Source organism: Lactobacillus melliventris (assembly GCF_042679465.1).
Classification (GTDB): domain Bacteria; phylum Bacillota; class Bacilli; order Lactobacillales; family Lactobacillaceae; genus Lactobacillus; species Lactobacillus melliventris.
This window is the reverse complement of record NZ_JBHTMT010000004.1, coordinates 57,672-173,014: the sequence shown is the minus strand read 5'-3', so window position 1 is coordinate 173,014 and position 115,343 is coordinate 57,672. Positions and strand designations below refer to the sequence as shown.

General features: G+C 37.4%; 103 protein-coding genes, 2 tRNA genes and 1 riboswitch (2 of these 106 cut by a window edge). Of the genes, 81 read left to right on the top strand and 24 right to left on the bottom strand.

Annotation, left to right across the window (positions count from 1 at the left end):
* Nucleotides 1–416: the 3' portion of an SLAP domain-containing protein gene (locus ACFQ32_RS10290; RefSeq protein ID WP_052724667.1), read on the top strand. The gene continues 406 nt to the left of window position 1, outside the view; only the last 416 of its 822 coding nucleotides appear in the window; its start codon lies beyond the left edge, outside the window; the stop codon is at nucleotides 414–416.
* A gap of 142 nt (nucleotides 417–558) precedes the next feature.
* On the opposite strand, the gene ACFQ32_RS05995 is transcribed toward ACFQ32_RS10290, so the two are convergent.
* The 4 genes from ACFQ32_RS05995 to ACFQ32_RS05980 form a co-directional block, all read right to left on the bottom strand.
* Entirely contained in the window at nucleotides 559–1,524 is a 966-nt protein-coding gene (locus ACFQ32_RS05995; protein ID WP_046325545.1) for a Gfo/Idh/MocA family protein, read from the bottom strand.
* A 94-nt stretch (nucleotides 1,525–1,618) separates the two neighbouring features.
* Nucleotides 1,619–2,389, bottom strand: a complete 771-nt coding sequence (locus ACFQ32_RS05990) for a hypothetical protein (RefSeq protein ID WP_046325544.1) — start codon at nucleotides 2,387–2,389, stop codon at nucleotides 1,619–1,621.
* 36 nt (nucleotides 2,390–2,425) lie between these two features.
* Entirely contained in the window at nucleotides 2,426–3,190 is a 765-nt protein-coding gene (locus tag ACFQ32_RS05985; RefSeq protein WP_046325543.1) for a hypothetical protein, read from the bottom strand.
* A 339-nt stretch (nucleotides 3,191–3,529) separates the two neighbouring features.
* Nucleotides 3,530–4,327, bottom strand: a complete 798-nt coding sequence (locus ACFQ32_RS05980) for a DUF6612 family protein (RefSeq protein ID WP_046325542.1) — start codon at nucleotides 4,325–4,327, stop codon at nucleotides 3,530–3,532.
* A gap of 158 nt (nucleotides 4,328–4,485) precedes the next feature.
* Here ACFQ32_RS05980 and ACFQ32_RS05975 point away from each other — a divergent pair, with 158 nt between their 5' ends.
* The 3 genes from ACFQ32_RS05975 to ACFQ32_RS05965 all read left to right on the top strand — a co-directional run bounded on the left by ACFQ32_RS05975 (nucleotide 4,486) and on the right by ACFQ32_RS05965 (nucleotide 7,093).
* Nucleotides 4,486–5,178, top strand: coding sequence for a 2,3-diphosphoglycerate-dependent phosphoglycerate mutase (locus ACFQ32_RS05975; protein WP_046325541.1), 693 nt, complete (start codon nucleotides 4,486–4,488; stop codon nucleotides 5,176–5,178).
* A gap of 605 nt (nucleotides 5,179–5,783) precedes the next feature.
* Nucleotides 5,784–6,326 (top strand): Panacea domain-containing protein, encoded by a 543-nt coding sequence (locus tag ACFQ32_RS05970; protein WP_052724666.1) that lies wholly within the window; start codon nucleotides 5,784–5,786, stop codon nucleotides 6,324–6,326.
* A gap of 2 nt (nucleotides 6,327–6,328) precedes the next feature.
* Complete coding sequence (locus tag ACFQ32_RS05965; protein ID WP_046325540.1) at nucleotides 6,329–7,093, top strand: hypothetical protein; 765 nt, start codon at nucleotides 6,329–6,331, stop codon at nucleotides 7,091–7,093.
* A gap of 182 nt (nucleotides 7,094–7,275) precedes the next feature.
* Here ACFQ32_RS05965 and lepA read toward each other — a convergent pair whose 3' ends face one another.
* The 5 genes from lepA to ACFQ32_RS05940 form a co-directional block, all read right to left on the bottom strand.
* Nucleotides 7,276–9,090, bottom strand: coding sequence for a translation elongation factor 4 (gene lepA, locus ACFQ32_RS05960; protein WP_046325539.1), 1,815 nt, complete (start codon nucleotides 9,088–9,090; stop codon nucleotides 7,276–7,278).
* Between the two features lies 1 nt (nucleotide 9,091).
* Nucleotides 9,092–9,778 carry a TetR/AcrR family transcriptional regulator gene (locus ACFQ32_RS05955; RefSeq protein ID WP_052724665.1) on the bottom strand — a complete coding sequence of 229 codons (687 nt, stop codon included), beginning with the start codon at nucleotides 9,776–9,778 and terminating at the stop codon, nucleotides 9,092–9,094.
* Between the two features lie 90 nt (nucleotides 9,779–9,868).
* Nucleotides 9,869–10,837 carry an asparaginase gene (locus ACFQ32_RS05950; protein WP_046325537.1) on the bottom strand — a complete coding sequence of 323 codons (969 nt, stop codon included), beginning with the start codon at nucleotides 10,835–10,837 and terminating at the stop codon, nucleotides 9,869–9,871.
* 191 nt (nucleotides 10,838–11,028) lie between these two features.
* Nucleotides 11,029–11,346 carry a carboxymuconolactone decarboxylase family protein gene (locus ACFQ32_RS05945; RefSeq protein ID WP_046325536.1) on the bottom strand — a complete coding sequence of 106 codons (318 nt, stop codon included), beginning with the start codon at nucleotides 11,344–11,346 and terminating at the stop codon, nucleotides 11,029–11,031.
* 2 nt (nucleotides 11,347–11,348) lie between these two features.
* Nucleotides 11,349–11,762 (bottom strand): cupin domain-containing protein, encoded by a 414-nt coding sequence (locus ACFQ32_RS05940; protein WP_046325535.1) that lies wholly within the window; start codon nucleotides 11,760–11,762, stop codon nucleotides 11,349–11,351.
* Between the two features lie 198 nt (nucleotides 11,763–11,960).
* Here ACFQ32_RS05940 and ACFQ32_RS05935 point away from each other — a divergent pair, with 198 nt between their 5' ends.
* The 6 genes from ACFQ32_RS05935 (at nucleotide 11,961) to ACFQ32_RS05910 (ending at nucleotide 21,173) form a co-directional block, all read left to right on the top strand.
* On the top strand, nucleotides 11,961–13,763 hold the full coding sequence (locus ACFQ32_RS05935) for an FAD-binding protein (RefSeq protein ID WP_046325534.1): 1,803 nt from the start codon (nucleotides 11,961–11,963) through the stop codon (nucleotides 13,761–13,763).
* A 147-nt stretch (nucleotides 13,764–13,910) separates the two neighbouring features.
* Nucleotides 13,911–14,822 (top strand): LysR family transcriptional regulator, encoded by a 912-nt coding sequence (locus ACFQ32_RS05930; protein ID WP_046325533.1) that lies wholly within the window; start codon nucleotides 13,911–13,913, stop codon nucleotides 14,820–14,822.
* Between the two features lie 203 nt (nucleotides 14,823–15,025).
* A complete protein-coding gene (locus tag ACFQ32_RS05925; RefSeq protein ID WP_046325532.1) occupies nucleotides 15,026–16,510 on the top strand; it encodes an FAD-dependent oxidoreductase in 1,485 nt (494 codons plus the stop codon).
* Nucleotides 16,511–16,540: 30 nt separating this feature from the next.
* Nucleotides 16,541–17,767, top strand: coding sequence for an MFS transporter (locus ACFQ32_RS05920; protein ID WP_046325531.1), 1,227 nt, complete (start codon nucleotides 16,541–16,543; stop codon nucleotides 17,765–17,767).
* 28 nt (nucleotides 17,768–17,795) lie between these two features.
* Nucleotides 17,796–19,658, top strand: a complete 1,863-nt coding sequence (locus ACFQ32_RS05915; protein WP_046325530.1) for an FAD-dependent oxidoreductase — start codon at nucleotides 17,796–17,798, stop codon at nucleotides 19,656–19,658.
* A 69-nt stretch (nucleotides 19,659–19,727) separates the two neighbouring features.
* On the top strand, nucleotides 19,728–21,173 hold the full coding sequence (locus ACFQ32_RS05910; RefSeq protein WP_046325529.1) for an FAD-dependent oxidoreductase: 1,446 nt from the start codon (nucleotides 19,728–19,730) through the stop codon (nucleotides 21,171–21,173).
* 101 nt (nucleotides 21,174–21,274) lie between these two features.
* On the opposite strand, the gene add is transcribed toward ACFQ32_RS05910, so the two are convergent.
* Both add and ACFQ32_RS05900 read right to left on the bottom strand, forming a co-directional pair.
* Complete coding sequence (gene add, locus ACFQ32_RS05905) at nucleotides 21,275–22,294, bottom strand: adenosine deaminase (protein ID WP_046325528.1); 1,020 nt, start codon at nucleotides 22,292–22,294, stop codon at nucleotides 21,275–21,277.
* Between the two features lie 179 nt (nucleotides 22,295–22,473).
* Nucleotides 22,474–23,829, bottom strand: a complete 1,356-nt coding sequence (locus ACFQ32_RS05900; protein WP_046325527.1) for a threonine/serine exporter family protein — start codon at nucleotides 23,827–23,829, stop codon at nucleotides 22,474–22,476.
* A 168-nt stretch (nucleotides 23,830–23,997) separates the two neighbouring features.
* On the opposite strand from ACFQ32_RS05900, the gene ACFQ32_RS05895 reads away from it, so the two are divergent.
* From ACFQ32_RS05895 to ACFQ32_RS05815, 17 genes are all read left to right on the top strand, one after another.
* Nucleotides 23,998–24,447 carry a MarR family winged helix-turn-helix transcriptional regulator gene (locus ACFQ32_RS05895; protein ID WP_046325526.1) on the top strand — a complete coding sequence of 150 codons (450 nt, stop codon included), beginning with the start codon at nucleotides 23,998–24,000 and terminating at the stop codon, nucleotides 24,445–24,447.
* A 47-nt stretch (nucleotides 24,448–24,494) separates the two neighbouring features.
* Nucleotides 24,495–25,568 (top strand): DHA2 family efflux MFS transporter permease subunit, encoded by a 1,074-nt coding sequence (locus ACFQ32_RS05890; protein WP_084619601.1) that lies wholly within the window; start codon nucleotides 24,495–24,497, stop codon nucleotides 25,566–25,568.
* Nucleotides 25,569–25,591: 23 nt separating this feature from the next.
* Nucleotides 25,592–25,870 (top strand): hypothetical protein, encoded by a 279-nt coding sequence (locus ACFQ32_RS05885; protein ID WP_379907107.1) that lies wholly within the window; start codon nucleotides 25,592–25,594, stop codon nucleotides 25,868–25,870.
* A gap of 257 nt (nucleotides 25,871–26,127) precedes the next feature.
* Entirely contained in the window at nucleotides 26,128–27,291 is a 1,164-nt protein-coding gene (locus ACFQ32_RS05880; protein ID WP_046325525.1) for a GNAT family N-acetyltransferase, read from the top strand.
* 161 nt (nucleotides 27,292–27,452) lie between these two features.
* Nucleotides 27,453–28,208 (top strand): DeoR/GlpR family DNA-binding transcription regulator, encoded by a 756-nt coding sequence (locus tag ACFQ32_RS05875; RefSeq protein ID WP_046325524.1) that lies wholly within the window; start codon nucleotides 27,453–27,455, stop codon nucleotides 28,206–28,208.
* Complete coding sequence (gene pfkB / locus ACFQ32_RS05870; protein WP_046325523.1) at nucleotides 28,208–29,122, top strand: 1-phosphofructokinase; 915 nt, start codon at nucleotides 28,208–28,210, stop codon at nucleotides 29,120–29,122. The genes ACFQ32_RS05875 and pfkB overlap by 1 nt, the downstream gene beginning before the upstream one ends.
* Nucleotides 29,123–29,138: 16 nt before the next feature.
* Nucleotides 29,139–31,118: a PTS fructose transporter subunit IIABC gene (locus ACFQ32_RS05865; protein WP_046325522.1), complete on the top strand. Its 1,980-nt coding sequence runs from the start codon at nucleotides 29,139–29,141 to the stop codon at nucleotides 31,116–31,118.
* Between the two features lie 282 nt (nucleotides 31,119–31,400).
* Nucleotides 31,401–32,126 carry a MurR/RpiR family transcriptional regulator gene (locus ACFQ32_RS05860; protein WP_046325521.1) on the top strand — a complete coding sequence of 242 codons (726 nt, stop codon included), beginning with the start codon at nucleotides 31,401–31,403 and terminating at the stop codon, nucleotides 32,124–32,126.
* A gap of 149 nt (nucleotides 32,127–32,275) precedes the next feature.
* On the top strand, nucleotides 32,276–34,180 hold the full coding sequence (gene mngA / locus ACFQ32_RS05855; protein WP_046325520.1) for a PTS 2-O-a-mannosyl-D-glycerate transporter subunit IIABC: 1,905 nt from the start codon (nucleotides 32,276–32,278) through the stop codon (nucleotides 34,178–34,180).
* On the top strand, nucleotides 34,173–36,770 hold the full coding sequence (locus ACFQ32_RS05850) for a glycoside hydrolase family 38 N-terminal domain-containing protein (RefSeq protein ID WP_046325519.1): 2,598 nt from the start codon (nucleotides 34,173–34,175) through the stop codon (nucleotides 36,768–36,770). Before mngA ends, ACFQ32_RS05850 begins: the two co-directional genes overlap by 8 nt.
* A 180-nt stretch (nucleotides 36,771–36,950) precedes the next feature.
* Complete coding sequence (locus ACFQ32_RS05845) at nucleotides 36,951–37,838, top strand: metal ABC transporter solute-binding protein, Zn/Mn family (RefSeq protein WP_379907105.1); 888 nt, start codon at nucleotides 36,951–36,953, stop codon at nucleotides 37,836–37,838.
* 13 nt (nucleotides 37,839–37,851) lie between these two features.
* Nucleotides 37,852–39,003, top strand: a complete 1,152-nt coding sequence (locus tag ACFQ32_RS05840; protein ID WP_046325517.1) for an SLAP domain-containing protein — start codon at nucleotides 37,852–37,854, stop codon at nucleotides 39,001–39,003.
* 54 nt (nucleotides 39,004–39,057) lie between these two features.
* Nucleotides 39,058–39,678 (top strand): ATP-binding cassette domain-containing protein, encoded by a 621-nt coding sequence (locus ACFQ32_RS05835; protein ID WP_046325516.1) that lies wholly within the window; start codon nucleotides 39,058–39,060, stop codon nucleotides 39,676–39,678.
* Nucleotides 39,678–40,475: a metal ABC transporter permease gene (locus ACFQ32_RS05830; RefSeq protein ID WP_046325515.1), complete on the top strand. Its 798-nt coding sequence runs from the start codon at nucleotides 39,678–39,680 to the stop codon at nucleotides 40,473–40,475. The genes ACFQ32_RS05835 and ACFQ32_RS05830 overlap by 1 nt, the downstream gene beginning before the upstream one ends.
* Before the next feature lie 158 nt (nucleotides 40,476–40,633).
* Nucleotides 40,634–41,863, top strand: coding sequence for a lactate oxidase (locus tag ACFQ32_RS05825; protein WP_046325514.1), 1,230 nt, complete (start codon nucleotides 40,634–40,636; stop codon nucleotides 41,861–41,863).
* Nucleotides 41,864–42,030: 167 nt separating this feature from the next.
* Nucleotides 42,031–43,527: an ABC transporter substrate-binding protein/permease gene (locus ACFQ32_RS05820; RefSeq protein ID WP_046325513.1), complete on the top strand. Its 1,497-nt coding sequence runs from the start codon at nucleotides 42,031–42,033 to the stop codon at nucleotides 43,525–43,527.
* On the top strand, nucleotides 43,520–44,269 hold the full coding sequence (locus ACFQ32_RS05815) for an amino acid ABC transporter ATP-binding protein (RefSeq protein ID WP_046325512.1): 750 nt from the start codon (nucleotides 43,520–43,522) through the stop codon (nucleotides 44,267–44,269). Before ACFQ32_RS05820 ends, ACFQ32_RS05815 begins: the two co-directional genes overlap by 8 nt.
* A 177-nt stretch (nucleotides 44,270–44,446) precedes the next feature.
* Here ACFQ32_RS05815 and pepF read toward each other — a convergent pair whose 3' ends face one another.
* Nucleotides 44,447–46,252 carry an oligoendopeptidase F gene (pepF, locus tag ACFQ32_RS05810; protein ID WP_046325511.1) on the bottom strand — a complete coding sequence of 602 codons (1,806 nt, stop codon included), beginning with the start codon at nucleotides 46,250–46,252 and terminating at the stop codon, nucleotides 44,447–44,449.
* Nucleotides 46,253–46,401: 149 nt separating this feature from the next.
* On the opposite strand from pepF, the gene ACFQ32_RS05805 reads away from it, so the two are divergent.
* From ACFQ32_RS05805 to ACFQ32_RS05785, 5 genes are all read left to right on the top strand, one after another.
* Nucleotides 46,402–47,583: an LCP family protein gene (locus ACFQ32_RS05805; RefSeq protein WP_046325510.1), complete on the top strand. Its 1,182-nt coding sequence runs from the start codon at nucleotides 46,402–46,404 to the stop codon at nucleotides 47,581–47,583.
* A gap of 26 nt (nucleotides 47,584–47,609) precedes the next feature.
* Nucleotides 47,610–47,969, top strand: coding sequence for a hypothetical protein (locus tag ACFQ32_RS05800; protein WP_046325509.1), 360 nt, complete (start codon nucleotides 47,610–47,612; stop codon nucleotides 47,967–47,969).
* Between the two features lie 115 nt (nucleotides 47,970–48,084).
* A complete protein-coding gene (locus tag ACFQ32_RS05795; RefSeq protein ID WP_046325508.1) occupies nucleotides 48,085–49,632 on the top strand; it encodes an ABC-F family ATP-binding cassette domain-containing protein in 1,548 nt (515 codons plus the stop codon).
* Between the two features lie 8 nt (nucleotides 49,633–49,640).
* Nucleotides 49,641–50,417, top strand: coding sequence for a threonine/serine exporter family protein (locus tag ACFQ32_RS05790; RefSeq protein WP_046325507.1), 777 nt, complete (start codon nucleotides 49,641–49,643; stop codon nucleotides 50,415–50,417).
* 3 nt (nucleotides 50,418–50,420) lie between these two features.
* The gene (locus ACFQ32_RS05785; protein WP_046325506.1) at nucleotides 50,421–50,897 is read left to right on the top strand and encodes a threonine/serine exporter family protein; all 477 of its coding nucleotides are present in this window, start codon (nucleotides 50,421–50,423) and stop codon (nucleotides 50,895–50,897) included.
* 175 nt (nucleotides 50,898–51,072) lie between these two features.
* Here ACFQ32_RS05785 and ACFQ32_RS05780 read toward each other — a convergent pair whose 3' ends face one another.
* The gene (locus ACFQ32_RS05780; RefSeq protein ID WP_046325505.1) at nucleotides 51,073–51,783 is read right to left on the bottom strand and encodes a C39 family peptidase; all 711 of its coding nucleotides are present in this window, start codon (nucleotides 51,781–51,783) and stop codon (nucleotides 51,073–51,075) included.
* 99 nt (nucleotides 51,784–51,882) lie between these two features.
* Entirely contained in the window at nucleotides 51,883–53,460 is a 1,578-nt protein-coding gene (locus tag ACFQ32_RS05775; protein WP_046325504.1) for a multicopper oxidase family protein, read from the bottom strand.
* A 358-nt stretch (nucleotides 53,461–53,818) separates the two neighbouring features.
* Here ACFQ32_RS05775 and ACFQ32_RS05770 point away from each other — a divergent pair, with 358 nt between their 5' ends.
* From ACFQ32_RS05770 to lacG, 6 genes are all read left to right on the top strand, one after another.
* On the top strand, nucleotides 53,819–54,364 hold the full coding sequence (locus tag ACFQ32_RS05770) for a hypothetical protein (RefSeq protein WP_046325503.1): 546 nt from the start codon (nucleotides 53,819–53,821) through the stop codon (nucleotides 54,362–54,364).
* Between the two features lie 101 nt (nucleotides 54,365–54,465).
* Nucleotides 54,466–55,092 carry an LVIS_2131 family protein gene (locus ACFQ32_RS05765; RefSeq protein ID WP_046325502.1) on the top strand — a complete coding sequence of 209 codons (627 nt, stop codon included), beginning with the start codon at nucleotides 54,466–54,468 and terminating at the stop codon, nucleotides 55,090–55,092.
* A 172-nt stretch (nucleotides 55,093–55,264) separates the two neighbouring features.
* On the top strand, nucleotides 55,265–56,128 hold the full coding sequence (locus ACFQ32_RS05760) for a PRD domain-containing protein (RefSeq protein WP_046325501.1): 864 nt from the start codon (nucleotides 55,265–55,267) through the stop codon (nucleotides 56,126–56,128).
* 4 nt (nucleotides 56,129–56,132) lie between these two features.
* Nucleotides 56,133–56,486, top strand: coding sequence for a PTS lactose/cellobiose transporter subunit IIA (locus ACFQ32_RS05755; RefSeq protein WP_046325500.1), 354 nt, complete (start codon nucleotides 56,133–56,135; stop codon nucleotides 56,484–56,486).
* A gap of 19 nt (nucleotides 56,487–56,505) precedes the next feature.
* The gene (locus tag ACFQ32_RS05750) at nucleotides 56,506–58,251 is read left to right on the top strand and encodes a PTS lactose transporter subunit IIBC (RefSeq protein ID WP_046325499.1); all 1,746 of its coding nucleotides are present in this window, start codon (nucleotides 56,506–56,508) and stop codon (nucleotides 58,249–58,251) included.
* An 11-nt stretch (nucleotides 58,252–58,262) separates the two neighbouring features.
* Entirely contained in the window at nucleotides 58,263–59,687 is a 1,425-nt protein-coding gene (gene lacG / locus ACFQ32_RS05745; RefSeq protein WP_046325498.1) for a 6-phospho-beta-galactosidase, read from the top strand.
* Nucleotides 59,688–59,843: 156 nt separating this feature from the next.
* On the opposite strand, the gene ACFQ32_RS05740 is transcribed toward lacG, so the two are convergent.
* Both ACFQ32_RS05740 and ACFQ32_RS05735 read right to left on the bottom strand, forming a co-directional pair.
* A complete protein-coding gene (locus ACFQ32_RS05740; RefSeq protein ID WP_046325497.1) occupies nucleotides 59,844–61,367 on the bottom strand; it encodes an O-antigen ligase family protein in 1,524 nt (507 codons plus the stop codon).
* 108 nt (nucleotides 61,368–61,475) lie between these two features.
* Nucleotides 61,476–61,790 (bottom strand): DUF2187 domain-containing protein, encoded by a 315-nt coding sequence (locus ACFQ32_RS05735; protein ID WP_046325496.1) that lies wholly within the window; start codon nucleotides 61,788–61,790, stop codon nucleotides 61,476–61,478.
* A 94-nt stretch (nucleotides 61,791–61,884) separates the two neighbouring features.
* On the opposite strand from ACFQ32_RS05735, the gene ACFQ32_RS05730 reads away from it, so the two are divergent.
* From ACFQ32_RS05730 to ACFQ32_RS05715, 4 genes are all read left to right on the top strand, one after another.
* On the top strand, nucleotides 61,885–62,430 hold the full coding sequence (locus ACFQ32_RS05730) for a guanylate kinase (protein WP_046325495.1): 546 nt from the start codon (nucleotides 61,885–61,887) through the stop codon (nucleotides 62,428–62,430).
* A 181-nt stretch (nucleotides 62,431–62,611) separates the two neighbouring features.
* Complete coding sequence (locus ACFQ32_RS05725) at nucleotides 62,612–63,103, top strand: C40 family peptidase (RefSeq protein ID WP_046325494.1); 492 nt, start codon at nucleotides 62,612–62,614, stop codon at nucleotides 63,101–63,103.
* A 210-nt stretch (nucleotides 63,104–63,313) separates the two neighbouring features.
* Nucleotides 63,314–64,033 (top strand): C40 family peptidase, encoded by a 720-nt coding sequence (locus ACFQ32_RS05720; RefSeq protein ID WP_046325493.1) that lies wholly within the window; start codon nucleotides 63,314–63,316, stop codon nucleotides 64,031–64,033.
* Nucleotides 64,034–64,186: 153 nt separating this feature from the next.
* Nucleotides 64,187–65,110, top strand: coding sequence for a C40 family peptidase (locus ACFQ32_RS05715; protein ID WP_046325492.1), 924 nt, complete (start codon nucleotides 64,187–64,189; stop codon nucleotides 65,108–65,110).
* Nucleotides 65,111–65,192: 82 nt separating this feature from the next.
* On the opposite strand, the gene hflX is transcribed toward ACFQ32_RS05715, so the two are convergent.
* A complete protein-coding gene (gene hflX, locus ACFQ32_RS05710) occupies nucleotides 65,193–66,473 on the bottom strand; it encodes a GTPase HflX (RefSeq protein ID WP_046325491.1) in 1,281 nt (426 codons plus the stop codon).
* Nucleotides 66,474–66,818: 345 nt separating this feature from the next.
* On the opposite strand from hflX, the gene ACFQ32_RS05705 reads away from it, so the two are divergent.
* From ACFQ32_RS05705 to ACFQ32_RS05655, 11 genes are all read left to right on the top strand, one after another.
* Nucleotides 66,819–68,252 carry an MFS transporter gene (locus ACFQ32_RS05705; RefSeq protein WP_046325490.1) on the top strand — a complete coding sequence of 478 codons (1,434 nt, stop codon included), beginning with the start codon at nucleotides 66,819–66,821 and terminating at the stop codon, nucleotides 68,250–68,252.
* Nucleotides 68,253–68,391: 139 nt separating this feature from the next.
* The gene (locus ACFQ32_RS05700) at nucleotides 68,392–68,679 is read left to right on the top strand and encodes a type II toxin-antitoxin system HicB family antitoxin (RefSeq protein ID WP_046325489.1); all 288 of its coding nucleotides are present in this window, start codon (nucleotides 68,392–68,394) and stop codon (nucleotides 68,677–68,679) included.
* A gap of 259 nt (nucleotides 68,680–68,938) precedes the next feature.
* A complete protein-coding gene (locus tag ACFQ32_RS05695; RefSeq protein WP_046325488.1) occupies nucleotides 68,939–69,505 on the top strand; it encodes an aldose epimerase family protein in 567 nt (188 codons plus the stop codon).
* Nucleotides 69,506–69,608: 103 nt separating this feature from the next.
* The gene (locus ACFQ32_RS05690; RefSeq protein ID WP_046325487.1) at nucleotides 69,609–70,733 is read left to right on the top strand and encodes an LCP family glycopolymer transferase; all 1,125 of its coding nucleotides are present in this window, start codon (nucleotides 69,609–69,611) and stop codon (nucleotides 70,731–70,733) included.
* Nucleotides 70,733–71,365 carry a glycerol-3-phosphate acyltransferase gene (locus ACFQ32_RS05685; protein ID WP_046325486.1) on the top strand — a complete coding sequence of 211 codons (633 nt, stop codon included), beginning with the start codon at nucleotides 70,733–70,735 and terminating at the stop codon, nucleotides 71,363–71,365. The genes ACFQ32_RS05690 and ACFQ32_RS05685 overlap by 1 nt, the downstream gene beginning before the upstream one ends.
* A 21-nt stretch (nucleotides 71,366–71,386) precedes the next feature.
* Nucleotides 71,387–74,359, top strand: coding sequence for an LTA synthase family protein (locus ACFQ32_RS05680; protein ID WP_046325485.1), 2,973 nt, complete (start codon nucleotides 71,387–71,389; stop codon nucleotides 74,357–74,359).
* A gap of 268 nt (nucleotides 74,360–74,627) precedes the next feature.
* Entirely contained in the window at nucleotides 74,628–75,893 is a 1,266-nt protein-coding gene (gene tyrS, locus ACFQ32_RS05675; RefSeq protein ID WP_046325484.1) for a tyrosine--tRNA ligase, read from the top strand.
* 99 nt (nucleotides 75,894–75,992) lie between these two features.
* Entirely contained in the window at nucleotides 75,993–76,388 is a 396-nt protein-coding gene (locus ACFQ32_RS05670; RefSeq protein ID WP_046325483.1) for an NUDIX domain-containing protein, read from the top strand.
* 75 nt (nucleotides 76,389–76,463) lie between these two features.
* Nucleotides 76,464–76,802, top strand: a complete 339-nt coding sequence (locus tag ACFQ32_RS05665) for a heavy metal-binding domain-containing protein (RefSeq protein WP_046325482.1) — start codon at nucleotides 76,464–76,466, stop codon at nucleotides 76,800–76,802.
* Between the two features lie 63 nt (nucleotides 76,803–76,865).
* Nucleotides 76,866–76,938, top strand: a tRNA-Thr gene (locus tag ACFQ32_RS05660).
* Nucleotides 76,939–76,962: 24 nt separating this feature from the next.
* Entirely contained in the window at nucleotides 76,963–77,616 is a 654-nt protein-coding gene (locus ACFQ32_RS05655) for an HD domain-containing protein (RefSeq protein ID WP_046325766.1), read from the top strand.
* A gap of 56 nt (nucleotides 77,617–77,672) precedes the next feature.
* Here ACFQ32_RS05655 and ACFQ32_RS05650 read toward each other — a convergent pair whose 3' ends face one another.
* Nucleotides 77,673–78,206: a methylated-DNA--[protein]-cysteine S-methyltransferase gene (locus ACFQ32_RS05650; protein ID WP_046325481.1), complete on the bottom strand. Its 534-nt coding sequence runs from the start codon at nucleotides 78,204–78,206 to the stop codon at nucleotides 77,673–77,675.
* A 281-nt stretch (nucleotides 78,207–78,487) separates the two neighbouring features.
* Between ACFQ32_RS05650 and ACFQ32_RS05645 the strand changes: the two genes are divergently transcribed.
* The 13 genes from ACFQ32_RS05645 to ACFQ32_RS05585 all read left to right on the top strand — a co-directional run bounded on the left by ACFQ32_RS05645 (nucleotide 78,488) and on the right by ACFQ32_RS05585 (nucleotide 92,242).
* Nucleotides 78,488–79,579 (top strand): BMP family lipoprotein, encoded by a 1,092-nt coding sequence (locus tag ACFQ32_RS05645; protein WP_046325480.1) that lies wholly within the window; start codon nucleotides 78,488–78,490, stop codon nucleotides 79,577–79,579.
* 118 nt (nucleotides 79,580–79,697) lie between these two features.
* A complete protein-coding gene (locus ACFQ32_RS05640; RefSeq protein ID WP_046325479.1) occupies nucleotides 79,698–80,768 on the top strand; it encodes a BMP family lipoprotein in 1,071 nt (356 codons plus the stop codon).
* Nucleotides 80,769–80,842: 74 nt separating this feature from the next.
* A complete protein-coding gene (locus tag ACFQ32_RS05635) occupies nucleotides 80,843–82,378 on the top strand; it encodes an ABC transporter ATP-binding protein (protein ID WP_046325478.1) in 1,536 nt (511 codons plus the stop codon).
* Complete coding sequence (locus tag ACFQ32_RS05630) at nucleotides 82,371–83,516, top strand: ABC transporter permease (protein ID WP_046325477.1); 1,146 nt, start codon at nucleotides 82,371–82,373, stop codon at nucleotides 83,514–83,516. Before ACFQ32_RS05635 ends, ACFQ32_RS05630 begins: the two co-directional genes overlap by 8 nt.
* Nucleotides 83,516–84,472, top strand: a complete 957-nt coding sequence (locus ACFQ32_RS05625; protein WP_046325476.1) for an ABC transporter permease — start codon at nucleotides 83,516–83,518, stop codon at nucleotides 84,470–84,472. The genes ACFQ32_RS05630 and ACFQ32_RS05625 overlap by 1 nt, the downstream gene beginning before the upstream one ends.
* A gap of 9 nt (nucleotides 84,473–84,481) precedes the next feature.
* Nucleotides 84,482–85,417 carry a nucleoside hydrolase gene (locus ACFQ32_RS05620; protein ID WP_046325475.1) on the top strand — a complete coding sequence of 312 codons (936 nt, stop codon included), beginning with the start codon at nucleotides 84,482–84,484 and terminating at the stop codon, nucleotides 85,415–85,417.
* Between the two features lie 71 nt (nucleotides 85,418–85,488).
* Complete coding sequence (locus tag ACFQ32_RS05615) at nucleotides 85,489–87,192, top strand: glucose PTS transporter subunit IIA (RefSeq protein ID WP_046325474.1); 1,704 nt, start codon at nucleotides 85,489–85,491, stop codon at nucleotides 87,190–87,192.
* Nucleotides 87,179–88,174 carry an ADP-ribosylglycohydrolase family protein gene (locus tag ACFQ32_RS05610; RefSeq protein ID WP_046325473.1) on the top strand — a complete coding sequence of 332 codons (996 nt, stop codon included), beginning with the start codon at nucleotides 87,179–87,181 and terminating at the stop codon, nucleotides 88,172–88,174. The genes ACFQ32_RS05615 and ACFQ32_RS05610 overlap by 14 nt, the downstream gene beginning before the upstream one ends.
* 158 nt (nucleotides 88,175–88,332) lie before the next feature.
* Complete coding sequence (locus ACFQ32_RS05605; protein ID WP_046325472.1) at nucleotides 88,333–88,944, top strand: hypothetical protein; 612 nt, start codon at nucleotides 88,333–88,335, stop codon at nucleotides 88,942–88,944.
* Nucleotides 88,937–89,680 (top strand): energy-coupling factor transporter transmembrane component T, encoded by a 744-nt coding sequence (locus ACFQ32_RS05600; protein ID WP_046325471.1) that lies wholly within the window; start codon nucleotides 88,937–88,939, stop codon nucleotides 89,678–89,680. Before ACFQ32_RS05605 ends, ACFQ32_RS05600 begins: the two co-directional genes overlap by 8 nt.
* Nucleotides 89,677–90,513: an energy-coupling factor ABC transporter ATP-binding protein gene (locus tag ACFQ32_RS05595; protein ID WP_046325470.1), complete on the top strand. Its 837-nt coding sequence runs from the start codon at nucleotides 89,677–89,679 to the stop codon at nucleotides 90,511–90,513. Before ACFQ32_RS05600 ends, ACFQ32_RS05595 begins: the two co-directional genes overlap by 4 nt.
* Complete coding sequence (locus ACFQ32_RS05590; protein WP_046325469.1) at nucleotides 90,510–91,304, top strand: energy-coupling factor ABC transporter ATP-binding protein; 795 nt, start codon at nucleotides 90,510–90,512, stop codon at nucleotides 91,302–91,304. Before ACFQ32_RS05595 ends, ACFQ32_RS05590 begins: the two co-directional genes overlap by 4 nt.
* Nucleotides 91,304–92,242, top strand: coding sequence for a nucleoside hydrolase (locus ACFQ32_RS05585; protein WP_046325468.1), 939 nt, complete (start codon nucleotides 91,304–91,306; stop codon nucleotides 92,240–92,242). Before ACFQ32_RS05590 ends, ACFQ32_RS05585 begins: the two co-directional genes overlap by 1 nt.
* Before the next feature lie 99 nt (nucleotides 92,243–92,341).
* On the opposite strand, the gene ACFQ32_RS05580 is transcribed toward ACFQ32_RS05585, so the two are convergent.
* Both ACFQ32_RS05580 and ACFQ32_RS05575 read right to left on the bottom strand, forming a co-directional pair.
* On the bottom strand, nucleotides 92,342–93,658 hold the full coding sequence (locus tag ACFQ32_RS05580) for a C1 family peptidase (RefSeq protein ID WP_046325467.1): 1,317 nt from the start codon (nucleotides 93,656–93,658) through the stop codon (nucleotides 92,342–92,344).
* A 137-nt stretch (nucleotides 93,659–93,795) separates the two neighbouring features.
* On the bottom strand, nucleotides 93,796–94,218 hold the full coding sequence (locus ACFQ32_RS05575; protein ID WP_046325466.1) for an Hsp20/alpha crystallin family protein: 423 nt from the start codon (nucleotides 94,216–94,218) through the stop codon (nucleotides 93,796–93,798).
* A gap of 209 nt (nucleotides 94,219–94,427) precedes the next feature.
* Between ACFQ32_RS05575 and greA the strand changes: the two genes are divergently transcribed.
* The 4 genes from greA (at nucleotide 94,428) to ACFQ32_RS05555 (ending at nucleotide 97,381) form a co-directional block, all read left to right on the top strand.
* Complete coding sequence (gene greA, locus ACFQ32_RS05570; protein WP_046325465.1) at nucleotides 94,428–94,889, top strand: transcription elongation factor GreA; 462 nt, start codon at nucleotides 94,428–94,430, stop codon at nucleotides 94,887–94,889.
* Between the two features lie 78 nt (nucleotides 94,890–94,967).
* Nucleotides 94,968–96,281 (top strand): Y-family DNA polymerase, encoded by a 1,314-nt coding sequence (locus tag ACFQ32_RS05565; protein ID WP_046325464.1) that lies wholly within the window; start codon nucleotides 94,968–94,970, stop codon nucleotides 96,279–96,281.
* Nucleotides 96,274–96,630, top strand: coding sequence for a hypothetical protein (locus ACFQ32_RS05560; RefSeq protein ID WP_052724664.1), 357 nt, complete (start codon nucleotides 96,274–96,276; stop codon nucleotides 96,628–96,630). The genes ACFQ32_RS05565 and ACFQ32_RS05560 overlap by 8 nt, the downstream gene beginning before the upstream one ends.
* Before the next feature lie 88 nt (nucleotides 96,631–96,718).
* Complete coding sequence (locus ACFQ32_RS05555) at nucleotides 96,719–97,381, top strand: CPBP family intramembrane glutamic endopeptidase (protein ID WP_046325463.1); 663 nt, start codon at nucleotides 96,719–96,721, stop codon at nucleotides 97,379–97,381.
* 54 nt (nucleotides 97,382–97,435) lie between these two features.
* Here the strand turns inward: ACFQ32_RS05555 and ACFQ32_RS05550 are convergent, their stop codons facing one another.
* The 3 genes from ACFQ32_RS05550 to ACFQ32_RS05540 form a co-directional block, all read right to left on the bottom strand.
* The gene (locus ACFQ32_RS05550) at nucleotides 97,436–99,307 is read right to left on the bottom strand and encodes a MucBP domain-containing protein (RefSeq protein WP_046325462.1); all 1,872 of its coding nucleotides are present in this window, start codon (nucleotides 99,305–99,307) and stop codon (nucleotides 97,436–97,438) included.
* A 191-nt stretch (nucleotides 99,308–99,498) separates the two neighbouring features.
* Nucleotides 99,499–99,569, bottom strand: a tRNA-Gly gene (locus ACFQ32_RS05545).
* Between the two features lie 160 nt (nucleotides 99,570–99,729).
* Nucleotides 99,730–100,335 carry an SOS response-associated peptidase family protein gene (locus ACFQ32_RS05540; RefSeq protein WP_046325461.1) on the bottom strand — a complete coding sequence of 202 codons (606 nt, stop codon included), beginning with the start codon at nucleotides 100,333–100,335 and terminating at the stop codon, nucleotides 99,730–99,732.
* A gap of 96 nt (nucleotides 100,336–100,431) precedes the next feature.
* On the opposite strand from ACFQ32_RS05540, the gene trpS reads away from it, so the two are divergent.
* From trpS to glmU, 11 genes are all read left to right on the top strand, one after another.
* Nucleotides 100,432–101,451 carry a tryptophan--tRNA ligase gene (gene trpS / locus ACFQ32_RS05535; protein ID WP_046325764.1) on the top strand — a complete coding sequence of 340 codons (1,020 nt, stop codon included), beginning with the start codon at nucleotides 100,432–100,434 and terminating at the stop codon, nucleotides 101,449–101,451.
* Between the two features lie 4 nt (nucleotides 101,452–101,455).
* Entirely contained in the window at nucleotides 101,456–101,935 is a 480-nt protein-coding gene (locus ACFQ32_RS05530) for a deoxycytidylate deaminase (protein ID WP_045928576.1), read from the top strand.
* Entirely contained in the window at nucleotides 101,922–102,521 is a 600-nt protein-coding gene (locus tag ACFQ32_RS05525; protein WP_046325460.1) for a hypothetical protein, read from the top strand. The genes ACFQ32_RS05530 and ACFQ32_RS05525 overlap by 14 nt, the downstream gene beginning before the upstream one ends.
* Before the next feature lie 57 nt (nucleotides 102,522–102,578).
* Nucleotides 102,579–102,745, top strand: a riboswitch (M-box (ykoK) riboswitch).
* 89 nt (nucleotides 102,746–102,834) lie between these two features.
* Nucleotides 102,835–105,525: a magnesium-translocating P-type ATPase gene (gene mgtA / locus ACFQ32_RS05520; protein ID WP_046325459.1), complete on the top strand. Its 2,691-nt coding sequence runs from the start codon at nucleotides 102,835–102,837 to the stop codon at nucleotides 105,523–105,525.
* A gap of 116 nt (nucleotides 105,526–105,641) precedes the next feature.
* On the top strand, nucleotides 105,642–107,618 hold the full coding sequence (metG, locus tag ACFQ32_RS05515; protein WP_046325458.1) for a methionine--tRNA ligase: 1,977 nt from the start codon (nucleotides 105,642–105,644) through the stop codon (nucleotides 107,616–107,618).
* Nucleotides 107,618–108,385 carry a TatD family hydrolase gene (locus ACFQ32_RS05510; protein ID WP_046325457.1) on the top strand — a complete coding sequence of 256 codons (768 nt, stop codon included), beginning with the start codon at nucleotides 107,618–107,620 and terminating at the stop codon, nucleotides 108,383–108,385. The genes metG and ACFQ32_RS05510 overlap by 1 nt, the downstream gene beginning before the upstream one ends.
* Nucleotides 108,372–108,938, top strand: a complete 567-nt coding sequence (rnmV, locus tag ACFQ32_RS05505; protein ID WP_046325456.1) for a ribonuclease M5 — start codon at nucleotides 108,372–108,374, stop codon at nucleotides 108,936–108,938. Before ACFQ32_RS05510 ends, rnmV begins: the two co-directional genes overlap by 14 nt.
* Nucleotides 108,928–109,821 (top strand): 16S rRNA (adenine(1518)-N(6)/adenine(1519)-N(6))-dimethyltransferase RsmA, encoded by an 894-nt coding sequence (gene rsmA / locus ACFQ32_RS05500; protein WP_046325455.1) that lies wholly within the window; start codon nucleotides 108,928–108,930, stop codon nucleotides 109,819–109,821. Before rnmV ends, rsmA begins: the two co-directional genes overlap by 11 nt.
* Before the next feature lie 84 nt (nucleotides 109,822–109,905).
* The gene (locus tag ACFQ32_RS05495) at nucleotides 109,906–110,151 is read left to right on the top strand and encodes a Veg family protein (protein WP_034978009.1); all 246 of its coding nucleotides are present in this window, start codon (nucleotides 109,906–109,908) and stop codon (nucleotides 110,149–110,151) included.
* Nucleotides 110,152–110,273: 122 nt separating this feature from the next.
* Nucleotides 110,274–111,104, top strand: a complete 831-nt coding sequence (gene purR, locus ACFQ32_RS05490) for a pur operon repressor (RefSeq protein WP_046325454.1) — start codon at nucleotides 110,274–110,276, stop codon at nucleotides 111,102–111,104.
* A gap of 63 nt (nucleotides 111,105–111,167) precedes the next feature.
* Nucleotides 111,168–112,553: a bifunctional UDP-N-acetylglucosamine diphosphorylase/glucosamine-1-phosphate N-acetyltransferase GlmU gene (glmU, locus tag ACFQ32_RS05485; protein WP_046325453.1), complete on the top strand. Its 1,386-nt coding sequence runs from the start codon at nucleotides 111,168–111,170 to the stop codon at nucleotides 112,551–112,553.
* 107 nt (nucleotides 112,554–112,660) lie between these two features.
* On the opposite strand, the gene ACFQ32_RS05480 is transcribed toward glmU, so the two are convergent.
* A protein-coding gene (locus ACFQ32_RS05480) for an SLAP domain-containing protein (RefSeq protein ID WP_046325452.1) crosses the window boundary here: on the bottom strand, nucleotides 112,661–115,343 show its end. Its footprint extends 8,243 nt past the window's final position; only the last 2,683 of its 10,926 coding nucleotides appear in the window; its start codon lies beyond the right edge, outside the window; it ends in the stop codon at nucleotides 112,661–112,663.

The window sequence follows — 115,343 nt, the reverse complement described above, 5'->3', positions numbered from 1 at the left end:
AAGTTACCGTTTATGGTGGTACTGTTAAAATTAAGGGTAAGAAGTATTACTCAACTTCAGCTGGATACATTAAAGTAAGTGCTTTAGCTAAAGACAAGACAGAGGTTACGCCAATTAGCTCAACAGGCTCAACCGGTTCTAATGGTTCCACCGGTTCTACTAGCTCTAACGGCTCCACCGGTTCTACTAGTTCCAACGGTTCAACTGGCTCAACTAGTTCTAACGGTTCAACTGGCTCAACTAGTTCTAACGGTTCAACCGGCTCAACTAGTTCCAACGGTTCAACCGGCTCAACTGGTTCTAACGGTTCAACTGGCTCAACCAGTTCTAACGGTTCAACCAGCTCAACTGGTTCTAATGGCTCCACTAACTCAACCGGTTCTAGCAGTTCATCCGCTGCTAATCCTTCAAAGTAAATAATATTTAATATTACTAGCAAAAGAGACCTAAGTGCTACCCCTGATAAATACTAAAATGTATTACAGGACTTTTAGGTCTCTTTTCATATTCAAAAACGCAGTTGCTCTATATGAGAGGTAACTGCGCTTTTAATTTTATTTATTTGACCGACTCTTTTGCTTGAGCTAGAACAGCCATTACAGCTACGCTGTGATCATACAATTTGTCAGCTTCCACAGTGTCGTGATTGTCAATAATTTTAACAAAGTCTGTAAATTCACTCGCCATCCGATGATCAAATTGGTTAAAGTTGAATTCACTGTTTTCACCGTTTCTTCGTTCAATGGTAAAGTTTTTGATTACGCCCGTTGAACCATCAAAATAGATAGTGCCCTTTTCACCTTCAATAAATGATCTTGGCGTAGTATAGCTGTCCTTTGAAGCAATCAAAACAGCTTGCTTATCTGAGTAAACTAAGTTAAGTATACCGGAAGTATCAATATGCTGCTGGATCACTGGGTAATATTGCACTTTTTCCGGTTTGCCAAAAAGACCAACGGCTAAATGAATATTGTAAATATTTAAATCCATTAAGGTGCCACCGTCTTTTGCCGGATCAAAAACGGGAGCGATCTTACCCTGCAAGAAATCATCATAGCGGCTGGAGTATTGAGTATAGTTCAGAGAGATGATATGAATAGGCGCTATTTTGGTTAATTTTCGTTTGATTTCCTTATAATTTGGCAAATGAATATTGGTGATAGCCTCGACAATAATTACGTTATGATCATCAGCTATTTTTTTAAGTTCCTGAGCTTGAGCAACAGTTTCAACATAAGGCTTTTCGCAAATAACATTTTTACCTGCCAGAAGAGCTGTCTTAACAACGTCATAATGCAAAAAGTTAGGTACGGCGACGTAAACGGTGTCTACGTTGTCGTCATTACACAACTGATTGTTATCCGCAAAGACCTCTTTAATACCATACTGCTTGGCTAAATCTTCAGCGATATGCTGACTGCGCTTAGTCGTAGAGATTGCTGCTAGTTCCAAATTTTTAATTTTAGCAGCAGTGGTTAAAAAATCATGGACAATTTTGCCACTGCCAATAATACCTAATTTCATTTTGGACCTCCGTTTTACTGATGAAAATATTTAAAAGAGTTAACACCCTTATTTTATCTCATCGAATAGATCTGGAGAACCCTATCATTTTAGATTATTTAGTTGTAGCAGGGGTCGCATTTTTGACTTCGTCAGGTAGACTTAAAGAGTCAGAGCCGCCAAAGCCAAACATTTTAAGTTTGAACGATGCAGGTGTCTTTTTATCATAATTCATCTTAAAGGAAACAGCATAGTCTGTTACTTCATTGTCTTTAAGAGTGAAAGTAACGTAGCATTTGCTGAGTTTAACGTGTTTTTTGAAAGACTTGGTGTCTACCTTATAATCTTTAAAAATCTGATTTAATAGTTTAGCTGCTTTAGTCATATTGACGCTACTTTTGAGAGTATAAACGCCTTTTTTATGACTAAGACGGGCATTCTTGTTGAAATCATGCTTAATACTCTTGGCAAATTTCTTAATTGTACTTTCATATTTTTGCATGTCCGGCTGAGTAGTTTCACTGTCTTCGAGAGTTGTATATTGCCATTTGCCATCGACTTTAGTGTAAATGCGGTTAGAAGTCATATCAACCCATTGTTCTACTTTACCTTTGTTTTTGCCAGCGTTGACGGTAGTAATAGATTGCACTAGTTGAGGCTTGGTAGTGAAGGCACCATGTGCATCAAAACCCAGTTTTTGCTTACCACTTTTAATCTTAGTGGTGAAAACGTATTGGCCACTGGTTGGTTCCGCCTTTTTATTGTTAACAATCGCAATAGCCTGCTTTTTATTTAACGCTGCGTCAACTGTTTTGGCGTGAGTCAAACCACCACCAACAAGGGCGGCAGATAATAATACAGTAGAAATTAGTTTTTTAAATTTCATGATTAAATACCTCTTAATTATTAAAAACACTTTATATTATTTTAACGGGTTAGCCGGTGCGTTTTTAACCTCATCGGGTAATTGTAAGTCGTTAAAGTCACCAAAATTACTCTTACTTTGCTTTACTCGAACATGCATAGTTTTGGCGAAACTTGCTTTAAGGCTAACATATGTACTTACAACTTTTTGATCCTTAATGGTGTAAACAAACTTGCAATTGCTAAATTTAAAACTCTTTAGTAAGGATTTTGTATTTGCTTGACCTAGCATCCCTAAAGTACTTCGTAATAATTTCTTACCGCTAACTTTACCTTTAACCGTGTAAGTTTCATTATTATTGGTGATTTTGGCATTCTTGCCCATTTCCTGATAAATACCCTTATTATATTTCTTAAGCACTTTACTATTTTTTAGTTTATTTAGTTCTGTAATCAAAAAGTCTGGTAAGGTATCGTACTGCCATTGACCTTTTTGCTTAGAATAAAGGCGCTTGCTGTCTAAATCTACCCATTGCTCAGTAGTTTCAGTTTTCTTTCCAGTTTTTGTTGTGCTGATGATGTGAAATAACCCCTTTTGACTATTAAAAACGGATTGTGCTGTGGTAGTTGTAGTCTTTTTCCTATATTTGGTCGTTGTTGTTTGTTCCATTTGCAAACTAGTGGGATTTTGTTCATCCTTTGCAATAATCGCAATGGCCTGCTTTTTGCTTAAGGCTGCTTCTACTGACTGGGCATGAAATAGCCCACCTCCAACTAAGGTGATGGATAACAGCAAAGCCGAAATAATTTTCTTAAATTTCATTGGTAACATCTCCTTTTTTAAGATACCTATATTTTATATTAAAAAAAACTTTTGTATACCTTTTTTAGTTAAATTTTTATTAAAATTATATATATTAGTCTGCCCAACAGGTCTTGGTCAAATAAAGGTCCGAATAATCCTGTTGCCATTGATGATAGAGCTTGATTTTTAGATAATTCGGTCATTAAAATAGTCCCGCAGGTTGTTTAACTTGCAGGACTCATTTCATTATTCAGCCTTTTATAAATTAAAAGGACTAGCTTCTGCCTAATAGCGGAAGTAAGTCCTTAACTAGAATCTCATAAACTATGCTGATTTTAGGATTCACATTAATAAAATTTATTTTTTCTTTTTATTTGTTTCAGGTAATGGCTTGGCGTTAAGTGCATTATTAGGAATCTTTAAAAAGTCCCTGCTGCCAATGTTGCCGTAACTTTGACCAGCACTGAAGCGCATTAGTTTGTTTACTTTAATTTTAACTAAGTACTGAAACGTATAAAGTTTCTTATTTTTAACCACTAGCTTTGCGGTCATACCTTGAATTTTACCTATTTTGGCTATTTTACGGTAAATCGTTTGTTGCTTTGAGCTTTGATTATTAGTGACAAAGATGGGGTCAAGCGCCTTCTTTATCGTCTTTTGATCTTTAACTGTTGCGTCTAGCGTATATGTCTGCCCCTTACGCGTCATTTTATAAGCTTTTGTAAGAGCTGCAGGCGGATCCATTAACATGGGGTTGTTGACTATGGAGTCTAATAAATCAACGTATGAATGACCGGTTAATTTGTTAAAGTCGCTCTTGTACCAATTACTTACACCATTAATATAGATATGATTGGAATTATCAACCCACTCTTGTGCAGATTGGGTTTTGCCTTTCACCTGTGTTTGGGAATTAAGTTGAAAAACGGTGGGATTGCCTCCAAATAGGGCAGTCGTAGCAACAACTTGGTTAGAGGTATCAGTACCCAAAGTGATGACTTGTTTTGCCTGGCCACTCTTAAAAGATTTCTGTGAACATTTGATTACTTGGCTTTTAGTTAAAATTGGTTCGCTTTGCTTTTTTGGCTTCGAGCAACCACCAGCAATTAAAGCTGCTATTAAGCTTAGGCCCAGCATTAGTTTTTTAATTTTCATAACGAGTTAGATAATCTCTTTTCTTATAATCATTATTATTTCTATTGTATCTTAAAATTTGAATTTAAAAAACGATTTTTAACCCTAAAACCTATGAAAACAAAATGTAAATGTGTAAAATAGTAAGTGAAACATTTAATTTGCAAAGGAGATATTTCATGTCAAAATTAGTTTTGATTCGTCACGGACAAAGTGAATGGAACCTTGAAAATAAATTTACTGGTTGGATTGATGTAGATTTATCAGAAAAAGGCGTTGAAGAAGCCAAGAATGCGGGTAAGTTAATTAAGGAACACGGCTTGAAATTTGACCAAGCTTATACTTCAGTTTTAACTCGTGCCATTAAGACTTTGCACTATGCTTTGGCAGAAAGCGACCAACTCTGGGTTCCCGAAACTAAGACCTGGAGATTAAACGAGCGTCACTACGGTGGTTTGCAAGGTTTAAACAAGAAGGCTACTGCTGACAAGTATGGTGATGAACAAGTTCACATTTGGCGTCGTTCATACGATGTTTTACCACCAAAGATTGAGGATGACTCTAAATACAGTCAAGTTCACGATCGTCGTTACGCTGATCTTGACCCACACATTATTCCTCGGACTGAGAACTTAAAGGTTTGCTTAAAGAGAGTTATGCCATTCTGGGAAGATCACATTGCACCAGACCTATTGGCTGGTAAGAATGTCATTATTGCCGCTCACGGTAATTCACTTCGTGCTTTGACTAAATACATCGAAAACATTTCTGACGCTGATATTATGAACTTGGAAATGAAGACCGGTGAACCTGTAGTTTACACCTTTGATGACAAGTTGAATGTCATTAACAAAGAGAAGTTAGACGACTAATTTTAAATTGAAAAATAAAATTCCTAGCCTTCGTGGTTAGGAATTTTTTTGTGGTTACAGTTTATTTGTCAATTTTGACAGAAGCGTCAAGTTGCCGACCATATTGTTCAGCATATTCTTTTAATTTTGGATCGTCTTTTGTTAATTCAGCAAGCATTTTTTCTGTTTCAGTTTTCATTTTTATCCCTCTTTAGAATATCTTTTCGAATAGTTTTATGGCTTATTTATTATGCAAACTATGCAACAATTTCTAAACTTTTTTATCATAGTAGCCCAAGATGACTTCTTTAATTATCGATTCTCTCTTTTTTTAACACGGTAGCATAAAATGCTGTTAGGTTTAAATTGATTTGACTAATTTTATCTCACGACTTTCTGATAAGTGAAAGTAGCGTTACGAGAAAGATAACAAATAAATGGTAATTTGCTTATTGTTTTGAATAAAATATATCGCAATTTTTTGGAATTATTTTTAAAAATATAGACAGAACGTAAGTTTTGTATAAATTTGCCTAAATCACACTAATTTTGGGCAAAATAGTGTTATAGTAAAACCAAGAAATCTAGATTTCTTGGTTTTACTGAAGGGGAGAGGGTGCATACATATGACTAAAACTGCTGGTAAAAAAACAGCAAAATTTGTTTTTGACAACGTAATAGATTTAGCTGGGTATTTAGAATATAGACTAGATAATCCTACACCGCTGAAAATTCAAAAAACCTTGTATTTTTTGTGGGCATTTTATTCAGCTACATACGGCAATATTCAGTACAGTACTGATGATCAAAGCGAGTTTGATCTGCAAGATGGTGCTTACCCTCCAGAGCTGTTTGAGCCTGACTTTGAAGCATGGAGATATGGTCCTGTCATAAATAAAGTGTATGCGGCTTATAAAGGCGATAAAATTAAGAAACTAAATTCAAACGAAATTCAAGATAAAATTTCTACTGGTGAATCTGAAAAGAGAGAAGTTCTATTATTTATTAATAATTTAGTAGATCAGATTAATGAAGTAAATGATTTTGGTTTAGTTCAGAGATCTCATAAAGATAAGGCCTGGAAAGACGCGTATAACGAGAATGAGCAACACTGTAAAATTGATAGTAATCAAATAAAGCAGGACTATATCAATTATATAGGTGAGTAGAAATGAAAAAACATAAAAGTTCAAATAAGTCTTTTAACAATTTGAGCTTTTTTAATCAAGATAAGAAGTTCCAATCTGATAGAAAGCTTAATGGTCTAAGCTTTTTAACAAATGATCAAAAAGTGAACAGTGGCTCTAACCTTGATGGCTTAGATTTTTCTTCAACTGTCAAAAAAATTGAGTTTCCTTTAAATGCCCAATCAATAAAACCCAAAGTAGCTTTTTTACATTGTTGTTTAAGCAGTCTAAAAATAGCAAATCTTTTATTTACAAATTATATTTATGGCTCAATGGAGAATTATAATGATTCGATTGGGATTAACTTTGAAAATATTTTTTGCAATTCTGAAGTAGTTAATAATAAATTGAGACTGATTAATTTGTCTTTGAAAAATGGAAAGAGAATTAAAACAATTTTTAGTGCCTGCATTAATATTGATTTTAAAAAATATGCGATATATGAATCTTATATCACTAATGAATACACTCAGGTTAGTGATGGGGTAGGTAAAGGAAAATTTAGAGCTTTTTCAATATATGATGTGGAAAATATCAATAGTGAAAAAGAAGAAAGTTGGTTAATAATTTTTCTGCTTGATCCACATCATTTGGTTTGTCCTGTTCCTAGTAAGGGTAAATCTCGTGATGAGATAAATGAAATAGAATATAAAAAAGTAAAGGGCTTTAATTGCTCCTTAGAAGAATTGTTTCAAAAGAAAGTAAGCAGAAATGCAATCAAAAAAGAACTTATAAACTGGCTAGACTAACTTTTACCAGAAATATCTCTTATGTCAAAATCTACTTACCTAATGATTATAGAGTTGGAGAATATTGCTGAACTAGAGTAGAGCTTTTATTTGAATAGTTTAAACAAAAAGTGCCCCCGTTATTAGATAGATTGTAGGTCTAATAAAAGGGGCTTTTTAATTTTGCTTTATAGATATTTTTTCTAATCCGGTTCATTAATATTTAAAATGGCATCAAAGACACTCTGCGGCAACTTAATATCACTTTTAACAGCTTGCCTTTTGTTTAGACTTTGTCTACGCAAAAGTTGTTGTTTTTTCGAAATACTCCGTTTTTCGCCATTAACAGCCGCATTTTTACGCAAAGGCGGCACGTCAACTCTGGCTATTGACTTGTTTTCCACCATTGCTTGCACAGGCATGGGGTATAAACGCCGCGGCACAGTATATTTCAATTTTTTAACTAATTTATGGGCGATCAAATCGGCTTTTTGCCGCGGCACGATAATGTCTAGAGCATCAACAGAAGCATAATTAATCTGAATTTGAATTTTAACTACATCTACTAGTTCGTAATCCAGAAATTCAGTGTCAAGAGTCGCAAAACCATGAGTAATTGATTTTAAGCTGTTGAAAAAGTCATAGGCAATTTCAGACACCGGCAGTTTGTATGTTAATGTGACTAAATCTTGTTGATTGTCCAAGTCTACCATTTCCCCAAAATGCTGGTCACATAATTTCATGACGGCACCCAAGTATTCATTGGGCGTGGTAATTACGGCCTTAACGTAAGATTCGGTAACGTAGTCAATTTCAGAAAAATCAGGAAATTTTGCCGGATTGGTGATAGTGAGATATTCCTGTTTAGGCTGAGGCTGCTTGAGGTAAACGTGGTAGGTGGCGTTGGGAGCAGTTGTCAGCACTTCCACGTGGTATTCATCACGCAAACGTTCTTGGATAATTTGCAAGTGAAAGATGCCTAAAAAGCCGCAACGAAAGCCGGCATCAAGTGCTTCAGATTGCTCGGGGGTGTAATGAAAGGCTGAATCATTGAGAGCAAGCTTACTGATAGCCTGCTTTAGAGCCTCATAGCTGGTATCTCCTTTAGGATAAAAACCAGCATAAACCATTGATTGCGCCGGCTTAAAGTGGGGAATGGCATTTTTAGTCGGATTTTCCGCAGTGGTTAAGGTATCGCCAACCTGCACGCTGGCAACATCCTTAATCCCAGTCACAAGATAGCCGACTTCTCCCGCATTTAATTCTTTTACTGGCTTCATATCTGGCGTGAAGATTCCCACTGCTTGAGCATTAAATGTGCTGCCATTCTGCATTAATTCCAGTTTTTGCTGGCTTTTTAACGTGCCGTCAATTAGTCTGACGTCCGCAATAATTCCCTGGTAAGAATCATATTGCGAGTCAAAAATTAAGGCTTTAAGAGGTGCAGCGGGTTTTCCCTGAGGAGCCGGGATTTTTTGGTAAATTGCTTCTAAGACTTGGTGAACGTTTTCGCCAGTTTTAGCAGAAATTTTTAAAATAGTCACATCTGCAAATTCGGGGCGCAAAGCACGAATTTGCGCTTCCGTTGCCGCAACGTCGGCAGCCGCATTGTCAATCTTGTTAATCACCGGAATGATGGTCAAGTTATGCTTTAAAGCTAAACGTAAGTTGGCTACGGTTTGTGCTTGCACACCTTGGGTTGCGTCAACTAATAAAATAGCACCATCGCTGGCGGCGAGGCTTTTAGAGACTTCGTAGGAAAAATCAACGTGTCCTGGCGTATCGATTAGATTGTATTCGTATTCTTGACCATTGTCAGCTTGATAAAAGTTACGCACTGATCGTGATTTGACCGTTACTCCGTGCGCTTGTTCAACTTCCATGCTGTCGAGTAATTGGTCACTTAACTGCCTTTTGCTCACAGTATCAGTTTGTTCCATAATTCTGTCAGCTAAGGTTGATTTACCATGATCAATATGAGCAATTATGGCAAAATTTCTGATGTTCGCGAGTTTCATTTTATTTAGTTCCCTCCAGTTTTTGTTGTAATCCTTGTAAGTAAAACAACATTATTTGATTGGCTTCTTGTTCGAGATCAATTTGAAATCCCTTAAAATCAACGGGTAACTGGTCATGATGAAATTCGTCCAAGTTCATCATGTTCATGAGTCCGCTAATTATGGCGCTTTGAATAATAAAAAGGTGACTGGCCTGTTTAACACTTAATAGTGTGATTCTTGCAGCAATCGCCTGTCCCAGTTGCTGGTTTATTTCATATAATTTTTGCCGACCGGCCAAAGTTTGTTCTCTGTCAGCCGCTGCTTCTAAAATTGGCCCCCGTAATGCGTTAAGCCGCAATAAATCGGGCCTTTCACGTATTAACAGGTGATTTTGTTCTAATAAAAAAGCAGTAAAGTCATTCCAAGAAGTGATACTTGCAGTTTTTTGAAAACGCTGGCGTACTTCTTTGAGGTAGTCTTGATAACCAGAAAGCAGCAGATACATAAAGATGTTCTCTTTAGTTTTAAAGTAATTAAATAGTGTGCCTTTGGCTACACCAGATTCACGTGCAATTTGCGCCATGGATATTTGGTTAAAATCATTTTTTTGAAATAATTTACTGGCAGCAGCCGCAATTAGCTGCTTTTTGGCTGCTTTTTCTTGGGGAGTTAAGACATACATAATGACATTTTGTGCTCCTTTCATTCAATAATGACCAACGGTCATTTTACAAATAATTATTAATTTTTGCAAGCAAAAAACCAGCTACTTATGCAACTGGTTGTAACACATATTTTATTTATTAATGTATTTCTTTAATTGTTCACCATGAAGTCCGGCACTTAAGCCCACTAAGAGTTTAATTCTGGCCTTTTGGCCATTAAGGCCGCGGCAGAAGATAATACCCATTTTGGCTAAGCCAACACCGCCGCCCTCGTAATCATAGACTGGTTCAGCGATACCATTAAAGCAGCGTGAGACTAATACCAGCGGAATATTATTATCAAGCAATTTTTGCAGTGCTGGCAGTGTTTGTGGCGGCATGTTACCGGCACCTAAAGCTTCAATCACAATTCCTTTAGTTGTCGGTTTGTCTAAGGCCTGCAAAATTTCTGGTCCCATTCCTGCATAGGCCTTTACCAGATAGACATTTGCAACGACATGATCAATAGGTAAATGTTGTTGCGGGTTAATGGTTTGCACATAATTGACGTGGCCTTCTGAAACAACGCCAATTGGACCAAAAGTGGCTGTCCGAAAAGTAGCTACATTCGTGGTATGAGTTTTGGTGACATAGCGGGCTGGATGAATTTCATCATTCATGACTACTACAACGCCCTTACCGATGGAAGCAGCAGAACTGGCTACCATAATTGCAGTCCTGAAATTGTACAGGCCGTCACTGCCAATTTCGTTAGAAGAACGCATGGCCCCGGTTACTACTACAGGCATTTTGCTGGAGATGGTTAGGTCTAAAAATAAGGCTGTTTCTTCTAAAGTATCAGTGCCGTGAGTTACAACTGCGCCAAAAAAGCCTTCTGCTTCAGCTTGGCGGATACGCAAGGAGAGCTGTAACATACGCTCAGGAGTCATATGGGGCGAGGGTAAATTAAAAATTTCTTCTGTAACTAACTGCACGTCATCATCAACGTTTAAAGGTAAATCAGCCAATGGATTTTGACTGTTGGGCTTAATTTTGCCATTTTCATCTTCTGACATTGAAATGGTGCCACCAGTGTGTAAAATCAAAATTTTTTTGCTCATGATCGTTATACTCCCGTAATTTCTTTTAATACCCATCAAGAGTAACACAAATTTTTAGCTGCTGATACCTTTAACGGTCAAAGTTTTTAGACATAAAAAAGCAGCCAGACGAAGCAGTGATATGACCCTCAAATTTAAGACAACTTTGGCCATCATATGAGCAAACAGACCAGCCGTTTATATTAAAAGTTTTAATCAGTGAAAACCTCTTGCGCCAGACCAAATGCAGACCATGCTTTAGGCCAGCCGCAATAAAATGCCAAATGAGTAATCAGTTCGGCCATTTCGTCTTTGGTAATACCGTTCTTTTTTCCCATAATCATATGTGATTTAAGTTGGGGAAAAGCCCCTTGTGCCATTAATGCAGCACAGGTAATCAAACTACGATCGCGTGCAGATAATTTATCTTCTCTTGACCAGACTTCACCAAATAAAACATCATCATTTAGTTCCGCAAATTTAGGTGCAAAATCACCTAGTTTATCTCTACCAGCAGTTTGTTTTTCCATTTTTAATCCTCCAGTTTCTCATATTCTTCATCTGTAACTGGTTCCAGCCATTTAGGTGTTCCCGCAGTAATAGCTATATGTGCAAACCAACTGTTCTTGGTAGCGCCGTGCCAATGTTTGACGCTGTCATGAACTACGACGACATCTCCTGGGTGCAGTTTGCGTGCCGGCTTACCCTCTTCTTGATACCAGCCTTCACCAGCAGTAGCTAATAAAATTTGAAAGCCGCCAATGTGCTGGTGCCAGTTGTTGCGACAACCGGGTTCAAAACTGACATTTGAGACGCTGACATTAATATTAGGATCAGTGACTAAATTTTGCAGGTAGCTTTGACCTTTAAAATATTTTTGATAAGCAGTATTTTTGGCACCTAAAGCAAAAATACCATTTTGCACATCACTTTTATGATCGTCCATTTTATTCTCCTTTTCTCTTTAATTTAATAAGATTACTTTAATCCTTAAAGTGAACTTTAAGTCAAGTTGTTTTAACAAATGAGTTCAATGAGTTTTATTAATAATGATTATTGTTTTTTTGAATAGTATATATTGGAAAAATATAATGTGATAAAATTAATTTGATAAATGAAAGCGATTTATGTTAAGGAGATTACCATGATTTATCAAAAGAATATTGCGTGGGATGCAAATTATGATGTTGTTGTTTTAGGATTTGGTGGCGCTGGTGCAACTGCTGCTCGGTTTGCGGCTGATCATGATGCCAAAGTGCTACTGGTTGATGCAGCTCCTGAAGGGCACGAAGGTGGTAATACCCGTTATTCTGCCCAATTAATTGGTACGGGTAATGACTTTAATGAGCTGAAAAAGTATTATCAGAAACTAACGGCGCCAATGGAACTTGACGAAGAGATGATTGATACTTATGTTGACGGGATGGTGCACATTCCTGAATACGTTTCTAAATATTTGGGTGTTAAACCAAATAGTGCTAAGGAATATGCCCCTGATAAAAGTTATGCTTTCAGGGAATTTCCGGAATTTCCAGGCTCGAAGTCCTATGATTTCACCACTGTCACTAAGCATTGGTTTGATGCTTCCTTATGGCAAATTTTAAAGAAGCAGGTAGTGAAGCGGCAAGACAAAATAGATGTTTTGTACAGCACACCTGCAGAAGAACTAATTCAAGATCCGGAAACGAAAAAGATTTACGGTGTAGTGATTAAGCGTGATGGTAAATTGCTCAAAATTCAGGCCAAAAACGGTGTTGTCATGACCACCGGTGGTTTTGAAAATAACCAAAGAATGATCGAAGACTTTATTGGCGCCAAAAGGCTGGCACCTTTAGGCACCCTTTATAACAAAGGTGACGGTCTGAGAATGGCCCAGGAAGTTGGCGCTGATTTTTGGCATTTACATAATTATGAATCTTTAGGTCTGCTTCATGGTATGGCTTTTGCGGTGCCAGCGGGACAACGTGGTCGCTTAATGCTAGGGCCTCAAAATGAAGCGGTCGCTAGCGGCAGTTCGTTTGTTGTTGGTGATGATGGCACCAGATACTTTAATGAAACTGAAGAAAACCGCCACGGCCATATTAAGAATCATGGTCAATGGAAAGTACCGCTAAATCAGGAGCATCCGTACTTGATTTTTGATGAAACTAAAAAGCATGAATTAGATAACGATAAAATTATTGGCGATTACAAACCATACACAGAAAATGTTATCAAAGCTGACACTGCTGCCGAATTAGCCGATAAAATTGGTGTTGAACCGGCAGTATTGTCTGACACCCTCAATCGTTTCAATCAAGCATGTCAAAAGCAAGATGATCCCGAATATAGAAGAGATCCGGCAACTTTACGTGCATTTACTGGTAACACAATTTATGCTGTCAGACTAGAACAAACTATGCTCAATACGCAAGGCGGACCTAGAAGAAATAAGAATGCCGAAATTTTGGATACCAGAGGCAAGGCGATTCCTAATCTTTATTCTGCAGGTGAACTTGGCGGTATCTGTGCTAACCAATACCAAGGCGGCAATAATTTGGCAGAATGCTTAATTTGGGGCAAGATTGCTGGAGAAAATGCGGCTAAACCAAAAGTTGCTGCAACTACTGATGCGGCAAGTGGTGCTACTATGGCTGAAAAGCACTTAACTTCGGATCTTAAACACGAAACCTATGAAACAGGAGAAAACCAATATATTGGTAAATCAACTAAAGGTATGGGTGATGAAATAGTTGTCCGGGTAACTGTTGATGAACAAAAGAACTTAAAGAATATTGAAGTTTTGAAGCAAGCTGAATCAGATGACTATGGCTTGAAAGCTATCAAGACTTTACCTGCCAAAATGGTTCAGGAAAATACCGTTGATGTTGATGCGGTCAGCGGTGCCTCAAGCTCATCACGCGGTCTCAAAGATGCGGTTAATGATGCGCTAAGTAAGATAAAGTAACAGTTTTTAAAAAGGCCATTTGCGCTAAATGGCCTTTTTGTATACACTAAAACAAATTGGATAAAGTAAAGCCCGTATTTTTATATTAAAAGTTTTTAGTATAATATATACAGAAATTAAATTGAGATTTTTAATGAGGTAATAAAAATGAATTTTACTCAATTACGTTGTTTTATCAAGGCTATAGATAATTCAAGTTTTACTATCGCAGCTGAGCAGCTAAATTTTTCCCAATCAGCAGTTTCTAAAAACATTAAAGATCTTGAAAATACCATCGGGGTAACTTTAATTAATCGCGCGCATCATCGGATTTCATTAACAAACGCCGGCAAATATTTTTATCGTGTGGCCAGAAACGTAGTAGACGATATGGACTACACCGTTGCCTATTTACAGAGTAAGAAGAATGATCCAGAAACCCTTGTGCGGATAGGAGTTTGTGATACACCATTTGAGCAAAAAATCTTACCAATCTTTTTGCGTAAATTACGGGAATCTGGTAGCAACTTAAATATTCAATTTGTTTTTGTTCTTAATAATTCAATTGGTGAACTTCTCAATCATCATGTAGACTTATGTGCAATTGCTCGAGAAGATGTTGATATCATTGAAGACATCAATTTTGAACCAATGGTTCAGGGTAAAGTAGTTATTGCATGTCCTCAAGGTTCAAAATTGGCTGAAAAGTCTAAGATTAATATTTCTGATTTGGTTGGTCAGGATTTATTTTTACTTGATCCAAATAGCTCACTAAATGTGCAATTAAATTTTCAAACTGCCCTAATCAATAAATTGGGGATGGATCATATTAAATTTGTACAAGACTTTTTGGCAATGGATATTTATGTTCGCGGAGGTTGGGGTTATGGCATCTTACCTAATTTCATTGCAGATTATCAAACAGAAGGAATTAAATATATTCCCATTGATTATCATGATATTTCGCCTTATGGTATTGCATACATGGAAAGCTTTACCAATGATTCTGTACTTGAAAAAGTAGTAAGTACATTGAAATCAGCAATAAACGAATATTTATTTGAAAATAAAAATAAGTAATTCACAACAGAAAGTGATTTTTGTAGAGCTTGCAGTCAACTTATAAACGTTGATAGTGCAAGCTTTTTTGCGTTAACTTTCAAAAACATAATATCTGCATTCCATTTTGTAATCTTCAATTCTGAAATGCGTGAAAAGAATCACTTGATTCATAGTATCATGTAAGCGATTGAAAAATTAGTTTTAAAAAGTGAGGGACAAAAATGGAAAATACTTATGATGTAATTATCGCCGGTGCCAGTAATGCCGGTGGTATGGCAGCATGTGCCGCGGCAGAAAAGGGAGCTAAAGTCCTGTTAATTGATAAACAGGGCAGTTCACAATTTCTCTACCGCTCTTTCTTCGCCGCTCTGAATAGTAATGCTCAAAAACGGGCAGGTATTAAGGTTGATAAAGCTAAATTAATGAACTTTTTAACTTTATTTTTCCAAGATAATGTTGATGAGCGTCTACTTTGGACTTGGGCTAATCACGCTGATGAAACAGCTAACTGGCTTGAAGATAACATTCTAAAGCCGAATGGTGGCGTCTTGAGACCACAAAAAGATGCGTATTATGAAACAGTTGTTAACACCGCTTTTAACACTGAACTTGCAATTGCTACACCTGACAATGGCTGGGCTCATTATGGTGATTGGGTAATTGATAAAGTTAAGGAGTTAGGAGTAACTCTTAAATACAATACTAAACTTGAAGAACTTGTCACTGATGACAGCGGTGCAGTTACTGGCGTGATTACCAGCGATCGTGATAGCGGTGAAAAAACGGAATATCAGGCTACCAAGGGTGTCATTATTTGTACAGGTGGCTATGGCGGCAACGTTGAATTAATGAAGAAGTGGGATCCGCTTGGCTACAAGAAGAACGTTTATTCTGACGGTCCACGTGATGACGGTTCAGGTATTCTTGCCGGTTTGAAAGTGGGAGCAGCCCGCGATGAAGAACCTGCAGAAATTATTTTTGACCGTGGGGCTGTTCCTGTTGGTACCAATGCTGAAGAACATTATCAAATTGACTTTAAGGGTCCTGGCTATTTCTGGATGGGTGCATACCCAATGCTTAAAGTTAACCTGAACGGTGAACGTTTTGGTAACGAAAGTGTGCCTTACCAATTTGATATTAATGCAATGGCCAAGCAGCCGGGATACATGGAAGCACAAATTTGGTCAGAGGATACTATGGATCACTTGGCCCAGTTCAAGACTCAAGGCTGCTCACGTTTAGGCTGGCCTGGTATTTACAATACTGAAGAAAATAAGGCTGAGATTCAACGCAGAATTGATGATGGTATGGTTCAAAAAGCCGATACCATTGAAGAATTGGCCGAAAAACTGAACTTACCAAAAGATAACTTGATTAACAGTGTTGAGCGCTATAACGAGATGTGTGCCAAGGGCGTTGATACTGATTTTGGTAAAGAAAAATTCAGATTATTCCCAGTAGATAAAGCGCCATACTATGGTGTTATTATGGGTGGCCGCCTGCTGGCCACACTAGATGGTTTACGTATCAATACCAAGATGGAAGTAATTGATAAGATGGGTAAGCCAATTCCTCATTTATATGCGGCTGGTAACGCCAGTGGTGGTTTCTTCTGGGGTAGTTACCCAGACCGTGTTCCAGGTCTTACTTGCAGTCATGCTCAAACATTCGGCCGTTTAGCTGGACAATACGCCGCTGAAAATTAGTTTTAATCACAAAAGGAGTTTTAATTTATTATGGATGAAAAACAGTTACCTAAGCTTTCCAGTTATAGATGGGTAATTTTAGCGATTGTAGCTTTGCTTGATGCAACGAGTAATTACATTCAATTTCAAATTTCAACATTAGCTGTTCAAATTATTCCGGCTTTGCATCTGTCAACAGCACAGTTTCAAAGTTTGGCAATGGCACCAATGTTGGTCGCAGTTTTCTTAAGTATTCCTGCTGGTTCACTTGCAGATAAATTCGGTGCTAAGAAAATTGTTTCAGTAGGACTTATTATTTCTTTATTCGGTGCATATGGCCGTATAATTGCCACCAATTTTGTCACCATGATGATCATGTTGTTATTGTTTGGCGTGTATATGGCACTTTTAAATGCGAATACTATCAAGATTTTTGGTATTTGGTTTAAGCAGGATACTAATTTAGCTATGGGTGTGTTCTTCGCTTCGGCTAGTGTAGGTATTATCTTAACTCGTATTACCAGTCCTCTGTTTCCAAGCGTAAAGGCAGCCTTTACATTTTCAGCAAGCTTATTATTAGTTCTGACAGTTTGCTGGCTGCTTTTCATAAAAGATGCCCCTAAGGGTGAAGAAATTCCCCAGCCGCAAGTTAAGCAAGGAAAAGCTGAATCATCCCTTGATTTCTTTAAAGAAGCTGCACACAGTAAAAAGACTTGGATTGTCGCTATCAGTGTTGGTGTCGGAATGGGAGCAAGTGAAGCTTTCTCTAATATTATGCCACCAGCTTTTGCCGCAAGAGGAATGTCTACCATTCAAGGAAATAATATCGCTGCTATAGCTACCATTGGTAGTCTTTGTGGTTCATTATTTGGTCCTGCACTAATTGGCAAGGCTAAAAAAGCTAAACCAATTATGATTACCGTAACCCTGATTGCCGGTCTGTTAATTGCACTTACTTGGTTCATTCCACTAGGATTGCCACTAACCATTTCTTTAGTACTTGGTGGATTATTCGGTGCGATGACCGGTCCTTTGATGCAGGCAATGCCAATCACATTCCCTGAAATTGGACCAAAATATGCGGGTTCAGCAGGTGGTTTGATCGGTACTGTTTCGTTACTGTTTTCATATTGTATCCCAGTTATTATCTCAATGATTGCTGGACGTAACTTTATGTTGACTTTTATCATTCAGGGTATTGTTTTAATGATGACAGCAATTTTCATCGGTATTTTACCTGATGCTAATGCTGCTAAAAATGCTCCACGTGGTAAATAATTGATTTGATTTTGAAAGGAATTTTGTAATGACCAAAAAAATAACTGCAAATCCGGGCAAATACACTGGCTCGGGTCAAGGTAAAGAAAGTCAGATTAACCTTGAAGTTGAGGTAGACACAGATAAAATCGTTAATGTTAAACCATTAGATAAATATGCGCCAGACAGTTTAGCTGACAATGCATTTAAGAAAATGGCGCAAAAGATTGTTGACCAGCAATCAGTTGATGTTGACGTTGTTTCTGGAGCTTCTGAAACCTCACGCGGAATTATTGCGGGTGTAAAAGAAGCCCTTGATAAAGCCGGTGTTGACTACGATGCTCTTAAAGAAAATGGTGGTCAAACTGCCGGTAAGAAGGAAGAAACTATTGACGTTGATGTCGCCGTAGTTGGTGCCGGTGGTGCTGGTGTAGCAGCTGCTTTAGCTGCACGGCAACATGGCGTAGAGGTAGCTTTATTTGAAAAAACTATTTCTCCACTTGGCGCAAGTACGTTTGCCGGAGGAATGTTTGCGGGCGACAGTCAACAACAAAAAGACCAAGATGCAGTCGTTTCCAAGAAGTGGCTTTATGACGAATACATGGACGCTTCTCAAGGCTACATGAACTCAATTCTTGTGCGCCGCATTATCGATGAATCAGGTAAGACCGTTGATTGGCTAAATGAAAACGGCGCAATTATGAAATTGGTTGATGCTGGTACTGGCGGCAGTTATGATCACATTGGCATGCCGGCTACCCTTCATGGTTATCAAGAAGGCGGCACTAAGGCAGTAACTAAACTGATTGAAAAGTTCAAGTCAATTGGCGGCAAGATGTACTTTGGGTTTGCTGGTAAAAAATTACTGCAAGATGATGGCAAAGTTGTTGGTTTAATTGCTGAAAGCGACGAAGAAACGCTCCACGTTAACGCTAAGAAAGTTGTTATTGCTACAGGTGGCTTTGGTGGTAACCCTGAAATGCGTAAGGAATACCTGGGAGATGTCAGCACGCAAGGACAGGTTTTGCAAAATACCGGTGACGGCTTGAACATGGCTTGGGATGCAGGAACCGCTCACCATATCAACGGCTCAACCCATTACTTCTGGCAAACATTTAGTAATAAAGATATTGGTGATATGGCTAAACTTGTCGGCCCCAACTGGATGCCTCTTAATGCACTAGCAGACTTTCCGAACTTGCGCGTTAATAATCGCGGCCAGCGTTATGCCAGTGAAACCCACGCGTTAGACTTTGCTGTTCATGGTGCTGAATTGTCAGAACAACCGCAACAAACTGAATTCGTTATCTTTGATCAGGCAATGCTCGATAAGATCAAAGAAGGTGGCACAGTTGCAATAGAAGATCATTATGGCAAGTGGAAGAATCACCGCCAGTTCTACATGGAATTTAATTATCCAACAGATACTGAAGAAAATATTAAGCATGAACATGAAAAGACAGACTTTACTGCACTGTTAAATAAGCTGGCTGCAACTAACGTTGTATTTATTGGTAATACAATTGCTGAATTAGCTGAAAAGATGGGCGTTGACAAGGAAAATTTGGCAAAAGCAGTTGAGCAATACAATGACGCTAAGAAGAAGGGTGAAGATGATCTATTCTTCTCTGATACCAAGAGAATGATTCCAGTTGAAAACGGACCATTTTACGCTGTGAAATTTATTGCCCGGAACCTGGGAACTCTTGGTGGTGCCACAATTGATGAAAAAATGCATGCTTTGACTCCAAAAGGTGAACCTGTAGCTAACCTTTACGTAGCTGGTGCCGATGCCTCTGGAATGTATGGCAAGGCTTATGTTGACTTTGAAGGTGGTACTTTAGGCTTTGCTTATATTTCTGGTAGATTAGCCGGAATTGATGCGGCTGAAACTGCTAAAGCCGGTAAGTAGTTTTATTTAAAATCAGGTATAAATTTTAAAAACTGGTTTGTGCCTGATTTTTTACTTGAGGAAGAGAATATGACACAAGAAAAATATGATGTAGTAATTGTTGGCGCTGGTCTTGCCGGCTTTGCTGCTGCAGATGAAGCTGTTGACAATAATTTGAAAACTTTGCTGGTTGAAAAAGGTAAAACAACTGGTGGATCAGGTAATTATGTTGAAGGTGTTTTTGCTGCCGATTCCGAACTGCAAAAAAAGGATAATGCTGTTCTTAATAAGGAAGACTTGCTTAAAGAAGAACTGACTTATTCGCATTACAAAGCAGACGGTAAAATGTGGCAAAAATATATTGACAATGCCGGTAAAAACGTTTCTTGGCTTGAAGACCATGGTGCCGTAATTGGTATGGTAGCAAACCTGGGCTCCGGTGCTAGGACTTGGCACTTATTTAAAGGTAAGGGTCATGATGCTATTCATAATGGCTTAGAGCCGTATGCTAAGAATAAGGGCATTACGATTCTTACTTTAACAAGAGTAACTGACTTAAAACAAAATGCTGACAGCACTTATGATGTTACTCTGACTAATGTGGTAGAAAAAACTGCTACAGTTGTTACTGCCAAGAATGTGGTTTTGGCTACAGGTGGTTATCTGAACGACCAAAAATTATTAGAAAGTACGCCTCACCAAAATCCTGATAACATTATTCCAGTTAACTCTGGTAAAAATACGGGAGACGGTTTGAGATTGGCCTGGAAATTGGGCGCTAAAAAGTATTTCACCGGCATGGCAATGATGTTTGGTGGTCAGCTAAAAGATAAGACTATTCCATCATTCAAGCTTTGGGGGACAGCTATCTGGAGTTCAGTTTGTGACCAGCCACAAATGTGGGTTAATGAATTAGGCGAGCGTTTTGTTGATGAAAGTGCAGCAGTTGTAAACTGGGCTAATGAAGGTAACGCAATGAACCGCCAGGACCGGGTTTTCTGCATCTTTAGTCAAAAGATTTTGGATGACTTTACTGATAAATCGTACCCAAGATCAATGAAACCATTTGTTCCAGAAGATAGATACCCAACTTTACGTGATGATATTGCCAAGGCTGAAAAAGAAGGTCACCAGTACTTGCACAAAGCTGCAACGCTGGAGGAACTAGCTCAAGAAATTGCTACTCCTAACTTAGTTGCGTACGTCAAACACTACAATGAGATGGCGGCAAACGGTGAAGATACCGATTTTCATAAACCCGCTAAATATCTGTTGCCTATTGATGGCAAAGGACCGTTTTACGCTATTGAATTGGGTGTTGGTGCCTACACTACTGGTGATGGACTCCGTGTTAACATTAACAATGAAGTACTTGATACCAAAGGCAGACCTATTGCAGGTTTGTATGCTATCGGTGGTGACGGTTCTGCTGTTCTGTATGGTGATACTTATGGTGTTAATGTTCCTGGTACACATGCAGGTTACTGTATCTTTTCAGGCCGTAATGCCATCAAAGCAATTGCGGCTAAGAAATAAAAAAGCAAAAAATAATTCCTAAAAATAAAAAATAATACCCCAAGTTAAAAGACTAACTCCAGTTTTGATATGAGTTAGTCTTTTTTTGTTGAAATCTTAAGTTATGCGTTTGCTTTTACAAATTGGTCTACTTCAGCTAAATATAATTGCTTTTGGCGTTGGCTGATCCAAGAGGTCTCAAAAGAATTTTTAGCAAGTTGCACGATTTGATCTTGTGACAGATCAAATTTTTGTGCCAAAGCATAATAATTATCACTGATGTAGCCTTTAAAGTAAGCAGGATCATCTGAATTAATGGAAACTTTTACTCCCGCATTCAAAAGATCGATTACTTCTTTACCCTTCATTTCTGGTGAAACAAAGCTGTTAGATAACGGACAAGAAGTTAAGCCAATCTGTCTTTTGGCAGCTAATTCAACCAGGTCTGGGTCTTCTACAATGTTGGTGCCATGGTCAAGCCGTTCAACTTCCATAATTTCTAAGGCCTGACGAATATGTTCAATTGAATCTTTTTGATCAATGTCACAGTGAGTAGTGATGTGCAGTCCAGCCGCAGCTGCATCTTCAAACTGGCGGGCAAATTTTAGTGGCGGATTGTTATGCTCATCAGAGTCAAGTCCAATGCCAATTATCTTATCACGGTACTTAAGACCTTCCTGCAGGGTCTTTCTAGCAGACTCTTTAGAAAAATCTCGTAAAAAGCACATGATCAGATGAGCATCAACGTTTAATGCCCGTGCATCAACAGTAGCTCGATAAAGACCATTGAGTACAACTTCAAAGGGGATGCCGCGGCTAGTGTGAGCTTGGGGGTCAAAAAATAGTTCTACATGTCGAACATTGTTGGCAGCAGCCTTAGTTAAATAAGCCCAGGCCAAATCGTAAAAATCTTCTTCAGTTTGTAGAACATTCATTGCTGGATAATAGACGGCTAGAAATGATGCTAAATCATGGTAATTATAAGTCTTTTGGACATCTTCAATTGTAGTTTGTCCTATATCCACATGATTACGTTTGGCTAACTTTAACTTCAATTCAGGTTCTAATGTTCCTTCGATATGCAAATGCAATTCGGCTTTAGGCAAGCCCCGTGTAAATTCTGGCGTGACGACTGAACTCATGTAATCCTCCTTAGATGATGTTCTTGTTTTTTACTTGTTATTTTAGTTTAGCACAATTTTTATAATAAAAATAGAGTAAAAAACGAACAAATTAAAGAACATTAACGGATATGTTCCTAATAAAATACTTAACTAAGAATATAGTTAGGTAAAATAATTAAAAATTCCAATTAAGTATTTTAGTCGCAATGGCGCCATTTTGCATCTGTTAAAATACGGGCGGTAAGTAAACCGATTGGCAGTGCAGTAATAATCATCAAAGCATCCATAATCCAATAAGCACCGACATTAATGTTAGTAATGCCAAAATTGAAGACTGCGCGATACATGTATAAGCCGGGAACCATGATGACAATTGCGGGAACAGTGATCGCAATACGGGGGAAACCAACTTTATCACGGACAAAACTGGCAATTAGTCCTGCTAATAAAGCTCCAGTGAATGCTGCTAGAGCGGCTGGAACATGGTTAAATTCAACTAGACTTAAACGCAGAGTATTTGCCAGGGCACCAATTACGGCAGCAACTGTTGCCATTGATAATTTAGCATTAAACATAATTGAAAAGCCAAAAACTCCACAAAAACTGGCAATTATTCTAAGCACTGTCAGTAAAGCCGGATTAAGATTTAGTTTTGGCATAGCACCCGGTGATAAGTTGAGCATGGTAGCCGTACCCCAGCCTACCATGGCAGCAATCATAACGACTAAGATAGCATAGGCCAGTCTTTCAAGGCCTGAACGCATATCAAGTTTTGACATATCAAGACCAGAAGTGATAAAAGGAAAGCCGGGAATGACGTAGAGCATTGAGCCGATATAGCCATAGGCATGATTACTACTCCAACCGCAAACTATTTTTCCTAATTTAAAGCATAGGAAATATACAGCACAGGAAACCGCCACACCGACAGTTATTTTGGCAACAAGTGTAATTTTCTTTTTACCCATTAGTTGACGTAGATAGTTACCAACAAAAGCACCTAAAAATGTACAAAACATTTCTGGCAAGCCACCACCAAGTAAAAAAATAAAACTAGCACAGGCCAGGCCGGCGCTCAAAGCAGAAATAATTAGGGGATAGTTTTGAGTGTGGCGCTCAATTTGATTCAATTTATGGTGAACTGCGCCAATTGTCCAATAATCATTTTCAGTTTCAAATTTACGGACAAATTCTTCCATTTCATTTAACTTATTCATATTGACTTCTGTAGTTGGTAAGGAAAGAGTCTGTGAGTATGACTTGTTGTCAACGTCAAAGCAGGTATAGCTGATAGTTACTAAACCAATGTCGGCTGAACAAGTGATTTTGAGTGCTCTTGCAATGGTATTCATCGAATCGCGGACACGCCAGGCTCCAGTACCACATTGCAGGAGCATTATACCGATTCTGCCGACTAATGACCCTTTTTCTACCAGTGTTATATCTTTGACTAAAGTATCATCCGGACTTTTAAAAAACTGTTTCCAGTGAATTCTCATGTGATGCTTACTAGAAATCTTGGGATATGATGCTGGAGATTGTTCGTCTGTCATAACTGCTTTTTGACCTTTCTGTTATTAATATAGTGTTTTAATTTTACCACACTCGTGGTTGGACCAATTTTATAGAATTGAGTTTAAAAAAGATGTTAATTACAAAAAAGTGTAGTATACTACAGTATGATAAAATATTAGTATGAGATTTACTTCTAAGGAAATTATATGACAGCTTTTTTGAACCGAATTGGTCCCAAAATTAAAATTGCGAATACTTTGATTGAAAAGGAATTAAATAAGCAGTTTGCAGAAATATTTAGAGATTATTCTTTAACAGGTGCCCAAATTTCTCTGATGATTTATTTATATGAATCAAAAGCACGACAAATTACCCAAAAAGAAGTGGCAGATGCATTTGTGCTAAGTCATCCTACAATTCGAGGAATAGTTAAACGCTTAGAAGCAAATAAATTAATTGCTACTTCACGTCTTGAAAATGATCAAAGACAAATTGTGTTAGAGCTTTCAAATGAAGGCTTTAATTTAATTGACAAAAATATTGCCAAGATTCGCACAATAATGACAAATGTTAATACTCGTATCACTAAGGGATTGTCAAAGCAAGAAATTTCAGAACTTGAACAGGTCTTAAATAAAATTTCTGCAAATTTTTAATTATTATTAGCAAAAATGTAGCATGCTACATAAAAGAAAGGATTAAAATGATCGAAAATATCTCTAATAAGAAGAGGATTTTAATGATGGCCGTTTTACTATTTGGAGCATTTGTTTCGCTACTAGCGGAAACTTTTCTCAATAACGCTCTCCCCACAATAATGGCTACGTTTAAAGTTAATCAATCCACTGCTCAATGGCTTACTACTTCTTATTTATTGGTCGTGGGATTGATGATTCCCATGTCAGCTTGGGTCTTTGAATCCTTTAAGTTGAAACAGAACTTTTTAACAATGATGCTAATCTTTTTTACGGGATCAGTCATTTGTATTTTTGCTCCTAATTTTGCCACATTACTAGTCGGCAGAATTATTGAAGCTGTGGCGGCCGGTAGTTTAATGCCATTTATTCAAAACGTCATTTTGATTATGTTTTCTCCTGCAAAAAGAGGTATGGCAATGGGAATCACTGGCTTGGTAATTGGATTTGGTCCAGCTGTTGGTCCCACGATTTCGGGATTAATCTTAAAGTATGCAGACTGGCAAATGCTTTTTATTATTTTAAGTATTGCCAGTGGGTTGGTAGCTATTTGTACTGTATTTTGTATTCAAAATATCACTCAACCGCGCAAAAGCAATACTGATTTAATATCGTTTATTGAATCTATTTTGGGCTTTGGCTTAATCTTGTATTCCCTGTCTGATATCGGGAACACTGGCAAAATTACAATTGCAATAGCAGCTCTTTTTACACTTGGTGTACTAATTATTTTGTTATTTTGTCGACGTCAGTTACATTTAAAGAAACCATTACTTAATATTAGAGTTTTTCAAAATTTACAGTTTGACTTGGATACTTTACTAAGTACTATCAGCAATATTTCAATGGTAGGAATTGAATTAGTTTTACCATTATATTTACAAACTACTAGACAAGAGAGTGCATTAACTTCTGGTTTAGTAATGATGCCAGGGGCTCTATTAATGATCATTTGCAATCCGGTTTCAGGAACTTTATTTGATAAGTTTGGTATTAAAAAATTGGCACTTTTTGGTTTTACTACGCTTTTATTAGCACATTACCAATGGTTGTTTTTAATAGCAATACTAGTCTTGTTTTAATTAGTTTATGTTACGCGCTACGTATGTTGGGAATATCATTTACCATGATGACCACTTTTACTGCGGGTATAAATGTTGTAGAACCCCACATGACGGCACATGCAAATGCGGGTTCATCTACAGTCAGACAAATAGGTGGCTCACTTGGCACAGCATTATCAATGCTGGTAATTAGTTTGTGTGCAGGTGGTACATCGACTGCGAATCTAGCAATTGGGTACCGCTGGGGTTTTGTTTTAATGCTGGCTTTTGCAATTATTGGCTTTTGCAGTTCGCTATTTTTGCCTCAAAAAGAAAATTAAATAGTTTTCATTAGTTCAACGTGGTAAGCCGTTTAAAATAATTCCTTGCTCTGTGTTAGACCAAAATAATATTATTGTGTTCACATAATTATGTGTATAGCTAAAGTGACCTAGACCAATTAATTTAAGCTAGATCAATTTTTATGAAAACGGTATTATAAAACTGCTGGTTACTTATAGTTAGGAATTGACTGGCAAACATTGAACTATTCTATAAAGCACGTAAAAATAGATATTAGCTGAGGAAATGAAAACTAATGAAACTAGTTAAAACTAATGAAATATTAGATGAGGTTGTCCCTTTAACTCAATATGCTTTTTTAAAAACTAATGATCTGAAAAAAGATAATAATTTTATGAGTTGTTATCAGCACAGTGACAGTTATGGCATTTTTCATGATGGTAAACTTGCAAGTTATATTATGGCAATTCATTTTGCAAGTCAGATTTTTGATCATCAAATTAAAATGTCAGGAATTGGTTATGTCTCCTCATATCCGGAAAATCGCGGCCATGGAGATATTTCCAGGCTAATGAAAGAAATACTGGAAGATCTTCATGACGAAGGTGTTTCGCTATCTAATTTAGCACCATGGTCAGAAACGTTTTATCGGCAATATGGCTATGAAAATACTATTTATCAAAAAACCTATAGTATTGAACCTACAATGTTTAAGTATTTCAAGATACCCAAGGTCGGTAAAATCTTAAGAGGCAATTGGAGTAATCCGACATTAAGTAGTTTGATAAAAGAGCTATACCAAAAGCAAATTGATGCAGGTGAGGAACGTAATACGATTGTTAGAGCAAAATGGTGGTGGGACAGACTCGAAACATATTATCCTGGCAGAAATGTTGCTATTTATGTTGATGAAAAGCAGGCTCCTCAGGCCTATATGTTTTATCGTTTTGTAAATAAAAAATTTCAGGTTGACGAAATCTATTATACAAACGCGACTGCTATTACTGCATTGCTTAATTTTATTGGTGGTCATATTTCTTCCTGTACTGAGTTTGAAATTACAGCACCAGAAGATTCATTGCTTGAGGAATATTTTCCTGATCAAAGCGGCTTAAAAATTAGTGTCCGGCCTTACATGATGTCGAGAATTGTTGACTTTGGAAAAATTGTGTCTAGCGTGAAGTTTGCTAGTGAAAAAACTGCCAATTTAGAAGTTACAGAGGGTGAGATTTGTCCGTGGAACTGCGGTGTTTGGCATCTGGTAAATGATTCTGGTGAAACCAGTTGCGTTAAAACCAGTGCCAAACCTGATTTTACTGGGTCAATAACTAACTGGACGAAGGTTTTACTAGGCCATTTAACTTTAAAGCAAGCAATAAAGTTAGGGCTAATTAAAAAATTGAGTTCCAGTAAATTGGAATTTTTATCTGGTAAAGTGAGTTTTTATGATTATTTTTAACTGAAAATTGTTTCTAATTAGCACAATAGCAGTTGCATAAATTATGCGACTGCTATTTTTTTGCCGAAAATGAATGATTTTGCAGGAAAATGACAAATTATGAATGAAAATGATTGCTTTTAATTATCAAAGCGCATAAAATACTCGCTGGGGTGAAATATATGTTAACGCCTGAAAGGCAAAAAGTGATTGAGGATTTCGTTAACCAGCATGGCTTATGCCGTGTTAGTGATCTCTGCTCAATAACTTCAACTTCAGAGTCAACCATTAGACGAGATCTAAATCAATTAGCTGAAAAAGGCTTGATTAAACGGGTGCATGGCGGTGCCCAGTCAGTCAAAAGTTTTACTCATGATGTGTCACAACACATTCGGTTTTCAATGAACCATAATGATAAAAAGCTGATTGCTCAATATGCTGCTGCAAATTTTGTGCATCAAGATGACTATATTTTTATTGATGCAGGAACAACAACATATGAGATGGTTCCTTTTATTGCGAATATTCCACAAGTAACCGTTGTGACTAATGGCTTAGAAACTGCACTTTGTGCTATTAGCCATGGAATTGAGACTATACTTTTGGGTGGTCGAATCAAAGAAAATACTCATGCGGTAGTGGGACAAGCTGCTCTGAAGCAACTGCAGGGGATGAACTTTTCTGCCAGTTTTGTGGGCACAAATGGACTTGATTACCGTGGCAATCTAACCACACCCGATACTGAAGAAGCCGCAATTAAAAAAATAGCAATTGCTCAGGCTAATCAGACATATATTTTGGCCGATACTTCTAAAATTGGCGAGTGTAGTTTTGCCACTTTTGCCCAAGTTAAAAACGTCACAGTTCTTACTACTGCGTTAGGTGCAAAAGAAAAAGAATTACTGCCTGCCAAAATTAAACTGAAGGAGATTTGCTAATGATTTATACAGTTACCGTTAATCCTGCTTTGGATTATGTAATTCAATTAAAGCAGGTTAACCGTGGTGAAGTTAACCGCGCTAATAACTGCTCGTTTTTGGCAGGTGGTAAAGGGATTAACGTTTCACAAATACTCAACCAGCTGGATATTGATAATACTGCCTGGGGTTTTGTGGGTGGCTTTACTGGCAAAGAGCTGGTACGCCAACTTAATCAGCGCCGCATTGTTAACGACTTTGTTACTATTTCTGATGTGACCCGCGTCAATGTGAAGGTGCACGCAGAAGAGGAATCTGAAATTAATGCCGCTGGGCCTAATATTACAGAGCAGGAAATAACTGCTTTTAAAGCGCGACTAAATGACTTGCAAAAAGGTGACATAGTAGTTTTAAGTGGTTCATTAGCTCCTAGCTTACCAGTAGATTTTTACAAAGAACTTTTGCCTACTATTAAAGAAGCACAGGCAGATTTTGTGATTGATACAACTGGTCAGGCTTTACTTGATACTTTGAGCTACAAACCACTGGTAATTAAACCCAACCATCATGAACTGGCTGATTTGTTTAATACTACTTTTAATTCTGATAAAGAGATGCTTGAGTGTGCGCGCAAATTGCTCGACATGGGTGCCCAAAATGTTATGGTCTCCATGGCCGGCCAGGGCGGTTATTTGATAACCCCTAAGCATTTTTATCATGCTAAAGCAGCTGTTGGAACTGCAGTCAATTCGGTTGGTGCCGGAGACTCGATGATAGCCGGCTTTGTTGGCACTTATGTGAAAACAAATGATCCGGCAGCAAGTTTCCGTATCGGTATGGCCTGTGGTGCTGCCACAGCTTTTACTAAAGATATTGCCGTTAAAAGTCAGATTGATGCGGTGTTGCCGCAAATTAATGTTGAAGAAATTTCGTAAATTGAGGAGAATTTAAATGAAAATTAAAGATATTTTGGCTCCTGAATCCATGATTATGGCGCTTAAAGCGACTAACAAAGAAGATGCCGTTAAAGAAATGGCTGATTTAGAGGTCAAAACCGGCATCGTCAATGACGAAGATGAATTCATTAAGTCAATTTGGGCTCGTGAAAACGAATCTACCACCGGTATTGGTGATGGAATTGCGATGCCGCATGCTCGGAATAAGACAATTAACAAAGCGCGCGTACTTTTTGCTAAAAGCGAACAGGGGATTGACTACAATTCGCTTGATGGTCAACCAGTTCATTTATTTTTTATGATTACTGCTCCAGATGGCGCCGACAACACTCACTTACAAGCTTTAGCTAAATTGTCCGGTTTATTAATTGATCCTGATCTGGTTAATGCTCTTAAAAAAGCCCAAACTCCTGAAGAAGTGATTCAGCTTTTTGAAGATGCAGAACAGCAAAAGGATGAGGCTAAAAAAGCTGAAAAAGAGCAAGCCGCAAGTGCTAGTGAAAATGATAATGATAAGGAAGAAAAACCTTTAATTGTCGGCGTTACTGCATGTATTAACGGTATTGCCCATACTTATATGGCCCAAGAGGCTTTAATCAAAGCTGGTAAAAAACGTGGCGTTGATGTGCGCATTGAAACCAACGGTTCAGAAGGTGTCAAAGATAAATTGACCGCTGATGAGATTAGCCGCGCTCAAGGGGTTGTTATTGCGTCTGATAAGAAAGTTGACATGCCTCGTTTTGATGGCAAGCCGTTAATTTCTCGTCCCGTTGTTGACGGTATCAACAAGCCTGACGAACTGATTGATAACATTTTGAATTCTAAAGCTAGCGTTTACCATTCAAACGGTGAAAAGAGCAGCGATGATAGTGACAATGCTAAAGAAGGCGTTTGGGGCTCAATTTACAAGAACCTCATGAACGGTGTTTCCCACATGTTGCCATTTGTTATCGGTGGCGGTATCTTAATGGCAATTTCCTTTATTGTGGAAAACTATGCTGGTGGTCCAAAATCTCCTGCATTTATTTTCTTGAATAATGCTGGTAACATGGCCTTTGCCTTCATGGTACCAATTTTGTCAGGTTACATCGCTGAATCAATCGGTGACCTGCCCGCTTTAATGCCCGGTTTTGTCGGTGGGTTTATGGCCACGGTCTATAGTGGTGCCTACGGTGGTGCTTATGTTGCCAATGTTGTAACTAATGCTAAGTCACCTGCGGGTTTCTTAGGCGGACTTGCTTCTGGATTTATTGCTGGCTATTTAGTAGTCGGCTTAAAGAAATTATTTGCCAAGTTGCCGAAGTCTCTTGAAGGGATGAAGCCAATGCTCATTTACCCAATCTTGAGCCTGCTCTTCATTGCTCTTATCATGTACTACATTGTTAACCCAATCTTTAGTGCCGTTAACTTTGCCATTACTAACTTCTTAAACCAAATGGGTACGGGCAACTTAGCTGTTTTGACCACTATTTTAGCTGCCATGATGTCAATTGATATGGGTGGACCTTTTAATAAGGCTGCTTACGTCTTTGCCTCTGGTGCTTTTGCCAACGACCCGCATTCAACTGTTGCTGCTGTAATGATGGCTGCCGTAATGGTTGGCGGTATGGTACCACCATTTGCGACTGCAATTGGTACGACTTTCTTTAAGAATAAATACACTTTAGATGAACGGCGTGCCGGCTTAACCAACTGGATTTTAGGCTTTTCCTTCATTACAGAAGGTGCAATTCCGTTTGCTGCAGCTGATCCTGGACACGTTCTGCCTTCATGCATCATTGGTTCTGCTGTTGGTGGTGCATTAGTGGGCATATGGCGCATCGGTGTTCCTGCACCTCACGGTGGCCTCTGGGTATCTCCGCTTGCTAACCACATTCTACTGTACTTTGTTGCTACCATCATTGGTTCCATTGTTGCAGGTGTAATCTTAGGTTTGTGGAAAAAGCCTGTTGACAAGCAAGATCAAAAAAACTAATTTAACGTTAATTAAATAAATTAAAAAACTGCACCAAGCTGCTTAGAGAGCTTGATGCAGTTTTTGCATATTAAGACACTATAAATTTATTAAGATAGCTTTTACTTTAGTATTTCTAAATGAATGTACTATTTAAAATATCCGTTGGTTAATTATTACTAAAAGTCTAATTTTAATAATACGTATGATGTAAACTGGTAAAAATAGATCATACAACTTATGATAAAAATTAGGCAAATATAATAATTTAGTAAAGAGTTTTAAAACTTTTGAGGTAAAGCAATGTTAACTTTCAAGCAACGAGTTATTAAATTTGAGTATAAACTGAATGAAACAGACGAAGAAATAATTGATTGGATAAATAAGAATAGTAAAGTAATTTCAAAAATTACTATCACAAAGTTGTCAGCCAAAACAAATGTTTCACCTAATACAATTAGTAGACTTTGTAACAAACTAGATTATAGAGGATTTAGTGACTTTAAGTTCGAATTTCAGAAGGATATGGAAAAAAAGACAAATTTTTCCAAATTACAGCCTTATGAGATAAATTTAAATCTGATTGATGTAGAAAGAGAAAGAAAAGCTGTTAATTTAATGTCTAAAGCAAATAAGATTGTTTTTTTTGCTGTTGGAGAAACCGCTTTCGTTGCTCATAATTTTTCCTATATGTTTCACGCAGTTGATCAAAAATCGGAATTCATTACTTATGAAAATCAAGCTTTCCGAGAATTACAAAATAATAAAAATATATTACTGTTTTGCATTAGTCAAAGTGGTGAAACTAAACAAATTCTTAAAGCTGCAAAAATAGCTAAAAAGAATCATCAAAAAATCATTGCTTTAACAAGTTTAAAAGTAAATGATTTACAGAAGTATGCAGATATAAGTTTATACAGTTATGCAGAACCATTTTATTGGCATGGATATAATCTAACTGATAAATTACCACTCTATATAATTTTAAATAGTTTATTCAAAAAATATTTTGAGAAGCATAATTTTTAAATCATTCTATTTATTATAGGAATAATTTACCTATTGTATAAAATTACACATTCTTTGACGTTATTGAATTAATCAGGTTAAACTTTGTCAAAATAAGTAAGCGCTAACAAATAAAGTGACATTTTATTGGCATAAGGGAGGTTATGAGAATGAAATTATCGCAAGGTACTTCTACTAAATTAATAATACTTGATAAAAAAGTCACCTGTAAAGATAAAGCTTTCAAGCTGTTAGCAAGTAAATTTTTTGATGAAGGGGTTATTAGTTCCAAAAAAGAATTTATTAAGGCAGTTTATACAAGAGAAAAAGAATCACCTACAGGCTTAGAAAACGGAATAGCTATTCCTCATGGAAAATCTTCAACTGTAAAAAAAGCCCAATTTGCAATTTTAAGGACGTTGGATCCAATTGAAGATTATAAAAGTTTAAAAGAAAACAATAAAGTAAAATTGATATTCATGATGGCTATTCCCGAAAATGGATCAGAAGAGCATTTAGATGTGTTATCAACTTTAGCGACTAAGCTGATAAATCAGCAGTATCGCCAAAAAATAATGATGGCTAAAACGCCAGAAGAGATTATTAGTCTACTCGATAATACAAATGATACAAAATTGATACAAAGTCCAATAGAAAATAATAAAGATTCTTACGTTGCTGTTACTGCTTGTGCGGCAGGTATTGCACATACATATATGGCTGCTGAAGCATTGGTGACAGAAGCAAATAAAGAAAATATTTCAATGTATGTTGAAAAACAAGGAGCTAAAGGTGTTGAAAACCGTCTAACTGTCAAACAGATTCAGAATGCTAAAGCTGTTATATTAGCTCATGATGTTACTTTAAACGGAACTGATAGATTTAAAGGCAAGCCAATTTTAGATATTCCAGTAGCTGAACCTATAAAAAATGCACATGATGTCATTTCTAAGGCTAAAGAAATAAGCAAAAATTATAAGTTCACAAAAAACAATGTCGCAAACAATACATTAAATTTGAAGAAGAATTGGAAGACTGAAATTAAAGATTCAGTGCTAACTGGAATATCTTACATTATTCCAATAATTATTGCAGGTGGAATGATATCTGCCATTACGATGCTGATAGTGCAATTATTTGGGTTACAAGCACTTTCAAAAAATCCAACTAGTTGGATATCTTTACTTAAAGCATTGGGTGGAAATTTACTTAGTGTTTTAATGATACCTATTCTTTCAGCGTATATGGCTTACTCTATTGCAGATAAACCAGCTTTAGGACCTGGATTTGCTGGTGGACTTGCCGCGAATATGATTAGTAGTGGGTTCTTGGGTGGTATGCTTTCAGGTTTAATTGCTGGTTATTTAATGAAATGGATGAAAAAAAACATTCATACAGATGGGGCATTTTCAGGTGTAATTACATTTTGGTTATACCCGGTGGTTGGTTCACTTATAACTGGTTGTCTAATGCTATTTTTAGTAGGAAAGCCAATTGCTTGGTTGAATAGTAGTTTAATAAATTGGTTAAATAATTTGGCTGGAACCAATGCAATATTACTAGGAGCAATTATTGGTTGTATGGTTTCGTTTGATCTAGGTGGACCAGTAAATAAGGCTGCATATGCATTCTGCTTGGGGGCAATGGCAAACGGAAACTTCGTGCCATATTGCGTTTTTGCTTCAACTAAAATGGTTAGTGCATTCACGACAACTCTCGTTTGTTTGCTAAAAAAAGATTTAGTAACATCCGAAGAAAGAAAAATTGGTAATCAAACGTGGATACTTGGATTAGCTGGTATAACAGAAGGGGCAATTCCATTCGCTATGGCAGATCCGGTAAGAGTAATATCTTCTTATGTAATTGGTTCTGCAGTCACAGGGGCTATTGTTATGTACTATTCTATTGGACTAAATGTCCCAGGTGCTGGCATTTTTTCAATGCTTTTTTTAAAGAACGGTGTAAGTGCTTGGCTAAATCCAATAATTTGGTTAGTTGCAGCATTAATCGGTACGCTTATTTCAACAATTATACTGATATTTTTAAAAACAAAAAGGAGAAATAAAAATGCATAAAAGAGAAATATACGTTGTACCACATTTTCATTGGGACAGAGAATGGTATTTTTCAACAGAAGAATCTCAAGTATTATTAGTAAAAGATATGGAAGAAATACTTGATAAACTAGCAGATGATCCTGATTATAAAGCATATGTTTTAGATGGACAAACAGTAGTATTAGAGGACTACTTGTCAGTGTGCCCTGAAAATTTTAATCGTATTAAAAAGTTTGTACAAGAAGGGCGGCTTAAGGTTGGTCCTTGGTATACACAGACTGACGAAAATATTGTCAGTGGAGAATCTTTAACTAGAAACTTATTATATGGCTTTAAGGATAGCCATAAGTTTGGAAATCCAATGATGATAGGCTATGTTCCAGATCCATTTGGTCAAAGTGCTCAAATGCCAATGATATTAAATCAATTCCAAATAAAAAAGTCTCTATTTTGGAGAGGTTTTTCAGATTCTAAAGGGACAAATAGTAGTGAATTTTATTGGAAAACTGATAATGGTTATAAGGTTTTAGCAGAAAATTTCCCATTAGGTTACGCAATAGGTAAATATTTAGAAACCGATTCTAAAAAATTAAAAGATAGGATGGACAAAATCTTTGATATATTGGATTCAAGAGCATTTGGTAAGTATGAATTATTACCAAATGGTCATGATCAAATGCCAATTCAAAAAAACATTGATTATATTATAAAAAAACTAAATAAGTTATATCCAGACCGTCATTTTTGCCTAAGTGATTTTGAGACTTTCTTTGATAAAATTTCTAGTGAACAAGATTTGCCAACTGTACAAGGTGAGATGTTGGACGGAAAAATAAGTCGAATTCATAGAAGTATTTATTCAACTAGAATGGATTTAAAAGAGCAAAATACAAAAATAGAGAATGAAATTACTAATTTACTCGAACCTTTGGCCAGTCTTGCCAAAAGTTTGGGCTTTTCATATGAACATGGATTAATTGAATCGATTTGGAAAGGCTTAATGAAAAATCAGGCTCACGATTCAATTGGAAATTGTGTTAGTGACGAAGTTAATAAGGAAATCGGACTTCGGTATATGGTTACGCAACAAAAAGTTGAAAGTCTTATAAAACTATATATCAGATTAATTAGTGAATCAATTGATCAAGCTAAATCATCCCCGCATCTAGTGATATTTAATTTAAACAAAGAAAGAAGAAAAAAACTAGTTACAGCTACTATTGTAACAAAAGAAGATTGTTTCACTTTGACTGATTCTGCAAATAATTTGGTACCTTTTGATGTAATATCTCATGAATTTTTAAATCCTGGCTTAGTAGATCGACAACTAGTTGCAAATAATAACTATCAGCCGTTCCATAAGTTTACAATTGAATTTGAATATACTTTTGATGGGATGGGCTATGAAATGTTAAACATAGTACCAGATAAAAATGAAGTAATGTCATATGGTCATAAAGTTGATGAAATTAATACAAGATTTTACGGCATCACATTTAATAATAACGGTGCTATTAATATTAAAAATAAAGAAACAGGTAAAACTAATAGTAATATTATAATCCTTGAAGATTCAGCTGACGTTGGTGATGAATATGATTATTCACCTTTGAAAGGGGATAGTTCTTTATATTCTGTTAACAGTTCGTCTAATGTTTGCATAAATATAATGGAGTATAAAAATAGTTATCATGCAGAAATAAAATATGATTGGTCGATACCCAAAGATGTTGAAAGTCGCCAAAAGAAAGTAAATAATGGACTCATAAAAGTAAAAATAGGATTAACAGTTTCTAAGTTTAGTAAAAATATATCGGTAAATTTAAATATTGATAACCAGGCAAAAGAACATCGATTAAGATTACTAATTCCGACTAATATCAAATCTAAGTTTTCTATTGCAGATAATCAATTTGGAAAAATTAAACGTCCTGTTATTGATCCGAATCTAAAAAATTGGAAAAAAGAAAACTGGTGTGAAAGACCTGATACAATATTTCCTTTTCTTACTTATATTTCTTTGACAGATTCAAATACTACCTTTTCAGTATTTACAAATTCTTCAAGAGAATATCAAGTTGCTGGAAAAGATTATGATTGTATTGCAATCACATTATTCAGAAGTATTGGTCAGTTAGGAAAGCCTAATTTGATGAGACGTCCAGGTCGGCCATCTGGTATTGAAGTTTCTACCCCAGATAGTGAAATGATAGGTAATCTATTCTTAGATTTTGCTTTGAGAATAGATAATGAAAAATTTGAAAAATGCGAGATAGCTCGGGAAGCAAAACAATATCTGACACCAATTTTATCTTATAATTTAAACGGATATTACGCATTAAAACTTAATGATACAGGTAAAAAATTAAAAAACAGTTTGAGAATAAACGTAAATAAAATGCTAGGTGATTTACAATACGGAGTAATTTCTACAATTAAATTAAGTGAAAATAATAAAAATTTCTTATATAGAGTTTATAATCCAACTGACCGAAAACTAAAAATACCTCAAGAATTTGATCAATTTACTTTAGATGAAAATGAAAAAAATAATAATCAAATATATTTAATGCCGAACGAAGTAATTACACTGGGAACAAAAATCTAAATTATGTTGTATTCAGATCTATGCTAAATATTTTGTCTATATGATGCACTGCTTTTAAAGTAGTGCATCTTTAGTGTATAATGGTTATTAATTGTAAGTAACTTTGGTTTTTTACTGCAATTAATAAGTTGCCGTGTTAATTAAGATAACACTTCAAAATGAAAAGGAATGACAACATTAGTGAAATTTACTAGATTAAAAAAGATATTTACTGCAATTACCTTATTGGGTTTGGTTCTTTTGACGTTAGGTGCTTGTTCACAGAAACCACATAAAAGTAATAAAATTACTATTATGACCACTACAAATATTTATTCTGACATTGCTCAAAATGTAGTGGGCAAATATGGTAAGGCAGAAGCAATAATTACCAAGTCATCTGTTGATCCCCATGACTTTCAACCTACCACCAATGATGCTAAAGCATTATCAAATGCTGACATAGTAGTGGAAAATGGCTTAGGTTATGACAGCTGGATGGACAAATTGGCTGCTTCAGTTGATAAAAAGCCGGTGCGCGTTGGTGAAGACCTAATGGGCTTAAAAAAAGGTGATAATCCTCATATCTGGTTTGATTTGACTATGCCTACTAAGTATGTTAATTACTTAGTAAAGCGGCTCAGTAAAAAAGATCCGGAGCATGCTCGTTATTACCGTAAAAACGGGAAAAAGTATTTAGCCCAGATTGCTCAAATTCAGAGATCTGCTGCTAAATTAAATCATCAGGTTAAAAAACCGATTTATGTTAGTGAGCCTGTTTTTGATTATGCCTTAGAATCTGTTAATATTAAAGTGGCAAACAAGGATTTTGAGAAAGCAATTCAAAACAATACTGACCCTAGTCCAGCTTCTGTTCAAAAAATGACTGAAGGGATTAAAAAACAAAAAATTGCATTTTTTGTGGACAATGAACAGACATCTAGTTCAACTGTTACTAACTTTTTGAAACTGGCTCAAAAACAAAATATCCCTGTTTTAAAAGTAAGGGAAACAATTCCGGATAATACAAATTATTTAGATTGGATGAAGGATAATTATCAAAACTTGGCTAAAGTAGCCCGAAAGTAGTTATTATGAGGCGATGAAAATGAAGAAATTAATTGCTGTTTTGGCATTGGGAGCAACTGTTACAACTATGGCAGTGCCACAGCCGGTAACAGTTCAGGCTGGTACAATTAATGACACTGCAAAACAAAATAGTTATAGCGGTGTAACATTTGCGGAACAAATATTGGCGCAAGAAGGTATTAAATATAATGACTTTACTGCTGCCAATCCAATTAATTATCGTAACGGCAAGCCCGAAGGTGTAGTTATTCACGAGACTGCTACGCCTAATGCTACAGCACGCAATGAAGCTATTTATTTTAATCGTGAGTGGATGAATATTTACTCCTATGTTCATGCTTTTGTGGATAAGACTGGCGTTATTCAGATGACGACTCCTGATTATGGCGTTTGGGGTGCAGGTCCTGTAGCCAATAATCGTTTTATTCAAGTGGAATTATGTGAGGAAAATAATCTTGCTGATTTTGCCAAAGGTGTCAACAATGATGCTGTTTATGTGGCGCAGCTTTTGCACAAATATAATTTGGTACCGGATAATGCCGTTCATGATGGTAAAGGTACAATTTGGTCTCATCATGCTGTATCTACATTTTTAGGCGGAACTGATCATACTGATCCAGATGGTTATTTTGCCAAATGGGGTTACTCAATGGATGACTTCTTTGATCTGGTTAAATATTATTATGATCAAGGGGCATCAGCAATACCTACTGCTCCTGTTGGTAGTAGTCCGGTAGCTACACAGGTTCCAGCACCGACAACACCTGTTGCACCCGCTAAAAAACCTGCAGTTTTGCCTAAGCCGGTTGCTACCAGGACTTTGATGCATAATGCACTCGTTTATGATGAAAATGGGCTAGCAACGGATTTACCAACTAAAAAAGCCGGTTCCAAGCTAACTATTTATGGTAATCTAACAATTAATAAACGGAAATATTTACAAATAGGTATTAATGAATACGTTGTAGCCAGCAATGTAGAAGGTAAACTTCGACTCTTAGGGCATAATGCCTATATTTATGACGGTAATGGCCAGCGGGTTGGCACAAATAAGCTGTATCGTGGAAACTATGTCCGCACGTATGGCGGCCGCGTAAAAATTATGGGTCGTAAATATTACCCCATTGATGTTAATCAATTCGTCAAGGTGGGCAATTTTAAATAATAAAAGTGGGAATAATGCAAATTGTCTGATATTTTAGAAGTCACTAATCTCTCAATGAGGTTTGACAAAAATACTGTTTTCAATAATTTGAATTTTAAATTAGAAAAGGGTTCACTTACTGCCCTTTTAGGCCCAAACGGCACAGGGAAAACGACTCTAATTAATATTTTAATGGCTATTTTGACACCTAGTGCAGGTAAATTTAAGTTTGCGGATGATGTTCGGCTGGGGTATGTGCCTCAGTTTCGCAACATAGACGCGGAATATCCGTTATCAATCGAAGCTTTTGTGGGTCTAAATGCCCCTGTTATCAAAAATAGTGCAACTAAGAAGGCAATAAAAAAGCAACTAGAGGAAACTAACCTGTATCAAATTAAAGATACTCGGATGGGCGAGGCTTCTGGTGGTCAAAAGCAAAGAGCTTATTTAGCACAAGCTTTGCTGGATAATCCGAACATGATTATTTTAGATGAAGCTACAGCAAGTCTTGATCCTGTTGCTAAGGATGAATTGATGAAATTAATCAAGCATTTGAATGCGAAACATAAAATAACGGTCTTGTTTGTGACACATGATGTGACATTAGCTCACAAGTATATGCAAAATTATTTATATTTAAACCATGGTCAAATTGAACATGGCGAGATGTCTCAATTTAAGGAGGCATATGAATAATGTTTGCCTACGGCTTTATGCGTAATGCCTTTCTGGCAAGCACCTTTATTGCCATAACTTGTGGTACAGTTGGTGTCTATGTAGTTGCGCGCAATTTTAGTTTTTTAGCACATACACTGTCTGAAATTGGTTTTGCTGGAGCTGCGTTTGCAGTTTGGCTCGGAATTGGACCATTGTGGGGGATGCTGTTATTTACTCTGTTGGGTTCGATTAGTGTGGGTGAACTGTCGCTTCACAGCGAGCAAAAAGAATCCTCAATCAGTGCAATTTCAGCTTTATTTACGGGCTTGGGAGTTCTTTTTCTGGCAATTTCCGGTGCAAACAGCAATTACGCTACTAACATTCTGTTTGGCAGCATTATCGGGGTTGACCATCAAGGCGTAATTCAACTAATAGTCTTATCCGTAATAGTGTTATTAATGATTTTTAGTATTCAGCGCCCACTAAACTTTGATTCTTTTGACCACATTGGCGCTCTTGCTCATGGGGTAAAAACCGGAACAGTCAGCGTGATTTTTTTAATAGCTTTAGCAATGTCTGTTTCAATTGGTGCACAAATAGTGGGCTCTCTTTTAGTATTTATTTTATTGACTTTGCCACCCGCTACTGCTAATTATCTGGGTAAAACTATCCCGTCAATGATCGCTTGGTCTGTCTTTTTTGCTTTAATCGGCGTTTGGCTTGGGTTATATCTGGGTTACATTACTAATTTACCTGTAACCTTCTTTATTGCTGTGATTGAAGTAGCAATTTATCTTGTTACTTACTTCACTCACATCATTAAGCATAAGTTATAGTAAAACTGGTTAAAAGGATAAAACAGCTATTATTTTTGTGAAAAATTTATAGTATAATCCCTGTTATTTAAACTTTTCTTTTAAAAATTCACTAACTTTTGTATGCATTTACATGTATAATAAAAAGCGGAAATAATAATAAAGAAGGAGTCTTAATAATGACATACTATTATAATGGTTTTCCACAAAGCGAACGTAATGAAGCTTTAAATATGGTCAACCTCGATGAACTTGAGGAACGGGCAAAGGAAGTTATGCCTGAAGGAGCATATTACTATATTGCTTCGGGATCTGAAAATGAATGGACTTGGCGTAACAACACTACTGCTTTCAACCATTTTCAAATTGTACCGCGTGCTCTGACCAACATGGATCATCCGCAATTAGATACTGAATTTATGGGCATGAAATTGAAAACACCGGTGATGATCTCACCTATTGCTTGTCATGGTATTGCTCATAAAGATGCAGAAATTGCTACCCAAAAGGGGGCAGCAGCTGCTGGTGCACTCTTTTCATCCAGTACATATGCAAATAAGAGCGTTGAAGATATTGCTGCTGCAGCTCCAGATGCACCGCGCTTTTTCCAGCTTTACCTCAGTAAAGACTGGGACTTTAACCAAATGGTTTTTGATGCAGTTAAGAAAGCCGGCTATAAAGGAATTTTCCTGACAGTTGATGCGCTGATCTCTGGCTTCCGTGAAGCTAACCTTAGAACTAACTTTGCTTATCCTGTACCCCTAGATTTCTTTACTCGTTACCAAGGAGCAAAGGGTGAAGGTCAAACTGTAGCTCAAATGTATGCTTCATCGGCGCAAAAGATTGGCCCGCAAGATGTTAGACGTATCAAGGAAATGTCTGGCTTACCAGTATTTATTAAAGGTGTTGTTTGTGCTGAGGATGCTTATATTGCTATGGGTGCTGGTGCTGATGGTATTTATGTTACTAACCATGGTGGCCGTGAGGTAGATTGTGGCCCCGCAACAATTGACATGTTGCCAGAAATTGCGAAAGCTGTTAATCACAGGGTTCCGATTGTCTTTGACTCCGGCGTTCGTCGTGGTTCGCACGTCTTTAAGGCTTTGGCACTTGGAGCTGATATGGTGGGTATTGGCCGTCCATATCTATATGGTCTAGCACTTGGTGGTGCCAAGGGTGTTCAATCTGTTATTGAACAACTTAACCAAGAACTGTTAATTGATATGCAATTAACTGGCTGCAAGACAATCGACGATGTTAAACATGCTAAGATTACTCATATTAATTATACGGCTGATAACTTAAAGTCAAATACTGATCCTTCAAGAGTTAAGCCATATCCTGTGACTGCTGAAAACCAGCTGAAAAATAATGGTTCAGATGCTGTAACCGGAGCTTCTCAAGCTTAATTAATTTAAAATGTAAATAGTAAAATCGCTCTATATACTAGTTGCTCTTACTAATAAATAGAGCCTTTTTTATTAATTAAAAAAATATTGTTGTTAAGTAATAGTTGTAATTCTTTTTTTATATCTTTATAATTGTCATAATAAAAATAAAATTTAGGAGGAAAACTATGAAGAAAGCGTGGAAATTGCTTGAAACTTTGTTGATAGCAGTCATAATGCTAACCCTGTTACCCCAAACTGCAGCAGCTGCTGCTAAAGGACAAACTGAACAAAGAACTGACAATTATCTACGAAAAGTCCGACAAAAAGGTGAGCTAGTCATGGGGACTAGTCCAGATTATCCTCCTTATGAATTTGTCAAAAATATTAACGGCAAATCTAAAATAGTAGGTATGGATGTTGAAGTAGGGCAAAAAATTGCTCATGATATTGGTGTTAAACTCGTAGTGCGGTCAATGGACTTCGACTCTCTTTTGGTCGGACTTGAAACTGGAAAAGTTGATATGGTCATTGCCGGAATGAATGCAACACCTAAAAGGGCTCAAAGTGTTGCCTTTAGTCAACCATATTATAGAAGTGATCAAAAATTACTGATAAGAACAGAAGATAAGGGCAAATATCATAATTATAAGTCTTTTGCCGGCAAATCAATTGGTGCCCAAACTGGCAGCATGCAGGCGACAATGCTTAAAAAACAAGCCAAAAATGTCAAACTTAAAACTATGGATAAAGATAACGACTTGGTTTTAGGACTAAAAACGCATAAGGTTGATGCTGTGTCTGTTGACAAGGCAACGGCTGAGGCTTTTGCTCAAAATACGGCTGACGTGATGGTAATTCCGGCAGGTCTAAAGACCGAGTCATCTGCAACCTCTATTGCTTTTCATAAAGGAGCTAATAGTTTAGTCAAAGCTGCTAATAAATCAATTGCGGAGATTAAGCAAAAAGATTTAATCAATAAGAAGTATTTGCCAAAAGCCGGCAATTACTTAACAGGTGGTAAGTCGAAAAAAGAAGTTAAAGCCTCCAATTCAATGTGGGCTTATAAAGACTTCTTTATTGCGGGAGTTGGCTATACCTTACTTATTTCCGCAATTTCTGTCTTTTTCGGTTTCTTATTAGGTGCGATACTGGCATTTATGCGCTTAGGACACAATCAAATTGCCCGTTCGCTTGCGACAGCGTATGTGGAATTTATCCGTGGTACACCGTTAATGGTGCAATTACTCTTTATTTATTTTGGCTTAGGGGTAGTGATAAATATTCCGGCTTTACTGTCTGGTATAATTGCAGTTTCCCTTAACTCTGCAGCTTATGTAGCAGAGGTAATTCGCTCGGGTATTAATTCGATTGCTGTGGGCCAGACAGAGGCTTCTCGTTCTTTAGGCTTGTCACGGACAGCAACGATGCGTTACGTTATTATGCCGCAAGCAATGAAAAATATTTGGCCGGCTCTGGGAAACGAATTTGTTTCTCTAATCAAGGAAAGTTCCATAGTTTCGGTAATAGGCGTCAAAGATTTGATTTATCAGTCACGGGTGGTCCAGGCTGATACCTATCGTGGAGTTATGCCATTGGTAATCACAATGATCTTATACTTTATCATTACTTTTGGTTTATCCAGCCTAATGAAAGTATTTGAAAGGAAAATGAATCATGACTAACGCAAAACCTGTAATTAAAGTCGAACACTTGCAGAAAAAGTTTGGCAGTAATGAAGTCCTAAAAGATATCAATGCGCAAGTAAATGAAGGTCAGGTTATCTGTTTAATTGGTCCTTCAGGTGCTGGTAAAAGTACGTTTTTGCGGTGCTTAAATTTACTGGATCAACCATCTTCCGGCAAAGTGATTTTTGAAGATAAAGAATTAACTGCTTTAAGTGAAGACCAACTTGATAAATTGCGTGAAAGAATGGGCATGGTTTTTCAGCAGTTTAACTTGTTTCCTCATATGAGCATTATTGAAAATATCAAATTGGCACCTATGAAGGTAAAAGGAATGAGTGACAGTGATGCTAAAGCTAAGGGACTTGAGCTATTAGATCAAGTAGGTCTGGCTGACAAGGCAGACGCTTTTCCAACCAGCCTTTCCGGCGGCCAGCAGCAAAGGGTTGCTATTGCCCGTGCTTTGGCAATGGATCCCGAAGTAATGCTCTTTGACGAACCCACTTCAGCGCTTGACCCAGAAATGGTAGGCGAGGTATTGAAGGTAATGCAGGATTTGGCCCAGAAAGGGATGACAATGGTCGTTGTGACTCACGAAATGGGCTTCGCCAAGAATGTTGCAGATGAAGTATGGTTTATGGCTGACGGCTATATTCAAGAAAAAGCTGGACCGCAACAATTCTTTGCGCAGCCGCAAACTCCGCGTGCCCAGGACTTTTTAGCCAGAGTATTGGAAGCATAAACATTTTAAAATTAGTCTACCTGCTGGCAATTCAGCCAAATAACGTAGTATTAAAGGTAAAGCATAAAAAGTTATGCAATTTAAAACCCACTTTCAGTTAAAGAGAAAGTGGGTTTTGATGTAAGAAATTATGATTTACATATCAGTTATATTATTTGTCAGCGAAACTTGCAAGTGTTATTTAAAATTATTTTGGACAATTTCCTTAAATTCAGCTAGCCGCTTGGCAAAAGTGGCGAAAGCGTCTTCCAAATAATCAGGCTTAGTCATGTCAACCCCTGCTTTTTTCATGATTTCAACCGGGTAGTCGCTGGAACCTGCTTGCAAAAAGCTGATGTATGCTTTTCTTTGCTCAGCAGTACCATGCACAACATTATTGGCCAGAGCAGTGGCAGCAGCAAAGCCTGTAGCATACTGGTAAACGTAGAAATTATAATAGAAATGAGGAATTCTGGCCCATTCTTTAGCAATTGCTCCTCCTGGCTCAACTGCATCACCATAATAGCGCTCATTTAATTTGCCGTACATGTCGTCTAAACGGTCGGCAGTTAAAGGTTCACCTTCAGCATCCAGTTCATGAATGCGCTGTTCAAACTCAGCAAACTGCGTTTGTCTAAATAAAGTTCCTTTGAAAGAGTCCAAATAATAATTTAGAACAAAAGCGCGGGTTTTAGGGTCAGTGATATGTGCTAAAAAGTATTCTGTTAGAATATTTTCGTTCGTAGTTGACGCAATTTCAGCAACAAAGATAGGATAATCACCATAAACGTATGGCTGGCTTTGTCTGGTATACATACTGTGGACGGAATGACCAGTTTCATGAACCAGTGTATATAAGGAATCAACGTTATCTTCCCAGTTGAGTAGTTCATATGCATCAGTATCATAGCAGCCGCCAGAATATGCACCGGTAGCCTTGTTCTGTGATTCAACTACATCGATTACCCGATTATTAAAAATGTAGTCAACCTGCTTTAAATAATCCTCACCTAATGGTCGTAGAGCTTTTTTAGCCTCTTTTTTGGCTTGATCAAAGGTGTAAGTTAAAGCTGGTTTGCCTGTTAACGGAACATACATGTCCCACATTTGTAAATCGTTCAAGCCTAAAATTTGTTTGCGTAAAGCCACATAGTCATGAAGAAGGTTTAAGTGCTGGTCTACCTCGCTAATTAAAGTATCGTAAACAACTGTTGGTACACCATTTTCGTTCATTGCACATTCGCGTGCTGATTGATAATGATGAACACGGGCATTATAGTTGTGTTCCTTTACTGCACCAGAAAGGGTAGCAGCTAGAGAATTTTCAAACTGACCGTATGTGGCGTACATTGAATCGAATGCATCTTTTCTTACTGCACGCTTTTGAGATTGGATCAATAAAGAATATAGGCCGTCAGAAAGCTGCACCATTTCCCCGTCATCATTTTGGGTGTAACCATATTCCATGTCTGAATTAGTCAACACGTTATAAGTATTGTCAGAAGCAGACAATGCATCCCCAGCATCTGCAATCAGTTTCTCTTCCTTTGCGGACAAAGTATAAGGCCGCATTCTGGTAATCCGATCAAGTAAATGATTGTAGTTGACCAATCTTGGTTCTTCTTGTTTAAAGGCTGCTAATTTTGCGGTAGAAACACTTAAAATTGCAGGGTTCATAAAAGAAGTGGCTGCTTCAAATTGACTGGCTAATCCTTGTACTTGAGCAACATAACCTAAATAGTGTGCGTTTCCTGTGTCAACATCACTGGCTAAAGTAGCATAAGAGTAAACTTTTTCCAGTCTTCTGCTAAGAGCTAAAATTTTAGTTATCCCATTATATAATGATGTACCTGATGTAACAAAATTTTCTTTCAAGGTGCTTAAAACTGGTATTTCTTTTTTAAGACGTGTATATTCATCTTCCCAGTCAGTATCTGCTTTAAATATTCTAGTTAGGTCCCATTTTAGATTTGCGGGAACTTCACTTCGTTTAGGAATTGACATTTAAAATCTCCTTTTTTGATATATATAATTAAATTATACTAAAGAATAAAAAATAAGATATTATTAATTATAATTGATATTATTTTAATTCAAGTTTGAAAGTGTTAAAAATAATAGATGGAAAAATACGAAAGGGATTAAATAGAGGAATGGATCCAAATTCAAAACGCAGAGAAGATTACCATAAAGGACATTCTTCTCTAAATCTTCATCGTAATCATGCTCTAGCAGAACCAACCAAAGCATTCAAGGGCAGCGTTTTCGCACGGATTTGTGGTATTGTGGCCGTTTTTTGTGTTTGCTTGGGTCTGGCTTGGGCAGCTCACATGTATTTTGCTCTGCACAGCGCAATTGATGGTGATAGTGGCAACTATGCCACATCTGCTCGTATTGCTAACAGACAACCAATCTCAGTTTTGATTCTTGGGGTTGATCAAGGACTTGAAGGAAGACATGATAAGGGCAACTCGGATACTTTGATTTTGGCTACTGCTAACCCGGCTAAGAATAAAGCAACAATGACTTCTATTCCTCGTGATACCCTTGCTAATATTTTAGGTGATCCGGGAAACAAGTACAATATGTTTCGGGTTAATTCAGCCTATGGAATTGGCGGCAGTTCTGCTTCTATGAAAACTGTTGCGGCTTTAATTGGTGTTCCCATTCATTATTACGTAGAAGTTAACATGAAGGCGCTAAAAAGCTTAGTCGATGCCGTTGGCGGTGTTGATGTTAAAGTCCCGTTTAAGTTTTCATATGATTGGTGTGATTTTCATAAAGGAAAGCAACACCTAAACGGACGTCATGCTGTTGCTTATGTTAGAATGCGCCATGATGATCCTCGAGGCGATTACGGTAGGCAAATGCGCCAAAGGCAAGTAATTACCGCAGTTGTCCACAAGGCTATCTCTGTCGATTCAATAACTAATTACCGCAAACTGGTTAAGATCTTTTCGAAATATGTTAAAACCAATCTTACTTTTAATGATATGTTAGCCTTAGCTTTGACATATCGTGGTTGTTCCCAAAATATTTCCAGCGGTTATATTCAAGGACATGATGCTTGGATTAACGGTTCTTCTATTCAGGTGGCATCTACTAAAGAACTACAGAAGGCCTCTGACAAGATCCGGACCAATCTTGACTTGGATAAAAAAATATTGGATAATGATGAAACGAAGCTCAACAGGCTGAATGAGCAGAACAATAACATTAAATGGCAGGATCCAAGTCCGTTTACTAACTATCAGATTTACCGTTCAGTAGTAACTGATGAGTCAAGTAGCAGTTCGGGTGGAACTGGAACAAGTGGAATTAATTCTGGTCAATAAGTGTTCTCAGCAAAGGAGGATAAAATATGCGTAAGCAATCTGTGATTTTAGTTGTTTATGGTGTGATATCAGCTTTTATTGCTTTTATTGCCGCAATTTTCATCTGCTTACGCACATTGCACTGGTCTTTACCGGTTGCTGTTTTAGTGGCTAGCATATTTGCCTTATTTTTCTTTGCTCTTTCATGGTTTCGGGGTCATGCTTCCGTTGAAATAAAGCGGATTGCAAGTAAATATCACTTATCTGATAAGGATTTAGCCGAAATTACGGGAATGAAAGCAAGTGATTTTCCAATATATAATAACAAGTTGCAATTAATTTTGCCTAAGCGCTATTGGCCAAAAATATTGGATGCCTTGCAGAAATATGAACAAGAAAGAATGTAAAAGTGGGCAACTGCCCACTTTTTTATTGCATGCGTTTACAAATTAAATTGATAGACAAAACAACTGCTTTACTTTTTACCAGTACTACTTATCTTACTATTTAGGGAGATGCATAATGAGTTTATTAACAGTTAAAAATTTAGGACAAGGTTTTGAGGATAAAACTTTGTATGAAAATGCCAGTTTCGTTCTCAATAAAGAAGACCATATGGGTGTCACTGGCCAAAATGGGGTTGGCAAATCCACTTTGATTAAAATTTTAACTGGTGAAATGCTGCCTGATGAAGGTCAAATTAAATGGCAAAATAAGGTAGCAGTTGGTTATCTCGATCAGTATGCTAAATTGCAGCAAGGCGTGACGATTCGGCAGTTTTTGCGCACAGCTTTTGCTCCCCTTTATCAAAAAGAACAAGAATTAAACACACTTTATGAGCAATATGCAACTGAAGGAGCTGATTCCCTACTCGCAAAAGCGGGTAAACTGCAAACTTACTTAGAGGAAAATAACTTTTATAATATTGATACAGAAATTGAACGTGTTGCTTCTGGCTTAGGCCTGGCTGAATTGGGATACGATCATGATGTGAGCCAATTGTCAGGTGGTCAAAGATCAAAAATCATTTTAGCTAAATTGCTGCTGCAAACTCCGGCTGTTTTACTGTTAGATGAACCAACTAACTACTTAGATGTTGTTCATATTGACTGGCTGGTTGATTATTTGAATGATTTTGAGGGTGCTTTTATTGTTGTTAGTCATGATTATGACTTTTTAAACAGAATTGCCAACTGCATTATTGATATTGATCTGGGCACAATCACGCGTTATACCGGTACATTAAAGCAGGCAATGAGGCAAAAAGAAGCTAATCGGGAAACTTACATGAAGGCCTATACTAACCAGCAACGCAAAATTGCTAAAACGGAAGCATATATACGTAAAAATAAGGCTGGAACCCGGTCGAAAATTGCCAAATCACGGGCGCGTCAGTTGGCAAAGATGGAAGTGCTGAATCCGCCCAAAAGCAATCATAAACCGCATTTTGCATTTCCTTATGTAGCAACAGCAGCCAATTTACTTTTGCAAACACAGGATTTGGTTATCGGCTATGACCAGGCGCTGGTAAAAGAAGCTTTTAATTTTTCAGTTGGAAATAATGAAAAAGTTGCCATTACTGGCTTTAATGGGATTGGTAAAACCACGTTATTAAAAACGTTGCTGGGGCAATTAGAACCCATTTTCGGCACCTATAAATTATCAGAAACTGCCAAGATTGCTTACTTTAAGCAGGAATTGACCTGGACTAATAATAATATGACCCCTCTGCAATATCTGCAGGAAAATTTTGAACAGATTAAGCCTAAAGAATTAAGAGGCGCTCTGGCAAAATTAGGTGTTACCGCTCAGCAGGCAATGAGTCCTTTGAAAAAATTATCGGGTGGTGAGCAAGAAAAGGTTAAACTGGCAAAAATGTTGTTTGAACCTGCTAATTTATTATTTTTAGATGAGCCTACCAACCATTTGGATCGTGATGCAAAAGATGCACTTAGGCAAGCTATCGTTAAGTTTCCTGGCGGAGTCATTATCGTTAGTCACGAACGAGACTTTTTCCAAGGTAACTGGGTTGACAAAACTATTGATATTGAAACGATGAATAAACTTTGAGGTGAAAAATGAGTGCTGAACAAAGTGAACTGTTTTACCAGGATTTACTTGATACCTGTTTAACTGCCGGTGAGCTAATGATAGAAGGGGGCAGTGAAATGTATCGCGTTGAAGATACAATGCTGCGAATTGCCAAAAGTGCCGGAGAACCCGATCCGCGAGTCTTTGTGGTACCAACAGGAGTTTTTATGAGTCTCGACCACGGCAATTATTGTCAGAGTATTTTAGTACATGAACGCAATATTAATCTTGAGTTGGTTGATCGGATTAACTCATTATCGCGCGCTTTTGCGGATAAAAAAATCACTTTGCAAGAAGTTAAAAGGGAAGTAGATAAAATTGCCCACGGTGGTTTTCCCACATTTCCCTTGTGGCTGCAAACTATTGGCGCTGCAGTTTTAAGTGCCACGCTGATGGTAATGTTTATGAATAATTATGACTGGGTTGATTTTCCGGGCGCAGCTTTCGTTGGAGCAATCGGATTTCTCTCTTTTTATTATTTTAAGCGTTTTACCAACGTCAAGTTTTTGGCTGAACTGGTTGCTGCCCTGGTTATGACAGTTGTAGCAGCTGGTTTAGTTAATCTTTTTCCCAAAATGATTATTGACAATATTTTAACTGGAGCGTTGATGCCACTAGTGCCGGGTCTGGCATTGACTAACGCTCTGCGCGATTTGTTTAAAGGTGATATTCTTTCAGGAATGGCGAAAATTTGTGAGGCCTTGCTCACGGCCTTTGCGTTAGGCGGTGGAGTTGGTATTGTGTTAAAGTTTTTAGGAGCATAAAAAATGCCTTTTTGGTTAGAAATAGTAATTAACGTTGCCTTTGCTTATTTAGCTTCTGTTGGTTTTGCCCTAACAATCAATGTTCCGCGGCGAGTGCTTAATTTAGCTGGTGTGAGCGGTATTATTAGCTGGATTATCTATTGGCTGGCAATGAGAGCATCAATGGGACGGCTACTTTCAAACTTGCTTGGTTCTTTTGCCATTGGCATTTTAGGAATAGTTTTTGCCAGGATAAAAAAGTGTCCGGCTACTGTCTTTTATATTCCGGCAATTGTGCCCTTAGTACCTGGAGTTCCTGCTTATCAGGCGGTGCGAGAACTAACCTCGGGCAACTTGAGTGGAGCTAATGATGCGGTTTTACGTGTAATAATAGTAACCGGCTCAATTGCTCTCGGGATGCTTTTATCAAGTATGTGTGTGGAAATCTTTTTCAGGATAAAAAAATTTTACAAACATCATTCGAATAAGTATAATAATTAATGCGAGTCGACAAAAACGCGAGATGCGTATTTGTGTGAGGACACCCGCCTTAAGTGGCAGGCACGGGAAGTGCTGGTGGTTGACCAACCTGATGTGAACAGAAGTAGTCACCTGTTATTAATAACGGGCCTCGATTTGAAAAAGAGCAGATTCTTAATTGAATCTGCTCTTTTTTCTATTCCAGATATAATGCCTGTTTTCCTTGCTGATTATAACTTTTCTCCAAGTTTTGCCACGGAACCTTTTTATTTTTGGTGCCAAAAGGATCATTTACGTAAACAATACGTTCTTTTTTATCAAAGCCGGTAATAACACAAGCATGAGAAGATGGTGTTACCTGAACTTCACCTTGAGCTGTTTGCCATGTTTGCATATCGCTAACATGATTAAAATTGGTCGTTGTAATGATTAGCACAGGATGACCATCAGAAACTAATTTCATTACTTGAATAAAATCATGATTAGTAAAGTTTTTAATCCGATTAGTGTATTTTAGTCCTATTTGTTCTAAAGGCTCATTATAAACGCACCAGCCAGCATTTGCTTGGCTCATATAACCAACAAAACCCACATGGGGATTACCCCGGTATTTGCCATCATCCGTGTAAGAAGATACATGCTTGATATTTTCGGATAAGTTTAGTTTATTTACCTTGATACCATAATACTGTAACAGCATTGACAAGGAAGTCACTTCGCAACCATTTGGCAGTTCCGGGTACTGGTTTTCTAGTGGAACATCCAGTTTTTGAGCGGATTTCAGGGTAACCCAGTCATAGCGATCTTTAAAACTATTAGAATTAAGGCCGCTAAAAATTACACCTAAGAGAACGAGGCCTAGGAATATCAATAAAATAGCTTTAATGGAAAATCTTTTCTTCTTCATAAAGCTATTTAAACATAGATTGTTTCTTAAAAGCAAAAAATCGTTCAAATAAATGAACGATTTTTGTAAAATTAACTAATTCTTTAGTGAAAGTAGAAATTAGTGGTGAGTTGCGCCTGACAGAGCGTCAAGACTGTGGTCTTCACCTTTAACTGCCATACCTTCAACGTCCATACCTGGGCAGAAGACTTCATCTTCTGGAACGCCTCTTTCTTCAGCAAAAGCTTTAGTTAGAGTTTCCATGTCCATCAAATGAAATTTCTTGTCTGGGTGTTTTGGATCAACAATTTGAATTTGCGCCATCATACCGGCATCTTCGTGCTCGATAATGTGGCAGTGGTACATGAAGACACCAGTGTTTTGGAAGTAAACCTTTATGCGAACTGTTTCTTGAGGTGCTACTTCGATAGTGTCCTTGTAAACTCCTCTTTCGTTTGGATATGGTTCTTTACCGTTACGTGATACAACCAGGAAGTGAGCACCGTGAGTGTGGAATGGGTGCAACATGCCGTTAACTTTATCGTTAGTGTTAGTTACGTCCCAGTATTCAGCATTCATCAATTCCTGCTTCATGTCAATTCTTTCCATTGAGAACAACTTGCCGTTGATCATGTTGTGGTTATCCATAGTAACATGAGGCACTGGTGAGTTAGGGTTAACAACTGGATCATATGGTTTGAATAAAGTATCAGGAATTACGCTATCATCTTTTTCATAACTGTGAATTCTGAATTCAACCAGCTTGAAGTCGTCAGTGTAAAGGTTGACAACATCGCCTTCTTTATAATTGCTGAAATCAACAACTACTTGTTGACGCTCACCCGGTCCAATTAAGACTTTAGTCAATTTAACTGGGTGCTCCAAGAATGAGTCGTCACCGGCGATTTGGGTCATTACCAAGTCATCGCTAAAGTGCAGGCGCCATTCACGACGGTTAGAACCACCTAAGAAGAGCAAACGTACTTTTTGAGTAGTGACATCAACGTATGGACGAACAACACCATTGATGATTGGAGTGTCGCCAAAGATGCCCATTGCGTTGTAGTCTGCCTTGTAGTCAAATTGGTTGTCTTCGTGGAAAATACGGTCTTGCAAAATAATTGGGAACTCATCCTTGCCGTAAGTCTTAGGAATTGGCAGTTTAGCTTCGTTAGCATCAGTAATAACAACGCCCATAGCTAGTCCCATCCAAACTTGCATGGCAGTTGATGGACATGGGTGAGCATGCAGCCAAGTTAAAGCTGCTGGTTGTTTAACTATGAAGTCAATGTGCTTTTCTTCACCTGGGTAAACTGGTGAGTGACAAGCACCATCGTTACCAGGACCTGAAAGTTCCATACCGTGCCAGTGGTAAGTAGTCAATTCTGGCAAGCTGTTCTTCAAAGTTACGTGAACATGTTGACCTCTGGTCAAAACCATGGTCTTACCCAGAACTGGGAAGTTGTAACCCCATGTGTGAGTCTTTTTCCCTGGCAAAAATTGGAAGTCGCCTTCTTGAGAATCGATTGTGTACCAAACATCGTTATTTTCTTGTTTATCAGGTTCTAATACTGGAGGAACAATCAAAGGTTGAGCTTCAACGCCTTCAGGAATATGAAGATCTTTATATCCCATTTGGTGGTTTTTATCAAAATCTTCAGAATTATAGAAATAATCTGTGTAAACTTTATCTGACATATTCGTCTACCTTTCAGTTAAAAAATTTAGTGAAAAATTTTTAGTTACATGTTAAATTTACTCTATGTGAAAACGCTTGTAAAGTAGATAAGTCTATGTTTTTTTGATAAATTTTTATAAAAGCGCTTTTGCAAAATTTCAAGGGCTAAAGCGTTATTTAATATTTACAAAAATAGTGCGTAGCTTTCGTTTTCTTTAAACTAAATAATTGCAAAAATATTATAAAATAACCCTGAGCAGAAAAAAATGTTTTTTAAAAATTATTTTTAAAAGAAATAAAATAAATTGTTTTTGAACCAAAATTTGAGTATCGTATAAAAGATGATAAAAATTGATAAATTAGATAAGGATTTTTAACTTGAAAATAAGCTTAACAGATTTCACTATTAAAATAGAAAAGCAAGATTATATTGAAGACTTAGAAACTACTAAATATGCTGATGTCAGTAAATCCAAAACCAAATTGCGTGAACAGGCAGCTAAATTGGTTAAGGAAACTAAAGCTGCCCTCAAGCATAACTCACTGAGTCATATTGCTCTTGAAATTACCGGTCAAAGACCCATAACTTTTGCATTAGAGACCAATATGATCAACTTGCCATATAGTAATTACAAGAAGAATGCCAATTTTTTCGAAGAGGGTAAAGAATATCCGGTTGCAGTATACTTTGAAACGCAGTCGGAATATTTGAATGCATCGGGATTTCGAATTGATCAAATCGCGACGGAAGCAGAAATTGAACAAAATGAAGCCGAAGTTGTTGCCAAATTAACAGATGCTATGCAGGAAAAAATAAAACAAGTACGTGAGTTCCAAAAGCCTGCTGCTTCTGCTAAAAAGAACACCACTGTTAAAAAGCCTAAAACAAAAAAGTCACAAAAAGAAACAAAGTCTAAGAAATAAAATATCTGAGACTTAGTAGGTGAAAATTAATGCAAATTTGAACGTAACTATTCAAAAGGTGTTTTTTACCATATAATGGAAGAAGATGCAGGAGGTCCATTATGATTAGCTGGAATCTACTTGGAGTATTGTTATGGGTAGTAGTTATTCTTTATTTCGTTTTTGTTGTGCAAAACATTCGTAAGCGCCGCATCACAATGATTATTAAGAAGCACCGACAATTTAGCTGGCCCAATTTTTTGATAGATATCATTGAAGTAGCCGCTCTTTTAGTTGGGATTGTCTGGTTATTCGGCAAGACTATGCTAGATAACCCGGATCTTGATGATACGACTAAGATTAAGTCTCATATTATCTATGAACCGATTGTCATGAACCCGGGAGAAGGCAATTCAAGTTACGTTACAATTGATTCGAAAAAGAAAAGGATTAGTACCCAGACTTTCACTTATTACAGGCCGGGTAAAAAGATTAAAGTAGCCAGTGATTTCGCTACGGTGGCTTATGGTAAAAGTCCTCTGGATCTTAATGCGGCCAAAATTCCATACGACAAAAAGCAACTGCAGACAATGGACCGCAAATATCAGCGAGCTTACGTTGCTATTTACACCGCTAACTATAAAAAGGTCTGGCAAAATGGCATTGGCATGCATGCAGGACACAATGCTACTCGTTATTATCTAATCAGGATTCCGGATTCATCGTTTATCAGGGAGAAAGAAAAATAAAATAAATAAAGCGTTTGCATAATTGTAAAAGTGTGGTATGCTTTATCTGTATTGAAAATTTAAGTAGATTGTTACTATCAAATTAGGCGAGACTACTAGTATAACTGATGAATTTTTATCATTCATCGGCTATTGCTAGTAGTCTCTTTTTTTTGCAAAAAAGGAAGATGTTATGCGCCTTAAGAAGATTTTTAATAATAACACCATTTTAGTTGATGTTGGGAAAGGACAGGAAGCCATTGTTTTTGGTAAGGGAGTGGGGTTTGAACAGGGCAAAAATAGACTAGTTGATACTAAAAAAATTCAGAAAATATTTTATTTAGACAATAAGAAGGATAAAGAGTCGTTTAATTATCTTTTCCATAATATTCCTGCAGATATTATTGCAGCAGTTTTTGCAGTTATTGAAAATGCGCGAATCAATTATCATTTTCAGGTTTATGATTCGATTTATCTCACCTTAAGCGAACATGTCAATGGCGCCTACAAATTACTGTTAGCAGGAAAATATCGGGAAAATGAGATTCCGGATTTAAGTGAAAGATATCCAAAAGAATATCAAATTGCAAACGAAGCTCTGGGAATTATTAACCATAAATTAGGCGTTGAGTTCCCACCTTCAGAGGTCAAAAGTATAGCGCTTCATTTTATCAACAGCAAGATTCCTACAGGTATTGCCAAGCACGAGGGTAAATCAAAATATATTTTTAACACGTCTAAACTAATTAATGTCGTTCTTAATGTCCTGGATAACAATAACATTTATCAAAATGGCAAAAATCGGGACAGCTTTAGACGATTTCTAATTCACTTACAATATCTGGCCAAAAGGATCTGGCGGCCGCCAGAAAAAAATGAATCTATCGATAAAAAGATTGAACGTGACATGATCAAGGCCTATCCACGATCTTACAAAATAACTCAAGAAATTTTTCAGGCTCTTAATGCTGAATTTAATTTTCAGCCGTCAGACGCAGAGAGGGTTTACTTTATCATTCACATTCATCAAATTTTAGGGCCAAAAGAAAAGGAGTAAAAAGATGGCAACTAAAGAAGAAATTTCAATGGCCGGCTTTGAAATAGTCGCTTATGCTGGCGATGCGAAGACTGCATTAATCACAGCACTTGATGAAGCTAAAAAAGGCAATTATGACAAGGCCAGAGAGCTGGTTAAAAGTGCAGACAGCTCTTTAAATGATGCTCATAATGCACAAACAAAACTAATGAGTAAAGAAGCCAGTGGTGAAGAAATGGAAACCACATTCATTATGTCACACGGGCAGGATACTTTAATGACTACGATGCTATTAAGGGATGAAGCTAAATATTTTATAGATTTGTATGAAAAGTATAATTCCGCTTTGAAGGAATTGAATGAACTAAAAAATAAGTAAATGAACAAGGAGTTTAAAAATGAATGCTGTAATTAAGCAAATTGAAAAAGCACAGCCATTCTTTCAAAAAGTCGCCGCTAATAAATATTTGCGCGCGGTCAGAGATGGCTTTATTGCTTTAATGCCGATAATTATCTTTTCCAGTATATTTTTACTGATAGCCAACGTGCCTTTGATTTGGCACTTTGCCTGGCCAACCAAAGTAGCTAATGCATTAAACATGTTTTACAACATGTCCATGGGAGTTTTAGCATTGATGGCTTCTTCATCAGTCGCTAAGGCATTAACCGATTCGTTTAATCTGGATTTACCAAAAACGGATCAGATTCCAACTGTAGGTGTGCAGTTTACTGCACAAGTTTCTTTTGTCTTGGTAGCTGTTGATACTTTAACTGATAAAATGAACAACCTGTATTTTGCAGTTGCAATGATTGGTACCAAAGGACTAATTTGTGCCTTTCTGGTAGCATTTATAGTTCCAAATGTATACTATCAATGTTTTAAACACAATATTACGATTAAATTGCCAGATGCTGTACCCCAAAATATTGCGGGAGCCTTTAAAAACATTATTCCTTTTGCAATTAGTACGTTTTTCTTCTGGATCTTTTCATTAGCTTTTAGGGCTGCGACCGGGACTAACCTAGCTGCCTGGATTATTCAAGTTTTATCACCTTTATTTACCGCAGCAGACGGTTATTTTGGTCTGGCAATAGTTTATGGTGCGATGGCTTTCTTCTGGTTTATCGGAATCCAAGGGCCATCAATCGTTGAGCCAGCGGTTACTGCTATCTATTTAAGCAATGTTGAATTAAACTTAGCAGCCTGGAAAGCTGGTAATATTGCAGGCGCCAACAGAATTCTGGCTCAAGGTACACAATACTTTGTTGCTACTTTAGGTGGTACTGGTGCTACTTTAGTAATTACATTAATGTTTGCTTTCATGTCTAAATCAAAGGAATTAAAAGCAGTAGGTCGTGCCGCATCAATTCCAGTTTTGTTCGGGGTTAATGAGCCAATTTTATTTGGTGCACCATTAATTTTGAACCCAGTCTTCTTTATTCCTTTCATTTTGACACCAATTGCCAATGTCTGGCTTTTTAAAATATTTGTTGATGTCTTCCACATGCCTGGCTTTATTTACAATTTGCCTTGGACTACACCAGGAACACTCGGCTTGATAATGGGTACCGGCTTTTCGATTGGGTCAATTATCTTAGCAATATTGCTTCTAGTAGTTGATGTTGTGATGTACTACCCGTTCTTTAAAGCATATGACATGCAAAAATGTGCTGAAGAAGCAGCAAAAGTAACTAATGGCACAAGCGAATCTACTAGTGCAACTGCTGCTAATACCAGTACCGAAACAGCAGCTTCTGTTTCTGAAAATAATACTGATGAAACTGCAAGTGAAAGCAAAATTCCACTGTCTAAAACAAAAGATGGTAAAAGTCTGAATGTTCTCGTACTTTGTGCAGGGGGCGGTACCAGTGGTATTTTAGCCAAAGCCTTAAACAAGTTAGCTGCTGAAAACAATTTACCTTTAGCAGTGGCTGCTACTTCATTTGGTGCTCACCACGACTTGCTTTCAGGAATGGACATCGTTATTTTGGCACCGCAAATGAATGCGATGAAAGATGAACTGAAAAAGGAATGTGATAAGAATAACGCTAAGATGATTACGACTACCGGGAAGCAATATATAGATATGACCCAGCATGCCGACAAGTGTCTGGACCTGATAATTGCTAACATTTCAGAATAAAGGAGAATAAAATGACTTTACTAAATAGAGTACAAAAATTACCTTGCGATTTCGTGTGGGGTGGTGCCACTGCCGCTTATCAAGTTGAAGGTAGCACTCAAGTTGATGGCAAGGGCAAAACAATGTGGGATGATTACCTTGAAAAACAGGGCAGATTTTCACCAAATCCTGCTAGTGACTTTTACAACCGGTATCCAGAAGACATTGGGCTTGCCAAAAAATATGGTTTAAATGCTGTGCGCGTTTCAATTGCTTGGACCAGAATTTTTCCTGAGGGTTACGGTCAAGTAAATCAAAAAGGCGTAGAATATTATCATAAATTATTCAAAGAATGTCTTGATAATGGCATTGAACCTTACGTTAGCCTGCATCATTTTGATAGTCCTAAAACTTTATTTGATAATGGTGACTGGTTAAATCGCAAGAATATTGATTATTTTGTTGACTATGCCAAGTTTTGCTTTAATGAATTTAAAGAGGTAAAAAACTGGTTTACTATTAATGAACTAATTTCTTTAGCATATTCACAGTACATTGCCGGTACTTTTCCACCAAACCATCATTTTGATGTCACCAGTGCAATTCAGGCCGAACATAACGAGTTAGTGGCACATGCCAGAGTAGTTAATTTATATAAAGAGCTGGGTTTACCAGGTAGAATTGGCCTAATTCATGTTATTCAACCAGTATATCCAATATCAACCAGTACTGAAGATAAACATGCAGCTAAATTGCAAGATGCGTTTTTGAACAAGTTTTTGCTTGATGGGACGTTCTTAGGCTATTACTCAGACGATACCATGGCATCAATTAATGAAATACTGCGTTTAAATAACGCACATTTGGATATTCAAGACGGTGACCTCGCTATTCTCGCTAAAGCTGCATCACAAAATGATATTTTTGGTTTAAACTATTATCAAAATCAGTTTATTAAAGCGTATCATGGCGAAAGCGAAAATCACTTTAACGGTACTGGTGACAAGGGTACTTCTTCCTTTAAGTTTAAAGGAGTAGGAGAAACTGTCAAAAAGCCAGGGGTACCGACAACTGACTGGGACTGGAATATTTTCCCACAGGGTCTCTATGACACATTAAAGCGTATCAGTCATGATTATCCTAACTGCAAGACAATTTATGTGACTGAAAATGGTTTAGGTTATAAGGATAAATTTGTCAGCCCAGATAAGATTATTGATGATACTCCCAGAATTGATTTCATTGATCAACATGTCGCTGCCCTTTTAAAAGCTCGCAGTGAAGGAGTAAATGTCCAAGGCTACTTTGTATGGTCTTTGCAAGATCAATTTTCTTGGGCAAATGGCTACAACAAACGTTATGGTCTGTTTTATGTAGATTTCAAAACGCAGAAGCGTTATGTTAAAAGGAGTGCCTTATGGTTTAAAGAATTAGCAGATACAATGAATAAAGAATAAAATTTAAGCAACTAACTTAGTTTAAACCCCGAAATTGGATAAATTTCGGGGTTTTCTAATGGGCAGTAAATTTTAAAAAAATAAGGGGGAACAAGTCTGATTGTGACAGTTAGTCCTTTATCTAAAATTAAAACTATGATAAATCTACATTTTACATTAATTGGATATTGCTATTGTTTCCTTTTTGCGAACTTGAACTAATAGATTTCCTTCAATAAAGGCGAGGATAAAGCTGGCTGTCAAAAAGTCCACCACATTACCGGAAGAGAAAGCAGCAAGTAGGATGAAACCACTGGCAACGATTAAGGAACTGACTAAATAAGTCCGTGCTGCTTTATATCTGAGCCACCTGTATGCACCATAAATTAGTACTGCCAAATATGGTCCGACATACAAAAGCATTCCCAGCCAGCCTAAGGAATATATTTGAGCGGTAAAGTCTCGTTCTAAATTAAAAATATTGTTTTCTCGGATGTAAGAAATACCAAAAAGCTTGTCTAGTTTGTTGTTATTGGTTTTGACTACTTGATTAAGCATAGCCTTTTCAATTTGGCGGTTTTCCATGCGCGACTGGCCCGGTTCGTTCATAATTTTGAGCCAAAATTCCGGGTCATATTGGTAAGGATAGCTTTTAAAGACAAATTTGGGATTAAGCGCATATTCTTGATAATTTTTCTTAATGAAGTAACGTAAAAACTCTTTTCTTTTTTTGCCATTAGGGTATTTTTGTAAATCAGCAGCTAATTCCTTTTTTTCGTCCGCTAAATCATGGTCAGACTGTTTAGCTAGATAAATTTCATAATTATAACGCTGAATTGCAGGGCCAAAGGGCAAAATCACTAGGGCTCCTGCTTCTATTAAGACAGCAACTAAAAACGCTTTGCCGCCCTTTTTTACATCTTTAATCAGATATTTATGCAGGCCAAACAGGATGAGACCGATTATGATTCCGCCAATCAGACCAATAGCAGCAACTTTAGTGCCGATTTCAATCATTGCCAGAGCCTGCACCACATTTAACAAAATGGTATGCCAGTTAAATGAAGTGAAAAGATAGTAGAGCATGAGCGGCAACAACATAAAGAGGACGGCTGAAATCATGTTGGTAAAATTGAAGAAGCCTTTAGATGCCATATGGGAATAACCGATATTGGGATTAAAGAACCATTCAAAAATGTTGGCACTGATAGTTCCTGTTTCGTATGATTTCAGAGAAATGACGAAAAGGTTAGAAAGTACAATAGTACCGGAAAAAAGTCCCGAAATGCCTTCAATCACCATTTGTAATTGCCGGGATCCAAAATCTAATTCATCAGTCAAATAAAGCACTGTTAAGGGTAATATCATTCTAATTAAATAGAAGATTTCTCCACTAGGGGAATAACCATAATTGTTGGGACTCACGCTGGTAAAATGCTGCACGTGTATTAAATGTAGTGCTGAATAGATGACTAACAGCATAATATAAATTAGTAGCCATTTTTCCTGTGATAGTTTCTGCCAAGAATTTTGCGAGCTAAAGTAAAGGCCAACCAGGCTCGCCACTGCAAAAATACGGATAATTGTAGGCAGTGTAAATGGTAAAATATTAGCCAGAGTGCCATGATAGAACCAATATAAATCTAGAAACGGTTGTATTAAAATGAACCAAAATAAAATGGTTCTTGCTTTTTCTTTCACTTTTTTCTCCATATCATAAATATTTTCATGGTTTAATTTTAGGCAAAAATAAAGCAAAAAAAAAGAGCAGTGAACATTAATCACTGTTTCTTAATTAAAAAATAGTTATTATTCTTTGTTTGTGTCAGTAGTTGCTTTTTCTTTGGCAGATTTTTTGATCTTTTCTACTTTAACATCACTTTTTGCTAAAGCCTGAATTTCCTTCATTTTCTTTTTAGAAACGGTTTTTAAGTTCTTAAAGTTGACCACTATTTTTTGATTGAGGTCACTAACTGCAGTTTTATCAGCTTTATCATAATCGATTATTTTTAACAGAACAGAATTTTCATAAATTTTTTCTACTTTGCCCACAAATGGTTTGGTCAGTTCTTCTTCAGACTTGGCACTGAGAATATCATCTGCTTTGACGTCAGCTTTTTTCATAATAAGTTTTACTTCCTCTCTTAGCCATGTTTCACTATAATAGAAAGATATTATTATAAAAGCGAATAGTTTTCAAGTAAAGGAAGCTCGGATTTTGCAAAAATTAATTTTAATTGCTGGCCCCAGTGGTGCTGGTAAAACTACTATTTCAGAATACTTGGCAAATACATTCGCCATTCCCAGGGTATTGACCCATACCACCCGGCCAATGAGGCCGGGAGAAAGTTCAAAAGAATCGTATCACTTTGAAAGTGAAGCCAGTTTTAAGAAACTGCATTTTTTTGAACATGTCAAATACGGTTCCTACCAGTATGGTTCAAGTAAAGAAGCACTAGACCAGGCTTGGCAGGACCATGATTTAGTGTCTTTGATTGTCGACATTAAGGGAGCGCAATCTTACCTAGCAGAGTTAAAAAAACAGGTCTATTTTTTATACGTTACTGCCAGTTCGAAAAAGATGCTAGCTGAACGTTTAATAAAGCGTGGAGATGATCCAAATAAGATTAAAGAACGGTTAACTGGCAGTGAACTAAACGTCCTGCCGCCAACGCTACAAAAATACGCGCATATCTTAGTTAATGACGATTGGAATCAGACTAAGCGTCAACTCGGTAATATTGTTAAAGAACTGAGTAAGTAACTTGTCTGGGCAATTACTTTTGTAAAAATGGTTTCAAATTAAAATTCTTAACATTTTGTAGCTCGTTTGACACGAATGTGTAACATTAAATGAGTAAGATAGAAAATGTCGGAAGAAATAGATAAGTAGTTTTAACTCTGCTTGCTAAAATTAATAAATATATTTAGAAAAGAGTTTAATTTTGAAACACGGACACTCGAAAGGATTAATTAAGTTAATAATTGTTATTGCCCTCTTTTTCACTGGTGCAACTAGCGTAACGGTAGTTAGTGCTGCTACTGCTAATGATGTTAGTGCTAGTAGTGTAACCAAGAAGCGCAAAGCTGTAGCTAATTTAGCTAAAAAGCAAGTTGGCAAAGGCTATGTATATGGCGCTGCGGGTCCTTATTCTTTTGACTGTTCCGGTTTAGTACAATATGTCTACAAGACAGCTGGAAATAAAATTTTACCAAGAACTACATATTCACAAGTTTTACAAGGTAAAAAGGTTTCACTAAAAAAATTAAAGAAAGGTGATTTACTTTTCTGGGGATCTTCAGCTGCCCCAAACCATGTCGGTATCTATGTGGGTGATAACCAGTTTGTACATGCTGCTACGCCAAGCCAGGGTGTTTTAAAGCAGTCAATTAGTGCTTATTTTTATCCTTCCGCTGCTAAACGTATTTTAGATTAAGAACTCTTTTCTAATTTTCCCCAAATTTGCTAAACAATAAAATTAATTTAAGCGTCCTTTTACTGCTAATTTTGTGAAAGGGCTTTTTTACGTACCGGTATTATTTCTGTAACCTTTTTGTAATACTTTGCGTGTAAAATTGATTTTGTAATATAGAAGTAGAGCTTATTAATATAAATAGTTTGATGCGAATACGGGGGGATTTTGATTTTGAAAATTAAAAGTAACTTAGTTAAATTTACTACGGCTGCGGCGCTAACCATCACTGGCTTAGGTGTTGCCAGTTTAGCCAATAACAATTTGACAACTGCTAATGTTAAAGCTGCCACTAAAAAAGTAAAAATCAATTATGTTCCCGGTTATGGCATCAATATTTGGGATAACTATGAAAATCCTACTTTTACCGGCCAACGGATAAAACACGGTAAAACGGTTAATGTTTTAAGCAGTGCCGTTGATAAGAAAGGTAGAACCTGGTATCAAATTGGTGAAGGTCAATGGATTCAAGCACGTTACACTGTTAAACCTGGTGTTAAAATAAAGTCTGTAAAACCCAAAAAATCTGTTAAGCAAGCCGAAAAAGTTGTGGATTTGGCTAATGCAGAAGTGGGCAAGGCATATGCCTGGGGTGGCAATGGACCTCAAGGATTTGACTGTTCCGGTTTAGCCCAGTATGTGTTCAATGAAGCTACTGGCGTGAATTTAAGTCGAACGACTTATGCACAAGTTAAACAAGGCAGACAGGTTTCGATACAGGACTTAAAGCCTGGTGATCTTCTGTTTTGGGGATCAGCAACTGCTCCGTATCATGTTGGTATTTATGTTGGCAATAACCAGTATGTTCATGCTGCTTCTCCTTCACAAGGCGTTGTTAAGGATAGTTTAAGCTCATACTTCTATCCGTCAGTTGCAAAACGTGTTCTTGAATAGGAATATACTAAAATTTAAAACACTTAGGAAATCTTCTAAGTGTTTTTTTAGTACCATTTGATTAGTGTAACTTGATTAAAAATCTGAAGCGTTTAAAATGAAGTTAAATACTAGTTTTTGGTCACATTATGCTACCAAAGGAGAAATGATTTGATGAAGCGTAATTTTTGGAAAATGAGTCTTGCTGCAGCATTGACATTAACCGGAATTGGTGTTGCTTCACCGCAAAAAACTGTAGATGCTGCTACGTTTAAGACACCTATAAAAAGAATACAAATCAATTGTCTGCCAAATAAGAGTGTGAAAATATGGACAGATTATAATGGAGGGCAACTGATCAATTTTCGTGCAAAAAATAAAAGTAAATGGAATGTTGCCAAAACGGCTGTTGATCGCAAAGGTAAATTATGGTACATGATTGGCGACAGTGAATGGATTGAAGCACGTTACACGCAAGATTTAACGCAGGATTCTAATGCCCAAACTGTGCACGAGCAAGTTAAGAGAGCTGTAACCAAAAAGAAGAACAAAAAGGCTAAAAGCAAAATTAAAAAAATAGCAGTTGGCCCGAATAAGCAGAAGACAGCTAAGCCAAAGGCGCAGGAGCAAAAGACAGTTGTACCTAAACTTAATAATGCGATCCAAACAAAGAGTGCCGCTAATGTAACCCCAATAACACGTTTGAGTAATAAAGTTTCTGCTGATAATGTTTCTAAACGTGCACAAGACGTGGTGAACTTAGCAAAAAGTCTAATTGGTAAAGGTTATGCCTGGGGCGGAAATGGTCCAGATAATTATGACTGCTCGGGACTGGTTCAGTATGTTTATAATCAAGTCGGTGGCGTGCAATTGCCTCGAGTAACGACTGATCAAGTAAAAGTTGGAGTAACTGTCACGATGGACCAGCTGCAGCCGGGTGATCTCTTATTTTGGGGTTCAGAAGATGCGCCTTATCATGTGGGAATTTATGTTGGTAATAATCAGTATGTTTGTGCTGCAACACCAGAACAAGGAGTAGTATTACAGACAATCAGTTCATATTTTTATCCTTGTGTAGCCAAGCGCGTTATTCAATAATAAAATGGTAGTTTTGAGGCTAAGATGCTTTGAGTAAATGAAAAAAGATTCTCACAATAATAAAATATGCGAGGATCTTTTTTTAGTTAATATAATTAGCTAAGCGTGCTTGTTCTTGGGGTGAAAGACGCGCAACAACATGAATACCATCATTTTGATAGTTTTCTTTTAATACTTGAGCATTTTCATGCAGGTAAGCTAAAATCTTTCCCGCAGATAAGGGTAAAAGCAGATTAATTTGCTTATAACTGCTAAAAATATGCTTGGTTATTAAATCAGCAAGGGTTGCGATAGACTTGGTATCAATTGCAGAATATAGAATACCGCTACCTTCAATTTGCGGATAATTGCGCTCTGACTTGTCAGCCTTATTATAGGCAGTAATCATCGGCGTGTTTTTGACGCCAATTTCATTAAGCACGTTTTGTGTGGTGCGGATCATCTGTATCATATTGGGATCAGAAGCATCAACGACGTTAATTAATAAATCGGCATCTTTTACTTCCTGCAGCGTAGCTTTAAAAGATTCAATCAGGTTATGGGGCAATTTAGAAATAAAACCAACTGTATCTGACAGGATAAAGCTAAAATTATTATCTAAGTCGATACGACGAACATTTGTATCCAACGTCGCAAACAGCATGTTTTTAACAAAAACTTGTTTAGCACTATGCTTGGAAAATTCTGTTAACAGCCCATTCATAGTGGTTGATTTGCCAGCATTAGTGTAGCCGACTAGTGCTACTTTAGGAATATGATTTTGATTGCGCCTTTTGGCTTTAATTTCTTCTTGTTTACTAATAGTTTGTAATTCCCTTTTTATAATAGAAATTTGTTTGCCAATTGTGCGCCGATTCAATTCCAGTTTCGTTTCCCCGGCCCCACGGTTGGCAAAACCACCACCAGTGGAGCCGCCATTACCGCGTTGTTGATCCAAGGAGTTTTCTGAGGGATGCAGGCGCGGTAATTCATATTGTAATTGCGCCAGCTGCACCTGCAATTTTGCTTGCTTAGTCCGGGCGCGATTTGAAAATATTTCTAAGATTAATTCAGTGCGATCAACTACCCGCAGCTTAGTCAGTTTTTCTAAATTACGTATTTGTACAGGTGTTAACTCATCATTAAGTACTAATACTTTTGCTTTTAGGCCCCGTGCCATATCTTTAATTTCATTTATTTTTCCCAAGCCAAAATAAGTACCAGCTATGATGTGTTCCGCATTTTGTCGTGCCTGTCCTACAACCTGCATGTTTGCGGCTTCTGTAAGATTGGCAAGTTCATTCATGTAATAATCAAAATTAGGGTCATTTAAATTAACTCCTGCAATAAATGCCTTTGTTTTATGGGGAGTATTTTCAATCATTTAATTCTCTTTCTGTATGTGAAGTTATTAATAGTGATCTGATAAATTAATATTTTTTAATCCTCATGATTCATACCTCTTTTGCTTTGCTATTAGTTTAATTTTAATACATCTATGTCTCTTTACCAAAAAGAAGATTAATTGTCCGCCAATTTTAGTGGTAAAAATAAAGCTTTTTAGGATAACTGTTCCAATTGATTTATGTCAGAGCCGGCTCTTTTACCTGCTAGGTTTTGCAAAAATTACTGCCAATAGTTTTTATTACTTGGCAGAGAGAAAAAAAGGAGTATAATTCAATTTGTTAAGGTACCTAACTAATTTTGTAAAAACGGAGATATTTGTAAAATGGCACAAAGAATAAGCTATCAAACTAATCAAAAGGTACAACAGAATCGCTGGTGGATTCTGGTTGCCGTGGGACTTTTCACGTTCATGTCAACTTTAGATGGCACAATTGTTAATATTGCTTTGCCAGTAATCAGTAAAGATTTGCGGATTCCAATGAGCCAGTCCGAATGGGTAGTTTCGCTGTACTTAATTGTAGTCTGCAGCTTTATTTTGTTTTTTGGCAAGTTAAGTGATATCTTGGGCAAGATTAAAATTTTTCGCTTAGGCGCAATCTTTTTTATTGCGGGGTCACTTTTATCAGGTTTTAGAATCAATCTATTGTTTTTGCTGGGCGCAAGGGCCTTGCAAGCAGTTGGTGCCGCTATGACTATGGCTACAAATAATGGTATTATCACAGAAATTTTTCCCACTACAGAAAGAGGAAAAGCGTTAGGAACTATTGGCTCCTTTGTTGCTCTGGGCTCAATCGCTGGACCTGGTTTAGGTGGATTAATATTAAGTCACCTGTCCTGGCCTTATATTTTTTGGCTTAATGTGCCGGTGGGAATCATTGCTGCATTAATTGGAGCCAAGTTTTTACCACAAGACATTACTTTTACCAAAGCTCCTCTGGATAAAATGGGCTCGTTCAGCTTTGCTTTCGGCATGATTACTCTATTTGGTGGTGTTTTCTTAGGCCAGCAATTAGGTTTCAGTTCTTTACCGGTTTTATTAATGTTAATAATTGGTCTTGTAAGTTTTATTTGGTTTGTTTATGTGGAAAATCATGCTGCTAATCCATTGTTACAATTCAAATTGTTTAAAAATCCGGATTTTTCAGTTAGTCTGCTCTGTGCGTTATTAATTTTTATTACTAACTTTTTCTTCAATGTGGTCACACCTTTTTACTTGGAAAATGCGCGTCACTTACCTCCGAGCCAAACTGGTTATATCTTGATGATCTTACCTGTAGTCCAGCTGGTTGCTGCTCCGGTTGCAGGCTCTCTTTCTGACAAGATAGGTCCTAAATTAATCACATTTATAGGTTTGGTTTTACTGTTAATCAGCCAGGTGGGTTACACATTGTGCAACTTAAATTCACCAATTTGGCTGTTCATTATCAGCATCGCTTTAATGGGATTGGGAAGCGGCATTTTTAGTTCTCCTAATAATTCACTTGTCATGGGTTCTGTTGAACAAAAGGATTTAGGTGTTGCTGGCAGTATTAACTCTTTATCCCGTAATCTAGGTATGGTTATTGGTATTTCCAGTGCAACTACCGTATTATTTGCGGCAATGAGCAAAGCAAAAGGAGCTAGAGTCACCGCATATTTACCGAAGCATCCTGAAATTTTTATTTATGGTATGCATGTAGTTTTCATTATTTCAATGATAATTTGTCTAATTACTGTTATCTTAAGCGGCTGGAGACTATTCAAAAATAATAAATAATAACTTGTAAATAAGTGTCGAAAATAAAAATTTTCAACACTTTTTTGCTTTAAAAAATAATTTTTTAATAATTTTTTCTTCTTTTTACTTATTTGGGTATATTATTGTAGAGGGAAAGTGCAAAACGAGGAGGTTTAGGATGAACCATAAAGTTGTGACGTATCCAGCCATTTTTAAGCCACTGGAAAATGATATATATGTAATTAGTTTCCCTGATGTTAAAGGGGGAATAACCGAAGGGCAAGGTCTGCGTGAAGCAATGAAAATGGCTGCTGATACACTTGCGAGTCGTTTATACAATAAAGCGGTATTGCCGAAGGCTAGCAAAGCTAGTGATATTAAGTTGCCAGATGATGGTTCCTTTGTTGCACCGGTTTCTGCAGATTTAACTGAGGCGTCGCGCGATCGGATTAATTATGAAATTTGATTTACAAAAAAAGCACCCCAATTTCTTGGGATGCTCTTTTTATTAACTTGTTCCAAAAACTTTCTTTTAATTCTCGGGAACAAGTCTATTATAATATATCTAACAAAATTTTGCTAATACTTTTAGCTTGTTTTACTAAAAAGTGTTTGCAATAAGCTCTAATTAAATGTACAAAAGCATTTTAGATATTCGATACAAATTGACAATAACATTATTTGAGTGCTATTTTTGAGAAAGAAAAAAAGTGTGGGAGTAAATTATGCAAACGATTGAAAGTTCTGTTTTGCGAATTTCTATTTCTGAAAAGGGTGCCAAGTTAGTTAACTTTATTGCCCAAAATAAGCAGACTGATTATTTTAAAGATGAGAATGAGCAAAAACAATTAGAGATTATTTTTAAGGGAGCAGGTCAAGGGGAAAACCTGGCTGACATCCTGCCATGGACAGTTGTAGATAAGGGAGATTCCAGAGTAAGCTTAGCGTTAATTGACGACAACTCAAGCTATAAAAACTTTCCTTACCATTTTGAGGCAATTCTGACATATGCTTTGGAGGGAAATAGAATTGATATTAAGTTTTATTTAAAAAACAATTCGCATAAAGATTTGCCATTTTCGTTACAATTCTTAATGCCTGTTTTCACAGGCTGGTTAATCACTACCAACGCAAATGAACTCGAGCTGAGTAGAGACGATACTACTTTGACTTTGGATTCTGCTCATTTCGCGTTAACAGCTGCTCATGAGCAAGTTAAAGCCAGTATCGACCAGGCCAGTCTTGCCAGTGATAGTGATGAAGAATTGACATTGACCTTAACATTGAGTTAAACAAATTAATGTTTTTAATAAGATAAAATTGACAAACCGTCGTCGGTTTGTTTTTTTGCTATAATATACTCATTGTAACTAGATTTTAGGTAAGTAAAAAGTTATGGATCACAACGAGAATCACCCGCATAAAAGTCGGGTCGAATTGCACGCAAAGGACTACCACAGAAGAAAGCGGATTTTAGCTTGGGTGTTAAGCATTGCAGTCCTGTTAACTGTGGCGGTTGGTGCGTATTCCGCATATATTTATTTGCGCACGAAAGATGCAGTTGATAATGCCTACGATGACCAAAACAGTGTGCAGATCAAAAATGGCGAGTTTGATGGCAAGAAAAAATTTGCTGTATTGCTAATGGGCACTGATACCGGGGCACTTGATCGTAAAGAAAAAATAGGTAATACTGATACTATTATTATTGCCGTCGTTAATCCGCAGAAAAAGCGCTATTCATTGATGTCGGTACCAAGAGACACAATGGCTCAAATGATAGGAGCAGAAAAATTTCAAGTTAAAAAAATTAATGCTGCTTATCCTGTTGGTGGGGCTGCCATGTCCATGGCCAGTGTTTCTAAACTAGTTAATGTGCCTCTCAAATACTATGTTTTGGTAAATATGAAAGGTATTATGCGACTAATCCGCTATATCGGTGGCATTAATATCAAACCTACTTTGAGTTTTGAGTATGGTGGTTACATTTTTAAGAAAAATCAATTGACTCACATGGGTGGCGGTGGAGCTCTGGCATACTCACGTATGCGCTATGATGATCCGGAAGGTGATTATGGTCGTCAAAAGCGCCAGCGGCAAGTGATAACTACTATCATCAAGAAGTCAGTATCAATCAATACTTTAGCCAGGCTAGATTCAGTATTGTCCGCAATTTCTAACAACATTAAAACTAATTTGCCCTTTGATGCGCTGCGCCAAATTGCGTTTAACTACCGTGATTCTACCAAGAATGTCAAAAATGATTATCTTCACGGACACAATGCGACAATTGACGGTGCATCTTATCAAGTACAATCAACTAAGGAACTGCAAAGAGTTTCAGATTACTTACGAACGGAATTAGGCTTGTCTATTGTACCAGTAGACAATAACGAAACCTACCAAAACAAACGTAACAAAATTCAAGGGTTTGATTTTAAAAATCCTGAAAATCAAGATTATCATATTTACGAGGATTATCAAGATCAAAGTTACCAGGAAGAAGGCGACAATTGGTAATGCGTTTGTGGTCAATCGCTATCGGATATGGATTCGGCTGTTTGCTGTCTGCGGTTTTTATTTGCCGCTTTGCTTTACACGAGGATCCCACAAAGGTGGGTTCGGGTAACCCAGGAACGGCTAATGTCGGAGCAGTGTTTGGGAAAAAATGGGGTATATTAACTTGTATTGGTGACTTGTTAAAAACGCTCATCTGTCTTCTTATCGTACACTATCTTTTCTCAGACAATATTGCTCTTTTGTATGCTGGCTTAGGCTTGGAGCTAGGGCACTGCTTTCCCTTTTGGAACCATTTTGACGGGGGAAAGGGAGTCACGGTAGCCGTGATAGTAGCGGCGCTGTATGATACTCCTGCTGCTGCGGTGACACTTCTAGTTTGTTTAATACTACTGATACTATTACAAAATTTGACGATTCCGCCGATAATTTTTATAATATTGTTCAGTTTGTATGAACTTTTTAAAGTTAAAGAAGCGGGAATCGTATTATTAATAATGACTCTGGTCATGACTTTCAAATTTAGATATGACCTACGTGACTTTTTTACTGGCAACGGGAAAAAGGTTGATGTTTTATACTCAATTAAGAAAAAATTGGGTCTATTGCATGATAGTCAACAGCATCATTTTTAGTGAGGAATATAACTTAGGAATATGAATAAAAATAAGAAATCTTTAAAAGCTATTCAGATAATTTTCCTACTGGTGGCAACTCTGTTTATGCTAGTGCAAATGTTTAATTTGAAAGGATTTGCTGCCAGAGCGCACTTTTCATTTATTCACTTTATGCCTAACATGTTGCACAACGCAACTTTAATGATAGTGCCTATGGTATTTGGTGCTGTTTACAGCAAGAAAAAGCAAAGTGTTAGTGAAAGCTTTAAATATTGGCTGTTAGCCAGTGTTACTTTAATCATTTACTACATTTTCTTTTTCTTTATAGTTCCAACCCGTTTTAATATGTGGCGCGTTTGGGGAATGCTGTTTCCCATCATTACCAGTACTTCAGTTTTGTTCTCCGGCCTGGTTTTCTGCTTACTAATCCAGCCACACCTGTATGACTTTTTGCATAAATTAACTGTTAAGCAAAATCTCTTAGTACTAAGTTTGCTGACATTATTAGGTTTTGCCCTCAGTGCCGGTAATTTATCTTTTCAATACTCGTTTTATGGCTTGTACTTAGTGCTTTTCTTTGCCTGGGGCATGTTTTTAGCCAATGTTCCCATCAATAATAAGTTGCTGACATTATCTTTAATCAGTGGTTTTTTATCCTTCTTCATTGTAGTGATTGGCGTTTCCGGCTTTGACGCTGTTTACTGGTCTCAGATAATTTCCGGTAATGGTGGTGGCGACTGGAACAGGGAATTTTTAAATAATCCTACGTCACCATTTATGTTTTTACTGGTGGTTGCCGTCTTTTTATTGTTTAAGAAGTTAATCTTAACTTTCAACAAAAAGCAGATGCGCTACTTTATCCCAGTAATCATGATCATGGATGCACCTATTTCACCCAGATTTATGAGAGCTTTTAGCTTTACAGGATCATCCATTATTGACAAGCTGATTTTGCTGCTAGTGATGACAATCATTGTGGTTGTCTGGTATCAATTGCTTGAGCGCTATTTGTTCCAAATAAATCCATTTGCTAAGATTATCAATTACTTAGATTATGAACCTAATCTGGCCAAAATTTGTGAAAAGGGTTGGGCAATATTTACCAACTTTGTTATTAAAAACAGGGTTAATCTGCTAACTTGGGCCTGGTTCTACATTTTAAGTTTTGGCTCTTTCCTAATTGAATCCGATAACTTACGAATTCAGATAAGCACGGCGGCAACGATTAATGCGATAGTTTATCTTCTTGGCACTAAGTTCTTTGCCATGATTCTAACCACCATTTTTCTAGATGCATTGTTCTCAGTATTTTATTTCGTAACAACGCGTTACTGGACTTCGAATATTTTGGTAAGTCTGATAGCTATCGGCTGGGCTATCGCAAATAAAATTAAGCTTTTACTCCGTGGTGAACCAATCTACCCCACTGAATTAAGTGAGATAGTCAACTGGAGAACCTTGATCCCAATGATTGGTAAGACAACTGTCATTGTAATTTTAATTGCATTGGTTGTAATAATTGCGCTGGATATTTTCTTAGAATTAAAGTGTCCAATCAAAAAGCGCGGATCATGGAAACGGCGTGGAATTTGGGCACTGTTAAGTCTGTTACTATTTGTTACGCCGCTGCGTTTTAACCATGATGGTGGCGTAATCTATCATATTAATCGCGGTTTTGACAACAGACAGAGATTTCGTAACCCAGAGCGTGATATTCAGGTTAACGGGCCTGTCCTTAATTTCTTGAATTACATTGACCTGCAAATTATGGATCAGCCTGAAGGTTATTCAGAAACAAGCATTAAGCAACTAAATACCAAGTATGAAAAAGTTGCTGCCAAAATTAATAAGAAGCGTAAAAATGACCTGAAGAATCAAACCATTGTCTTTAATCTGAGCGAAAGCTTTGTTGATCCAAGCACCTTCCCTACGATTAGATTCGATCGTGATGTTCCAAATCCAGTTAAATTTATCCAGTCGATGAAGTCACGCTCAACCTACGGTAATATGTTGAGTGCTGGTTATGGTGGTGGTACTGCCAACATGGAATGGGAAACCTTAACCGGTTTGAATATGGGTATGTTCAAGTCTACTTTGACCCCTTACGTTCAAATTGTGCCAAATTATGACTTCTACCCAACAATAGGGATGAACTTTGATTATAAATCTGCAGTCCACCCATTTATCGGTACATACTACTCACGTCAGGAAGACTACCATAGATTTAAGTTTGATAAGTTTATCTATGTTGGTTCAAAATATAAAATTATTGACCAAAAGAAGCTAGGTAAGAGCGGTTATAACTCTGACTTCACTACCTACGCCAACGGACTAAAAGAAATCAATTCACGTAATGGCGGCCAGTTTATCAACCTGATATCAATTCAAAACCACATGCCATACAATAACTGGTACCCCAACAACGAATACATGGGTAAGATTTCGGGAGAGTTGTTCAAGTCTCCAGCAGTACGTGATCAAATGGCTACCTATGTCAAGGGTACGCAATATACTGACAAGGCAGTTGAGCAATTTATCAAGCAGATTGATAAAATTCAAAAGCCTATTACTCTAGTCTTTTATGGCGATCACTATCCAAGCATTATTTCTCAAAACTATACTGCTAAGTATCCGGTACAAATGCATTCAACGCGCTACTTTATTTACTCAAACAAGTATGCTCGTCAACATGGTGCTAAGACTAGGTTGCCGCGTAGGGCTAATAACTTCGTCAGCTCGAGTGACTTTATTGCTATGATGCTAGAACAGACTGATTCGAAAGTTACCCCTTACCAAGCGCTGTTAACTGAAGTGCATAAGAAATTGCCGGCAATTACGATTAACTTTAAAGGCGATAAGGGCTTCGAATTAATTGGCCGGCAAGGACAAGTAATTGATCCAAAATATCTCACTAAAAAGCAACAAGAAATTTTAGCTGACTATGAAGCTATCCAATATGATATGACAGCAGGTAAAGCATATGGCTTAAAGATTAAAGGCTTCTATAAGTAATAAAATTATATTGACTTATTAAGAAAAAATGAGTATTATCATTTATAACAATTTTAAGTAGCACCTTGATTCAGCGTTCAGAGAACTAGCGGTTAGTGTGAGCTAGACAGGTCAAGAGTAGCGAAATACTAGTTGGGTGGTTCCCGTAAAGACCATAGTTAAGGCACTTGTAATTAAGTGTAAACGTGGGTGGTACCACGGCTGAAAAGGTAATTAGTCGTCCCTAGATTCAAAAATGAATCTGGGGACTTTTTTATTGGAGGAAAAAATGGCAAACTTTGATATTTTAGAAGATTTAAAGTGGCGCGGAGCGATTAACCAGCAAACTGATGAAGCTGGACTGACTAAATATTTGCAAGAACACGATGATTTAGCTCTTTATTGTGGTACTGATCCCACGGGTGATTCATTACATATCGGGCATCTTATTCCTTTCATGATATTAAAAAGATTTCAATTGGCTGGTTATCATCCTGTGATTGTTATAGGTGGTGGTACGGGAACAATTGGTGATCCTTCTGGGCGTAAATCAGAGAGGGTTCTTCTTAGTGCAGAAAAATTGCATGAAAACGAGGTAGCTCTAACTAAACAAATGGAAAAGCTGTTTGGCACTGACAATTTTGAAATTGTTAATAACGCTGAATGGCTTGATAAATTAAGTTTAATTGAATTCTTGCGTGAATATGGCAAGCACTTCCAAGTTAATAACATGATCAATAAAGATGTAGTTGCCAGTCGTTTGGAAAATGGTATTTCCTTTACTGAATTCTCCTACCAAATTTTACAAGCCATTGATTTTTACCAGTTAAATAAAAATTACGGTGTCCAAATGCAAATTGGTGGCAGTGATCAGTGGGGCAATATCACCGCTGGCATTGATTTAATTCATAAGTTAATGGGGCCAGACAGACAGGCATTTGGTTTAACAATTCCGTTAATGTTAAAAGCTGATGGCACTAAGTTTGGTAAATCAGCAGGTGGAGCTGTTTGGCTTGATCCTGAAAAAACCAGTCCTTACGAATTTTACCAGTTCTGGATCAATCAGGACGATCGTGACGTAGTTAAGTATTTGAAGTACTTTACTTTTCTTAGTCATGAAGAAATTGATGATCTGGCTGAACAAGTAAAAACCGAACCATGGAAACGGACAGCACAAAAAACACTTGCAAGGGAAGTAACCAAGTTTGTTCATGGCGAAGCAGGACTAAAAGAGGCAGAGATGATCACAGACGCTCTGTTTTCCGGCGATATTAAAGATTTGTCGGTTAAACAGATTGAGCAGGGACTTAAGAGTGCTCCTGCAGCCGTAGCACCTTCTCAGAGCCAAAATATCGTAGACTTCTTAGTTAATACTAAGATTGAATCTTCTAAACGTCAGGCACGAGAAGATGTTGTTAACGGAGCAATTTATGTTAATGGTGAGCGCGAGCAATCAGTTGACTTTGAGGTCGATCCTGCTAAAGCCTTTGACGGTAAATACGTTATTATTAGAAAAGGCAAAAGAAAATATACTTTAGTTACAATTAAAGATTAATCTAAAAGAGGCAGTTGCTATTTTCGCAACTGTCCTTTTTTAACTCCAATTAAGATAGTATAATAAGAAAACATTATTTTTTCGGAAGGAGTGGTTGATATGCGTGCACGTGTAATTCTTTATAATTCTGAAAATGATGCGATTTTATTAATTCATAGATTAAAAAATGGTCGAGACTACTGGGTAATTCCGGGAGGTGGAGCTAAAGGGAATGAAACCCCAGTTGAAACCGCAATCAGAGAAATTAATGAAGAACTAAGTATTCAACTAAAACCAGCTGCCTTAAACCAGCTATTTGAATACAAAAGTCAAGAAGATGAACATTTCTTTTATGCTGAAATTTCCTTTATAGCTGCACCAGAAATTAGTGGAGAAGAAAAAGAACGCTCAAATAATGCAAATGTTTATCAGCCTGATTGGGTAGCTGTCAAAGACCTAACTCAGATTAATTTAATGCCTCCTAAAATTGCTTGTAAAATAATAAATCTGATTTGACTAATTTGACAAAAAAGTTATAGGATTTCATACTATTAATTTAGTAACGTATAACCATACTGCTAGGAGGGCAAAATGGCACAAAAAGAAATTTTAATAACAACTACAGAAAATATACCTGGTAAAAAATACGAAATTATCGGAGAAGTATTTGGTCTGACTACTCAGTCCAAAAATTTTGTTAAAAACTTTGGTGCAGGATTAAAATCAGTTGTTGGTGGTGAAATTCGCAGTTACACTAAAATGCTGGAAGATTCTCGCAATCAAGCTTTAGAAAGGCTGCGTCAAGCTGCAGAGGATAAGGGCGCAGATGCAATTGTGATGATGCGTTTTGACTCTGGTTCAATCAGTGGCGACATGCAGTCAGTGGTTGCCTACGGTACTGCTGTAAGATTTATTGCAGATGACGAATAGATATAGTATTATTTGAAGTATTCGCTTTATGGAAAGTGAATGCTTTTTTATTGAATGTAATTCGCCACTTTAGCTCAGAAGGTAGAGCACCGCCGTGGTAAGGAGGAGGTCCCCAGTTCAAATCTGGGAAGTGGCTTATGGATAAGGAAGGATGATTAATTTGGATTTAGCTAAAGTAACAGAATTTGTTAAAGAGCAGCTGCAAGATGAAAAAACTGGTCATGATTTTTATCATGGCCAACGGGTAGCGCATTTGGCCAGCAAAATGTATTTGCAGGATAATCCTGCTGCACATAAAGACAGCCGTATGGTTGCTATTATCGAGGCGGCTGGATATTTGCATGATACTATTGATGAAAAAATTTGCGCAGATCCTGATCAGGTTCTTGCCAATATTAAAAAATTGTTGCCACAAGCAGGGTTTACTGCTTTAGAAGTAAAAGATATTTTATTTACAATACAGCATATGTCCTTTTCAGCCAATATAGAGCATCATTATCAGCTGCCAGTTTCTGGAGAATATGTCCAAGATGCTGATCGCATTGAAAGCCTGGGTGCAATCGGTATTGCGCGGGCTTTTACTTATGGTGGTGCCCATGGCAATGTTATATATGACCCCAGAATCAAACCACAAAAGCTGGTTAGTCATGATCAATATCGAAAGCACACGGAAACAACAATTAACCATTTCTATGAGAAATTATTTCACTTAGTTGATTTAATGAATACAGCCGGAGGTAAAAAGGAAGCACAAAAAAGAACCGAATTTATGCGTGACTATGTCCAAGAATTTATGTCTGAATGGAATGTTTAAGCTGCATGAGCTCCATGCAGCTTTTTATTTTGCTTTAAAACCGAATATTAAATGCTTTATAGTAAGTCTAATTGACTGGAAAATTTGCTTAAGGGATTTTCCATTTTTAATAGTGCCCTTTTGCGGTCAAGACCTCCGGCATAACCCGTTAAAGAGCCGTCACTGCCAATTACTCGGTGGCAGGGAATGATTAAGCTAATAGGATTGTGTCCAACAGCATTGCCAATTGCACGAGCCTTATTTACTTTATTCTTTTGCCCCTGTTGCATGCGGTTGGCCAATTCTTTATAAGTGACAAGCTCGCCGTAAGGCACCTTTTGCAGTTCCTTAAGTACTTTTTGCCTAAAGGCTGACACGTCAGGTTTCACGGGGACAGTATACGGGTCGGGGTTTTGCCCAGCAAAATAGTCAGTCAGCCATTTTTGGGCCAATTTAATCGGGCTACTGGGAAAGACTTTGACAAGACTCAAATCATAGCCGGCACCAAAATATTTTTGTCCGTTAAACCATAATCCTAAGAGGTGGTTATCATCGCTTAAAAGCGTTAATGTTCCTAATTTTGATTTAAAAAAAGCTTTATATAATTTCATTAGATTACCTTTATCATTGACGAACATTTTACCGTTTATTTTATTATACGTTAGTTTATGAACAAAGGTTGCTTAATGGCGCCAGATTAACTTAATTAACACCTATACGAAAATTTTAACTTTTTTATTTGTGGTATACAAAACATTATGAGTAAGGCTCAGTTTCGCTTTCATGAAAAAATAGGAATGCTATCAGATCAACACTTTATCTTGTAGCTTACTTTTGACAATACTACCAGATATGGTATGTTAGGTATTGTGATATTTACAGGAGGTACAATATGAGGTCAAAAATCAAAAAAATCTTTTCCATCAGTGCGATAGCGGTTGCTGCAGGGTTAGCGCTTACTGCTTGTTCAGGTAAAAAGCAGGGTGGCGCCAACAATTCAAGTAGTAGTGCCAAGCACTCAATTGCGCTAATCACTGATACTGCGGGCGTTAATGATAATTCTTTTAACCAGTCTGCTTGGCAAGGCTTTAAGGAATATGGCAAAGATCATAATCTTAATCGCGGGCGCAATGGCTACCAGTATTTTCAATCAGGCAGTGCGGCGGATTTTGAGCCTAATTTTGATCAGGCAAGTAAAGCCGGCTATCAGACAATTTTTGGTATTGGCTATAGCTTAAAGGATGCAGTCAAGGCTGCTGCTAAAAAGAATCCTAAAAAGAACTACGTTATTGTCGATGAAGTAATAAAGGGGCAGAAGAATGTAGCTTCTGCCAACTTCAAGAGTGAGCAGGCTTCCTATTTGGCAGGTGTTGTTGCGGCAACAGAAACAAAGACGAATGTCATCGGCTTTATTGGCGGTGCCCATGGCAATATTATTGATTTATTTGATGCCGGTTTTACCAAGGGCGTTCATGACCAGGCGCAAAAATTGCATAAAAAAATTACACTCTTAAACCAATATGTGGGCGACTTTAAGAGTGCTGATAAAGAAAAGGCAATTGCCCAGTCAATGTATGCTAAAAAAGCTGATATCATTTTCCACGCTTCTGGTTTAGCTGGCAACGGCTTGTTCCAAGAGGCTAAATCAATTAACCAGACAAGAACAGCTGCTAACAAAGTTTGGGCTATTGGAGTCGATTCGGACCAGTCTCATTTAGGTAACTACAAGACTAAAGATGGTAAAAAGGATAATTTTGTTTTGACTTCAGTTATTACCGGTGTAAATGTAGCTACACGGGACATTTCTAATCGCGCTTATCACGGGAAATTCCCTGGCGGTCAACAACTGGTTTATGGTTTAAAAACTAACGGAGTTTCGCTTAAACGCGGACAAATTAGTGCAAAAGCTTGGCAATATTCACGTCAAGCTCGTACAGAAATTATTAAGGGTAATATCAAAGTGCCAATTCATCCAAGTAAATAGTTCGCAATACGCCAACATTTTTACCTATAATCAACCACAAAAAAATATTTCTTGAATTAATGCGTATTTTATTATAATATTAACTATGAAAAGTTCGTATTTTGTGGAGGGAAAATTAATGGGTAAGAAATTTACGAAATTTTTGTCATTAGGATTTTTAATGGCATCATTTACTTTAGTTTTGAATGCTTGCTCGGGAAAAAAGCAGGGAACAAGCAGTCAGAACAAAAAAGACAGTATTGCTTTAATTACTGATAGCAATGGTATTAATGACCAGTCCTTTAACCAGGCTGCATGGGCCGGTTTTAAAGATTATGGTAAAGAACATAATTTAAAGCAAGGTAAAGGCTATCAGTATTTCCAATCTAGCAGCGCTACTGACTATACACCTAACTTTAACCAAGCTGCTAAATCTGGTTACCAAACAATATTTGGTATTGGTTATATGTTAAAAGATTCAGTTAAAGCAGCTGCTAAAAAGAATCCTAAGAAAAATTTTGTAATCGTTGACGATGTGATTACTGGTCAAAAAAATGTGGCTTCAGTAACTTTTAAGAGTAATGAATCATCATATTTAGGTGGTGTGGCTGCTGCTTATTCTACTAAAACCAACAAAGTTGGTTTTATCGGAGGAGCTAAATCAGCTATTATTGATACTTTTGAAGCTGGTTTCAAGCAAGGCGTAAAAGACGCTGCTAAAGCTCAGCATAAAAAGATCAATGTCAGTGTACAATATATCGGCAACTTTACTTCAAACGATAAAGCTAAATCAATTGCACAGTCAATGTATGCTAATAAATGTGATGTAGTATTCCAGGCTGCAGGTTCAGCCGGTAGCGGAGTCTTCCAAGAAGCTAAGGCCCTAAATCAAACTAAACCTGAAAGTAACAAGGTTTGGGTGATTGGTGTAGATGTTGACCAGAAAAATCTTGGTAACTATAAAACGAAAGATGGTAAAAAGGCTAACTTTACTTTAACTTCAGTATTGAAGGGACTAAACGTTGCAACTAAATCCTTGGCTGACGATGCTGCTAAAGGAAAATTCCCAGGAGGAAAGCATCTTGTCTATTCCTTAAAAGGCAATGGTGTTTCAATTACTAAAGGCAACCTTACACCAAAGGCATGGCTGGCAGTAGAAAAGGCTAAACAACAAATAGTTGCCGGAAAAATTACTGTAGCGCAAAATTAAAGTAAATTATTGATTAAAACTCTTTGTGTATTCTTATGCAAAGAGTTTTTTACGAAAAAGGAAATTTACATAAAATGGAAAATATGACGAACGTAATAGAAATGCGCCATATTGTTAAGGATTTTAATGGCTTTAAAGCTAATAACGATATTAATCTGACTTTGAAAAAAGGTGAGATTCTGGCGTTATTAGGGGAAAACGGTGCTGGTAAATCAACTCTAATGAGCATTCTATCAGGATTGATTCAGCCCACTTCAGGTACAATCAAAGTTCGCGGAAAAAAGGTTAATATTAAAAATCCAACTGTTGCCAAAGACCTAGGTATCGGTATGGTACACCAGCACTTTATGTTGATGGAATCCTTTACAGTTTTGGAAAATATTATTTTGGGTCATGAAACAACCAAGGGACCTAAACTAGATTTCAAAAAAGCTGAAAAGCAGATTATGGCCTTATCTGAGCGCTATAACTTAAATATTGACCCTCAGAAAAAAATCAGTGAGATTACAGTGGCACAGCAACAGAGAGTGGAAATTCTCAAAGTTTTGTATCGCGGAGCTGATATTATGATTTTTGATGAGCCTACTGCTGTTTTAACGCCACAAGAAATTACGGAATTTATTCAAATTTTGCGTGGACTGGCTAAAGAGGGTAAATCGATTATTTTAATCACGCACAAGCTGGAAGAAATTGAGAGAGCTGCTGATCGTGTCACCGTTATTCGTGCTGGTCAAAGTGTAGGAACTTTTGCTGTTGCTAATGTCGATAATAATCGTTTGGCGGAATTGATGGTTGGTCGTCATGTTAACATGAAGCTTAATAAGCCAGTAGCAAAAATTGGTAAAACGATGTTGCAGGTTGAAAATTTGCAAGTGAAAAATAAGCAAAACGTGGCTGTAATTAAAGGAATGTCTTTTAATTTGCATGCTGGCGAAATTTTGGGTGTTGCCGGTATTGATGGTAATGGTCAAGATGAACTTGTCAGGGCTTTAACCGGCTTGCAACATGTTCATGCCGGCAAAATTATAATTGACGGCGAAGACATGACTAATCACAAGGTGCGGCAAATAACTGAAAAGGGCGTGTCATATATACCTGCTGACCGGCAAAAATATGGCTTGATTTTACCTTTTTCAGTTTCAGATAATTTAGCTCTGCAAACTTATTATCAAGAACCATTTTCACGTCACAACGTCATGCACTACGATGTCATTCACGAACATGCCAGGAAGTTGATTAAGCAATTTGATATCAGGACGACCAGTGAAAAAATGCCTGTGAGTGATTTATCTGGTGGTAATCAACAAAAAGTAATAATTGCACGTGAATTAAGTCGTAACAGTAATTTAGTTATTGCTTTTCAGCCGACACGCGGACTTGATGTTGGTGCGATTGAATACATTCATAAGCAGCTTTTAAACGAAAGAGCTCAAGGTAAAGCAATTTTGTTAATCTCGTATGAACTTGATGAAATTATGCAGTTGTCTGATCGGATTATTGTTCTTCACAATGGCAGTATTTCAGGTGAAGTCAGGCCGGAAAATACGAGTGATGAGGAGTTAGGGTTGTTAATGACAGGTGTTAAGAAAGAAGGCAGCGCTCTTGCTTAAAGTAACACTAAAAACTAAGAAAATTTTAGTACCAATTATTTCAATTTTAGCAGGCTTTTTAGTTGGGGCAATCATCATGCTGGTCTGGAGTTACAACCCGTTTCAAGCATATGCTTCAATGTTTTCCAGCGCCTTAGGCAATATGAATGGTATAGGTGAAACTATTCGTGAAGCAACTCCCCTGATTTTCACTGCTATTGGATTTGCCATTGCTTCTACTGCTGGCTTTTTCAATATTGGTTTGCCCGGTCAGGCGCAAGCAGGCTGGTTGTCATCCATCTGGGTGGTGCTGGCTAATCCCAATATGCCTAAAGTGTTTTTACTGCCACTGGCTGTAATTACCGGTATTATTGCCGGTGCACTTGTTGCCGGTGTTGCCGGCTGGCTGCGTGCTCAATTTGGGACTAACGAAGTAATTACAACTATTATGATTAACTACATTGTGCTTTATTCCTGTCAATATTTGATGCAGCAGGTAATGTCAGCGAAATTACGTATTGATACTGATACTACTAAAACAATTACTGCCAATGGCAGTTTAAAGATTAACTGGCTTAGTTCAATGTTTGGTGATTCACGGATTAATGCGGGAATTTTTATTGCTTTAGTCGCCGTCTTTTTGTATTGGTATTTAATGAGAAAGACTACCACCGGTTTTGAAATTCGTTCGGTTGGTACTAATGCTGCAGCTAGTCGCTATGCCGGAATGTCTGCTAAAAAGAATATTATGCTATCGATGCTCCTGTCTGGCGGTTTTGCCGGTTTAGGTGGAGTTGTTCAGGGCCTTGGTACTTATCAAAACTACTTTACCCAGACGACTAGTTTGGATATTGGCTGGGATGGCTTGTCTGTTGCCCTTCTTGGTGGCGGCACAGCTGTTGGTATTTTGCTAGCTTCATTATTATTTTCGATATTAAAAATTGGTGGTCTAGGGATGCAGACCATTGCCGGTATCCCTTATGAGATCGTTTCGATAGTTATTGCCGCTATTATTTTCTTTGTTGCTATTCAATATGTTATTGGACTGCTATTTAAAACTAAAAAAGCCCAGGCAATTCAAAGAGACACCAAAACCGCTGATACGGATTCAGACAGTGCGGTGGCGGATTCTACTAAAACTCAAGGAGGACAAAATTAATGAATTTAGTTACGATTTTAGCGTTAATTGTATCATCAACTTTTGTCTATTCGGCTCCGTTGATTTTCACCGCTTTAGGTGGCGTTTATAGTGAAAACTCAGGTATTACCAATATTGGCCTAGAAGGAATAATGACTATCGGTGCCTTTTCTGCCATTGTGTTTAACCTGACTTTTGCTTCTACTTTTGGTAAAGCAACGCCATGGCTTGGCTTATTGATTGGTGGAATTGTGGGTCTGCTCTTTTCATTACTACATGCTGTTGCCACTATTAATTTTCATGCTGACCATATTATCAGTGGGACTGTACTTAACCTCATGGCACCGCCTTTAGGAGTATTTTTAGTTAAAGCTATTTATGATAAAGGGCAAACTGAAAATATTACTCAAAGCTTTGGTTATTTTAGTTTTCCTGGCTTAGCTGATATTCCTGTAATAGGGCCTATTTTCTTTCAAAATACATCAGCACCAGCATGGCTGGCAATAGTGGTGTCCGTAGTATTGTGGTGGATTTTGTATAAAACCCGCTTTGGCTTGCGCTTGCGCTCATGTGGTGAAAATCCCCAAGCTGCTGATACTCTGGGGATTAATGTTTATGGCATGCGTTATGCTGGAGTATTAATATCAGGCTTTTTAGGTGGAGTTGGCGGTGCAGTTTTTGCAGAGGCAATTTCTGGTAACTTTTCAGTTTCTACTATTGTGGGCCAAGGTTTTATGGCTTTGGCGGCCATGATCTTTGGTAAATGGAATCCGTTAGGTGCAATGATGGCTTCGCTTTTCTTTGGTTTTGCTCAAAGTATTAGTATCATCGGCAATCAATTGCCGTTCTTCAGCCACATACCTGCTGTTTACATGCAGATTGCTCCTTATGTAATTACAATCATAGTTTTAGTTCTGTTCTTCGGAAAATCGGTTGCTCCAGCAGCTGATGGTCAAAATTATATTAAGTCAAAATAGGGAGTATTAATGAAAACAATTTATTTTAACCATGATGGTAATATTGATGATTTAGTAGCTTGCTTGCTGTTTTTGCAAGCCCCAGATATTAAATTAATTGGCGTTAGTGCAATTGATGCGGATGGCTATGTTGATCCGGCTGTTGAAGTATGTCGTAAGTTGACAGACCGCTTTAACTTGCGCGGTGATCAATTGGAAATTGCCAAATCAAATTCTCGCGCCGTTAATCAGTTTCCGGAAGATTGGCGTAAAGCGGCATATTCTTTCAATTATCTGCCGTTATTGAACCGTTCTGGCAAAGTGATTACTAAGATGGCAGAAAAGCCGGCTCATTTAGATATGGTTGAGAAAATTATGGCATCAGAGCAGCCTGTAACTTTAGTTATGACAGGTCCTTTAACGGATTTAGCGCGCGCACTAGAAACTAATCCTCAAATTGCGGGTAACATTGAAAAGCTGTATTGGATGGGTGGTTCCCTTGATGGTCATGGTAATGTTGTTCAGGTTAATGCTGACGGTACTCAAGAATGGAATGCTTTCTGGGATCCTTTTGCGCTTGAAACTGTTTTGAAATCAAGCATTCCCATGCAGGTTATTGGTCTTGAAAGCAGTGAAGAACTGCCTTTAACTGATGAGTTAAGAATGCACTGGGCCAGTTTAAGTGAACATCCAGCTATGGATTTAGTTGCACAAGGATATTGTCTTCTGGTTAATCCGCCAATACCAACTGCGCAATTATACTTCTGGGACGTTTTAACGGTCATTAGTGCCCTGTATCCCGAAGTTGTTTTGACGACTGAAAAACACAAGGTAAGAGTAATTACCCAAGGCTTGGCAGCAGGCCGTCTGGAAGATGATCCCGCTGGTCGTGAAATAACTTTAGTGACTAAAGCAGATAAAAATTTATTCTTTAAAAAGTTTGATGAATTATTATTGCGTAGTTAAGTAATACTTATAAAGAGAAAACCCTCGATTTTCGAGGGTTTTCTTGTAATTAAAATTTATAGTGGACAATTATGAACAGCAAGAATTTAATTGCAGATTTAGGTGGAAAAGATAATATTGAATCAATTTCACACTGTATGACTAGGATTCGTATTAAAGTCAAAAATCCGCAATCTGTCAATAGAAGGCAAATTGCAAGTGAAAAAAATGTGATTAAGGAACAGTTTGTTGGTCATGAATACCAGATTATAGTGAGCAATAACGTGGAAAAAGAATTTGCCAGTCTGCAAAAGCAGATGCATTCAGGTGGGAATGATTTTACAGCTATTGAGTGGAAAACCATACCAAGTCAAATTTTAGTTCCTATACTACCTTTATATACAACCGCGGCTATTTTTCAAGGTGTTTTAGTATTAATTAAATTGTGCAATTTAGTTTCCGCTGATAATTATCAATTTCTATTAAATTTAATACGACTTCCCGTATTTTGTTTACCAATAATTATTGGTTATAGCACCGCCAAAAGTATCAAATTGAACCCACTTGCTGGAATAGGCTTTGGTATAGAATTAATGGCAGTACATCATTATTTCAAAGCTTTTCCCAATTATGTTGGTTCTTTTATTCCTGTGATTTTGGTATGCCTGGCAAGCAAAATTATTTTTGTGTTTTTGGATAAAAAAATTAGGGGAATCATAGGTGCTACTTATAATTTTACATTGGGCTTTATCATTACCAGTGTAATAGGAATTTTATTTTTAGCACCAATTGGCCTATTTTTAGGCAAATTATTTTCAGATACTATCAAGTTAATTATGCTAAAAGTGCCTGTCATTGCAGCGTTAGTAAGTTCTATACTTTATTTGTTTTTAGTTGTCAAGGGTCAGCATTGGTGGTTAACGTTACTTGCTCTGAACAACTTAGGAGCCTTAGGCTATTCTTGGCTTTTTGCTTTTACTTCAACTGCACAGTTTGGCCAATTGGGCGCAGTTTTGGGAATTGCGACGAAGCGCAAAGAAATAAAAAATAAAAAAGTGAAGGACACTGTGAAAAATTGCCTTTTTTGTATTATTGAGCCCGCACTATATGGCTATACCACGTTAAAGAAAAGCAGGTATATTTCAAGTCTTGTTGGACTAGCTCTCAGTGCAATTTATTTAGCCATTGCTAACGCTAAAATGTATGCTTTTCCAAGCAGCATCTTTTCCCTGGTTAATCCGGAACAGCCGACCTGGGATTCACTAATAACAGGTTTAATTTCGATTTTAATTGCTATCTTCGCCAGCTTCATTGCTGCTTTAGTTAGCGAACAGAATAACAGTTTACCTAAAATTAAAGTGACGGCCCCAATTGCGGGAACATACTTTGATATTGCACAATCTAAGGACCAGACATTTGCCAGTAAGGTACTGGGAGATGGAATAGCAATTACTCCCTTATCCTCGACTAATGCTGACATTTATGCTCCCGTAAATGGGAAAATCATTATGATCGCGCCCGACCAACATGCATTTGGTATTAAAACTACTGCAGGTGTTGAACTATTGGTACATGTCGGAATTGACACGGTAAAATTAAAAAAAGCAGCTGTTAAACTAAATTTAAAAGTAGGACAATTAGTTGCAAGAGGAGACAAAGTCGGAAATGTAAACATCAATAATATTATCCAAGCTGGCTATAATCCAGAAACATTGCTGATTGCATTGAAAAATCCAGAATATTATTTTGATAAGAATAATTTATACTTAATTAAGAGGAAAAATGAAACCAGATAAGAAAAGAGTTTTAGGAATATTGCAGGGAGTATCACTAGGTGATGCTATGGGAATGCCAACAGAAGTATTGTCACAAGAACTTATTCGCGAAAAATTTCCTAACGGTATTCATGAATTGTTAGGCTCTGTAAGTGGCGGACCGTACAAGAGAGATTTACCGGCTGGTTCTATCACTGATGATACCGTTAATACATTATTGGTCTGTAAAATGTTAATTAAAAATAATGGCAAAATAGACAGCAGGCAATTTATTGAATCCTTAATAAGATGGACACAGGATTCCAATATGGCACAGTATGTTGCGGGTCCATCAACTAAAAGTGCTATTAAAGCTATTCAAAACGGGTTACCACTTGAAAAAGCTGGAATTACTGGTACTACTAACGGAGCAGCAATGAAAATTTCTCCGGTTGGTATTGTGTTTGATTATAAAAATGCTAGTGCACTGCTAAAGGCTGTTTCGGCTATTTGTATGCCTACCCATAACACGAGTATTGCCATTGCGGGAGCTAGTGCGATAGCAGCTATAGATAGTTATGTTGCAAGGGGTGGCACGAAGATCAGTACAATATGGCAAATTGCAACGGATTTTGCTCAAAAGGGCTCACTTTATGGCTTTAAATTTCCATCCGCTGATTTAGTTTTTCGCATTAATCAGGCAAAAGCAATTGTTCAGACTTCCAGAACAAGAACAGTATTGCTTTCACGGCTTTACCAAGAAGTTGGCAGTGGAATGGAAACGATAGAAACTATTCCCTGCGTTTTGGCCATAGTTGACTTTGCCAAGGCAGATGCTTGGAAAGCGGCACAATTAGCTGCAGAAATTGGCTGGGATACAGATACAATTGGCTCAATTGCCACTGGTATATGTGGTGGTATACGTCCTGACAGTATACCAATTTCCAAAATTGCTCAGATTGAGAAAGTAAATAAGATCGAGCTTAATTCTATATCCGAACAATTATTTAATGTGGCAAAATAAAATAAAGTTTGTAGTATTTACTTGCTAACGCAAAATTTTCTTATATTTAAATAAAAGTAGCCTTGAAAATCACAATAATTTCATGTATTCTTAAATTGAATTATACGTATAAATTTATATGTATATCATTATATTGTTCGGTTTTAAAGGAGGAAAAATTGAAAAGAGGACTTAGGTATGATTTCGATTTACTGGCACTATTGTTAATACCAGTTGGCGTAGCGTTAAATTTTGTCGGTTATCAGTTATCTGCGGCATTAAAACTGCCCGTTTGGATTGATCAGGTAGGAACATGTTTTGTGTCTATGATTGCCGGCCCGTGGGTGGGAATGGTAATGGCTTTATTAGGCAATATCATTAATGGTATGTTAATACCAACTGCGATTCCATTCGCCTTGGTAGCCATGACTAACGCATTATTTGTTGGTTATTTTTCACGGTTTAAGTTTTTTAGCAACATTTTTACGGCAGTTATTGCATGTGCAATTGTTAATGTTGCAACTGCAGTACCTTCAGCTATAGTAACAACTTTTGTGTTCGGTGGAGCAACAGGAGCTGGTAGTGATTTGCTTACAGCTGTATTTTTAGCAGCAGGCAAAGCTTTGCTTTGGTCAACAATTCAAGCAAACTTAGTTGGGGGTACTTTTAGTGTGGCCTTTAACTTCACTATTGCATGGCTTTTAGTAAGACGGTTACCCGATAGATTTTTAATAAAATTAAATTATGGTCGTCCATACATTAAAAACAGAAAGGCTCTAATCTATGCTTAAATGGTTTAAATCACTATATCCTTCAACTAAGGCATTAATTGTTTTGCTTCTTATTTTACTTAGTATGATGAGCTCAAAGTGGCAGGTTCAATTGTGTTTAATAGCTGTAACAATGATTCTGGCATTATTTTCTGGTACATTAGTCAGGCTAATTAAATTGTTCTTTGAATCTTTAGCATTAATTGTGGTCTTTTTATTTGTATTGCAAGTGTTTTTCATCAGCTATCCTGATTCACAAAAAATTTGGTGGGTCATTAAGTTTTCACAAACAGGTCTTAATACTGCAATTATGTTGGCAAGCAGGATAATTGCTATTTCGTTACCAATTATCTGGTATTTTTTAGTTACTTCCAGCGATGTTATCATCCAAGCTCTAGATCAAACTAAGTTGCCTAAAAAAGCTATCTTTGTTTTAGCTTCAACTATTCAGGTTGTTCCCCAATTAATGTGGCAGTCAAATATCATTAATGAGGCACAGCAAGCAAGAGGAGTAGAAACTACGGGTTCATTATGGCAAAGAATAAAGACATTTATACCAATGATGGGTCCCTTGGTTTTATCTTCTGTTGAGCAAAATGAAGAAAAAGTTTTAACGTTACAGGCACGTGGCTTTTCTAATCCAACTCCCCGGACAACTTTGCATCATATCTCTAAAAAGAAAATCGATTATTTATTAGACATAATACTCTGTTTAATCTTGGTTGTTTTTGTTATTTGGGGAGGTAAATTTCTATGAGCTTAATAGAACTGCAACATATCAATTATCGCTATCCGTTAACTTCAGACCTAACGATTAAAGATCTGTCATTAAAGGTTGAGCCGGGTGAAGTATTGGGTGTTATTGGCAGCAATGGTTCTGGTAAAACGACTGTGTGCAATATAATGCGTGGCTTTATTCCTGCTTTTTATAAAGGCGAACTTGAAGGAAAGGTTATCTTTGAAGACAAACCGCTGGATACTTCTAACCTGGGCAGACTGGCACAAAAAATTGGCTATGCTTTTCAAAATCCGTTTACACAAATAACTGGCGTTAAATATACAGTTTATGATGAAATAGGTTATGGACTGGAGAACTTGTCTGTTCCCAGAGAAGAAGCTAATGAAAAAGTTGAGCAGGTCATAAAATTATTAAACTTAGAAAAAATACGTAATCAGAATCCTTATGATTTATCTGGTGGTCAAAAACAAATGGTAGCTCTGGCTTCAGTTATTGTATTAGATCCAGAATTAATTATTTTAGATGAGCCTACTTCACAGCTAGATCCCAGCTCGACATTAGCTGTGTATAATATTGTCAAAAACTTGAAAAAGCAAGGTAAGACCATAATTATTGTTGATCATAAAGTTGATTTACTAGCACAAGTTTGTGATGAAATTGCAGTGATCCAAGACGGACAACTTGTGGTTAAAGGAGAAACACATCATGTTTTTAGTGATGAAAAAGTAGTAGCTGCAGGTGGACAGATTCCAGAAGTATCAGCTTTCTATTTAAAAAAATATCCTAAATCAAAACAAGTTCCTGTTACGGTTGATGAAGCATATGAAATGTTAAAGGAAGCTAGAGCATGAGTTACTTAAGTCTGGATGATGTCAGTTATTCGTATGATAATAAAAATAATGCGGTTGAAAGTGTCAATTTAGAATTTGAACTAGGTGAGGCAGTAGCTATTATCGGACAAAATGGTGCTGGTAAAACTACTACTGTAAAAATGATGAACGGATTGATTAGACCTGATAAGGGTCGAGTTTTACTCGATGGCAAAGATACTAAAGGAATCAGTGTAGCTCAATTATCTCACCATGTGGGGTATGTGTTTCAAAATCCTGATGAGCAGATTTTTCAAGATTCAGTTGAAAAAGAAATTGCATTTTCACTAAGAAAGCAAAAGCTGCCACAAACGGAAATAACTACCAGGGTAAAAGACGCTGCTAGACTGTGTCACTTGGATAATAAATTAAATGAACATCCATATAATTTACCTTATTCTCAAAGAAAATTTGTTACAATTGCGGCAATTATAGCTATGAACCCAGAAGTTATGGTCTTTGATGAACCAACCGCAGGGCAGGATCATAACTCAATTATACGTTTAAATAAAATTATCAAAAAACTAACAAGCATGCATAAGCTAGTGATTACAATTACACACGACATGAGCTTTGTAGTTAATAATTTTAAACGCGTGATAGTTTTTGCTCAGGCTCATAAGCAAAAAGAAGGTTCTCCTGCAGAAATTTTTAGTGATGAGTCTCTTTTACGTAAGAGTAAATTAGAACCGCCAGTAATTGGTCAACTGGCAAAAAAACTAGGGTTTAGCAACGTCTTAACAGTTACAGATCTACTAAGAGTGGTAAATTAATGGATATTTTATATGACTGCGATCCTGGTCAAGATGACGCGATGGCTTTATTAACTGCTTTAGGTAATCCTGATAAGGTAAAGGTTTTATGTGTTTCCACAGTTGGCGGCAATCAGAATATTAATTTGGTAACGCAAAATGCGGGCTATTTACTAGCCTTTTGTAAGCAACACATTCCGTTAGTTCAAGGACAAGCAGGGCCACTGCTTAATCAATTACACGTGCAGGCAAAAGCTCATGGCAGCACTGGTATGGATGGCTCAGATAGCTTAAATAAATATGCTTATCCGGTTGAAGATGACAATGCAATTTGTTTTATGGCAAATATGTTGAAAAAGCAGTCTCAAAAGGTGACTATTGTTGCTACGGGACCGCTCACAAACATCGCGTTATTAATTAAAACTTTTCCCGAAATTATACCTAAAATAGCTAAAATAGTTATTATGGGCGGAGGTATAGATCACGGCAACGTTACTGACTTAGCTGAATTCAATATTTGGACTGACCCTGAAGCGGCGCAAATTGTCTTTAGTTCACCCTTGGAAGTGATCATGGCGGGTTTAGATGTAACTGAAAAAATTACTATTACTAAAAAACAAATAGCAAGTCTTCAATTTGGTGGTCCAGCATCTAAATTGGCAGGTAATCTGTTACATTTTTATCAAAAGTCAGGTGAACAATTTGGTTTTACGGCTGCACCTGTACACGACCTAGTTGCAATGGAGTATGCAATTTGGCCAGAATTTTTTGAGGCCGTTCCAGCCAACATTAAAGTTAATACTAATCACGGCGATGCATATGGGCAAACGTATATTGCTAAGGGAAAAGACGAGAATAAAGCAGCCCATAATGTACTAATTAAAAAAATGACTAAAAAGCTATTTTTTGCTCTTTTGCAAAAAAGTTTGCAGTTTTTGGACCAAAAATTAGTCAATTGAAATTAAAAGCAGTCAATTTTATTACATAATTGTTTTTAAATAGACAAAAAGACGAAATTCTATTGTGAATTTCGTCTTTTTTATTAGGTATAAATTAATTTAAGCGAGTGAATCCCAAGCTGGCAAATCAGTAATTGGACCTTCTGCGATAGCTACTTGCTCTGGTGTCAGGTACTTCTTGTGGACAACAACTTCGTAAACATAATCTTTAAACCAGTCGTTGTTCATAACAAAGAATCCTTTGTCGCCATTCTTTTCGCCCCAGGAGTTTTCAACCTTCCATTGGCGAACATGTCCACCGTCTTCATCTACACCAACTAAAGTCATTGCGTGAGTAGAAGCGCCTGCACCAGTGCGCAAACGATCAGCCTTGGACATCTTAAGGTCTACGCCAAAGAGTTCGCTTAGTTGATACAAATCACTGTCAAGGTAGCCCTTCTTGCGGTCACTTTGTTCACCAACATCATTGCCAAACCAGACTGCTTCGCCGTCTTTTAACTGGTTAACAGCTGCAGTTTCCAAATACTCCATTGGCACGTTTAAGAATTTGATGCGGTATGACCCCTCAACGTTATCTTCAAAAGGTAAGCCATATAATTTATCATATTCATGGTCTGGAGCATTAGACAATACGACATAGTCGTTGAAGTCAACGTCACCCATGTATTTATGCAAAAATTCCAGTGGAGTTAAATCTTTATCCAAGTGGTATTTCTTATCGTCATCACGATATTCCAAATCAAATTTCTTAGGTGGTTCACCGACTGCGATTGCAGTCATCTGGTAAACTTCACTTAAGAAGTGCTTGCGGGCTTTTTCGATCTCATCGTCTTTACCGGCCTGCTTTAATTTACGCAAGACCAGAGCATCCTTCTTCAGCTTATCACCCAAAGCTTTGGCGAAGCCGTTAGTATTATTGGTATTAAAACTTTCAGGCATTGCATAAGAAGGAACGACACCATATTTTTCAATTAAAGCAGCGCCCATGTGGAATTGGCCACCATCTTCGCCTGCACCATCTAGGTGGGCTTTAACAGTACGTGAATCGAGTGGTTCGTCTGCTGTGTCTAAGATATTGTCATAAAAAATATTTGCCCGTTCAATTTTATCCCAGAAGAAGTTGTAGCTTTGTGAGAAAGTAAAATTCTTGCAGTGATATTTTTTACCAAAATTGTGGCGTAAAATGTTTAAAGTGGCAAATTCCCAGCAGCGACCTGATTGACGTTGATTAGTAACATTTTCTGTGTCAAGCTCGGTTGAAAATACACGGGTCAATTCACCTTGAACGCGTTCATTGTAAGCAGCTGTTAAAACACCACTTTTTTGAGCTGCTCGGGCAACAACTTGATTTTGTGGTTTTTCATTAAAGTTTGCGGCAAATTCTTCCAACTCTTGGACAGTTAATTTATGAGCCATAAAATAAATTCTCCTTTTTTAATCTATTTTTAAATTACTATATATTTTAAGCTAAAATAAAAGCGAGTTCAATAGCTGAACTCGCTTTAGAGAATTGTATTGGTAACTTATTTAAAATTTATGCAAGATGGTAATGGTTAATCAATTTGAATTGAATTATCATTTGCACCAGCTTGCTGCTTTGGCAAGGTAATAGTCAATACGCCGTTATCATACTTTGCGTGAATATCACTTGCAACTACATTTGGTAATCTGAAGCTGCGTGAAATGTGGCCTTCGCTTCTTTCACGGTGGATAATACTGTTATCCTTAGACATATCCTTAAATGATTTTCTTGAGCCGGATACGCTCAAAATACCATTATTATAATTTAGGTGAATTTTGTCCTTGTCCATTCCGGGCATATCAACTTTGATCACATATTCTTTGTCGTTTTCAACAACATCTGATTGCATTAATTTTGCTACTTCATTATCGTCAAAAAATTTTCTCGGAAGATCAAACCAATCGTTCATCGCATCAAATAGGTCATTGTGCCGATTCATCATATCATTTGCCATAGTAAAAAACTTCCTTTCGAAATTTATATATTTGTATCAGAAGACTTTCATTTCTTCCTTACAATTATTATTATAGTATGCAGATTCATAAAAAGGAAATAATTAGCACTATTATTTTTTGAGTGCTAAATAATTAGCTTAGATACCTTGAAATTGGTATTTATAGCTTGTGGATAATATTTTTAAGAACATAATTAGGAGAGAATATTTTGGTTTATTATCAAAAAATGACGCCCAAGGGTTACCAAAAAATTAAAGATGAAATAGCCGGTTTAAAAAAGGATAGGCCCAGAAGAATTAAAATTTTACAGGAAGCCCGCTCTTTAGGTGACTTGTCGGAAAATACCGAATATACGGAGGCCAAGCGTGATTTAGGTCATCTTCAAAGTCGTCTGCGTTATCTGGAAAAGCAGTTGAAATATGCCGAAATTATTGAAAAGAAGGCCGATGGCAAAGTAGATTTAGGCAAGACGGTCACACTAAAGTTTGCTGACGATCCGGAGACTGAAACATACCAGGTTGTTGGTCGCATGGAAGCTGATATTGAAGCAGGAAAAGTTGCGTTTGACTCACCACTGGGTCAAGCAATCATGAAAAAAGAAGTTGGTCAAACTGTAAGTGTTACAGCACCTGCCGGTGAGTATCAAGTTACTATTGCAAAAATCGAATAAATTTTTGCTTGATTATTCGAACTTGCGTTTGTATAATTTATTTTAGCGAACGTAAGTTTGCAATAGGAAGTGAAAGCAATGTATGATTACCGTTATGAACCACACCGGTTAATTTTTATGATTGATAACAAATCATTCTTTGCTAGTTGTGAGGCACTTCAATTAGGTCTAAACCCAATGAAAGCTGTGTTGGCAGTAGTTTCGCATCAGCCGCATACAAATTACGGCTCGGGGCTAATTATGGCGGCTTCACCATTAGCGAAAAAGAAATATGGGTTGACTAACGTCATGAGAGTACGTGATTTACCCACCAAAAAAGAAGCGCCGGATTTGATTTTAGTAGAACCTCATATGAACTTATACATCAAGCGCAGCATGCAAGTATTGGCAATTTTTCAAAAGTATGCTGCTGATGAGGATATCCATGTCTATTCTATTGATGAAAGCATGATTGATATGACTAAGTCATGGCGTTTGTTTGGCAACGATCCGTATCTGGTAGCACGCAAAATTCAGGTAGAAATCAAATCAAAAATTGGACTTTACACTACTTGCGGAATAGGAGAAAATCCATTGCTAGCCAAATTAGCCATGGATATTTCTGCTAAACACCGTTGTTCAATGATTGATTATTGGCATTATATTGATGTACCTGATACTATTTGGCAAATTAAAGATCTGGAAGATGTTTGGGGGATTGGCAAAAGAATAGCTGCCCGTTTGCGCCGATTACACATTAATAATATGTATGAATTAGCACACACTGATCCAGCAATTTTAAAAAAAGAGTTTGGCGTAATTGGTGAGCAGCTATTTGCAATTAGCTGGGGAGTGGATCGCAGCATTATTAGTGAAAAATATTTTCCCATAATGAAAAATTACGGTAATTCTCAGATTTTAAACCGTGACTACACAGATCAGCGGGAGATTGAGATAGTCTTGCGTGAAATTGGTGAGCAGGTAGGCGCCAGAATACGGGCGCATCGCTTGCAAGCTGGCTGCATTAGTTTATTTGTCGGCTTTTCCAGGTATGAACAAGATGGCAGGCGCAAGGGCTTTAATGTGCAGCAAAAAATTTGTCCGACCAATGATAATGACTTGTTAGTGCAAGAAGTACTGGCACTTTTTCGTAAAAATTGGCATGGCGAAACAGTCCGTGCTTTAGGGGTTAACTGCAGTCGTTTAGAGCCGGATACCTGCCAGCAATTAACCTTCTTTGTTCCAGCTTCTGAGCAGATAAAAAAACGTACTATAAACATAACTATTGATAGAATCAGAAAGAAATATGGCTTTACCAGTTTGGTCAAGGCATCGAGTTTGGCTAAAGGTGCAACAGCAATCAGGCGTAGCAGTTTAGTTGGCGGGCATAATGGCGGCAATGCATATGAATGATTTTGATAAAATTGTCACAGATTTTTTTAAAAACTATCAAGATCGCAAAATGAAAAAGTGGCAAGGCTTCTTTTTAAGCGATCATACAATGGCAATTAACAAAGATAAGCAAAAGCGCAGTGTGCAGCATTCGGCAAAAGAAACTATGAGTATAGAAGAAATTAGCTTACAATTACTTAAAGCATATGGTAATCACCGCATGGTTCACCTGCAAGTTAAGGTCATGAACAGCGATGATCAGCTGCCCGCAGATATAGTTGGTTTTGTCAGTGGCTATAGTGATGATGGTATTATTGTTGCTGGCCAAAAAATTGCGCTAGAAGATATCAACAATATCAGTGTCGATTGAGAAAAGTTTTCTTGATATTTTATATAGGTTGCTTTTTTTGCTATAATATGGAACTTGTAAGGTACATAATAGTATAGAGGTAATTTTTGTGAATACACCAGCATCGAGGCAAGGCAACATCATACGCTATTTTGTTTATTTTATTAGTTATTTGATGGTTGTCGGCGTGATTAAGCTAGTTACTGCTAATTCACCGATTCATATTTGGGATTTAATCTTATTTGCAACTATCTCGCTGATGGTTTCATTGTTTTTTGTTTATCGTTTTAATAGAGAACAGCGCTTTTTTGACCGTAGTTTTGGGGGCTCCTGGCTGAACAATTTTGGCTTAATAATTGGTTTGACTGCTGTGGTAACGGCTTTACGTATTAGTGTTTCCTGGCTCCAATCCTACGGCAGATTAAAATTATATAATTTTCAAATTGCTTATTTGCACCATGAAGCAAGTTTAACCTACTGGTTTTTACTAGCTGCAATAGGGATAGTTTTGCCAATCCTGCAAGAATTTTTAATTACAGGGTTTTTATTTAATTATGCATTTAGAAGCAACACTGTCTTAACAGCAATTCTGGGCATACTTACTTCTGGTATCTTGTTTGGCTTACTTAATTGGCAAAATTCACTGTTCCTATTAGTAATTAACGTTGTACTCGGTGGACTTTTTGCTTGGTCTTACCTTTATACTCAAACTTTATGGATGCCAATTTATTTAGCGGTGCTAAATGGCATTATCTTAATAATTATGACTTAAACAAATAAGAGTTAGGAAATTTCCCTAACTCTTATTTTTTACTTGTAATATTTATTAAAAGTTACTCTTTTTGACGTATTGGTTTTTCCCTACGATATAGTATAGCTTCCGGTGGATCTTAACGGCTGCGCCATAAGTTCTTACTTTTTGCCCCTTCTTTAAAGCTTTTCGCTGCAGGCGCCTCAGCTTTTTAGCCGTTTTACTGTAAATATAGCTGTTGCGTCTTAGCTTGCGTTTAACGCCGGAAACATTAGTAGCCTTAACATAACTGTCCTGACCTAAATCGTAATACTTCTTGCCCTGAATAACTCTAGTGCCATAGGTCCAAATGGTCTTGCCCATCAGGTATTTGCCCGTTTTACGCCCGCCATTTTGGTCGTACAGGTAGGAATTATGAAAAACAGTTCTCCTGACTGCAGCTTGTCCTGTGACATTTTTAGTGTAAATATAGGTGACACTTTGCGGATTGGCGGTATAAAAGCCAGTCGCATTAGCTGGTCTTTGGGTCAGCTTATAGCCAGCCAAAGCTACTTCTTGCGTAAGGTAACCTTCACCAACATTACCGGTTAAAATCTGATCAGGTGCAAGCTGCTTGCCGGTTTCATCTTGATAGTGAACCGTAACTGAGCCACCCACAATTGGTTGCCTGCCAGCAGTACCGCCAGGGTTAACCGGGGCATTTTTAGTGTAAACATAAGTGACTTCCTGAACTTTATCTGTATATGTTCCTTTAGCATTTTCAGGAGTAGTTTTTAACACATAGCCAGCAATATCTTGGGGTTCACTGCTATAAGACTCACCGATTCTTCCACTTAAAATTTGATCTGGAGCCAGTGTTGCACCAGCTTCATCACGGTAGTGGACTGTAACTGCTTCACCTAACCTGACATACGTATCTTGGTCTCTGCTCCCGGAATAGTTATCCATTAATTGACTAGAAGTCCAGCTCTTATTTCCCTGAGGTTTATCAACTGTGCCATTGCCTACATTCAACCAAGTGCCGGTTGTATCAAGTCCAGTTCCCTGTATATAATTATTAGGCCCCAGAACTAAAGTAGACAAATTAGGTAAACTATTTAACATTTCACTTTTATCAGTCACCTGAGCCATTTGGAAACTACTGATATTTAGAGTTCTTAAGCTTGGGCACCACCTAAACATATCTTTCATACTAGTAACTTTAGAGGTATCAAAATTACTTACGTCTAGATTGGTTAAAACGTTATTGGCACCAAACATAAAATACATAGAGGTAACTTTAGAGGTATCAAAATTACTTACGTCTATATTGGCTAAGCTGTGACAATTTGAAAACATATAGGTCATATCAGTCACTTCAGCAGTATCAACTTTATCTAGACCCTCAATTTCAGTTAGATTAATAAGCCCATAAAAAAGATAACTAGCATTACCAATAATTTTTAATGGACCTGTAATCTTGATTGTTTTCATAGATCTATATTCTTCAAAAAGAAAAATAATAGAATCAGGATCAGTAATCGTACCACCTGGTATAGTTGCTATACCAGAATCAGTATCAAAAGTTACATTAATTCCGCCCCAAGAAGCTGTCAAAACAGAACGCGGTGTAATTCCTTTAGCTTCAGCGCCCGCAGCTGGCGGTTCATTAGCGTCTTGAGCTTCACTGCTAGGAGACGTTGAGGGCTGCGTTTCATTGCTAGCCGCAGCTTCAGAAGTAGTACTTGCTTGATTGTTATTAGCAGCACTATCAGTTGAAGCTGCTGTCTGATTATTATTGCTAGCCGGTAAGGAGCTGCTTTGAGCTACTTGCTTTTTAGCAGCAGAATCAACTAGAGTATCAGCTTTAGCCATATCAGGAGAAATAATAATTAAGCCCAAGGTAGCAGCCGCTAAGCTAGTAAATATTAATTTGCCCCGATGGTGGCAGTTGGATTTAGAATTCATTGTCAAACCGTAATTGAACCTTTCACAAATTAAAGAAATAAAATAAAAACATAAATTAATAATATTTTAAATGTAAAAACAGGAGCTTATATTGAGACTTTATACAACAATAATATATGGTTGAAAGTAATAGTTATCCTTAAAAACTAATGATTAGGCGATGACTATTAAAGTTATTGCCCTTTTAATTAAGCGGATAGCGTGAATCGAACCCGCATCTTCAGCTTGGGAAGCTAACATTTTACCATTAAACTATACCCGCATTACTTAAACAGTTTACCATGTTTCGTTTGCAAAACCAAGTTTAGTTTTTAAATTTTTTTAAAACTGGTTAGATAAAAAACATATCTAAATCTAAGAGTATTTTAGCGTCTTTTAGCTTAATTTGCATAATAACAGGTGATAGAAAGTTTTTAGAATTGTTACTTTTTATGAGGCATTTTGACAGAATCAAGTTTTAACTGATTGCGATCAACTAAAGATGAGAAGTTTTGAAACAGCCATTGGCGCAATTCATCTGCCTGAATAACTAAAGGCATACGGTCATGGATTTGGGCATAAGACGCATTAGGTTTAGTAGTAACCATTGAAAAATGATCTTTTTGATAAATTCCGGCTATCAATGTCAGTGAGGCATTAGCATTTTTAAAGCTGAAGCGTTCATGATAATGATGGTTGTTTTTACCCAGATAGGTTTCATGACCGGATTCAAAAAATTGTTTGGCGATAATAATGCAGCGAGATTTAGCAAAGGAAGAATCCCACATTGATCTTTTCTCTTCAAAGAAGCGTTCAACCCGGGCATTAAAAACTACTTTTTTGTGGTCGAACGGACTGGGATAACCCCAAGTTTTAGGCAGCAATTGCAATTGATTATCTGAATATACTAGTACAGGAGCAATACCTTGTGGAAAGATATTCTGATTTTGGGGTAAGTTACTTGCGGGTTCTATTAATGGCAAGTTTAAGTCGTTTGCTAAGTATTTTTTAATTTCGGCCAAACTTGGCAGTTGAAATTGGTTACACATTTTTTCCTCCGTGTTTATTCATTACTTGATTTTTGGTAGAATTAATATAATTATTACATTAAAAAGATTTTAATTATTTAAGGAAGGCAGATTATGATGAAAAAGAAAGTTATCCTTACAGGTGATCGCCCAACAGGAAAATTGCATGTGGGTCATTACATTGGTTCATTAAAGAATAGGGTAAAATTGCAAAATTCGGGTGAATATCACCCATTTATAATGATTGCTGATACTCAAGCTTTAACTGATAATGCCCGTAATCCTGAAAAAATTCAAAAGAGTTTAATTCAAGTAGCACTGGACTATTTGGCAGTAGGGATAGATCCTGAAATTTCTACAGTTTTCGTTCAATCTAAAATACCTGCTCTGTTTGAATTAACAGCTTATTATATGGACTTAGTCACAGTCAGCCGCTTGGAGCGTAATCCGACTGTTAAAGCCGAGATCAAGCAAAAAGGTTTTAACGATTCTATTCCCGTGGGCTTTTTAAATTATCCAGTATCACAAGCAGCTGATATCACAGCCTTTAAGGCAACTTTGGTACCAGTTGGAGATGACCAAGAGCCCATGCTAGAACAAGCACGTGAAATTGTGCGAACTTTTAACCGCGTATATAACTGCAATGTTTTAGTAGAACCTAAAGGCTACTTCCCGGAAAAAGGCGAGGGACGGTTGCCTGGTCTAGATGGTAATGCCAAAATGTCCAAATCCTTAAATAATGCTATTTATCTGTCTGATGACGCCAAGACCGTTGAACAAAAAGTAATGTCAATGTATACTGATCCCCAGCATATTCATGTTGAAGATCCAGGTAAAGTAGAGGGTAATACTGTCTTTACCTATCTTGACATTTTTGATCCTGACAAGGATAAGGTAGCGCAATTAAAGGCAGATTACCAAAAAGGTGGCTTGGGTGACGTTAAAATTAAGCGTTACTTAAATTCGGTGTTGGAAAATGAATTGGCTCCAATACGTGAGCGGCGCGCTAAATATGAACAGAATACATCTATTGTTTATGATATGCTGATTGAGGGCTCTAAAAAAGCAAACGAAGTAGCTAATCAAACCTTACAAGAGGTACGAGACGCAATCGGTTTGAATTATTTTAAGAGGTAAAAAAATGCGTAAGCGAATTCCCTGGAAACAGTACTTTATGATGCAGGCTTTAGTGATTGCCCAGCGTTCAACATGTGACCGGGCTTTGGTTGGCAGTGTTTTAGTAAAAAAGAATCGTATTATTGGCACCGGTTATAATGGTTCCGTTACGGGTCAGCCTCATTGCGATGATGTAGGTCATCAATTAGTTGACGGTCACTGCGTGCGGACAATTCATTCTGAAATGAACTCACTTATTCAGTGCGCACGTAACGGCGTTTCAACGGATGATACCGAAATTTATGTTACACACTTTCCCTGTTATAATTGTGCTAAAGCCTTAGTGCAGGCTGGAGTTAAAAAAATCAATTATTATTTTGATTACAATGACAGTCCGCTGGCGATTAAACTTTTTAAAGACTGTGGGGTTCCTTATGAACAAATTAAAATCGATCGGCAATATGTGGAGCAATTGGCCCATAAGCTGGAAGATGCTGAAAACTAAATTAGCGTTATTTACGGCTTTATTCGGTATTTTTCTGACAATGACGGGCTTTTCAAGTCCTAACATTAAAGATAATAGTAATTTGCTCGAGCGTGAAACCAGTAAATTGATTTTGGCCAAAAATGACCGGTATTTTCAAACCAGTGAACAACCACAAATCATTGTCAAAACGGTGAATCGGGTTGATCATTTAACGCCCGTCAAATTAAATAAATATAAACGGACAGTTTTTATCGTTGTGGGTACTAAAAACAAGAAACGTAACGTGCAGATATATTCCAGTAAAGATCTCCACAGTGCGTTTTCTGCTGACGTCCGGACAAATATAATTCGGTCTCAATCTGACAAATTGCGTAGTAATAATAAAAAGAAATTTAATGAAGGATTACGTTTTGTTTTTAGGGCATGTGCCACTACCATTGACCAGCGTTACCAATATTCACTTGATAAATATGACTTGTCCAGTGATGAGCGCGCGCAACTTTCCCACCCTCATAGGCTGGCTTTACCTATCGCTTTAGCCTTGGCACTAGTAATCAGCGGCTTAGTTTACTTTTTTAAAAATAATTTGAACATAAAAAGGTAAAAATGTTGACTTTATCATGTGTTATGTATTAAACTCACAGTGCGAATTAAATAAGAACAAATAAACTGTTAGGTGAGACTCCTACGTGAACAAATGCTATCGCCCGGAAACATCCAGAGATGCCAACGGGTCAAATAGTTTTCGTCGATATAAGGCGCAAACCAGATAGCTAGCAGCATAAGCTTACGTCACGTAGTGTTAAAACTGAACGATGAGTATAATAATACCTGTTGAAAAGGGACGCCAAGCGGTTAGCTAGGTGGCCCTTTTTTAGTTTGTTTGAATTAGTTGTGTGATGAGGAGAGTGGGGAAAATGCTGAAAAAACCAAATGGTACTACTAGCAATAAAGATTTAGAACTGGTAAAAGCAATAGCTAAAGAAAGCAGATCAGAGACTTTAGCAAGACTGCATGCAAGCAGTGATGGTTTAACTAGCCAGCAAGCTGAAAAAAGCCGGGAGGAATATGGTTCTAATACTATTGCTACAAATAGACATAATTCTAAACTCCGCTTTTTGGCGGAAGCCTTCATCACCCCATTTACTTTGGTATTGCTAGTCTTAGCTACGTTGTCTTTATTTACTGACTATATTTTTGTGCCTGCTGGCGAAAAGGACCTAACCACTGTAGCAATTATGGTCACGATGGTTTTGATTTCCGGGATAACCAGCTTTGTGCAAAACGTCCGGTCATCTAATGCTGTGGATTCCTTACTTAAGCTTGTTTCTGTTACTACAGATATTATTCGCGATGGTAAAGACCAGGAAATTGATACCAGTGAAGTGGTTGTAGGTGATGTGATTCGGTTAGCTGCAGGCGACATGGTACCGGCAGATATGCGTCTTTTAACCAGTAAGGACCTCTTTTGTTCTTCCAGTTCTTTAAATGGTGAATCAAATCCGGTAGAGAAAATCGCTACTGCCAAGCCAAAAATCGGGGCGGACCGTGATTATCTGGATTATCCCAATATTTTATATGAAGGTACAACAATCGTTTCCGGTTCCGGCTTAGGAATTGTGTTTGCGACTGGTGAAAGAACCATATTCGGCAAATTGGCTCATGATATTTCACATAACGATGTTAAAAACACAACTTTTGATGTTGGTATCAAAAATGTTTCTAGATTATTAATAATTATGACTGCCATCATCGCACCTTTAGTTTTCATTATCAATGGTATTACTAAGGGCGATTGGGTAAATGCCTTGATCTTTTCAATTGCTACTGCAGTTGGATTAACTCCCGAAATGCTGCCTGTAATTGTAACCACCAATCTGGTTAAAGGATCAATCGAAATGTCCAAAAAAGGCACAATCGTTAAAAAGATGAATTCAATCCAAAACTTTGGCTCAGCTGATATTTTGTGTACTGATAAAACCGGTACCCTTACTCAGGACAAAGTAGTTCTGGAACGTCATTATGATTTAAATTTACGGGAAAATCCGCGGATTTTGGAGTTAGGCTATCTTAATTCCAATTACCAAACGGGGATGAAAAACCTGATTGACAAAGCAATCATTGAAGCTGCTGGGGATGAACTGGATATCAGTGAAATTCAGCGTGATTACAATAAGATTGATGAAATTCCATTTGACTTTTCCAGAAGACGCATGAGTGTGGTGGTGGAAAACGCAGATGAGCAACACGGCGAGCACTTGCTAGTAACTAAAGGTGCCTCAGAAGAAATGATGGCTGTTGCTACCAAGCTTGAAGTTGACGGACAGATTTTACCTTTAACACCTGAACGTAAGCAAAAAGTAATGGCTAAAGTAAATGACATGAATGATGATGGCTTACGTGTGATCATGCTGGGCTACAAGCGTAATCCTGCACCTGTCGGTGAATTTTCAGTAAAAGATGAAAATGACCTTATTCTTTGCGGCTATCTTGCTTTTCTTGACCCACCTAAGGAGAGTGCTAAGGATGCTTTGGCTCGCCTAAAGTACGATGGAATTAACGTTAAAATTCTGACAGGAGATAACGAGGCCGTTACCAGAACTGTTGGCTTACAAGTTGGTTTAAATGTCGATACAGTTTATTCAGGTGCAGATCTTGAAGGCAAGAAGCCTGAAGAGTTGGCAAAAATGGTGGAAGAATGCAATATTTTTGTCAAATTATCACCGGAAGATAAAACCAAAATTATTAATCTGTTAAAGCAAAATGGTCATACTGTAGGCTATATGGGTGATGGTATCAACGATGCCCCAGCAATGAAAGCAGCTGATGTCTCAATTTCTGTGGATACTGCTGTGGATATTGCTAAGGAATCTGCTGATATTATTCTGCTGCATAAAGATTTGAATGTACTAGAAGAGGGCGTGAGAATCGGTCGAAAAGTATTTGGCAATACTATGAAATATATCAAGATTACACTTTCTTCCAACTTTGGTAATATTTTATCAATTATGGTAGCCTCTTCATTCCTGCCATTCTTGCCAATGCTGCCACTACAACTCTTGGTTTTAGATTTACTCTACGGCACTAGTTGTCTGGCGCTACCATTTGATGATATGTCTGACAAGTTCTTAAAAGAACCACGAACATGGTCAACCAAGAAGTTGCCTAAGTTTATGTTTTACTTTGGTCCAACTTCATCCGTCTTCGATATTTTGACTTTTGCGTTGCTATTCTTTGTAATCTGCCCACAACTGACAGGTGGCAATTACAGCACCCTGGGAGCAACACAACAGGTTGCATTTGTCGCTCTTTTTCACACTGGCTGGTTTATTGAATCACTTTGGACTCAGGAAATGGTTATTCACGCTTTGCGTGATCCGCGCTTACCATTTATTAAGCAGCACGCTGCACCGGGAGTTACCCTGGCTACATTTGGTGCTGGTGTAATTGGAACTTTGATTCCATTTTCATTCTTGGCAACAAAGCTGGGCTTTGGCAAGATGCCAATTGAATTTATGTGGGTAGTATTCGGTATACTTGTTCTATATATATTATTGACTACAGTTGTCAAGTATTTCTATTTAAAGAGTGAAAAATTTTTAATCTAAAAATAAGTACAGAATACTAAATATCTACTAAAAAAGAGAACTCCGTAAGGAATTCGCTTTTTTGTTAGTGTAGTATAATATAGTATAATTAAGCAAAAATTAAGGAGAAAATGAATATGGCTGATAAAAAAACTTTTTATATCACAACACCAATCTACTATCCATCCGGCCGATTGACTATCGGTAATGCTTATACCACAATCGCAGCTGATGTAATGGCACGCTACAAGCGCAGCCAAGGCTACGACACTTTCTTTTTAACTGGTACTGATGAGCACGGATTAAAAATTGAACAAAAAGCTGAAAAGCAAGGGGTTAAACCGCAAGAGTTTGTAGATAAAATGGTGGCCATTTATAAAAAGTTGTGGCAAAGCCTTGATATTTCATACGATAAATTTATTCGGACTACTGATAAAGAACACGTTAAAGGCGTCCAAAAGATTTTTGAGCAGCTGTTAAAACAAGGTGATATTTATCTGGGCGAATATACAGGCTGGTATTCTGTAGAAGACGAGGAGTATTTTACAGAATCACAATTGGCTGAAGTGTATAAAGACGATGATGGTAATGTGATCGGTGGTAAGGCACCATCTGGTCATGAAGTCCAACTTGTTAAAGAACCATCATACTTTTTCAAGATGAGTAAATACGCTGATCGTCTTTATCAGTACTACCAAGACCATCCTGATTTTATTCTGCCTCATTCTCGCGAAAAGGAAATGGTCAACAATTTCATAAAGCCTGGTCTGGAAGATTTATCTGTTACCAGAACGACTGTTTCCTGGGGTATTCCTGTTCCAAGTGATCCTAAACATGTTGTTTATGTTTGGATAGATGCTTTATCTAACTATATTACTGCATTGGGCTATGGCTCAGATGATGATTCTTTATTTAAAAAATACTGGCCGGCTGATATTCACTTGGTAGGTAAAGAAATTGTTCGTTTCCACACAATATACTGGCCGATTATGTTGATGGCTTTAGGTTTGCCATTACCTAAGCATGTGATTGGTCACGGCTGGGTTTTGATGAAAGACGGCAAAATGTCCAAGTCGAAGGGCAACGCAGTTTATCCTGAATCTATTATTAACCGTTATGGCGTGGATGCATTGCGTTACTACTTAATGCGTGCCTTGCCATTTGGCTCTGATGGCGTCTTTACGCCAGAAGATTTCGTTGAGCGCGTTAACTATGACTTGGCTAACGACTTAGGCAATCTGCTCAACAGAACTGTTTCCATGATCAATCAATATCAAAATGGCAAAGTTGAACCAGTTGCCCAAGAGCAGGATGACTTAGGTAAGGACTTGGCCCAAACGGCAGCAGACGTTATTGCCAGCTATAAAACAGAAATGGATACTTTGCACTTTACTCAGGCAATTGAAGATATCTGGAAGTTTATTAATCGTGCTAATAAATATATTGATGAAACAATGCCTTGGAAATTAAATAAGGAGGGTAAAGCTGCAGATTTAGCGCGCGTAATGTCGAACTTGGCAGAGAGTTTACGTATCATTGCTTTGCTGATTGCTCCAATTATGACCAGGACTCCAGTAGAAATGTACAGACAATTAGGTCTTGACTGGGACAATGATGAGCACAAGCAACTTGAATTTGGTGCATGCACCTGGAAAACTCAAGTCATTTCTGATCCCAAGCCGATTTTTCCAAGAGTTAAGCCTGAAGAAGAAATTAAATACATTAAAGACGAGATGGCTAAAGCTAAGCCGAAGAAGGCAAGCCGCAGCGAACAAGGTAAGGATAAAGAAATATCGATAGACGATTTTGCTAAGGTTAAAATCCAAGTCGGTAAAATTCTGTCTGTTGAGCCAGTTCAAGGTTCTAAGAAATTGCTTCAGTTCCAAATGGACTTTGGCAATGGCGATGAAAGACAGATTTTAAGTGGTATTAGGCAGTATTACCCTAATGCCAGTGAATTACTGGGCAAAAAGGTTTTGGCAGTAACCAATCTTAAGCCACGCAAGATGTTAGGTCATCTAAGCCAAGGTATGCTGCTTTCTAGTGAAAAACATGGTGAAGTAAAGCTGGCTTTAGTTGGTGACGAACATGAAATTGGGGCCCAACTAAGTTAATGGAATTAATTGATAACCATACTCATTTACAAGATGAACCATTTCGTGGCAAAGAAGAGTTTTACCTCGATCGGGCACAAAAATTAGGTGTAACTAAGATAATTTGTGCAGGACAGGATCCAGAGTTTAATAAGCGCGCAATTAATTTAAGTCAGCGTTTTACTCAAGTCTCTGCGATGGTGGGTTATTGCCCTGATGTGGCCAAAGATTATAACCAAAAAGCAGAAGACTTGCTAATTGAACAGTTGCAACTTCCTGGCGTTGTGGCGTTAGGTGAAGTAGGGCTAGATTACTATTGGGATGAATCTCCGCGTGATAAACAAAGAGAGGTTTTTGCTAGACAGGTTGAACTGGCTCATGAATTAAAAAAACCGGTTGATATTCATACGAGGGATGCTTTTGGTGATTGCTATGAGATATTAAAAAGCAGCAACTTAGAGTACGGTGCAATTTTGCACAGCTTTAATGGCGATATTTCATGGCTGACTAAATTTTTGGATTTAAATGTATATTTTTCTTATTCTGGTGTTGTTTCCTTTACTAAGGCAACTGCAGTGCATGAAGCGGCCAGAAAAACTCCGTTAGAGCGATTGTTGGTGGAAACCGATGCTCCGTATTTAACTCCTAAGCCATATCGCGGTCGGCAAAATGAACCGGGCAATGTTTATTACGTAGCTCGCGCCATTGCGGAATTAAAGGATCTCCCGTTAGAAAAAGTTGCTCAGGCAACATATGCGAATACGATGAGGGTCTATGGTCTTAACTAAAAAACAATATAATGCCGTTGTTGTCGTTGAGGGAAAAGACGATACTATTCGTCTTAAACAATTTTTCCCTGGGATTGAAACTATCGAAACGAATGGCTCGGATGTGCCTGATACAGTACTTACTGAGTTGCAGGAACTAGCTCATAAAAGAGAAATTATTGTCCTGACAGATCCTGATTTAAACGGCGAGCGAATAAGACGCTTAGTTACTAAAGCAGTGCCGATCGCAAAGCAGGCTTTTATAACGCGTAAAGAGGGTGAGCCTCATAAAAAAGGTTCACTTGGCGTTGAGCATGCAACAAAAGAGGCTCTGGTAAAGGCACTAAGTGTTTTACATGAAAAGAAGCTGCCCAGCAGTGATTTGACCAGGAAAAAATATCAAGAACTAGGTTTAGCCAGTGGCCCTAATTCACGCAAATTGCGGGAACAAGTGGGAATAAAGCTGCGCGTTGGCTATGGCAATGGCAAGCAATTCTACCATCGTTTACAGACTTTTGGGATTTCACTTGCGGAGCTTAAACAGGCTGTTGAGGAGGTTAAAGATGAACACTGAGATTCCTATTGGCTCTCCAGTTAGAACTCAAGCAATTATCAATCGCTATTTTATGAAAGCTAAAAAAAGCTTGGGTCAAAATTTTTTAGTAGACCTGGATGTACTTCAAGGTATAGTTCGAGCTGCTGCGATTAAACCCGGTGATCAGGTGATTGAAATTGGGCCGGGAATTGGCTCTTTGACTGAACAGCTGCTCAATGCCGGAGCTAAAGTTTATGCTTATGAGGTTGATGAAAACCTCCCAGAAGTGCTGCATAATGAACTACCGGCTAAAATAAATGGTAAACCTTTGAATCAATGCTTTAAATTAAAAATGAGAGATATTTTAAAGGCTGATTTTGCAGCTGATCTGGTTGACTTTTTTGATTTAAATAAACCGATCAAGGTTGTTGCCAATTTACCTTATTACATTACAACTCCAATCATTTTCTTTCTTAATAATTCTCAACTGAAATTTACCAGTTTAACCTTGATGATGCAAAAGGAAGTGGCCGACCGTTTGCATGCCCATGTCGGAACAAAGGAATATGGGCCTTTAACAATCGCAGTTCAAGCCGAAATGAGTGTGCGGTCCTATTTGACTGTCAAAAGCAGCTCTTTTATACCTCAGCCTAAGGTTGACTCAAGCGTCGTAGTTTTAAAACCTTTAGCGGCAGCGAATAAGCCTGATATAGCTAACCTTGAACACTTTAACCGGGTAGTTAAAATGTGTTTTGCTCAAAGACGTAAAACATTAAATAATAACTTAAAAGTTCTTCTCCCAGATGAAAAACAGCGCTTAGCTCTGATTAAATCTTTGGGAGTCGATTCACGCATTCGTCCAGAACAACTGACACTAGAACAATTTGTTGAAATTGCACATAGGGTGTCGGTTAAAAATTGACGAAAATATTCTGGGGTAGTTTTTAAAAAGAATTGAAAAAATAATAATAAAGTGGTATAATACAACTCAAAGGAGTTGTTTTCATTGCCAACATCTATTATGACCATTAAGAGTAAGCTGGATTCACATTTAGGTGATTCATTAACTGTAGTTGCAAGAGCTGGACGTAAGAAAGTAACTAAAAGACGTGGAATTTTGAAGAACACTTTTCCTGCAGTTTTTGTAGTTGATTTAGACCAGGATTCAAATAACTTTGAACATGTTTCTTATAGTTACACAGATTTGTTAACCAAAAATATAACATTAAAATTTGATAACGCTGTGCAATAAGTTTAAGGCGTCATCTTAAGATTACTTTTTGGCAATAACATTTGGTAAAATGTTAGTGCCTTTTTTTATGGTTGAGTGTATAGTAGTAACTGGCAAAAAACAAACAATAGGAGGTAATTTCTATGAAACGTTCAGAGAGATTAGTTGATATGACTAAATATTTAATGGAACGACCACATGACTTAATTCCGCTGCCATTTTTTGCGAAAAGATATGGTGCAGCTAAATCTTCAATTTCTGAAGACCTGGCAATCTTGAAGCACACCTTAGCAAGCAATCAAGACGGAATTTTGGAAACAGTCGCAGGTGCGGCTGGGGGTGTGCGTTATATTCCTTTTTGGGGTAAAAAGCACGCGCAGAAATATTTAAATCAATTGGCCAGTCGCATTGAGGATCCTGACCGCATTTTAGCTGGTGGATTTGTTTATCTGTCTGATATCATTGGCAATCCACAAGACTTGGATAAAATCGGTAAATTAATTGCTACTAGGTATGCATATTCTAATATTGATATTGTGATGACTATCGAGACCAAGGGAATTGCTTTGGCTCAGGCAGTTGCACGTTATTTAAATGTACCGTTTATCATTGCACGTAAACGCTCAAAAGTAACTGAGGGAGCAACAGTTTCTGTAAATTATATTTCTTCATCACTTGACCGTGTTTCTAAAATGGAATTACCAACAAGAGTGCTAAAAGAAAACTCAAATGTACTGCTGATAGATGATTATATGATGGCTGGCGGAACGCTGACGGGAATGCAACAACTGGTAAAAGAATTTAATGGCAACATTGCCGGTATTTGCGTTTTATGTGAAGCGGATTTTGACGATGTTAAACTAATTGAAGGTCATCTTTCTTTAGTAAAAATTAAAAAAATAGATGATAAGAGGAAAGTTATCATGGCAGAGCCGGGTTCTTTGATTGCTCATACTGATTTTGGCAGCTTTTAGTTTCTGCGACAATATACTAAAATATAAACAGTAATTTAAGAATATAAAAGAGGCTGAAAATCTATGAAAAAATTTGTAATTGTTCTAGCGGCTGGCAAAGGAACACGTATGAAGTCCAAATCATACAAAGTTTTGAACAAGATATGTGGGAAAACAATGGTTGAATATGTGGTCGAAGCTGCCCAGGCCACTGAACCGGATAAAATAGTAACAATTGTTGGCATTGGCGCTGAAGAAGTTAAAAAAGTCCTGGCCGGTAAGTCCGAATTTGTTTTGCAGAAAAAGCAACTTGGTACAGGGGATGCTGTTTTAACTGCAGCTGATGAATTGGCGAAAGAAAATGGTGCAACTCTAGTGATTACTGGCGATACCCCCTTATTTACAGGTGAAACTTTTCAAAAATTATTTGATTACCACCAAAGTAAGGGAAATGCAGCTACAGTTTTGACTGCTCAAGCTGCTAATCCTTTTGGCTATGGCCGCATTATAAGGGATGACCAGGGTAACGTCTTAAGGATTGTTGAGCAAAAAGATGGCACAGCAGAAGAATTGGAAACTAACGAAATTAATACTGGCGTTTTTTGTTTTGACAATCAGAAACTGTTTAGCGCATTAAAGCAGGTTAACAACCATAATGCTCAAGGAGAATACTATTTAACTGACGTCTTGGAAATCTTGCGCAATCAAGGTGAAAGAATTGGTGCATATAAAATGCCTGATTTCAGTGAAAGCCTTGGGGTCAATGATCGCTTAGCATTAGCACAGGCTACTAAAACTATGCAGAAGAGAATCAATGAAAAGCACATGGCTAATGGCGTTACTTTTGTTGATCCAGAGACGGCATATGTAGATGTAAATGTTAAAATCGGTTGTGATACCCAAATTGAAGGCAACGTAGTTATCAAAGGTAATACCGAGATCGGCAATAATTGCGTAATTACCTCTGGAACCAGAATTGTTGATTCAAAAATTGGCAATAATGTGACTGTGACTTCATCCACGATTGAGCAGGCCGAAATGGCTGATTTTTCAGATATTGGGCCAAACTCACACTTGCGTCCCCAGGCTATTATTAGAAAGGGTGCCCACATCGGTAATTTTGTTGAAATTAAATGTGCCGAGATTGGAGAAAACTCCAAAGTTGGTCATTTAACTTATATTGGCGATGCTACATTAGGCAAGGATGTTAATGTTGGTTGTGGCACTATCTTTGCTAATTATGATGGTGTGAAAAAAGATCACACTAACGTTGGAGATCATGCGTTTATTGGTTCAGGTGCTACCTTAGTGGCACCGGTTAATATTGCTGACCATGCTTTTGTAGCAGCAGATTCAACAATTACTAAAGATGTAGCTAAATATGATATGGCAATTGCGCGTGGCCGACAGGTAAATAAGCCTGATTACTGGCATAAATTGCCCCTGTCTAACGATTCTAACTGGAAATAATAATCAAACAGAGCTGAAATCAATTTTCAGCTCTGTTTGATTTTGCAGAATAACTAAAAATAGCTCCTGAGTTCTTTAAACTCAAGAGCTATTTTAGTAAGCTACACCTATTTATTAAAATTAGTTTCTTTAACAAACTTATTTTTAGCAATGATAAAGTACTTTTCGTGGTTAATTTTGACAGGACTGCCATAAGTTTTAATTACTTGCTGTTTCCTTAAAACTTTTTTGCTAATTAGATTACCATGTTGGCTGTAAACATAAGCATTATGCCTTAATTTAAGCATATTAGAATCAATATTGTTAGCGGCGATGAATAAACCATCATCCAGTTCGTAGTATTTCTTACCATTGATGAATCGCTGGTTAACCGTATTAACAATTGAACCGGCCAGTATAACGATCTTGTTAGCACGTTTACCGTTTTGATCATATAGATAGGAATTGTGCATAATAGTTTTTGCAGCTGCTGGTTGCGCCTTTTCCATTACGAGTTCGTTGTTCGGCGCTGCACTAGCGGCTTTTTGCAAAGCAATATTTGCAGCCTTAACAAAGCGGTTTTGGGCAATAATGTAATATTTTTTGCCCCGAATTGTGACTGCGTTACCATAGGTTTTAATATTATTGCCTTTTCTTAATACGCCAGCTTTCTTTATGCGATTGCCATGTTTATTGTAAACATAGGCATTATGTTTTAATTTCTGACTTGTAGGAATAACATTACCCAGAGCAATATAGTAAATTTTATTCTGATTGCCTTTATCGACCAAGACGTAATAGCTCTGCCCGTTAATCTCTTTGGTGCCGTAAGAAGTAATGATTGAGCCGGCACCAAGAATAACTTTGTTAGCACGTTTGCCATTTTCATCGTAAAGGTAAGCGTTGTGCATTAAGGTTAATTCTTCGCTGCTGGTTAAATCAAGTTTTGCCTCATTGTCTTCTTTGCTTGATGTATTAACAGGCGTATTGTTAGCAGGAACCGGGATAGAATGATTGTTAGAACTATGTTCATTTTCGCGATTAATATCATGAAGAATATGATCAATTGTGGCAGAATCCGTAGCATCAAGATACATTTGCTTAATAGCATCATCACGCAGTTTAGTAATTGTCTGACTGTCATTGACCTGAGGCTGTTTGAGAGCAGCGTTTGCCTGGGACATATCTGTCTCAATTTGCTTAATAATAGCTTGCTTTTCTTGCTCAGTGTACTTGCCAGACGACTGAATTTCACTTGTAGCTGCTTTTTGTGCTTCTGTCAGTGCTCCAGCAGCTATTTCTTTTTCACCAGCTAATCCTGTTGCAGCGAGTTTATCCGCGTTGGCAGGATCATTGAGCGCATCTTTAGCATTTTCGTATGCTTGATCAACGCTAGTGGTGTTTGCTTTATCCTTAAACCTGTCTTTGAGAAGTTTAACAGCGGAATCATAGGCAGCTGTTAGTCTTTCTTCTTGTACATTGCTATCGTTATTTAAAACATTCTCAAGTTCTTGACTATCGCTTACAATAATACTGCTTATCTTGTCAACTGCATTCTTTCTGGCAGTTTCTATGCCAGTTGAACTTTGAGCCTGATCAATAGTGCCCGTTTGATCCGAGTTAGCTTTAGCTGCTTCTTGGTCAATGTAATCTTTAATTGCCTGCTTTTCAGCACTAGTATAATCGCTGCCATCTTGATGCTTTAATTTATCAACTTGGTTTTTAGCGTTGATAGCAGTGTCTGCTACTGACCCCTTAGCTATTTCTTTTGCAGCTGCAGTCTTAGCTGCTGTAATATCTTCAATTGAGTCACCATTCACCTGTGAGTGCTCGTGATATGCTTTATCAACATTGGTGGTGTCAGCATTTTCGCCAAATTTTTCTTTTAGTTCAGCAACTGCTTTTTGATGTTCAGCAGCTAATTCATTGTTTGCTTCTGCTTTAAGCGAACTAATAGATTCCTCTTTAGCGGCATTACCAGCACTGCCGATATCGGATTTAGCGGTTTCTGTGATTTTAGCAATCTGGTCCTTTTTGCCCGATGTATCGCCTTTAGGAGCATTAACTGCATCAATTTGATCCTTGGCTTTCTGGCTATCATCTTTAATTTGCTCTTTCAGCCTGTTCTTTGTTTCAGCAGCTAATTTATCGTTACTGTCGATTTCTGCAGTTACTTTTGCAGCTTCCTCGTCGATGTCAGCCTTAGCCTGTTCCTTGTTAATGATGGTCATAGCCTCATCATAAGCAGTGCTAGCAGTCTGGATATCAGTAGCATTATTAATAGCTTTAATTTGCTCGTCAATATGATCTAGCAATTCTGGTGACAGCTTATCTTTCAGTCTGTCTTTTAATTTACTGTATGCATCGTTAATGCCGTCTACTCCTTCAGCGCCCTTAAGGGCATTATTTTGTTCATCATTGAACCATTCTGGTTCAGTGCCAGTTTCAGGCTTAGCCAACAGCCGATCAATGTTTTGCCCAATATCAGCTTCTTCTGGGATGTCGGCACTTGCAGCAGCACTTTCGATATCTTGGTAACTCTGCTTGTATGCATCATCAATTGCTTTTTTAGCTGCTGCCTTTTGCTCGGCAGTTAATTGAGATTGATCAATTACAGCATGAGCCTTAGTTTGTTTATCTTTCAGAATGTTTTCGGCTTTTGTCTTATGACCAGCCAGGGCTGTCTGTTCTTTAATGCTATTGATATTAGTAATAGCTTGTTTTCTATTATTATCTATTTGGTCTTTAGCGCCGGCTTCAGATTGCGAAACAGAATTAATGTCAGTTCTTGCTTGTTCAACAAGTTTTTGA

Bases quoted from the DNA above. Each gene is read 5' to 3' on its own strand.
- ACFQ32_RS05600 (WP_046325471.1), top strand. From the start codon at position 88,937: ATGCTTAAATGGTTTAAATCACTATATCCTTCAACTAAGGCATTAATT.
- ACFQ32_RS05850 (WP_046325519.1), top strand. From the start codon at position 34,173: ATGCATAAAAGAGAAATATACGTTGTACCACATTTTCATTGGGACAGA.
- ACFQ32_RS05590 (WP_046325469.1), top strand. From the start codon at position 90,510: ATGAGTTACTTAAGTCTGGATGATGTCAGTTATTCGTATGATAATAAA.
- ACFQ32_RS05880 (WP_046325525.1), top strand. From the start codon at position 26,128: ATGAAACTAGTTAAAACTAATGAAATATTAGATGAGGTTGTCCCTTTA.
- ACFQ32_RS05760 (WP_046325501.1), top strand. From the start codon at position 55,265: ATGCGCCTTAAGAAGATTTTTAATAATAACACCATTTTAGTTGATGTT.
- ACFQ32_RS05685 (WP_046325486.1), top strand. From the start codon at position 70,733: ATGCGTTTGTGGTCAATCGCTATCGGATATGGATTCGGCTGTTTGCTG.
- ACFQ32_RS05670 (WP_046325483.1), top strand. From the start codon at position 75,993: ATGCGTGCACGTGTAATTCTTTATAATTCTGAAAATGATGCGATTTTA.
- ACFQ32_RS05755 (WP_046325500.1), top strand. From the start codon at position 56,133: ATGGCAACTAAAGAAGAAATTTCAATGGCCGGCTTTGAAATAGTCGCT.
- ACFQ32_RS05800 (WP_046325509.1), top strand. From the start codon at position 47,610: ATGCGTAAGCAATCTGTGATTTTAGTTGTTTATGGTGTGATATCAGCT.
- ACFQ32_RS05775 (WP_046325504.1), bottom strand. From the start codon at position 53,460: ATGTCAGATAAAGTTTACACAGATTATTTCTATAATTCTGAAGATTTT.
- ACFQ32_RS05785 (WP_046325506.1), top strand. From the start codon at position 50,421: ATGCCTTTTTGGTTAGAAATAGTAATTAACGTTGCCTTTGCTTATTTA.
- ACFQ32_RS05825 (WP_046325514.1), top strand. From the start codon at position 40,634: ATGACATACTATTATAATGGTTTTCCACAAAGCGAACGTAATGAAGCT.
- ACFQ32_RS05890 (WP_084619601.1), top strand. From the start codon at position 24,495: ATGATCGAAAATATCTCTAATAAGAAGAGGATTTTAATGATGGCCGTT.
- ACFQ32_RS05995 (WP_046325545.1), bottom strand. From the start codon at position 1,524: ATGAAATTAGGTATTATTGGCAGTGGCAAAATTGTCCATGATTTTTTA.
- pfkB (WP_046325523.1), top strand. From the start codon at position 28,208: ATGATTTATACAGTTACCGTTAATCCTGCTTTGGATTATGTAATTCAA.
- ACFQ32_RS05795 (WP_046325508.1), top strand. From the start codon at position 48,085: ATGAGTTTATTAACAGTTAAAAATTTAGGACAAGGTTTTGAGGATAAA.
- tyrS (WP_046325484.1), top strand. From the start codon at position 74,628: ATGGCAAACTTTGATATTTTAGAAGATTTAAAGTGGCGCGGAGCGATT.
- ACFQ32_RS05840 (WP_046325517.1), top strand. From the start codon at position 37,852: ATGAAAATGAAGAAATTAATTGCTGTTTTGGCATTGGGAGCAACTGTT.
- ACFQ32_RS05830 (WP_046325515.1), top strand. From the start codon at position 39,678: ATGTTTGCCTACGGCTTTATGCGTAATGCCTTTCTGGCAAGCACCTTT.
- metG (WP_046325458.1), top strand. From the start codon at position 105,642: ATGGCTGATAAAAAAACTTTTTATATCACAACACCAATCTACTATCCA.
- ACFQ32_RS05510 (WP_046325457.1), top strand. From the start codon at position 107,618: ATGGAATTAATTGATAACCATACTCATTTACAAGATGAACCATTTCGT.
- ACFQ32_RS05650 (WP_046325481.1), bottom strand. From the start codon at position 78,206: ATGAAATTATATAAAGCTTTTTTTAAATCAAAATTAGGAACATTAACG.
- ACFQ32_RS05700 (WP_046325489.1), top strand. From the start codon at position 68,392: ATGAACCATAAAGTTGTGACGTATCCAGCCATTTTTAAGCCACTGGAA.
- ACFQ32_RS05920 (WP_046325531.1), top strand. From the start codon at position 16,541: ATGGATGAAAAACAGTTACCTAAGCTTTCCAGTTATAGATGGGTAATT.
- ACFQ32_RS05625 (WP_046325476.1), top strand. From the start codon at position 83,516: ATGAATTTAGTTACGATTTTAGCGTTAATTGTATCATCAACTTTTGTC.
- mgtA (WP_046325459.1), top strand. From the start codon at position 102,835: ATGCTGAAAAAACCAAATGGTACTACTAGCAATAAAGATTTAGAACTG.
- ACFQ32_RS05575 (WP_046325466.1), bottom strand. From the start codon at position 94,218: ATGGCAAATGATATGATGAATCGGCACAATGACCTATTTGATGCGATG.
- hflX (WP_046325491.1), bottom strand. From the start codon at position 66,473: ATGATTGAAAATACTCCCCATAAAACAAAGGCATTTATTGCAGGAGTT.
- ACFQ32_RS05940 (WP_046325535.1), bottom strand. From the start codon at position 11,762: ATGGACGATCATAAAAGTGATGTGCAAAATGGTATTTTTGCTTTAGGT.
- ACFQ32_RS05885 (WP_379907107.1), top strand. From the start codon at position 25,592: ATGTTGGGAATATCATTTACCATGATGACCACTTTTACTGCGGGTATA.
- ACFQ32_RS05935 (WP_046325534.1), top strand. From the start codon at position 11,961: ATGATTTATCAAAAGAATATTGCGTGGGATGCAAATTATGATGTTGTT.
- ACFQ32_RS05790 (WP_046325507.1), top strand. From the start codon at position 49,641: ATGAGTGCTGAACAAAGTGAACTGTTTTACCAGGATTTACTTGATACC.
- ACFQ32_RS05580 (WP_046325467.1), bottom strand. From the start codon at position 93,658: ATGGCTCATAAATTAACTGTCCAAGAGTTGGAAGAATTTGCCGCAAAC.
- ACFQ32_RS05865 (WP_046325522.1), top strand. From the start codon at position 29,139: ATGAAAATTAAAGATATTTTGGCTCCTGAATCCATGATTATGGCGCTT.
- ACFQ32_RS05690 (WP_046325487.1), top strand. From the start codon at position 69,609: ATGGATCACAACGAGAATCACCCGCATAAAAGTCGGGTCGAATTGCAC.
- ACFQ32_RS05805 (WP_046325510.1), top strand. From the start codon at position 46,402: ATGGATCCAAATTCAAAACGCAGAGAAGATTACCATAAAGGACATTCT.
- ACFQ32_RS05945 (WP_046325536.1), bottom strand. From the start codon at position 11,346: ATGGAAAAACAAACTGCTGGTAGAGATAAACTAGGTGATTTTGCACCT.
- ACFQ32_RS05525 (WP_046325460.1), top strand. From the start codon at position 101,922: ATGCTGAAAACTAAATTAGCGTTATTTACGGCTTTATTCGGTATTTTT.
- ACFQ32_RS05620 (WP_046325475.1), top strand. From the start codon at position 84,482: ATGAAAACAATTTATTTTAACCATGATGGTAATATTGATGATTTAGTA.
- ACFQ32_RS05820 (WP_046325513.1), top strand. From the start codon at position 42,031: ATGAAGAAAGCGTGGAAATTGCTTGAAACTTTGTTGATAGCAGTCATA.
- rsmA (WP_046325455.1), top strand. From the start codon at position 108,928: ATGAACACTGAGATTCCTATTGGCTCTCCAGTTAGAACTCAAGCAATT.
- ACFQ32_RS05965 (WP_046325540.1), top strand. From the start codon at position 6,329: ATGAAAAAACATAAAAGTTCAAATAAGTCTTTTAACAATTTGAGCTTT.
- lacG (WP_046325498.1), top strand. From the start codon at position 58,263: ATGACTTTACTAAATAGAGTACAAAAATTACCTTGCGATTTCGTGTGG.
- ACFQ32_RS05645 (WP_046325480.1), top strand. From the start codon at position 78,488: ATGAGGTCAAAAATCAAAAAAATCTTTTCCATCAGTGCGATAGCGGTT.
- mngA (WP_046325520.1), top strand. From the start codon at position 32,276: ATGAAATTATCGCAAGGTACTTCTACTAAATTAATAATACTTGATAAA.
- ACFQ32_RS05635 (WP_046325478.1), top strand. From the start codon at position 80,843: ATGGAAAATATGACGAACGTAATAGAAATGCGCCATATTGTTAAGGAT.
- ACFQ32_RS05665 (WP_046325482.1), top strand. From the start codon at position 76,464: ATGGCACAAAAAGAAATTTTAATAACAACTACAGAAAATATACCTGGT.
- add (WP_046325528.1), bottom strand. From the start codon at position 22,294: ATGAGTTCAGTCGTCACGCCAGAATTTACACGGGGCTTGCCTAAAGCC.
- ACFQ32_RS05815 (WP_046325512.1), top strand. From the start codon at position 43,520: ATGACTAACGCAAAACCTGTAATTAAAGTCGAACACTTGCAGAAAAAG.
- ACFQ32_RS05780 (WP_046325505.1), bottom strand. From the start codon at position 51,783: ATGAAGAAGAAAAGATTTTCCATTAAAGCTATTTTATTGATATTCCTA.
- ACFQ32_RS05750 (WP_046325499.1), top strand. From the start codon at position 56,506: ATGAATGCTGTAATTAAGCAAATTGAAAAAGCACAGCCATTCTTTCAA.
- ACFQ32_RS05695 (WP_046325488.1), top strand. From the start codon at position 68,939: ATGCAAACGATTGAAAGTTCTGTTTTGCGAATTTCTATTTCTGAAAAG.
- ACFQ32_RS05680 (WP_046325485.1), top strand. From the start codon at position 71,387: ATGAATAAAAATAAGAAATCTTTAAAAGCTATTCAGATAATTTTCCTA.
- ACFQ32_RS05595 (WP_046325470.1), top strand. From the start codon at position 89,677: ATGAGCTTAATAGAACTGCAACATATCAATTATCGCTATCCGTTAACT.
- ACFQ32_RS05530 (WP_045928576.1), top strand. From the start codon at position 101,456: ATGCGTAAGCGAATTCCCTGGAAACAGTACTTTATGATGCAGGCTTTA.
- ACFQ32_RS05550 (WP_046325462.1), bottom strand. From the start codon at position 99,307: ATGAATTCTAAATCCAACTGCCACCATCGGGGCAAATTAATATTTACT.
- ACFQ32_RS05615 (WP_046325474.1), top strand. From the start codon at position 85,489: ATGAACAGCAAGAATTTAATTGCAGATTTAGGTGGAAAAGATAATATT.
- ACFQ32_RS05715 (WP_046325492.1), top strand. From the start codon at position 64,187: ATGAAGCGTAATTTTTGGAAAATGAGTCTTGCTGCAGCATTGACATTA.
- ACFQ32_RS05585 (WP_046325468.1), top strand. From the start codon at position 91,304: ATGGATATTTTATATGACTGCGATCCTGGTCAAGATGACGCGATGGCT.
- ACFQ32_RS05735 (WP_046325496.1), bottom strand. From the start codon at position 61,790: ATGAAAAAAGCTGACGTCAAAGCAGATGATATTCTCAGTGCCAAGTCT.
- ACFQ32_RS05610 (WP_046325473.1), top strand. From the start codon at position 87,179: ATGAAACCAGATAAGAAAAGAGTTTTAGGAATATTGCAGGGAGTATCA.
- ACFQ32_RS05560 (WP_052724664.1), top strand. From the start codon at position 96,274: ATGAATGATTTTGATAAAATTGTCACAGATTTTTTTAAAAACTATCAA.
- pepF (WP_046325511.1), bottom strand. From the start codon at position 46,252: ATGTCAATTCCTAAACGAAGTGAAGTTCCCGCAAATCTAAAATGGGAC.
- ACFQ32_RS05565 (WP_046325464.1), top strand. From the start codon at position 94,968: ATGTATGATTACCGTTATGAACCACACCGGTTAATTTTTATGATTGAT.
- ACFQ32_RS05930 (WP_046325533.1), top strand. From the start codon at position 13,911: ATGAATTTTACTCAATTACGTTGTTTTATCAAGGCTATAGATAATTCA.
- ACFQ32_RS05980 (WP_046325542.1), bottom strand. From the start codon at position 4,327: ATGAAAATTAAAAAACTAATGCTGGGCCTAAGCTTAATAGCAGCTTTA.
- ACFQ32_RS05765 (WP_046325502.1), top strand. From the start codon at position 54,466: ATGATTAGCTGGAATCTACTTGGAGTATTGTTATGGGTAGTAGTTATT.
- ACFQ32_RS05900 (WP_046325527.1), bottom strand. From the start codon at position 23,829: ATGACAGACGAACAATCTCCAGCATCATATCCCAAGATTTCTAGTAAG.
- ACFQ32_RS05925 (WP_046325532.1), top strand. From the start codon at position 15,026: ATGGAAAATACTTATGATGTAATTATCGCCGGTGCCAGTAATGCCGGT.
- ACFQ32_RS05895 (WP_046325526.1), top strand. From the start codon at position 23,998: ATGACAGCTTTTTTGAACCGAATTGGTCCCAAAATTAAAATTGCGAAT.
- ACFQ32_RS05955 (WP_052724665.1), bottom strand. From the start codon at position 9,778: ATGAAAGGAGCACAAAATGTCATTATGTATGTCTTAACTCCCCAAGAA.
- ACFQ32_RS05835 (WP_046325516.1), top strand. From the start codon at position 39,058: ATGAGGTTTGACAAAAATACTGTTTTCAATAATTTGAATTTTAAATTA.
- ACFQ32_RS05860 (WP_046325521.1), top strand. From the start codon at position 31,401: ATGTTAACTTTCAAGCAACGAGTTATTAAATTTGAGTATAAACTGAAT.
- ACFQ32_RS05950 (WP_046325537.1), bottom strand. From the start codon at position 10,837: ATGAGCAAAAAAATTTTGATTTTACACACTGGTGGCACCATTTCAATG.
- rnmV (WP_046325456.1), top strand. From the start codon at position 108,372: ATGGTCTTAACTAAAAAACAATATAATGCCGTTGTTGTCGTTGAGGGA.
- ACFQ32_RS05705 (WP_046325490.1), top strand. From the start codon at position 66,819: ATGGCACAAAGAATAAGCTATCAAACTAATCAAAAGGTACAACAGAAT.
- ACFQ32_RS05640 (WP_046325479.1), top strand. From the start codon at position 79,698: ATGGGTAAGAAATTTACGAAATTTTTGTCATTAGGATTTTTAATGGCA.
- purR (WP_046325454.1), top strand. From the start codon at position 110,274: ATGAAACGTTCAGAGAGATTAGTTGATATGACTAAATATTTAATGGAA.
- ACFQ32_RS05910 (WP_046325529.1), top strand. From the start codon at position 19,728: ATGACACAAGAAAAATATGATGTAGTAATTGTTGGCGCTGGTCTTGCC.
- lepA (WP_046325539.1), bottom strand. From the start codon at position 9,090: ATGAAACTCGCGAACATCAGAAATTTTGCCATAATTGCTCATATTGAT.
- trpS (WP_046325764.1), top strand. From the start codon at position 100,432: ATGAAAAAGAAAGTTATCCTTACAGGTGATCGCCCAACAGGAAAATTG.
- ACFQ32_RS05915 (WP_046325530.1), top strand. From the start codon at position 17,796: ATGACCAAAAAAATAACTGCAAATCCGGGCAAATACACTGGCTCGGGT.
- ACFQ32_RS05975 (WP_046325541.1), top strand. From the start codon at position 4,486: ATGTCAAAATTAGTTTTGATTCGTCACGGACAAAGTGAATGGAACCTT.
- ACFQ32_RS05970 (WP_052724666.1), top strand. From the start codon at position 5,784: ATGACTAAAACTGCTGGTAAAAAAACAGCAAAATTTGTTTTTGACAAC.
- ACFQ32_RS05540 (WP_046325461.1), bottom strand. From the start codon at position 100,335: ATGTGTAACCAATTTCAACTGCCAAGTTTGGCCGAAATTAAAAAATAC.
- glmU (WP_046325453.1), top strand. From the start codon at position 111,168: ATGAAAAAATTTGTAATTGTTCTAGCGGCTGGCAAAGGAACACGTATG.
- ACFQ32_RS05985 (WP_046325543.1), bottom strand. From the start codon at position 3,190: ATGAAATTTAAGAAAATTATTTCGGCTTTGCTGTTATCCATCACCTTA.
- ACFQ32_RS05990 (WP_046325544.1), bottom strand. From the start codon at position 2,389: ATGAAATTTAAAAAACTAATTTCTACTGTATTATTATCTGCCGCCCTT.
- ACFQ32_RS05875 (WP_046325524.1), top strand. From the start codon at position 27,453: ATGTTAACGCCTGAAAGGCAAAAAGTGATTGAGGATTTCGTTAACCAG.